Below are 115,343 nucleotides of genomic sequence, written 5' to 3'. Positions count from 1 at the left end.
CGACCGACGCGTTCGCCTGGTAGCCGCGCTGGGCCATGATCATCTGGGACATCTGCCCGGCCATGTCGACCTCGGGGTACTTGACGTAGCCCTCGCCGTCGGCGAGCGGGTGGTCGGGCTCGTAGACCATCCGGCCCTCGGCGCTGCCGAGCTCGATGCCGGCGACCTGGACGCCCTGGCCGTTCTCGGGGTAGCCGACCGCGCTCGCCACGACGTAGCGGGCCTGGAAGGCCGCCTCGTCGGAGGGGCGGACGGTGTTGATGTTGGCGAGGTTGTCGCTCACCGCGTCGAGCCACTTGCGGTTGACGGTCATGCCTGTGCTGGCGATGCCGATCGCTCCGAAGGTTGTCATCAGCTGGTCCTCATGGCTGTTCGGAGGGACGAGAAGGTGCCGTCCACCGCTTGGGTGGCCAGCTGGTAGCGCAGGTTGGTGTCGACGTTGAGCAACGTCTCCGCGTCGAGGTTGACGTTGTTGCCGTCAAGACGCGTGGGCTCGAGGGAGCGGGCCTCGGTGGGCTTGGCCGCACCGGTGCCGCGGCGTACCGCGGAGGCGAGCTCGCTCTCGAAGGAGACACGGCCCGCGAGGTAGTTCGGGGTGTTGATGTTCGCGACGTTGTTCGCGATCACCCGCTGGCGCAGGGCAAGGCCGTCCAGAGCGCTGTTGAGCGCGACGAAGGTCACTGAATCGAACACGACTATCCCCACGTGATGGTGACTGATCGGCCGATCCATGGCCTCCTGCGCGAGCCTTCCTGGCTCGTAAAGCACTATCGTCAGGTCCTCGCAACCCATGAGGGTTTTCTCACCCCCGGGTGAGAGGACCTGTTCTTTCACCCGACGGCGTCGAGGTACACCGCCGTCGTCGTGTCGTTCGTGCGCATGGAGCTGACCGCGCGCAGGTGCGCCCGAGCGGTGCTGGCGGCCTCTTCGAGCCGCTGCGTGAGCTCCAGCTGACGGTCGAGGATCGTCACGGCGCGGTCCGCGAGACCGGCCGGGATCGGTCCGAGCCCGGCTGGCGGCGTCCAGGAGAGGTCGGGCAGCACGTCCGAGTCGTCGATCAAGAACCCCGGGGCGACAAGAGCCTCTGCCTGGTCCATCGACCTGTCGAGCTCGTCGAGCGCGGCCTCCCACGCGGACCGCACGGGGGCCGGAGCCTCCGGCGGCGTGGAGACAGTCTCTGGTGCGGACACCAGCACAGGCACGAGAGCCTGCTCGGTCCGGTCGGCCGTGAGAGCCTCAGCCGACACCGAGCACTCCCCCGGTCTGCTGCGGTGCACCGACCGTGGCCAGCTCGCCGGTCCGGCGCGTCGCGCCGCCGAGCTCGGCGGCGGCCTCGTGCCAGGCGGCCCGGAGCGGCTCGACGACGGCCCGGCACTGCTGCGTGCGGTCGGCGTCGTGGGTGATGTTGGCCTGCACGAGCTCACCCATGAGGTGGGTGTACAGGGACTGCAGCGCCGGGCCGCCGGACCACGCCTCGACGTCGAGGGTGACCATCAGCTCGGCCAGGATGTCCTGCGCGTGCAGGAGCTGGACGTTCGCCTCGGCGGCGTCGCCCGCTCGCTGCGCCTTCTCGGCCCTGTCGAGGTCGAGGACCATGCGGTCGTACAGCATGGTCAGGAGGCGAGCAGGGGTGGCGCTGAGGACGGCATCGCTGAGGAACCGTGCGCGCTGTGCTTCGGAGCTCATCATGTTGCTCATGTGGTCCTCATCGGCAGCAGACCGGGCGGTGTGAGGGAAGCGGGAGACCGAAGATCGACTCCTCGTCGGGAGACCAGCCCGGGGCCGGACCGACAGAGCCGGCTGGGGGGGTCAGTTCCAGGTGGGCAGCGACGAGACCTGGCCGGCGAGCCAGCTCGACTGCGACTGGAGACCGCTGAGCGTCACCTCGAGCGAGGCGTAGGTCCGCTCGAGCCCGGACCTGCGGGTGGCCAGACGACGGTCCCAGTCGCTCACCTGCTCGGTGAGGTTCTTGGTGAACGACTCCTGGCTCTTGATCTTCTGCGTGAGGCTGCCGTCGATAGGGCTCGAGATCTTGGTCGCCGTCTCGGCCACCCGCTCGGCGAGCCCGGAGACGACCTTCTGGACCTTGGCCGGGTCGCTGGCGAGCGCTGCCGCGAACTTCTCGGGCTCGAAGGTGAAGGCACCGTCCTTGCCGAGGACGATCCCGACCTCCGAGGGCGAGATGCCGTCCACGGGGTAGGCGAGGGCCGAGGTGAGGGACTGCTGGATCCCGCGGGTCGCGCTGTCGCCCGAGAGCACACCTCCGGCGATGACCGTCCGGCCGTCGGCCGAGGTCGTCGTCGTGGTCGCGGTCCGCGAGGTGATCTCGGAGAGCACGACGCCCATCGAGCCGACGAGGTCGGAGGCGAGCTTGGTGAGGGCCGCGTCGTTGCGCGTGGTGGTCACGGTGACGGGTGCGGTCTCGAGGGCAGAGACCGTGAAGCTCACGCCGGTCAGCACGTCGCTGAAGGTGTTGCTCGCCGAGGTGACGGTCTGCCCGTCCCAGAGGCTGATGGCCGCGTCGGCCGAGGCCACCAGGGCTGCCGACCTCGAGACGACGAGGTCCGAGGCACCGGCTGCGAGGTCGTCCTTGGTGACGGTCCCGCGGTGGATGTCGAAGGCTGCGTCGTCTCCGGTCGCCTTGCCGGTGATCTGCAGGCGCGACTCGGTCGGGGAGACCTTGACGACGCTCGCCGTGATGCCGGTCCCTGCGGTGTTGAGCTTGGTGGCCAGCCCGGCCAGGTCTGTCACGCCGGCGAGGTCGACGGTGACCAGGGTCGGCTTGTCGGCGGGACCGGAGACGATCGTCAGCGAGTCGGGGACGCCGCCGGGGAAGTAGGAGTCGAGGTCGGTGACGTTGCCGCTCACCGAGGTCTGGGCCTTGGCCAGGCGGTCGACCGTGAAGCTCAGTGTCGAGGGCTGCGAGCCGGCGCTCGTGGTGACCTTGACGCTCGGCGCTGTCGAGACGGCCGACGTGGCCTGCCAGGACGCGGGCTTCGCGGCGGTCTTGGCGACGTCGGTCAGCGACGCGACGCGGGTGTTGAGGCCCTGCAGCGCGGTGATGAAGGTCTGCGTGGTCGAGACCTTCTGCTTGAGCATCGTCTGAGGCATCGCCTCGACCTGCATCAGCTGGTTGATGAGGTCGCTCGTCTTGAGACCGCTGATCATTCCGTCGATACCCAGGCTGACCATTCGACGCTCCTCGTTCGGTGTGGCGGTGCGGTGCCCGCCAGGCGGCGCGCGGGTTCGTCGCAGACCGACGGCGGTGAGGGACGGTGTCCCTCACCGCCGTCGGATCTGCGGTACTGCGGTGGTGCTGTGCTGCTGTCGTGCGGTGGTGCTCGGTCAGTCAGACCGGATCAACGCAGGAGCGAGAGGACGCCCTGGGGGATCTGGTTGGCCTGCGCGAGCATCGACGTGCCAGCCTGCGAGAGGATCTGGGCACGGGTGAAGCTGACCATCTCGGACGCCATGTCGGTGTCGCGGATGCGGCTCTCCGAGGCGGAGAGGTTCTCGACGGAGACGTTGATGTTCTTGACCGTGTGCTCGAAGCGGTTCTGCAGTGCACCGAGGTTGGCGCGAGCCGTCGAGACGGACGAGATCTTCTCGTCGATCTTCGTGATGGACGCCTGAGCAGCGGCGGCGGACGAGAAGTCCAGACCCTGCTGCGTGTTGGCGACCTGGTTGCCAGCGGCGAGGCCAGCACCCGGGGCGGTCACGTTGACGTCGCCGCCGTTGAGCGCCTTGACCGAGATCCCGGTGGCTGCACCGTTGACGTCCTTGATGACGTCGACGCTGAAGTTCGCGTTGAAGTTCTTGTCAGCGGACAGAGCGTCGGCGAGACCCTGGACCGAGGTCGGAGCAGTCGCGAGGGTGACCGCGATGTCCGAGGTGACGCCCGAGCCGTTGTCCACCGAGAAGGTGTACGCGGAGGCGGTGAGCGCAGCGGTCGAGACCGTGAACTCGGTGCCGCCGACGGCGAGCGAACCGGTGCTGAGGTCCGAGGCGATCGCCTTGATGTTGGCGCCCGACAGGTCGACCGTGATCTGGCTGTTGGCGTCGCCGTCAGCACCGACCTGGAACTGGAGCTTGCCCGAGCCGCCACCGGCGGTGCCGTCGAGGAGGTTCGTGCCGTTGAAGTTGGTGGACTTCGAGATGCGGTCGAGCTCCGACACGAGCTGGGTGGCCTCGGTGTCGATGTTCTTGCGAGCCTCGGCGTTGTTGGAGTCGTTACCAGCCTGGACGGCGAGGTCACGGACACGCTGGAGGATGGCGTGCGTCTCGGTGAGTGCACCTTCAGCGGTCTGCACGACGGAGATGCCGTCCTGAGCGTTACGAGCAGCGACCTTGAGGCCACCGACCTGCGAGCGCAGGCCCTCGGAGATCGCCAGACCGGCAGCGTCGTCAGCAGCGCGGTTGATGCGGAAGCCGGAGGAGAGCTTCTCCAGCGACTTGCTCAGGTCGTTCTGCGTGTTCGAGAGGTTGCGGTAGGAGTTGACTGCCGCGATGTTCTGGTTGATCGAGAGACCCATGATGTTCTTCTTCCGTGAGTGGGGCCGAGATGCGGCGCCCATCCGTGGGCTGCCACCCGTCCTATCGGTACCCCCCTGGGGGGCATGAGGATTTTCTCGAGAAGTTTTTTCTCGGGTCTCTCAGGCGAGCGAGACGAGGCCCGGGGCGACGATCTCGAGGTGCGAGGCGAGCTCCGCCTCGTGCTCCGGGGAGACGTCGGCGAGGGCCGCCTCGAGACCGGGTACGGCGCGCTCGTCGGAGTACACGTCGACGGCGATCGCCGCGGCGACAGCCCGCTGGCGGGGGTCCTGCGCCTCGTCCCGGCTCAGGGCGACGAGCGGGCAGCGCTCGGCGAGCCCGTGCGTGCGCAGCCGGACCGACCAGGCGACGGCCTCTTCGATGCTCAGCGCCGGCGCGAGCGCCGCACCGCACAGCAGGACGGAGACGTCCCCGGGTCGCGCAGCGTCCATCGCCTCGAGGAAGAGGCGCGCCGGCCGGCTCCCGTCGGAGACTGCCTGGAGCGCGAGGTCACCCCAGAGCGGGCCGTCGACCACCGCGAGCAGGTCGGTGAGCGGACGGTCGGCATCCCGGAACACCCCGACCAGCCGGGCAGGTGCCACCGACGGGAGTCCAGCAGCCGCAGCCCGGACGGCGACCTCGGCCGCGTCGGCGGCGCGGCCGGCGGACAGCAGCGCCCACACCTCGACGGGGGCGAGCTCGGTCTTGCGGAACGGGACCTGCTGGTCGTCGACGGCGTGGGCGGGGATGAGGTCGAGCGTCTCGAGGGTGCGCGCGGCGTCCTGGCGGAGTGCCAGCACGTAGGCCTTGCGGGCGAGCGGACGGGCGGGGAGCGTGTCGAGGGCGAGCCACGCGTCGAGCAGCTCGTCGACCACCTCGTCCTGGCCGAGGGCGAGGGCCAGCTCGACGAGCGCGGGGACGAGGGCGACCGCGGCGTCACGGGCCAGCAGCCCGCCGCCGAGCACGCGGCGTCCGAGCTCGAGACCTTCGGCAGTGTCACCGTGCAGGCCGAGAGACCTGGACAGGTTGGCCTCGAGGACCGCGACCTGCGTGGCCGGGAGGCCGTCCCGGCGGGCCGCGGCGACGTCGAGCCGGGCGAGGTCGAGGTTCCGGCGGGCCTTGCTGCGGTCGGCCATCCGCTCGGTGAGGTAGCCGCTGTGCGCGAGCCGCGCCGTCGGGACGGGGGTCGCCGCGCGCAGGTCGGCACCGGGGCGCGCGGCGACCATCTGCTCGTGCAGCCTGCCCGACCACGTGAAGGCACCGCGGAGGTAGAGCCGCACCGACGCCATGCTCTTGGTGACTGTCGCCTCTCCGACGCCGCCGCCCGCGACGTTGTCGACGAGGACGAGGTGGCAGCCGACGGCGGGGTCGAGGGCCGCGCGCACTGTCGCGGGGTCGCCCGAGAACACCTCGTCGGCGTCGACGGTGAGGACCCAGTCGCCTGTGGCGTGCTCGACCGCCCTGTTCCGGGCCGCCCCGAAGTCGTCGTCCCAGTACCCCTCGACGACGGTGCTCGCCCATGCCGAGGCGATCTCACGCGTGCGGTCTGTCGAGCCCGTGTCGTAGACGACGATCTCGTCGACCCAGCCGAGGGCGGCGAGGGAGGCCTCGAGCACGTCTTCTTCGTCCTTGACGATGAAGACTGCGGAGATCCGGCTCCCCGGGTGGCCCGTCGTGCTGTCGTGGCGAGCGGGCGAGGGGGACGCCGGCGCGGCTGGGGTGCGCGCCGCCCCGGAGGTGGACCGGAGCGGCGGCTGCGCTGGAGCGGTCTGGGTGTCGTCGTGCGGCATGGGTGCTCCCGAGATGGTCGTGTGCCATCCCATCGGCACCGACCCCGCAGGCATGAGCACGACCCGGGGTCCTGTGCCTGCCGAGACTCTGTCCCTGACGGAGCCCTGCGCCTGCTGCTCGGGCGAGCCGGTCAGCCGACGGCGACGAGCGGGAGGTGCGGGGCCGGGAACCCGGCCGCTCCCTGGGGCACGCGGGGCGTCTCGCCCGTGGCGGTGCCGACAGCGCTGACGCCGGCCGCGACGGCGGTCGAGGCGTGCAGGCTGGCGCGCTCGGCGATCGCCGCGAAGTAGCTCTCGCGGCGACGCTGTGCGACACCGTCGGGGGCAGCGGCGGCGGGGACCTGCGCGGGGTCGAGGTGCGTGTTGAGCCCGTCGCGCAGCAGCACCATGGCCTCGGCGCGGAGCTGGCTGACACGGGACTGGGTGACGCCCATGTCCTTGGCGATGTCCGTGACCGTGCGGTCGTGGAAGAACACCTGCTCGACGACTGTGCGCAGACGCTCGGGGAGCGTGGCGACAGCGGCGTGGAGGTAGGTGAGGCGCTCGTCGAGGATGACCGACTCCTCGGGTCCGACCTCACGGGCGGGGAGGACCTCGGCGAGTGCGCCGTCGTAGCCCTCGAGGCTGAGGACGCGGGTGGCGGCCGCCTCGCGGGCGGTGTCCACCTCGGAGACGTCGACGCCGAGCGCGAGGGCGATCTCGTCGCGGGTCGGCGCGCGGCCGAGGTCTGCGGTGAGCTCGTCGGCGACGGTGGTGAGCTTGCGGGCGCGCTGGCGGGCGCCGCGGCTGACCCAGTCCATCGAGCGGAGCTCGTCGACCATCGCGCCCTTGATGCGGATCGCGGCGTACCTGTTGAAGGGCACCCCGGTCGTCGCGTCGTAGGCTCGGGCGGCCTGGACCAGAGCGAGCGCTCCGGCGGACGCCAGGTCGTCTCGCGACACATGGCTGGGGACACGCATGAGCATCTCGCTCACGTGGTACCCGACCAGCGGGAGATTCTCGGTGACCAGACGTGCCTGGTCGGCGTCCATGGGGTGCGGCATGGCACAACCATGCGGTGCGCACTCAGGTTTCTTCAAGGCTTTGACAAACGTTTTCACCCAGTAACAACCACGTGACCTCCACAACAGCAATGGGGAGAACTACCCATGGGGGTCCCCACCGCCCCGCCTTGCGGGCTCGGCCGGGTCGTGGATCGGCCTCTGACCTGCACAGACGCAGTCTCATCCTCGCCAGGAGCCCATGGGTACCCCTAGGCTGAGAGGATGCCGGAGGGTGAAATGACTCACCCTGCTGCTCACGACGAAAACCTCATGGTGCGGTGCGAGCGTCCGATGTGACCTCCAGAGCCGGACCACACCCACGGTCTCGGCCGCCGATCGGGCGCCCGCCACCGGCCGGAGACACCCACCGTTCATCGGATCGACGAAGGAGTACGAGCGCGATGAGTCTGCAAGCGCTGAGCAGCGTCCTGTGGCGCGAGCGCCAGCTCCTCGAGCTGCTCCTGTTCAAGCTCGAGGAAGAGCAGCTGCTGCTCACCAGCGGCAAGACCCGCTGGCTCGGCCACGCCACCCGCGAGGTCGAGAACGTCCTCGAGCAGATCCGCGAGGTCGAGCTCGGCCGGTCGGTCGAGTCCGACGCCGTCGCACGTCTGCACGGGCTCGAGCCCGGCCGCAGCCTGCACGAGCTGGCCGAGGCCGTCCCCCCGCCGTGGGACGACCTGCTGCGCACGCACCGTCAGGCCTTCCTCGACATCACGCACCAGATCGAGTCCCTCGCCGCCGGGAACCGAGAGCTGCTCTCGGCGTCCCACAGGGCGACGCAGGAGGCTCTCGCGAACCTCACGCAGGACTCGCACACCTACGACGCGACCGGATCGACCGCGCACGGTGAGTCCACAGCCCGCATGCTCGACCAGGAATTCTGAGGAACCATGAGCACCTTCTCCGGACTGTCCACAGCCCTGTCCTCGCTCATCGCGCAGCGTCAGGCCATCGAGGTCAGCGGCCAGAACCTCGCCAACATCAACACCCCCGGCTACACGCGCCAGCGGCTCGAGATGCAGTCGGTCAGCGCCGGCCAGGGCGCGACGATGTTCTCCCAGGGCAACGGGATCGGCAACGGCGTCCAGGGCGTCACCGTCGCCCGCCTCGGCGACATCTTCATGGACGCCCGCGTGCGCACCACGTCGTCGTCTGCCGAGTACCTCGCGGCCCGGACCGACGCCTACAAGCGGCTCGAGTCGACGATCGCCGAGCCTGGTGCCAACGGCATCTCGGCCGACCTCGACAAGCTGTGGGCCAGCTGGAGCGACGTCGTCAACTCCCCCACGAGCGACGCCGTCGGTGCTGTGCTCCTCGAGAACTCCTCGGCCGTCCAGCGGTCGATCGCGACGGGGTACTCAGCCGTCGTCACGCAGTGGGACCAGACCCGCACCAAGGCGCAGTCGCTCGTCTCCGACGTGAACTCCGCAGCCTCGTCGGTCGCTCTCCTCAACGACCAGATCCAGCAGATCACCGTCTCGGGCGGCAACGCCAACGAGCTGATCGACCAGCGCAACGTGCTCACCACGGCGCTCGCCTCGCTCGCCGGTGCGACGGTCCGCCTCCAGCCCAACGGCACCGCAGACGTCAACATCGGCGGGAACCCGCTCGTCACCGGCAGCACGGCCAACAAGATCAAGCTCGTGGGCAGCCAGGAGATGGTCGGCGCCGCCGGCAACCAGGTCCGCGTCGAGTGGGACCGCGTCCCGGCCGGCACCCCCGCCCCGCTCGAGGGCGGCGAGCTCGCCGGCGTGCTGAGCGTGCTCGCCCCGGCCGACGGCGGTTCCGGTGGCCTCCTCGCCGAGTCCGCCGAGTCGTACAACGCCCTCGCCACGAAGCTCGCGACCTCGGTCAACGCGCTCCACTCCGCGGGCGCCGACCGCGCCGGCACCACAGGCGTCGACTTCTACTCGCTGCCGACCGACGGCTCCCCCGCCGCCCTCGGCCTGCGCGTCGCGATCACGTCACCCGACAAGATCGCCGTGCGCAACCCCGCCAACGGCGCCAACGACACCTCCGTCGCCGATGCGATCGGCCAGCTCGGCGCCTCGAAGGACGGCCCGGACAGCGTCTGGTCGACCTTCGTCGTCTCGACAGGGGTCAAGGCCAAGTCCGCGCTGCAGAGCGCGACTGTCGCCGAGGCCGCCCGGGTCACCGCAGAAGGCCTCCAGCTCGCGCAGACGAGCGTGGACCAGGACGAGGAGAGCGTCAACATGCTGTCCTTCCAGCGCGCCTACCAGGGCGCAGCCCGTGTCATGACAGCTGTCGACGAGATGCTCGACCAGCTCATCAACCGGACAGGAGTCGTCGGACGATGATCACCCGAGTCACCCACCAGTCCACGCAGCGTGCTGCGCTCACCAACCTCCAGGCCACCCAGAGCCAGCTCGCCCAGCTCCAGCAGCGCGCCTCGAGCGGCAAGATGGTCACCAAGGCCTCCGACGACCCCGCCAAGGCTGCCGACGCGATGGCGCTCCGCAAGGAGCAGCAGGCGGCTGCGCAGTACTCGCGCAACGTCCAGGACGGCGTCAGCTGGCTGACGTCGATCGACACGGCGATCAACACCTCGCTCTCCTACCTCAACCGCGCCCGCGACCTCGTCGTCCGAGGCGCGAACTCGGGTGCGACCAACGCGGAGGCCCGCGAGGCGCTCGCTGTCGAGATCGAAGGGCTCCGCGGGTCTCTCGCCGCCCAGGCCAACACCACGTACCTCGGACGCTCGGTGTTCGCCGGGACCTCCGACGGACCGGCCTACACTCAGGACACAGTCACCGGCGACTACACCTACAACGGGTCCCCCGGGATCGTCGAGCGCCGGACCGGTGCTGGCACGACGGTCCGCGTGGACGCGGACGGAGCAGCAGTGTTCGGCACCAGCAACGACCCCGACGCCCCTGACGCGTCGGTGTACGCACTCCTCACCGACATCGCTGCCAAGCTGCGCGCCGGCGAGGACGTCCAGTCCGACATCACGAAGATCGACGCACGCAGGGACAAGATGCTCAGCGAGATCACCGGGGTGGGCGCCAGGACGAACCAGCTCGAGAGCGCCAAGGAGCTGCTGGGCCACAAGGCCATGTCGCTCAAGGGCGACCTCTCGGCCGTCGAGGACATCGACCTCCCCGCCACCCTCATCGAGCTGCAGATGCAGGAGGTCGCCTACCAGGCGGCCCTCGGCGCCACAGCCCGCGTGCTCCAGCCGAGCCTCCTGGACTACCTCAAGTGATCTCCAGCATCCACTTCCTCGAGTCCCTCCCGGGCCTGTCGCCGGCCACGGACTTCGACCTCACGTCCCTCGACGACGCCGGGCTGCTGTTCAGCCTGCGCGGCGCGCAGGACTCCACCCGGCTCTTCGCGATCCAGCCTGGCCCGTACTTCTCGGAGTACGAGCCGACCTTCGGCTCCGAGGTGCTGTCTGCGCTCTCCCTCGACGGCGCCGACGACGACCGCCGCGCCGTGCTCGTCATCGTCACCCCGAGCCAGCCGGACACCCCCGCGACGGCCAACCTGCTCGCCCCGCTCGTCGTCAACACCGAGACGGGCGACGCCCTGCAGGTGATCCTCGAGGGTGCGTCCTGGCCAGTCCGGGCTCCCCTCGTCGCTGCCTGACCGCGACACCCGTCTTTCCCCGAGCGTCCCCTCGCAGCACAGACAGAGGAGTCCGATGGACCACCCCAGCCCGTCACCGGCGGCTGAGGCCGCACCCGTGAAGTTCGCCGTCCCGGCGTTCCCCGGGGAAGGCCTCTCCGACGTGACGCCGACCTTCGGCCGTCTGGCGATCGTCGACCGCCAGCGCCAGGTCCTCGCCTACGCGCTCCCGGTGCTCAGCGCCCTCGACGGTGACGTCGCCGACGCTGCGGCCGCCCAGCAGCTGCATCACGTCTACAGGACGGTCGACCTCGAGAAGTACGTGGCCGACAGGCCCGCGTTCATCTGGTCGACCCCCGCGATGCTCGCCGGTCAGGAGTCCGTCCCGCCGAGCCACGGCGGGGTCGGGCTGCTCGTGCACCCCTCGGCGACCCGACGCGCTGACGGCGCGGAGCAGATCATCGCGCTCTCCGAGCGGGGCACCCCGACGATCCTCGTCAAGTTCGCGGACGAGCCGGGCCAGCGCGCCCTGCTGCCCTTCGTCACGCACGTGATGGTCGACGTCTCCGACACCACGCTCCCCCACGCCGAGCTCGTGACCGTCGCGCACAACGCCGGCGTCACGGTGATCGCCGAGAACGTCCAGGGCACCCTCGGCCCGGCGAAGGCCTGGGGCCTCGGCGTCGACTACCTCATGGGCTCGATCTACCACCACGAGAAGCCCGCCGTCGTGCGCAGCCTCGACCCCGGTGAGATCCAGTGCCTCGAGGTCGTCAGGCTGCTCTCGGCACCCGACGTCGACACCACGCGCATCGCCGAGGTCCTCTCGAGCGACCCCGAGATGACAGTCCGGGTGCTGCACCTGGTCAACTCCGTCGCGATGGGTCTGCCCCAGCGTGTGGACTCGCTGCACAGGGCGATCATCATGCTCGGCCCGTCGCGGCTGACGACGCTGGTCATGGCCTCGCTCATCAGCTCGCGGATCCAGCAGATGGACGCGCTCTGGTTCCTGCTCGCCCGCGCCGCTGCGTGCCGTGAGCTCTCGGGCGACGACACCGGCTACACCGTCGGTCTGCTGTCGGCCTTCGCCGAGGAGACCGGGATCCCGGTCTCGGTGCTCGTCGAGAAGTCGCTCGTCTCGAGCGAGGTCGCCCGCGCCCTCGACTCCTACGAGGGTCACCTCGGCTCGACGCTCGCCGCCGTCGTCGCCCACGAGCACGGCGACACCGCAGCCGTCGAGGCCACCGCCTGGCGGCCCGAGCAGGTCGCGCACGCGTACCTGGTCGCCCTCCCCTGGGCCCTCGAGACCGTCCGCCACCTCAACCTCACCTGAGGCCAGACGCACCACCCGCGATGCGCCCCTTCAGGCGCCGACGGACCAGCACGCCCGACGGCGGCCGACCCACGGGTCGGCCGCCGTCTCGCATACCGGGCCGTGCCCGGCCGGGCTCAGGGCTCCCAGGAGCGGGCGAGGTCGACGTCTCGAGCGCGCGACGGGTCGGCGAGCAGGATCTCGACAAGGTGCCGATCCGTCCAGCAGCCGGCCGACTGGGCCAGTCCCTGCGCGGTCGTGGCGAGCGTCGTCCCGGTGCGCACGTGCACGGTCCCGTCGGCGGCCACCCACCAGTCGACGTCCTGGCCGTCGACCACCAGGTCCGCGTGCTCGAGCCACGCACCCGGCAGACCAGGGAGCAGCGCGAGCAGCGGGGCGGGGACCACGTGCTCTGCAGGGTCGTCGGAGGCCTGGACCGACGCTGTCGTCGCGTCAGCCACGGGGACGTCCAGCAGGTCGGCGACGGCCTCGGCGGTCTCGACGTCCCGGGCCGGGATGACCCAGCGCGCCTGCGACCACATCGGTCCGACCGCGACGAGGACCTCCTGCGCGTCGACCGTGCGGCACACCTCGCCGCGCACGGCGACGACGACGTCCGGGAGGTCGTCGAGCTCGAGGCCAGCAGCCGCAGCAGCGCCGAGCCCCGCCCACACGGCACGCGCGACCGGCAGGGCGACCGAGACCCCGTCCGCGACCTCCGGCCGGTCGAGCGCGGCGAAGAGTCCGTCCCACGTCACCGGGTCAGGGTGCGAGAGCAGCTGCGCGAGGTCTCCGACGGACACGACCCCGCCGAGCGCCGCGAGCAGCGCGGCGTCGAGACCGTCGAGAGCATCCAGACCGCCGGGACCGCCAGGACCGCCGGGACCGTCGAGACCGCCGCGACCGTCCGCGCTGCGCTGGTCTCCGGGTCCCCTCAGGCCGTCCAGGTCGGCTGGCACGCCAGGGAGCAGCGCCAGGAGGTCGGGGTCGCTCGCACCGTCCTCGTCCGGCACGACGAAGGGTGCATCGAGCACGTCTCGCAGGCACCAGGCCGCGTAGGACAGCGCCGACGGCCCAGACCCGCCGGAGCCACCCACCCGGGTGACGACTGCGCGGCGCACCTCGGGGTCTTGCCGGGCGAGCATGAGGACCTCTCCCCACGCGTCGTCGTGGACCACGTCGAGGTCGAGGAGCACGGGGACCTCGTCGAGGTGCGTCCCTGCCCCGAGCACTGCGCAGAGGTACGCGTCGTAGTCGGCCCAGCCAGGCACGTCGGGGGCACCCGAGCCGCCGGGCTCGAGACCGTCGTCTGCGTCGCCGGTGTCGAGCTCAACAGTGCGGACCGTGAGCGTGGAGCGCACCCCGCACACGAGGGCTGCCTGTCGGTCGAGCGCCTGCGTGTCGACCACGTCGAGGTCCAGGTGCGACGCCGCCCACGAACCGGGCCAGGCCAGGTCGCGCGCCGCGCTCCACACACCGCCGGCCCCAGGCAGCGGCAGGTCGCCCCACCACGCGGCGACGTCGGCAGGCTCGACGCCGTGCACAGCCGTGACCCCGGCGAGCAGAGCGAGCAGGCCCGGGAGCGGACCGAGGTCGTCGCCCGAGAGGTCCGAGCGGCTGCGGTCTCGAGCATCGTCCGGCGCGTCGACGTCGAGGTCGAGCAGCAGCTCGGAGGCGTCGCGCACGGCTGCCTCGACCGCCGCGAGGCTCAGGACCGACGGGTCGTCCGCGTCGGCGGCGCCGAGCCTGCGCAGCAGGGGGTGGACCGCATCGGGGTGCACGAGCCTGAGACCTGGGAGGGTCAGCAGACCGTCGACCTCGTCCGCACCCGGCAGCACCAGCCCGCGAGGTCCGCGGGCCGTCGTGCCGTCGGCCAGCGGCACGAAGATCCCGTCGAGGGCCTCGCGCACGGCTCGGTCCGTGTCGGCCGACGACGCGAGCGCGTCGTAGAGCGTGCGCCACTGAGCGGGGGTGAGGCCTGAGGGCAGCGCGTCGACCACGTCGACCACCGAGAGGACCGGCATGTCGAGGGCGCGAGCCGCCGCGCGCCGCCCAGGTACCACGTCGACAGCCCCGAGGCCCGTCGGTGCCAAGGCCTCGAGCAGCGCAGTGCTCGCCCCGGGCCCGAGGGCGACGACGTCGCGTGCCCGGCGGCCCCCGAACAGCGGAGCCTCCCGCAGCGCGGCCGTCACCGACTCACGGACGAGGGCGTCCAGCCGACCTGCCGGCAGGCCCGTCGGCACGAGGGAGAGCGGGTCGTCGACCTGGCCGGCGAGGTCGGCCAGGACGGGCCCTGTCTGCTCGGCGACAAAAGTCGCGAGCGCCCCGTCGGCCACGTGCCGACGTGACGGGTCGAGCGGGAAGGTCGCGACGAGCACCGCGGGGACCGTGAGCGGCTCCTCGGTAGGCGTCGGGGCCCTCACCACGCCAACGGCGCGAGGCCCGCCGAGGCCTGGTCGACCAGCGAGAGGCTCGGACGCACTGTCCTCGGCAGACGCAGTCCCGCCAGTCTCGCGCGGGAGGGCCCAGACGATGGTCCACGTGGAACGGTCACGCTCTTCGACAGGACGGTCGGCGACGAGGTGCGTGGGGACCGCCCCAGACTCCTCGGCCACCCACCACCGCGCCCTGACGTTCGTGAGCACCCTGTCGGCTACGCGCTCGTCCGTGGCAGCCCCGGCACGGCGCACGTGCTGGATCTCGACGGTCGCCAGCCCGGGCAGCGCGAGCAGCAGGGTGTCGTCGACCTGGGCCAGCTGGCGGCGCACCTCGTCGACGGCCGTCTCGTCGCGCAAGGTCAGCTCGACGACCGTCGCGTAGGCGTCCCGCGCGTCACCAGCACCAGCACCAGCACCAGCACCAGCACCAGCACCAGCGGACGGTAGCTGCCCGAGGGGGTCCTCGCCCTCCGCGAGGACAGGCGATCTCGCTCCGGCGGCGAAGGGCAGCCGCAGCGCCGGCAGTGACCCGCCGCGTGCAGCGACGGTCTCCGCGAGGTCGCCCGCGCCGTCTGGCCCCGTGGCCACGGCCGCGAGCGCGTCACGCGTCTGCGCGACGGAGAAGCGCACGCCTCCGGATGCCGCCCGCACGACGATGTCGTCGGCGACCGCGCGCACAGCGGCGAAGCCGACACCGAAGCGCCCGACTGTCGTCGACCCGCTGCCCGACTTGGACGAGGCCCGCATCGAGGCGAGGGAGACGACACCGGGCCCGTCGAGCGCCTCGCCGGTGTTGGCGGCCACGAGCGTCGCACCGCCCGCGTGCTCGACGAGACGCAGCAGGAGCGTCCCGGGAGCACCGGCCCGGACCGCTGCGTCGGCAGCGTTCTGCGCGAGCTCGACGACCACCCGGTCTCGGTAGTAGCCCGTCGCGTGGTCTTCTTCGGTGTTCGCGTCTTCCCTCAGCCGCGTGGGGTTGCGGGCCCACGCGTCGAGGACCGCCGACCGCAGAGCAGCCGTCCCGAAGGGATCGCTGCTCACGGCGTGGTCCTCACGCGGGTTCACGCGTCGGCGACCGACCCCTGGCTCGTGCTGTCCTGGCCCTCGTCGGTGCCGGTCGGACCGGTCACCGTCGAGTCGCCCTCGGACGTGTCGTCCTCTGACGTGCCACGGTCGGTCGACCCGGCCGCAGCCGTCTCGACCGGGGTTGTCTCGACCGGGGTCGTCTCCTGGACCGAGTCGTCGAGCGTCATCTCGGCCTGGCCCGTGCCGCCGTCGTGGCCGTCGGCTGGCTCAGCCTGAGACTCGGTCGTCACGACCGGCTCGGTCTGAGATGCGGCCTCCGCAGCCGGATCAGCCTGAGACTCGGTCTCCACAACCGGCTCAGTCTGAGACGCGGTCTCCGTGGCGCTCGCGTCGGCTGCAGCCGCAGGCTGCGCGCCGAGGTCGACGATCTCCACCGTCATCTCGTCGATCACGGGAGCGTCGTCCGGCCAGTCGGTCGGGTGCGGCTCGACGTCGGTCTCGGAGTGCGCACCGCAGCCGTGGTCGAGGGAGACCACGCGGCCGTCGTCCTCGGACCACTCGTTGGCGCAGACGCCGAACACCTGGCCGAGAGACCCCTGCAGCAGCACCAGAAAGCCGCAGGACCCGCAGTCCGACGCGGCCTGGACCGAGCCCGGCGTGGTCGGCCCGCGAGAACCTGCGTACCAGCGCTGCGCGGCCTCGTCGCGGCCCTCGGGCGAGAGCACCCGGGCGCGTGCGAGGGCGAGCTCTTCGATCGCGACGCGGTCTTCTTCCTCGTCGCCGGACGGCGTGTAGCCGGGCACCAGGCGCGGGTCGTCGGCGCGGAAGGGCAGCACGTCGCCCGGGCCGATGTCGCCCGGGCGCAGACGCTCGGACCACGGGAGCCACTCGGGGGCGAGGATCGCCTCGGCACCGGGCAGCAGCTCGACCTCGCAGACCGTGACGGTCTTCGAGCGGGGGGCACGGGCGACAGTGACGGTCCAGTGCCACCCGCGGTAGCCGCGCATCGTGCACGCGAAGGTGTGGGACGCCAGGCGGTCGGCGTCCATCGTGGCGGCGAGGTGCTCGCCGACGTCGCCGGGGTGCTCGGCGGCCTCGCGCGCGGCTGAGAGCGCGACGTCGACAGCGTCGACGAGCACCGCGTCGACCTTGGGGCGAGCGGCGCGGGGCCGCTTCGCCGGGGTGGGCAGTGTTGCAGCTGGCATGTGTTCCTAAGCCTCGATGTCGTCGGCGACGGCGCGCAGCACCGTGGCGACCTTCGTCGCCGTCGACTTCTCTGGGTATCGTCCGCGACGCAGGGAGCTGCCGACGGTGTCGAGCAGCGTGATGAGGTCTTCCACGATGACGGCCATGTCGTGGGCGGGCTTGCGCTGCGCCTTCGCGACAGAGGGGACAGGGTCGAGGAACTTCACCGAGAGCGCCTGCGGGCCCTTGCGGCCGTCGGCCACGCCGAACTCGACCTTGGCACCGGGCTTCGGGGCGGTGACTCCCTCGGGGAGTGCGGAGGCGTGCAGGAAGACCTGCTCGCCGTCGTCGCTGGCGATGAAGCCGAAACCGCGTTCGGTGTCGAAGAACTTGACCTTGCCGGTGGGCACGTGAAACCTCGAGGTGCTCGTCGGGACATGACCTCACAGGATACCGGGCAGGCGCCCGACGGTGAGTCCCGATCATTATCCGCGCACAACCCCTCTCCTGCCTAACCGCCACGAGATCCCCCTGGTCTTCACCCGGTCGCGAACGCGCATCCGGTCACGTTCCCCGTCCCGCCCCGGCCCTCACACCCCCAGCCGTGGCTGCGCCTTGCCTACACTGACGCGATGTACCTCCAGCACCTGTTCGGCCTCGACGGACGCACGGCCCTCGTCACGGGCGGCAGCTCCGGGATCGGCCGGGCGATCACGCTCGCGCTGGCCGGCGCCGGCGCACACGTGCTGGTCGCCGCGCGCACAGCGTCCGCGATCGACGAGACCGTCGCGGCCGTGCGGGCCGCGGGCGGCTCGGCAGACGGCATCGTCGCCGACCTCTCGACCCGCGCCGGGGCGCACGCCCTCGCCGACGCGGCCACAGACGCCGCGCGGACGGTCGACGTGCTCGTCAGCTCCGCCGGCATCAACCTGCGTCCGCCGATGGCCGAGCTCGACGAGTCGGTCTGGGACGCGACGATGGCCGTCAACCTCGAGGCCCCGTTCCTCCTCGGTCAGCGCCTCGCCCCGGCGATGGCCGAGCGTGGTTACGGGCGGCTGATCCACATCAGCTCGCAGCAGGCGCACCGTGCCTTCGCGACGAGCGGCGCGTACGGGGTGTCCAAGGCGGCGGTCGAGGCCCTGGCCCGGTCGCAGGCCGAGGCCTGGTCACCCCACGGCGTCACCGCGAACGTCCTGGTCCCCGGATTTGTCCCGACCCCGCTCAACCGCCGGCTGAGCTCCGACCCGGCGACCGTCGCAGCGCTCGCCGCGCGGACCCTCGTGGGCCGCAACGGCCACCCGGACGACTTCGCCGGGGCGGCCGTCTTCCTCGCCAGCCCGGCGTCGGCCTACGTGACCGGCCAGTCGATCGCCGTGGACGGCGGCTTCTCCGTCCACTGAGGTCCCACCCCTCACCGTACTGCTCCCTCTCTCCCCGCTCCACTCCTGCTCCTCCCCAGCCAGCCCTCGCCCCGCGGGAATCGGTCGAGATCGTGACTTCGGAGCGAGATCGACCTGTCGAGGGCACGATCTCACTCCAGAGTCACGATCTCGCCAGGCCTCCGTCGGAGGTGCGGCCGCCTGCGGGGCACAGTCTCCAGCATCTACGCGCTGCAGGGGCTGCGGACAGATCACGGGCGGCGGACGGTCCGTCCGCGTCGGGCGGAGGGGCGGCGTCCACAGGGCGCTGTGCCCGGTCCGTCGGCGTCGGGCGGAGGGGCGGCGTCCACAGGACGCTGTGCTCGCTCCGTCGGCGTCGGGCGGAGGGGCGGCGTCCACAGGACGCTGTGCCCGGTCCGTCGGCGGGCGGCGGGCGGCGGGCGGCGGGCGGCGGGCGGCGGGCGGCGGGCGGCGGGCGGCGTCCACAGGATGCCGTGCCGACGGCGGGTGCACAGGCGCTCTGTCAACGGGTGCGATCGGTGGTCAGAAGCCGTGGGATCTGTGCATGAGACTCGACCTGCTCCCCGCACGACAGCGCCCCGACCAGGGCCAGCACGACCGCCCCACGCCGCTCGTCGTCCCGCGAGTGGTGATCCCGGACGTCGTCCTGGCTCGCGACCTGCCGCGCGGGACTCTCGATGCCGAGGTGAGAGACGGGCGCCTCGTCAGGGTCGGGCGCGGCGCCTACGTGTCTTGCGACGGGACGTCTCCGACAGAGACCGCCGATGGTCGTCGGCGCCTAGAGCTCGCCCGGATCGCCGCGGTCGTCGCCCAGACCAGAGCCGCTGGCGTCGTCAGCCACCAGTCAGCGGCGCTCGTCTGGGGACTCCCGACCTGGCACCTGCCGACGACAGTCCATCTCTTCCACCCGGTCCGGAGGTCGAGCCGGAGCGCGGGGGACATCACCTGGCACGAGGCCGGGTCAGGTGGACGCCCGACGCTGCAGCTCTCCGGGCTCTGCATCACGAACCTCGAGCAGACTGTCGTCGACTGCCTCAGGACAGCACCCCCGCTCGACGCTCTGGTCATCACCGACGCTGCGCTGGCGCGAGGAGCAGACCGCGGGGAGATCGAACGCCTCCTGACCAGCGTCAGCGGTCGGCGTGGGGCCTCTCGTGGCCGCGAGCTCCTCGACCTGGCGGACGCCGGGGCGCAGTCACCCTGGGAGAGCGTCTGCCGTGTGGTCCTGCAGGCAGTCGGCCTCCCGGCACCGGAGACACAGGTGCAAGTCGACACGTACCTCGGTCGCTTCTACGCCGACCTCGGCTGGAGGCAGTGGCGGTTCCTCGTCGAGTTCGACGGAGCGACGAAGTACTCCGGGGACGACCGTGCGGCGACCTCCGCCCTGATGGCGGAGAAGCGCCGACAGCACGCCGTGGAGGACGAAGGTTGGCGGGTCCTGCGCGCCACCGCCGCAGACCTCGGACGGTCGTTGCTCCTGGTCCAGCGCCTCCGAAGACTCCTGCCCGAACCCGCCTTCCGCTCCAGCCGCCCCCGTCCCCACCTCCTGACAGACCTCCACCACGCCCCGTCCTGACTCACCTCTCCTCACCCCGTCTCGCACCGCCCTCCCCTCCCCGTCCTGTCCCTTCCCGACCCTCCCGCTTCCGCTTCCGCTTCCCGACCCTCCCGCTTCCGCTTCCGCTTCCCGACCCTCCCGCTTCCGCTTCCGCTTCCCGACCCTCCCGCACATTCCCCTTCCCGCCCCTCCCGCCCCTTCCCTCGCGAACAGGGGTCTCCAACCCCGCGGACGCCAGTCGAGATCGTGACTTCGGAGCGAGATCGATCCTTCTCCGTCACGATCTCGCTCCGAAGTCACGATCTCGCGGGAGGAGGACTGGGCTGGAGGAGGACAGGGGTGGGGAGGACAGGCGGAGGACAGGGCTGGTGAGAGGGGTGAGGGCGGGAGGAGGACCGGGAGGGGTGGGCTGTGCGGACAGCGTGCGGGACTGGCGCGTAAAGTCGTGCGGATGGTCACCTTCAGCGACTCGGTGCGGGCGAGAGACGACGCCCGGCTCGTCGCGCTGCTGTCTCGGCGGCCCGACCTCGCGTCCCCCTCCCCCTCGACGCTGCTCTCGCTCGCCGCCCGCGCGATGAGCCGCGCGAGCGTCCACCGCGCCGTGGTGAGCCTGGACGTCGCGCACCTGGAGGTCCTCGAGGCTGTCCACGTGCTCGAGACGATCGGCGACGAGGCGACCGACGAGCGCATCCTCTCGGCAGTCCTCGGCAGCTCGCCCGAGCCTGACGACGCGGCGCGCCTCGCGCAGATCCTCGCCGACCTCGACGAGTCGGCGCTGCTCTGGCGCCCGACCCCGACGACGTACCGCGTGGCTCCGGGCGTCGACGAGGTGCAGGACACCTTCCCCGCCGGGCTCGGACCGTCGGCATCCGGTGCCCTGACAGCCTCCGGCAGCAGCTCCACCTCAGGCAGCAGCTCAGGCACCAGCACCAGCTCCGGCCGCGGCACCACCGCAGCCGCCGGCGCGAGCGCCAGCACCACCTCGAGCACCAGCCCAGGCCCCGCAGCGCAGACCGACTGGTCCCTCGCCGTCACCCCGGAGATGCACGAGGCCCTCGCCTCGGCGCCCGCCGGTGCGCGCTCGATCCTCGCGGCCCTCACCTGGGGTCCGCCCGTGGGCCGGATGCCGAGCACAGCCGACGGCCCGACCGCCGCCCCGACCCGCTGGCTGCTCGAGCACGGCTTCGTCCGCAAGGCCGACGCGCACCACGTCCTGCTGCCGCGCGAGGTCGCCCTCGCCCTGCGGGAGGGGCGGACGCACCGCGGGCTGAGCACACCTCCCCAGCTCCCGCCGGCGACCCTCGACCCGGCGACCGTCGAGGCCGAGTCGGCCCGCGCGGCGCAGGAGATCACACGCCTCGTCGCCGACCTCGTGGCCCTCTGGCAGGAGACACCCGCGGCGATGCTGCGCTCGGGTGGTCTCGGCGTCCGCGACCTGCGCCGTCTCGGGCTGCGTCTCGAGGTCGACGAGCGCACGGCGGCCTTCGTGGTCGAGCTCGCCGCCATGGCCGGGCTCGTGGTCGACGACGGCGACGACCCCGCCTCCTACGCCCCGACCCTCGACGCCGACGACTGGCTCGCCGACGACCTCCCCCGCCGCTGGACCACCCTCGTGACAGCCTGGCACTCCTCGGCCCGCACCCCCTGGCTGGTCGGCAGCCGCGACGAGCGGGGCGCGCTGCGCAGCGCGCTCGAGCCCGAGCTCCACAGGGCCTGGGTCCCCAGGCTGCGCAGCGAGGTCCTCGGCGTGCTGCACGCCGCCCCGGGCGCGCCGGTGACCGCCGACCAGATCACCTCCGTCCTGCGGTGGCGCGCCCCACGCGCCGTGCCACCCCACGAGGCCGTCGACGCGCTCCTCGTCGAGTCTGCGCTGCTCGGCGTGACAGGTGCCGGGGCGCTCTCCGCAGCGGGTGCCGTCCTCGCCGGCGTCCCTGTCCTCACCGTCGCCGACGACGCGGCCCGCGCCGCGCTCGCCTCGGCGATGGGCGCGGCGCTGCCCGAGGCCGTCGACGACCTGCTGCTCCAGGGCGACCAGACGGGCATCGTCCCCGGTCGACCGTCACCCGCCCTCGAGGCGCTGCTCGCCGACTCTGCCGTGGTGGAGTCGCGCGGCTCGGCGATCACCGTGCGCTTCACCCCCGAGTCGGTCACCCGGGCCCTCGACGCGGGCCGCACGGGCGAAGAGCTGCTCGCCGAGCTCGCCGTGCACTCCCGCTCGGGCGTTCCCCAGCCCCTCGAGTACCTCGTGCGGGACGCCGCCCGGCGGCACGGCCAGCTGCGGCTCGGGGCCGCGTCGGCCTACGTCAGGGTCGAAGACCCGGTGCTCCTCGCCGGGCTGGTCGAAGACCCCCGCCTGCGCGGCCTCGGGCTGTTCCGCATCGCACCGACTGTCCTCGCCTCGTCGGCCGCGCCGTCCCAGCTGCTCGCGGCGCTCCGCGAGCGCGGTCTCGCCCCGGCGATGGAGGGCCCCGACGGCCAGGTGGTGCACGCCGACCGCCGCACCCCTCGTGTCCGTCTCGCCGGTCGGCGTGGTCGACGCCGCGCGCCCGGCGTCGACGGCTCGGCACGCGCCGTGGCACCGGACCGTCCGGACCGCCTGCAAGCTCTCGTCGCCGTGCTGCGCCGCGGCGAGGAGCAGGCCCGCGCGGCGCAGGCCGCAGGGACCGCAGGGACCGCCCAGCCGAACCCGACAGCACCAGGCGCGGCGTCGGGAGGACGCGCGGCGACCACCTCGGGTCCCGGCCGGACCGCGAGCCCCGGCCGCACTGCTGGCGGCGGCGTCTCCGCAGGTCGCGGCCGCAGCGCTGACGGCTCGGCAGCACCGTCCTCCGCGAGCGCGAGCACCGGCACGTCCTCGACCTCCGCGGGCCAGCCCGGTGAGGGAACAACGGAACCTGTCGTCGCGTTGGCACTGCTGCGTGAGGCGGCGGCCGATGGTCGTGAGGTGCTCGTCGACATCGTCGGCCCTTCAGGGGACCTGACCCGTCGTCGGCTCCGCCCGACGCGTCTGGACGCCGGTCGCCTGCGGGCTGTCGACGTCGCTCGCGAGTCCGAGCTCACCGTCGCCGTGCACCGCATCGCGAACGTCGAGCCCATCCCCGGCGCACCATGAGCCGTTCCTGACCCTCCGACTCTCCCGCACCTCGCCTCCGGGCGACCGGCGCGGGCACGCACCTCGCTCGACAGACCACCCACCCCAGGGAGAACGCTGCATGCCTGACGGCCCACTCATCGTCCAGAGCGACAAGTCCCTGCTGCTCGAGGTCGACCACCCGCAGTCCGACGCGGCGCGCCGCGCGATCGCGCCCTTCGCCGAGCTCGAGCGCGCCCCGGAGCACGTGCACACCTACCGCCTGACGCCGCTCGGGCTGTGGAACGCGCGCGCCGCGGGTCACGACGCCGAGCAGGTCGTCAACGTGCTGCTGGCCTTCAGCCGGTACGCGGTCCCGCACGCGCTGCTGGTCGACGTCGCGGAGACGATGTCGCGGTACGGGCGGCTCACGCTGTCCAAGCACCCGGTCCACGGCCTGGTGCTCGAGACCACGGACCGTGCCGTGCTCGCCGAGGTGATGAAGTCGAAGCGGACCGCCGGGCTGTTCGGCGACCGCATCGACGACGACACCGTGTCGGTCCACGCCTCGGAGCGCGGCCACCTCAAGCAGGTGCTGCTCAAGCTCGGCTGGCCCGCCGAGGACCTCGCGGGGTACGTCGACGGCGAGAAGCACCCGATCGACCTCAGCCCGACCGACCCCGGCCACGGCGACAAGCCCTGGGAGATGCGCCCCTACCAGCAGCAGGCCGTCGACGGGTTCTGGCACGGTGGCAGCGGTGTCGTGGTGCTGCCCTGCGGTGCGGGCAAGACGATCGTCGGCGCCGGAGCGATGGCCAGGTCCGGCACGACGACGCTCATCCTCGTGACCAACACCGTCTCGGCCCGGCAGTGGCGCGACGAGCTCGTGCGCCGCACGACGCTCACCGAGGACGAGATCGGCGAGTACTCCGGTGCCCGCAAGGAGATCCGCCCCGTCACCATCGCGACCTACCAGGTGCTGACGACCAAGCGGAAGGGCGTGTACACGCACCTCGAGCTGCTGGACGCCCGCGACTGGGGTCTCGTGGTCTACGACGAGGTGCACCTGCTCCCGGCGCCGATCTTCCGCATGACGGCCGACCTCCAGGCCCGCCGCCGGCTCGGTCTGACGGCGACGCTCGTCCGTGAGGACGGCCGTGAGGACGAGGTCTTCTCGCTCATCGGCCCCAAGCGCTACGACGCCCCGTGGAAGGACATCGAGGCGCAGGGCTACATCGCCCCGGCCGACTGCGTCGAGGTGCGTCTGACGCTCCCCGAGCGCGACAGGATGCTCTACGCGACGGCCGAGCCCGAGGACAAGTACAGGCTCGCGGCCTGTGCACCGGGCAAGAACGCGATCGTGGAGAGGCTGGTCAAGCTGCACGAGGGCGACCCGACGCTCGTCATCGGCCAGTACATCGACCAGCTCGAAGAGCTCGGCGAGCACCTCGACGCACCTGTCATCACGGGGGCGACGTCGGTCAAGGAGCGTCAGCGGCTCTTCGACGCCTTCAGGACAGGTGAGATCACCAAGCTCGTGGTGAGCAAGGTCGCGAACTTCTCGATCGACCTGCCCGAGGCCTCGGTCGCCATCCAGGTGTCGGGGTCCTTCGGCTCCCGCCAGGAGGAGGCCCAGCGCCTCGGCCGGGTCATGCGCCCGAAGGCCGACGGGCGCACAGCGCACTTCTACGCGGTGGTCGCCCGCGACACCGTCGACCAGGAGTTCGCGGCGCACCGGCAGCGGTTCCTGGCCGAGCAGGGCTACGCCTACAGGATCGTGGACGCCGACGACATCGAGCAGGTCACGGACGAGCGCGCCTGACCCAGCAGGCAGGCCTGCCGCCCGCTCGACCGGCCAGGCTCGCCGGGCGCGTGCACACCGCTCGCGCCGGTCCGGCTGCACGGTCGCCAGCATTGCCGGGGCCGTCGACGGGGTCGTCCCGTCGGCGGCCCCGTTGCGGTCTTCTCGCAGGTAGCGCAGGATCGCAGGGTGGACCCTGCGCGTGCGTACCCGACTGTCCGGCACCCTGCTGCGCCCATGACCCGCCTCGACAGACCGGCGCTCGAGATCCGTGCCGCCCTCGCAGCGCTGCTCGCGGTCCTGGCCCTCGTGCTCCTCGCGCCGTCTGCCCGCGCGGACGAGCCGCTGAACCTGCCGACCGACGTCACCGACACCGCTGGCGTCCTCGACGAGGGTGCGGTCCGCTCGGCCCTCGACGCGCTCCGCGACGACACGGACCAGCAGCTGTTCGTCGCCTACGTCCCCACCTTCGACGGTGCCGACGGCCCGGCGTGGGCCGAGGAGACCTTCGCGCTGTCGGGCATGGGGACGAACGACGTGCTCCTCGCCGTCGCCGTGGACGACCGCCGGTACGCGCTCTACGTCGGTCCGGGCAACCCGCTCACGGACGACCAGCTCGACGCCGTCGAGGTCGCCGTCGAAGACCGTCTCGCGCAGGACGACTGGACAGGCGGGGCCGTCGCCGCCGCCGACACCCTGCGCTCAGAGCTCACCGGAGGCTCGGGACCAGGCGCGTTCACGGTCCTGCTGGTCGGCGGTCTCGTGGTGATCGCCCTGATCGCCCTCGTGGCCTGGGCCGCCGCGCGACGTCGCCGCAGCGCGGGCAACCCCGCCGAGGGTGGCCTCTCGACCCTGCCGACCGACGAGCTCGAGCGGCGCGCGAGCACCGCCCTCGTCGCCGTCGACGACGACCTCAAGACCGCCGAGCAAGAGCTCGGATTCGCCCAGGCCCAGTTCGGCCCCGAGGCGACAGCCTCCTACGAGGCTGCGCTGGCCGCCGCCAAGGGCGCCGTCACCCGCGCCTTCACCCTGCGCCAGCAGCTCGACGACTCGACCCCCGAGACCGAGCCCCAGAAGCGGGTCATGCTCGCCGAGATCATCGGGCTGTGCGACCAGGTCACGGAGTCCCTCGACGCCGAGGGCGCCCAGCTGACCGAGCTCCGCAACCTGCAGGCCACGGTCCCCGAGGTGCTCGCCGAGACCCGTGAGCGGATCACGACGGCTCGCGCGCGGGTCGAGCCGGCCCGCGGGGCCCTCGCCTCCCTGGCCGTCACCTACCCGGCCTCGGCCCTCACCTCGGTGTCCGCCAACCCAGACCAGGCGGTCCGCCTCCTCGACGCCGCCGCCGACTCGGTGACCGCGGGCGAGGCGGCCGTGACGGGCGGCGACAGGGCGACGGCTGTCGGCCACTCCCGCGCCGCGTCGCAGGCCGTCGGTCAGGCCCTCGTGCTCCTCGACGCCGTGGACTCGGCCGGTGCGGACCTGGCCAGCGCCGGTCCGCGCCTCGACGCCGCCCTCACGTCGATCGCCTCCGACCTCGCCGACGCCGACAGGCTGGGTGCGGGTGACCCGGCCGTCTCGGCTGCGGCCGACCGCGCACGCAGCGTCGTCGCGCAGGCCCAGGCCGCGCGGTCCGGCGGCGACCCGCTCGCCGCGATCCGCGACGTCACCGAGGCCGAGGCCGCGCTCGACACGGCCCTCGCACCCCGACGCGAGGCCGACGAGCAGCGTGCCAGGGCTGCGGCTCTGCTCGCGGAGACCCTCGGCCGGGTCGGGTCGCAGATCACCGCGGTGTCCGACTTCATCACCACCCGCAAGGGGGCCGTCGGCCCGGAGGCCCGCACCCGGCTCTCGGAGGCCACCCGGCTCTTCGACGAGGCCCGGGCACTGGCGCCCTCCGACCCCGTGACGGCGCTCGACACCGTCCGTCGGTGCGAGCAGCTCGTGCAGTCGGCGCAGCAGCTGGCGCAGGCCGACGTGCAGTCCTGGGAGAACCGTCAGGGGCCGGGCAGCGGCGGGTCGAACGTCGGGGGCATGATCCTCGGCGGCATCCTCATCGACTCGATCTTGCGCGGCGGCTCCGGCAGCCGCGGAGGCTACGGCGGCGGAGGAGGTTTCGGCGGAGGCGGCTTCGGTGGTGGCTTCGGGGGCGGCGGACGCAGCCGTGGCGGTGGCTTCGGGGGCGGCGGCGGCCGGAGCGGAGGCAGCCGCGGAGGCGGCGGTCGCAGCAGGGGCGGTCGCTTCTAGCCGGCCGCCGCAACGCAGGTCCGCCGCAGACGGGAGCACGTCAGACCACGCCGGACCACGAGCAGAGCACGGCACGCGCCGTGCGCACCACACGTCCGGGCGGCGCAGCCCACCGCCGGGCACGCACCTCACAGAGCACGCACCTCACACAGCACGCACGAGAGAGAAGGCACGCACATGGCACAGAAGCAGAGCATCTTCGGACGGGTCGCGCAGCTGGCGAAGGCCAACATCAACGCCCTCCTCGACGGCGCGGAGGACCCCCAGAAGATGCTGGACCAGCTGGTCCGCGACTACACGAACAACATCGCGGAGGCCGAGCAGGCCGTCGCCCTGACCATCGGCAACCTGCGTCTCGCCGAGCAGGACTACAACGAGGACGTCGCTGCCGTCCAGGAGTGGGGCAGCAAGGCCGTCGCCGCGTCGCAGCGCGCCGACCAGTACCGCGCGGCGGGCAACACCGCCGACGCGGACAAGTTCGACAACCTCGCCAAGATCGCCCTGCAGAAGCAGATCTCGTCCGAGACCGAGGTTCGGCAGGCCGAGCCGTCGATCACCGCGCAGCGCGAGACCGTCGAGAAGCTCAAGACCGGCCTCACGCAGATGAAGTCCAAGCTGGCCGACCTCAAGTCCCGTCGGGACTCGCTCGTCGCGCGGCAGAAGACGGCCGAGGCCCAGCAGACCGTGCAGGGAGCGCTCAGCTCGATCAACGTGCTCGACCCCACGAGCGAGATCTCGCGCTTCGAGGAGAAGGTCCGCCGCGAGGAGGCCAAGGCCATCGGTCAGGCCGAGGTCGCGGCGTCCTCGCTCGACGCGCAGTTCGAAGAGCTCGAGGCCTCGGGCGCGCAGATCGAGATCGAGGCACGGCTCGCCGCCCTCAAGTCGGGCAGCACGGCCGGCGCCCCGCAGATCAGCAGCACGCCGGTCACCCCGTCGATCGAGGGCTGACACCGGTCGAGGGCTGACAGCCACGTCCGAGGGCCGGCGCGCACGGCCCGCTGCTCACCGCGCAGGAGCGCCGAGCAGCGGGCCGTCGCGCTGCCTCGCTGTCGGCTCAGACGAGCACGGACTCCGTGCTGGTCGTGAGGACCTGCTCGACGAAGGCCCGAGCGAGCTCCGCGCCGTTCGTCTCGGCCCGCTCGGCCGCCTGGGCGAGGCTCTCGAGGGCCTCGGCACGCTCGGCCGGCTCGGCGTCGGCGAGCCACTGCTCGAGCATCGCCGCGTCGGCCTCCGGGTGGAACTGGACCGCGAGGGCCGAACCGAGCCTGAAGGCCTGGAAGGGGTACATGTTCGACGAGGCGAGCCAGACGGCGTCGCGGGGCAGCTCGCTCACGGCGTCGGCGTGGTCGGTCGGGTAGACGCTCGCACGTCCACCCACCTCGGCCGCAGCGCGGGCCGTCGCGCCGACGACAGCATCGGTGCGCGCCTCGGGACGCCAGAAGATCCTGACCGCTCCGGACTCGCGCCCGGGAGGGGCTGCGACGGTCACCTGGCCGCCGCCGGCGACGGCGAGCAGCTGGGCACCCAGGCAGACGGCGAGCGTCGGGACGCCCGAGGTCGCGGCGTCGAGCAGGAGCGTGCGCAGACCCGGCAGCCACGGGGTCCGCTCGTCGTCGTAGGCAGTGCCGTCGCCGCCGAGCACCACGAGTCCGGCGCCGAGGTCGGCGAGGGCCGGGAGGGCCTCGCCCGCGTGCGGGCGGACAGTCCTCACGGTGAGTCCCGCCGCGGTCAGGTGCTGCTCGAAGGAGCCGAGCGGGGCGTCGGGGGCGTTCTCGATCACGGTCACGTGTGCTGCAGTCATCAGAATCATCCTCAGGGCTGGTGCACCACCGGGGCGGTGGCAGGAAGAGACGACGGTCAGCAGCGCTGGTGACCGCACTCGCTGGGGGCGAGCATCTGCCCACGGTACGGCTGCCCGCGGCGCCCTCCCAAACGCCGAGGTCAGATCGTTACCATCTCGCAGCCGATCGCGCACCCGGAAGGTCCGCGACGGGCCCTCCGACCGGGCCCGGACGGTGCTGACGCAGGGTCGGCGGGACGTGCGTGCGGGGGCTAGAAGACCTGCCCGACCCGCGTCCTGACGCCGTCCGCACCTGTGGACGATGCCGCTCGGAGCGGCCCTGCGACCTATAGTCGTCTCATGTCCGGCATCGAAACGCGCAGCGCGCGTCCCACGTACCTGCTCGTCGACGGCGAGAACATCGACGCCACCCTCGGCATGAACGTCCTGGGGCACCGCCCCGCCCCCGAGGAGCGCCCGCGCTGGGACCGCATCTCGGAGTTCGCGCTGTCCCTGTGGGGCCAGCCGGTCACCCCCCTGTTCTTCCTCAACGCCTCCTCCGGCCAGATGCCGATGCCCTTCGTGCAGGCGCTGCTCGCGATGGGCTACCGCCCGATCCCGCTGGCCGGCGCGAGCCACGAGAAGGTCGTGGACATGGGTATCCAGCGCACCCTCGAGGCCATCAAGGACGTCGACGGCGACGTCCTGCTCGCCAGCCACGACGGTGACTTCCTGCCGCAGGTCGAGGCCCTCCTCGACGGCGAGCGCCGTGTCGGGCTCATGTGCTTCCGCGAGTTCGTCAACGGCCGCCTCAACGAGCTGAGCGCCCGCGGGCTGCAGTTCTTCGACCTCGAAGAGACCGTCGGCGCCTTCACGACCCCGCTGCCGCGCGTGCGCATCATCCCGATCGAGGAGTTCGACCCGCTCCGCTACATCTGACCCAGGTGCCTCTCAGGCACCTCTCAGCGAACAGTCGCACACTGGTGGCATGACCGAACCCGAAGCACGTCTCGTCGTGGTCGACGACGAGCCGAACATCAGAGAGCTGCTCGCGACCTCGCTGCGCTTCGCAGGCTTCGAGGTCTTCGCGGCCGAGGACGGCATGAGCGCGCTCAAGCTCGTCCGCGACACCGAGCCCGACCTCGTCGTGCTCGACGTGATGCTGCCCGACATGGACGGCTTCACAGTCACCCGTCGCATGCGCGAGAAGGGCCAGCACATGCCCGTGCTGTTCCTCACCGCGCGCGACGACACCCAGGACAAGATCACCGGGCTGACGGTCGGCGGCGACGACTACGTCACCAAGCCCTTCAGCCTCGAAGAGGTCGTAGCGCGCATCCGTGCCGTGCTGCGACGCACCCACGCGACCCCTGTCGACGACGCCGTGCTGCGCTTCGCAGACCTCGAGCTCGACGACGACTCGCACGAGGTGCGCCGCGGCGGCCGCGTGATCGACCTCTCGCCGACAGAGTTCAAGCTGCTGCGCTACCTCATGCTCAACCCGGGCCGGGTGCTGTCCAAGGCGCAGATCTTGGACCACGTGTGGCAGTACGACTGGGGCGGCGACGCGAACATCGTCGAGTCGTACATCTCGTACCTGCGGCGCAAGATCGACAACGCCCCGCTGCCGGACGGCTCGATGCCGGAGCCGCTCATCGCGACCAAGCGCGGCGTCGGCTACCTGCTCCGCCAGCCACCCAAGAGGTAGCGCGTGGCGCAGCACCACGAGCCGCCGGTCCCGCCGCCCCCGCCTGCCGACCAGCAGGCGGGTGGCGGCGCTGCCGTCGACCCCGCGCGCGGCTCCGGTGCCCCGGCCGACGAGACCCCCGCAGCGCCTGCGGGCCTGCAGGGCGAGGGCGAGTACGTCGGACCTGTCACCGCCTTCTGGGCCCGCACCCCGCTGCGCGCCCGGCTGATCGCGATCGTCACCGCGATGCTGCTCGCCGGTCTCGGCATCTCCGTGGCCCTCACCTCGACAGTGCTGTCCCGCTACCTCACCGACCAGCTCGACACGCAGCTCAACGTGACCGCGAGCCAGGTCGTCCCCCAGGCGGTCTACGCCTACCGCGAGACCGGCCAGGCGTACCTGCCGAACGACTACTACATCCTCGCGTTCTTCCCCGAGGTCGGGAGCCGTCCGCTCGTCAGCGGGACCACGACGGAGAAGTACGGGATCCCGGCGATCACCGCGTACACCTTCACCCAGGACACCATCCCCTCAGGCGTCTTCACGGTCGACGGCGTCCAGGACGGCAACGGCGGGACGAGCGAGTGGCGCGCCCAGTACTTCGCGTTCGGGGACGGCAGCAAGATCACCGGCTATGTCGCCCTCCCCCTCGCCCCCGTCCAGCAGACCGTCGCGCAGATCCAGCGCATCCTCATCGTCACGACGCTCGCGCTCACGGTGCTCGGTGCCACCATCGGCTACGTCGCGATCCGCAGGTCCCTGCGCCCGCTGCACACCATCGAGCGCACAGCCGCGCGCATCGCCGACGGCGACCTCAGCCAACGCGTCCCGCAGGCCCCTGTCACGACGGAGGTCGGCAGCCTCGCGCGCTCGCTCAACACGATGCTCGCCCAGATCGAGCAGTCCTTCGACGCCCAGGAGGCCTCCGAGGCCCGCATGCGCCGCTTCGTCTCGGACGCGAGCCACGAGCTGCGCACCCCGCTCGCGACGGTCCGCGGCTACGGCGAGCTGTACAGGATGGGCGCGCTGACCACCCCTGACGCGATGGACGACACCATGCGGCGGATCGAGGACTCGGCCACCCGCATGGGCACGCTGGTCAACGACCTGCTCGCGCTCGCCCGCCTCGACGAGGGCCGACCGATCCGGTCGGACCCCGTGGACCTCGTGACGCTCGCCCGCGACTCCGTCGACGACCTGCACGCCCTCGACCCGAGCCGGACCGTGCGCCTCACAGCGCTCGACGGCGTCTCACCGCCAGCCCCGGTCACGGTGACCGGCGACGAAGACCGGCTGCGCCAGGTGCTCACCAACCTCATCGGCAACGTCGCCCAGCACACCCCGGCGGGCACAGCAGCCGAGATCGCCGTCGGCCCGGGCGAGGACCCGGAGCAGGTGGTCCTCGAGGTCCGCGACCACGGCCCCGGCATCCCGGCGGACCAGGCCGGCCGGGTCTTCGAGCGCTTCTACAGGGCCGACTCCTCGCGCAACCGCTCCTCGGGCGGCTCGGGGCTCGGCATGGCGATCGTCGCCGCGATCGTCGCCGCGCACCGCGGGACCGTCTCGGTCCACGAGACCGACGGCGGCGGGCTCACCGTCCGTGCCGTGCTGCCGGCCCAGAGCCGCGCCGACGACCTGCAAGAGCCTGGCGCGGCGACCGCCTGAGGGCAGGTGCCAGCCGGGCCGTCAGGCCAGCACCGGTCGGTCCCGGCGCGCCCCGCCGCACTCGTGACCTGCGCCGGTGCGCCGCCGCGCCAGAACAGGGCTAGCATTGCCGGTCGTCCCGACATCAACGTCTGGGACACCCGTGAAGACCGATACTCGTCGAAGGTTTGGTTCATGCTTCCTGGAAGCGTCGATGCACCGCAGTGGCTCATGTCGTCCTGGATCCGCAGCTGTCAGGCCGCAGGGGCGTCCGTCCCCGAGGCAGACCTCCGAGCGACAGGCCAGGCCCTGCTCGACCGCTGGAGCGAGCCGACGCGGTTCTACCACACGGTGAAGCACCTCGCCGACGTGCTCTCCCGCGTCGACGAGCTCGCCGAGGAGACCCACGAGCCCGACCTCGTCAGGCTCGCCGCCTGGTACCACGGCGCGATCTTCAACGCCGAGACCCGGGTCGCCTACGCCACGCAGGGCGGAGAGGACGAGGTCGCGAGCGCGGCCCTCGCCCGCACCGAGCTGGTCGGCATGGGCATCCGCGAGCAGTCGGCCGAGAGGGTGTCGCAGCTCGTCACGGCGCTCGCCCGCCACAAGCCGGCCCCCGGCGACTTCGACTGCGCGGTGCTCTGCGACGCCGACATGGCGATCCTCGCGGCCGAGCCGCAGCGCTACACCTGCTACGTCCGTGACATCCGCAAGGAGTACGAGCACATCCCGGTCCGCGACTACCTGGCCGCGCGGCACCGCATCCTCACCAAGCTCGTCAACCGCAAGTCGCTGTTCTCGAGCCCGGTGGCCGCCTCCTGGGAGGATGCCGCACGCCAGAACCTCGCGGGCGAGCTCGCCCGGGTCGAGAAGGAGATCTCGAAGCTCCCGGCCGAGCCCGTCCCGTCGGACGCCGAGGCCGTCTAGGCCTGTCGCGCCCGGAGCACCCTGACCTCCCACGGCGCGAGGACCTGCCCTGCGGCGGCAGCGCGCTCAGGGTAGTTGGCGACGACCACCTCGGCCTCCGCCCACCCGGCCAGCAGCGGCACCTCGAGATCGTCACCGGAGACGTTGCCCACGACGAGCAGCTGGTCGTCGTCTCCGTCGCGGGTGAAGGCGTAGAGCCGCTCGTGGTCGGGCTCGAGCATCGTGAAGCGCCCGAGCGCGACGGTGCTGTCGGTGTGCCGCAGCTCGATCAGCCGCTGGTAGAACGCGAAGACCGAGCGCCCCGACGCTCTGTCTGCCTCGACGTTGACCTCGACAGCGTGCGGGCTCACCGGGATCCACGGGGTCCCTGTCGTGAAGCCGGCCGTGGGGGTGGCGTCCCACTGCACGGGTGTCCGGGCGTTGTCCCGGCTCATCGCCCGCAGACCGGCGAGCACCTCGTCGGCCGGTCGTCCGCCCTCGACGACAGCCTCCCGGTAGTAGTTCACCGACTCGATGTCGCGGAAGTCCTCGGGCCCTGCGAAGGGCACGTTGGTCATGCCGATCTCTTCGCCCTGGTAGACGTACGGCGTGCCCCGGTGCAGGTGCAGGATCGCCGCCCAGAGCGTCGCGGACTCGTAGCGGTAGGTGCCGTCGTCGCCGAACCTCGAGACGTGCCGCGGCTGGTCGTGGTTGCCGAGGTACAGGCTGTTCCACCCGACGTCGGCGAGCCCCTCCTGCCACCGCCCCATCGAGCGCTTGAGCGCGACGAGGTCGAGCGGGCGCGGGTCGAACTTGTCGGTGCCCTGGTCGAGCGAGACGTGCTCGAACTGGAAGACCATGTCGAGCTCGCGGCGCGATGGGTCGGTGAACAGGCGTGCGTCGTCGACGGTCACCCCCGGCATCTCGCCGACGGTGATGAGGTCTGCCTCGCGCCCGGCGAAGACAGCCTCGTGCATCTCCTGCAGGAACTCGTGCAGTCGGGGCCCCATCTGGAAGCCGATCCCCGAGGCCTGCGCTCCCCCGTCCACCTGCTCGAGGTTCTTCGAGATGAGGTTGATGACGTCCATGCGGAAGCCGTCGACCCCACGGTCGAGCCAGCGGTTCATCATCGCGTAGACCGCCGCGCGGACCTCGGGGTTCTCCCAGTTGAGGTCAGGCTGCTGCGGGGCGAAGAGATGCAGGTAGAACTGCCCTGTCGTCTCGTCGAAGGTCCACGCGGGTCCGCTGAAGGCCGACCGCCAGTCGTTCGGCTCGACGGGTGCGACGGGTAGCTCCGCGGCTGTCGGGGCCTGCGGCGACGCTCCCTCCGCGGGCTCGACCGGCAGGTCCGACGCGGCGACGGCCCGCGGGTCGCGCCACCAGTACCAGTCCCGCTTGGCGTTGGTGAGCGACGAGCGGGACTCCTGGAACCAGGGGTGCTCGTCGCTCGTGTGGTTGACCACGAGATCCATGACGAGCTTCATCCCGCGTGCGTGGACGGCCTCGAGCAGCGCGTCGAAGTCGTCGAGCGTCCCGAAGATCGGGTCGATGCCCTCGTAGTCGGAGATGTCGTAGCCGTTGTCGTGCTGGGGCGAGGGGTAGACCGGCGAGAGCCAGAGGACGTCGACGCCGAGGTCGGCCAGGTGGTCGAGGCGCGAGAGGATCCCCCGGAGGTCGCCGATCCCGTCACCGTCGGAGTCCGCAAAGCTCCGCGGGTAGACCTGGTAGACGACCGCCCGGGTCCACCAGGCAGGCGTGCCCGGAGCACGCTCCTCGTCGTCTGGACCTGTCGTGCTCCGCGCTGTCGTGGACCGGACGGGTGCTGACTCGTGGACTGTCATTTGATCGACCCTCTCATCACGCCGGAGATCACCCATCGCTGGGCGAAGAGATAGACGAGCAGCAACGGTGCCATCGCCATGAGGTACGACGCGAACGCCGCTGTGTAGTTCGTGTTGAACTGCCCCTGGAACACGTAGTTGGCCAGCGGCAACGTCTGCGCCGCAGGGTCGGAGAGCACCACGAGCGGGAGCAGGAAGTCGTTCCAGGCCCACACGCAGGTGAGGATCCCGACAGTCGCGAGCATCGGGGAGAGCAGCGGGAAGACGATCTTGGTGAAGACCGTCCACGTCGACGCGCCGTCGAGCAGGGCCGCCTCTTCGAGCTCTACCGGGATCGACCGGATGAAGGCCGTGAAGAACAGGGTGTTCGTCGAGAGCCCGAAGACCGTGTAGAGCAGGATCAGCCCGCCCTGGTTGTCGAGCCCGAGCAACGACGTCTGCTTGACGACGGGCAGCATGATGATCGGGAACGGCACGAAGATCGCCGACACCAGGTAGAAGTAGATCCCCTTGAAGAGCCTGCGGTGCATGTTGCGTGCGATGGCGTAGGCGACCATCGCGTTGGTCGCGAGGGTGAGCAGCACCGCTCCGACGGTGATGAGCGCTGTGTTCATGAGCGCCCGAGGGAAGTTCGTGAGGTTCCACGCGTCCGCGAAGTTCTGCAGGTGGACCGAGGTGGGGAGCTCAAAACCGGAGCCACCGAGCTGGTCGGGGGTCTTGAGCGCTGTCACCACCGTGAAGTAGAGCGGGACGAGGACGGTGAGGGCGCACACCGCGAGCAGCGCGGTGAGCCACCAGTTGACCTGGCGCCCCTCCTCGTCGCGGCCACGGCGACGTCGCCGGACGGGGGTCGCCGGGACCGTGGCCGATCCAGGGGCAGTGGACGATGCTGGGGAAAGGGTTGGTGATGTCATCAGAACGACGCCTCCCGACGCTGGAGCACACGCAGCTGGAACACGGAGATGAGGACGATCACGACGAGGAAGATCACCGCGTTGGCGGTCTGGTAGGCGTACTCGCCGCCCTGGAACCCGCCTCTGTAGATGAGCAGGGACACCGACTGCGTCGACGTTCCCGGTCCGCCGGCCGTGAGGGCCATGATGTGGTCGAAGACCTGGAGGAAGTTCTTCAGCGAGAGCACCATGTTGATGGTGAAGAACGGCCCGATGAGCGGGAAGGTGATCGACGTGAACTTCCGCCACGTGCTCGCGCCGTCGAGGGACGCCGCCTCGTAGAGCTCGCCCGGGATCGTCTGGAGCCCGGCGAGGTAGATGATGATGTTGAAGGCCGCGGCCTGCCACACCGCGAGGATGACGATCCCCACCCACGCGAGGTCGGGGTTCGCCAGGATCGAGGTCGAGAGGGCGTCGATGCCCAGCCTCGAGGCGATCTCGGGGAGCGAGTTCGAGAACAGGTAGTTGAACACGTAGCCGATGACGAGGATCGACAAGATGTTCGGGATGAAGAAGATGCCGCGCAGGCCCGTCCGGAACTTGATGCGGGAGTTGAGGCCGATGGCGATCGCGAGGGCGATGACGTTGACGAGGACTGTCGAGACGAGCGCGAAGCCGAAGGTGAAGGCGTAGGCGTTGAGGACCTGGTCGTCCTTGAACAGGTTCACGTAGTTGGTGAACCAGGTGAAGTCCCACTCGCCGTAGCCGGCATAGTTCGTCATCGAGAAGAACACCCCGTTGAGCACGGGGATCGTGTGCAGCACGAAGAACAGCAGGACGGCCGGGAGCACCATCCAGTAGAAGGTCCGGGAGATCCGGCTCGTGCCGGGTCGGCGGCGTGCCGCGGCCCGGGAGGTCGTGGCACGCGGTGCACGCGCCGGGGCTGTCGAGGACATGGTCATGGTCGGTGCCTCATCGCTGGTTGGAGCGGGCTGCGACCTTGCGCCACTCGCTGTCGAGGTGGGTGAGGAAGGTGTCGACGTCTCCGTCGATGATCAGCTGCTGGAGCATCGGCTGGAGCGGGACGGCCGCCGGGATCTGGTGGTCGACGTAGCCGATGATCCGGCCCTGCTCGACGTAGTCGTCCAGCCCCGCGAGGTACGGGTTGGTCGACGGGGCTGCGTCGACGAGCGGGGAGAAGGTCGACTGTGCTGCGCCGTAGGCGTCGACGTTCTCGGGCCGCATCATGTACTCGACGAACTTCTCGACCTCCGCGCGGTGCGGGGTGTCCCGGCCGATCGCGAGGACCACGTCGACGCCCGTGACGAGCACGGTGTCCTCGGGGTCGTCGGTCACCGGGTACGGGAAGGTGCCGAGGTCGAGGTCAGGGTTGTTCTCGAGGATGGGCGCGATCGCGTACGTGCCCTGGAGGTACATCGCGGACTCGCCGTCGGCGAAGGCCTTGTTCCCGGCGTTGTAGTCGCGGCTGTCCCGGTTCGGCTGGTTGTAGGAGAAGAGCGTGACGAGCTTCTCCGTCGCCTCCCTGTAGTCCGTCGAGAATGACGGCTCCGAACCTGGTCCCGCGTCGGTGCCGAGCGCCCGCAGGTCGTCGAAGAACCCGTCGGGCTGGAGCGCCCCGGCGAGGTTGTTGAAGGACGGCAGCACAGTCCACTGGTCCTTGAGCGTGCCGTAGAAGGGTGTGACGCCCGCGGCCTGGAAGGTGTCCGCGGCGGCGAGGAGCTCGTCCCAGGTCTGCGGCACCTCGACGTCGTGCTCGGCGAAGATCGTCTTGTTGTAGATGATGCTCGAGGCCGCGAGCGCGAAGGGCACCCCGCTGATCTCGTCGTCGTGCTGGCCGAGGTCGGTGACGATCTTCACCGGGGCGTCGGCGACGGTGCTCATCACCGGCAGGTCCGTGACGTCCGCGAAGACCCCGGCGCGCGCGAGCTCACCGAAGGTCGCACCCGCGTTGAGGGTCATGACGTCGGGGATCTTGTCCTTGACCAGCAGGGTGCGCAGCGCCGTGTCCGCGTTCGGCACGTGGTTCTGCACCACCTCGATCCCCGGGTTCTCCGCCTCGAAGCCCTCGATGATCTCGTCGAACTGTGCGACGGCCTCGGGCTTGAACTGGAAGAAGTTGAGAGTCACGGTCCCGTCGTCGTCCGGGCCGCAGGCAGCGAGGGTCCCGACGGCGAGCGCCACGGCGACGAGGCTCGCGGCGGTCCGGGTCGCCCGTCCTGGCCTGGTGACGGGGAGCGGTCGCCCGGACCGGGCGGGCCGGGGCTGGTTCCCGGCGGTGCTCGGACCAGAGCGCCGCTCTGGTCCGGACCCGGGTCCGGGGTCGAGCGGGTCCTCGTGCCCGGCTCCGGGCGAGCGACCGCGCCGGGCCCTCGCCACCCTGTGGGACTCGTCCCGGGTGCTGTGCGGTGTCACGTCGTCGTGCGTCATGCTGCGCCTCCTTGCGCGTGCGGCTGATGTGGGGGGGCTGACCTCAGCCGATGAGGATCGCCTCGAGGAGCACGAGCTCCTCGGGGAAGAGCACCGGGGCCTGGATCCCTGTCGTGGCGAGCGCGCGACCTGTCGTCCGGGTCCCGTCGAGCGCCCAGAGCAGCGGTGACTGCCCTGCTCCGCCGAGCGAGGTGGTCGGGGCGGCGAGCCGCACCCTGTAGCTGGCGTCGGGGTCGAGGCCGGGCAGGTGGACCCGGCCCGCGGGGTAGGTCGAGCTCGTCGCGGTCTGGGTGTAGGCGTAGAGCGCCCGTGACCTGTCCTGGGCGACGACGCCTCGCAGGTCCGCGGTCTCGTCGGGCAGGTCGGCGTTGACGACCCGGCCGGAGTGCAGCAGCTGGCGTGCCTGCTTGTGGGCCTCGACCCAGCGGGCGAGGACCGCGAGCTGCTCGTCGTCGACAGTCGTGAGGTCCCACTCGATCCCGAGGTGGCCGAAGAACGCGACCCCGGCTCGCAGGTCGAGCTCGTGGCTGCGGTGGGTGGAGTGCGACCGCGGTCCGCCGACGTGCGCGCCCAGCAGCTCGGGCGGGACCAGCAGTCCCGTGTACCGCTGGTTGACCAGACGCTCGAGCGGGTCGATGCAGTCGCTCGTCCAGATCCTGTCGGTCCGCTCGAGGATGCCGAGGTCGACCCGTGCGCCGCCCGAGGCGCAGGACTCGATCTCCAGGCCCGGGTGCCGGCTCCGCAGCTCGTCGAGCAGCCTGTACAGGGCGAGGGTGTGCTCGTGGACCGCCGCGTGCCCGGTCCGCGCATCTCCCGCGCTCGACAGCTCACGGTTGTGGTCCCACTTGAGATAGCTGATCGGGTGCTCGACGAGCAGCGCGTCGAGGCTCGCGAGGACGTGGGCGTAGGCCCCGGGGTCCGCGAGGTTGAGCACGTGCTGCTGACGACCTTCGACGGGCAGACGTCCCCCGGGCTGGAGGACCCACTCCGGGTGGGCGCGCGCGAGGTCCGAGTCGGGGTTGACCATCTCCGGCTCGACCCACAGACCGAACTCCATGCCGAGACCACGGACGGCGTCCACGAGAGGCGCGAGACCCTGCGGCCAGACCACAGGGTCGACAGTCCAGTCGCCGAGCCCCGCGGTGTCGTCCCGGCGTCCGAGGAACCAGCCGTCGTCCAGCACGAAGCGCTCGACGCCGACAGCAGCAGCGCGCTCGGCCAACGCCAGGAGCGTCGGGAGGTCGTGGTCGAAGTAGACCGCCTCCCACGTGTTGAGCGTGACCGGGCGAGGTCGCGCAGGGTGCGTGGCCCGTGCCCGCAGCTCGGTGTGGAAGCGTGCGGCCAGGTCGTCGAGACCGTCCCCCCACGACCCGAGGACCCACGGCGTGCTGTAGGTCGCGCCCGGGGCGAGGTCGATCTCCCCGGCCGCGAGGAGCTCGCTCCCCTGGAGCGACGCCTCTGCGGTGATCGTCCGTTCGGCCGCCAGCCTGTGGTTGCCGCTCCACGCCACGTGCACGGCGTGCACCCGACCGCGCTCGAAGCCGAACCCGCTCGTCCCCGCGGCGAGCAGGAGCGAGGCGTCTGCACCCGGGCGTCCCTTACGGCTCTCCCGCAGGTGCGTGCCGACGGTGAAGGCTCGACGCTGCGGTGTGCGCTCGCGGAGGTGGCGTCCAGTGGTGTCCAGGATCTCGGTGGCCTGCGCAGGGACGGGGAAGGTCGCGGCGAGGGACAGCACCGAGTAGTCGTCGTCGCCGGTGTTGGTGAGCGAGAGGCGCTGCCGGACGAGGCCGGCCCGGGTGACCTCGAGCTCGACCACGAGCCGCAGCCCGCCGTAGCCGTCCTCGGCGGTGATGGTGGCGGTCGTCTGGTCGGCGTCGATCCCGAGGAGCTCGAAGGACGGAGAGAAGACCCTGCCGTCGCGGTGCCCCTCGAGACCGGGTGTGCCCAGCCAGCCGTCAGCGTCGAGCGGGAGGAGGGTCAGGCGCGCCGGGACGTCGAGGCCGCCCGACACGCGCTGCGGGACGGCGGCGAGGGCGAGCCCGTCGAGGTCGGCCTGGTCGAGGTCCCCGAGGTCGTCGCCCCAGTGGACGATCGTCGGGAGACCCGGGGTGGTCGGGTCGACGACGAGGCTGGTGCCGCCGTCGCGGAGCTGGAAGATGCGTCGCTGCATGGGTTATTTTCTAGACGAAAGCAATTGGCCTGTCAAGGGCTGGTTCGATCCGTCCAGATCCGCGGCACCTCCGACATACCTCTGAGATCCAGTCAACGGGCCTCGCCGGGTTGGTACGATGATGGAACTTATTCGTCGGCGGATCGCGATCCCCGCGACACGACAGGTAGGTTGACGGTCGGACCGGCGGAGCAGCACGTCTTCACGCAGGGCCCCGTCGGACCCTGCGCGGTCAGAGCCTCGGTCGGACGGCGCTCAGACTGACGGTGCCGATCAGGCCGAGGCAGCTCGGCCAGCGCGGGTCCACGGCTGCGCGCGCCGTCTCGCTCGACCCCGAAGACCGCCACGACGACGAGGAGGAGCACAGATGAGCGAGGCAGGACCGCCGCCCGCCCCCATCACCGACTCCGGGCGCGACCTCGCGCGCGAGGTGCTCGTCCACGGACCCATCAGCCGGACCGAGCTCTCCCGCAGGCTCGGCCTGTCCCCCGCGAGCCTGACCCGGCTCTCCAAGACCTTCCTCGACAGCGGGATCCTCGTCGAAGGCCCCGAGGTGTCCGACGGTGCTGTCGGCCGACCGGTCAAGCCGCTCGACGTCAAGGTCGACGCCCGCCGCTTCGTCGGGATCAAGCTGACAGGCGAGGACGCCCTCGGCGTGAGCACAGACCTTCGCGCGACCCAGACCGGGTCCGCCTCGTCGCGCCTCGCCTCGACCTCGCTCGACGACGTCCTCGACGCCGTCGATGCAGTCGTCCAGGCGCTCGGCGGACCGGCCGCCTTCGACGGCATCGGGATCAGCCTCGGCGGCAACGTCTCCGACGGCGTGGTCGACCGCGCGCCGTTCCTCGGGTGGCGCGGTGTCGACCTCCGCAGCGCTGTCTCCGAGCGCCTGGGGATCCCGTCGACCATCGAGAACGACGTCGTCGCCCTGACCGCCGCCGAGCACTGGTTCGGAGCCGGGCGAGGCTCGACAGACTTCGCGGTGCTCACCATCGGCGCCGGGGTCGGCTACGGGCTCGTCGTCAACGACCACGTGGTGCGCACAGCCGACGTGGGCTTCGGCCTGCTGGGGCACTTCCCCCTCGACCCGTCGGGACCGCTCTGCATGGACGGCCACCGCGGCTGCTCGACAGCCATGCTCACCACGGGGAGCATCTGCGCCCAGGTCTCGGTGGCCCTCGGACACGCCGTCACCTACGACGAGGTCCTCGAGATGGCCGCCGCGCACCACCCCGTGGCGCGGGCCGTGACCGAGTCCGCCGTGCGGTCGCTCGGCCGGCTGCTGGCCGCCATCACCAACATCGCGCTCGTGAGCACCGTCGTGCTGGCGGGCGAAGGAGTCGGCCTGGTCGAGAGCCTCGGCGCGGAGCTCGACGCCGCCATCGCTGCGGACCGCGACCCCGACGGCAGCCCCGTCAGCCTCGTCGTCGACGACAGCGGCTTCGTCCCCTGGGCCCGTGGCGCCGCAGCCGTCGCCATCCAGAGCAGCTTCGGCGTCCTCGGCACCTGACAGCCCCGTGCACGTCGTCGCACCTCGGTGCACGACGTCGCACCCCTGTCCCGAGGCCCTACCCCCGTGCGTGACGTCGCCCCCCTGCGCCGAGGTCGCACCTCGTGCGCCGAGGTCGTACGGACACGCCGGTCCGGCTCCCAGAAGCCCGAATCTGGCGTGTCCGTACGACTTCGCGGGCAACCGTACGACCTGACGGGCAACCGTACGACCTCGTGCGGAGCGGGGCGGGGTGGGGCGGTGCGCGGGGTCGGGCAGGGCGCGGGGCGGGCGGGGTGGTGCGGTCGTGCGGCGAGGGGCAGGGTGGTGCGAGTCGCGGGGTAGGTGACCACCAGCGGGTACGCCGACGGGCGGACCCCTCCGGACGTGTCCCGGTGGAGCCCGCCCGTCGGCGGTGCAGTGCTCGGGCTAGGCCCGGGCGGGCTGGATCAGAAGTCCATGCCGCCCATGCCGCCGTCGCCGCCCGGCATGGCCGGAGCCTTCTCGGGCTTGTCCGCGACGACTGCCTCGGTGGTGAGGAACAGCGCAGCGATCGAGGCGGCGTTCTGCAGAGCAGAGCGGGTCACCTTGACCGGGTCGTTCACACCAGCCGCGAGCAGGTCCTCGTACACGCCTGTCGCGGCGTTGAGGCCCTGGCCGGAGGGGAGGTTGCGGACCTTCTCGGCCACGACCCCACCCTCGAGGCCTGCGTTGATCGCGATCTGCTTGAGCGGAGCGTCGATCGAGGCGCGGACGATGTTCGCACCCGTCGCCTCGTCACCCTCGAGGTCGAGGAGACCGGCGGTCTCGAAGGCGACCTTGCCAGCCTGGATGAGAGCGACGCCACCACCGGCGACGATGCCCTCTTCGACGGCTGCCTTCGCGTTGCGGACAGCGTCCTCGATGCGGTGCTTGCGCTCCTTGAGCTCGACCTCCGTGGCGGCACCGGCCTTGATGACCGCGACACCTCCGGCGAGCTTCGCGAGGCGCTCCTGGAGCTTCTCGCGGTCGTAGTCGGAGTCCGACTTCTCGATCTCGGAACGGATCTGCTTGACGCGACCGGCGATCTGGTCGACGTCGCCGGAGCCCTCGACGATGGTCGTCTCGTCCTTCGTGACGACGACCTTGCGGGCCTGGCCGAGCAGGTCGAGCGTGGCGGTCTCGAGCTTGAGGCCGACAGTCTCGGAGATGACCTGACCACCGGTGAGGATCGCGATGTCCTGGAGGATGGCCTTGCGGCGGTCGCCGAAGCCCGGAGCCTTGACGGCGACGGACTTGAAGGTGCCACGGATCTTGTTGAGCACGAGGGTCGCAAGAGCCTCGCCCTCGACGTCCTCGGCGATGATGAGCAGCGAGCGACCGGCCTTCATGACCTGGTCGAGCAGCGGCAGGAGGTCCTTGACGTTCGAGATCTTCGACTCGACGATCAGGACGTACGGGTCTTCGAGGACAGCTTCCTGGCGCTCTGCGTCAGTCTCGAAGTAGCGGGCGAGGAAGCCCTTGTCGAAGCGCATGCCCTCGGTGAGCTCGAGCTCGAGGCCGAAGGTGTTCGACTCCTCGACGGTGATGACACCTTCCTTGCCGACCTTGTCGAGCGCCTCGGCGATGAGCTCGCCGATCGCGGGGTCGCCGGCCGAGATCGCAGCGGTGGCCGCGATCTCTTCCTTGGTCTCGATGTCCTTGGCGTCGACGAGCAGCTGCGCGATGACAGCCTCGACGGCCTTCTCGATGCCGCGCTTGAGAGCGATCGGGTTCGAGCCGGCAGCCACGTTGCGCAGGCCCTCGCGCACGAGCGCCTGGGCGAGCACGGTGGCGGTCGTGGTTCCGTCGCCGGCGACGTCGTCGGTCTTCTTGGCGACCTCCTTGACGAGCTCAGCACCGATGCGCTCGAACGGGTCCTCGAGGTCGATCTCCTTGGCGATGCTCACACCATCGTTCGTGATGGTGGGCGCGCCCCACTTCTTGTCGAGGACGACGTTGCGACCCTTGGGGCCGAGCGTGACCTTCACGGTGTCGGCGAGGACGTTGAGTCCACGCTCCATGCCGCGACGGGCCTCCTCGTTGAAGGCAATGATCTTTGCCATTGGGGTGTGATCCTCCGCTGGTGGCGTGTGGTGGTCGGACGATGCCCGCGACGGACGGCCTCGGACCGCGGCGTTCATGTCACGCCGTAGCCTCGGGGCCTCATCGAGCGACCGATGCTTCTGTCACTCTCCTAGCGAGAGTGCTAATGCAATTATTGGCACTCTCGACCCGAGAGTGCAAGGGCGGCGGCGCGCCGCGGCGCCCAGGTCGGTACGCCGACGGCGGAACCCGCAGCCGGCACCACCGCGTCGGCACCCGAGCACGCCCAGACGTCCTCGTAGAGTGGACCCGATGCCAGCGACCGACGACGACGCCTCCGCGAGCCCAGCGCACGTCCGTCGCCGGCCGCGCGCCGCGCTGCTCGCGCTCCTGCTCGTCGCAGCGGTCGTCGTCACCGGCACAGGACGGGCCCTCGAGGTCTGGCCCTTCTCCCCGCGGAACGCGACGGTCGCGCTCTCCTCAGCCGGCATCTCGGTGGCCCCCGACGGCACCCGCACCCCGATCCCGCCGGGCTCGGACGTGCAGTTCCTGCCCGGCAGCCGCGTCGCCGTGGCGAGCCCCGGAGCAGCCACGCAGCCCCAGCTGGACGCGGCTCAGGAGTCCCGCGACTGGCTCGCCGCCGGCACCGTCCCGGGCGCCGGGACGGACTTCGAGGACATGGCCGTCGACGCGCTCCTCGACGTCAGGGCGCTGACCCTCGACGACGGCGCCGTCGTGGCCGGGTGGTCGCCGAACTGGCGCTACGCCTGGCCCCGCGACAACGCCTTCGTGGCTGTCGCGCTCGCCCGCACGGGGCACGTCGAGGACGCACTCACTGTCGTCATGTTCCTCCAGCAGGTGCAAGAGGCCGACGGCTCCTTCGAGGCCCGCTACCTGCCCGACGGCTCCGGCCCACCCGACGACCGCGGCATCCAGACCGACGCGACAGGGTGGGCCCTGTGGGCCGCGGCGACGGTGATCGCGGAGATCGAGTCGCCCCAGGACCGCACCAGCGCGGCTCGCGACCTCGAGCCGTTGCTCGAGCGCAGCCTCGCGCACATCCGCGACCTGACCGACGACGGCACCACGCTCCCCCCGCCGTCCCCCGACTACTGGGAGGTCGAGACGTCCAAGCAGACCCTCGGGACCAGCGCGCCCCTGCTCATGGCCCTCGCTGCGTCGCCGCCGGCCCTCGACGCCCTCGGGGACGCCCGAGCGGCACGGGAGGTCGCGACTGTCGCCGAGACCTTCGACGAGGTCGTGCACGACGCGTTCGCGCCCGGCTACGGCCGCTACCTCGGAGGGTCGAGCGTCGACACGGCCGTCGCGTTCCTGCTGCCGCCGTTCTTGCCCGTGACGGCCGACGAGGTCCCCCGCGCTGTCCTGAGCGCCTGGGATGCCGCCCCCATCCGGATGGCCCGCCCCGGAGGCGGGCTCGCGCCCGGCACGAGCTGGAAGCGCGACGGGATCTCGTGGACACCCACGACGAGCGTCTTCGCCCTCGCCTCAGCAGGCTTGGGCGACCAGACCGGGGCCGTGCGCTGGCTGACGTGGCTCGACGACCACCGCACGACGCTCGGCTCGATCCCCGAGAAGGTGCTCTTCGACGGCTCCCCGGCCCAGCTCGCGCCGCTCGCGTGGAGCAGCGCGAACGTGCTGCTCACCCTCGTGCTGCTCGACGAGGCCGAGGCCGGTCGCGGCTGACACGACCAGCAGGGTCGTCGGACAGCCCGACGCAACGCTGCCGGTCGCGGCTGACACGACCAGCAGGGTCGTCGGACAGCCCGATGCAGCGCGGCGACGACGACCCCTCAGACCGCGGACCCGGAGACGGTCGGGACCCGCTCGAACAGGCCCGCGGGGCCCGCACACGCTCAGGCACCGGCCCGCACCACCGAGAGGTTCAGCCTCGCTCGGGCGCGAGGCTCGGCATGGTCCTGGTCCCGAACTCCCGGCGCAGCACCTGACGCGCGGCGAAGTACCCACCCAGCCCGTGCACCCCGGGCCCCGGCGGGGTCGAGGCGGAGCACAGATAGGCACCGGGCGCTCCAGTCGCCCACGGGTCGACGTGCGGGGTCGGCCGGGCGAACATCTGCCACATGGTCACAGACCCGGCCGCGATGTCCCCGCCGACGTAGTTCGCGTCATGCTCGGACATGCGCGACGCGGTGGTGGGGTGGGCAGAGACGACCACGTCACGGAACCCTGGCGCGAAGCGCTCGATCTGCGCGGTGACGGCCTCGGTCGGGTCGACGGTCGATCCTGCCGGCACGTGCGCATAGGTCCACAGGGGCCGCAGCCCGCCGACCTCCCGGCCGGGGTCGAGCACAGCAGGGTCGCTCACGAGCGTCACCGGGTGCTCAGCGTGCCGCCCCGCGGCGACAGCCCGCTCAGCCTCGACCAGCTGAGGTCGTGAACCCCCGAGGTGCACTGTCCCCGCCCGAGACACACCGTCGTTGGCCCACGGCACGGGACCGCTCAGCACGAAGTCGACCTTGGCGGCCGCGTTGCCGTACCTGAACCTGCGCAGCGCGCGCTCGGCCGTCCCCGGCAGCCGCGCGCCGAGGATGTCGGCGGCGGCCCGTGGGGTCGTGTCGAAGACGTAGGCCCGTGCGGACGGCAGGTCGGCCGTCGAGGCGACGCGGACGCCGGTCCGCAGCTCTCCGCCGTGGGCCAGGAGGTCTGCGACGAGCGCAGCGGTGATCGCGCCCGAACCGCCTCGAGGGAGCGGCCAGCCGTGCGAGTGCGCGAGGGTCGCGAGCATGAGCGCCGTCCCGGCAGCAGACAGGGTGGGCAGCGGCGCGATCGCGTGGGCAGCGACCCCCGTGAGCAGCGCCGGGGCGGCCTCACCCCGGAACCGACGGCCCCACAACGGTGTGCCCTGCTCGAGGACGCCGAGGCCGAAGCGCGCCGTCGCGACGAAGCCTGCGACGCTCGAGAGCATCTCGCCCGGGATGCTCCGGCGGTCACCGAGACCGGCAGAGACCACCGCGTCGGCGTGCTCGGAGAGCCGGCCGACAAGAACGAGCCACGCGTCGCTGTCGACCCCGAGGCCAGCGGCGGTCCGAGCGGCGTCACGGTAGGCCAGTCCGGCCTCGCCGCGGTCCAGCGGGTGCGCGAACTGCACCTCGGGCTCGACGAGCTCGACCCCGCGTGCAGCGAGGTCGAACTCGCGGAAGAACGGCGACGCGAGCGCCATCGGGTGCACGGCCGAGCAGGTGTCGTGCAGCAGCCCGGTGCCCGACCCGGGCAGCGCCTGCGTACGAGCGCCGCCCCCGGCCTCGGTCTCCGCCTCGAGGACGAGTACGCCTAGGCCGGCCCGGGCGAGCGTGACCGCGGCGGCGAGGCCGTTCGGCCCCGACCCCACCACGACGACGTCGTACGCGTCCACGGTGCTACCCGGCGAGGATCACGGACAGCGGTCCGCGCAGCTCGGGGACGAGGGTGACCTGGCTGGCCGGGATGCCCAGGAGGTCTGCGACAGCCTGCGCCTCGTCGGCGAGGTCTTCGCTCTGGTACCAGACGACCGAGGCGTTGAGCCTGTCGCCCGTGTAGTTGTCGGCCGAGACGTCGGACCAGCCGGCCCCGGACAGCGTGTCGGCTGCACCGGCGGCAGCGCCCGAGCGGCCCGTCGCGTTGAGCACCCGGACGGCGACGGACGTGTCGGCCACGGGCGCCTCGGGCTCGGCGGGGGTCTCCGGGGCCGCCGCGGGATCTTCAGCGGCCGGGTCTTCGGCAGCCGGATCTTCAGCAGCAGGGTCCTCGGCCGCGGGGTCCTCCGCAGCCGGGTCTTCAGCAGCCGGGTCTTCAGCAGCCGGCTCTTCGGCAGGCGCGCTCGCGCTCGGGCTCGCGCTGCTCTGGTCGAGCGGCGACCCGGGGGTGCGGGACAGCACGTAGACCGCCGCGACGGCGAGCGCCGCGCACAGCACGACGACGACGAGGAAGGGGGCGGTCTTGCTCCAGGCCGACCGCGGGGTCCTGTGGACGCCGGCGGGGAGGCCGAGCCCGTCGGTCCGGTCGAACTCGTCTTCGGGGTACTTGCTCACCGGGCAAGGCTAACGGGTCTGCGGCCCCGAGGCAGGCAGGCGGGTGTGCAGGTCCTGGTCAGACCTGGCTGCGACGCTGCGTGCGCTCGCGCTGACGGGTCGCGCGCATGCGGCGCAGACGCTTGACGAGCATGGGCTCTGCCTCGAGCGCGGCGGGCGAGTCGATGAGCGTGTTGAGCACCTGGTAGTACTGCGTCGCCGAGAGGTCGAACAGCTCTCGGACCGCCTGCTCCTTGGCCCCGGCGTACTTCCACCACTGCTTCTCGAAGTCGAGGACCGCCGCGTCCCGCTCAGAGAGGGCGGGCTCCGACGAGGCGTCGTCAGAGGACGTCGGGGTGTCTTCGTCGATGCTCGGGACTGCTTCGATCATCGTCTGCTCCTCGGTCTCGTCTCGGCCGTGCCTGCTGTCGCGCCTGGGTGCACGCCGTGGATCACCGACGCGGTGCGGGCCGTGGCTCGCAGCACGGCGTCCCCCACGCGACGAGGGCTTCACCGCGTCCGATCGTACGCGCGAATGACACCCGTGTCATTCGTCCTGCGCAGGGCTCCGGCCGCTCCGGCGTGCGCCGACCCGGGCTTGTCTGCGAGGCTCTCCAGATGGCAGACGCACTCTTCTCCCACCCCTCGGCCGACCGCCACCACCTGCTCGACGACGTCGCCCCGGACTGGGCCGAGGCGCTCGCACCCGTCGCCGAGACCATCGACCGTCTCGACGCCGAGCTCCTCGCCGACGCAGCGCCCGGCTCCGTGCTCCCGGCGCGCGACGACGTGCTGCGCGTCTTCCGAGACCCGCTCGCCGCGGTCAAGGTCCTGGTCGTCGGACAAGACCCGTACCCGACCCCCGGGCACCCGATGGGTCTGTCCTTCTCGGTCCAGCCCCACGTGCGCCCGCTCCCCAGGTCCCTCGCCAACATCGTCACCGAGCTCCGGGACGACGTGGGGGTCCCCGCCCCCGCGAACGGCGACCTCTCGGCGTGGTCGGCGCAGGGCGTCATGCTCTGCAACAGGGTGCTCACCGTCGCCGCAGGCGAGGCGGGGTCTCACCGCCGCGCCGGGTGGGAGCAGGTGACAGACCGCGCCATCGAGGCCCTCGTCGAGCGCGGCGGTCCGCTCGTCGCCGTCCTGTGGGGGCGGGACGCCGCGACGCTGCGACCGGCCCTGCGCGACGTCCCGGTGGTCGAGTCCGCCCACCCGAGCCCGTTGTCGGCCCGGCGCGGGTTCTTCGGGTCGAGACCCTTCTCCCGCGTCAACGAGCTGCTGGTGGCCCAGGGAGCCTCGCCTGTCGACTGGTCGCTGCCGTCGGCGGACGACGCACTCTTCTAGAGGCACGACCGGGACCTGGCGGATCCACCTGTCCGGGGCGAGGTACAGAATGGACAGGTGGACCATGACGACACCGCCCCAGCGACCGATGCACCGACCGACCCCTCCGAAGGGACCGTGCACCTGCCTGCGCCGGGTCCCTGGGCGCGCTATGTCGCCGTCGGGGACTCCTTCACCGAGGGCCTCTGGGACGCCGAGCCCGCCGACCCTGCGCAGTGCCGCGGCTGGGCCGACCTCCTGGCGAGGTCGCTCTCGCACAGGCGCATCGACTCTGGCCAGGACCCGTTGCTCTACGCGAACCTCGCGATCCGCGGCAAGCAGATCCGGTCGATCCTGGGCGACCAGCTGCCCGTCGCCCTCGAGATGAAGCCCGACCTGGTCAGCCTCATCGGGGGTGGCAACGACATCTTGCGGCCCTCGGTCGACGTCGACCAGGTCGCCCGCAGCATCGAGGAGGCCGTGGTCCGCATCCGCGAGACCGGGGCGGACGTGCTGCTCGGCACCGGCTTCGACGCCTCGGACAGCCCGCTCGTGGGCATGACCCGTGGCCGCACAGGCATCCTCAACGCGCACCTCTGGTCGATCGCCCAGCGCCACGGCGCGCACGTCCTCGACCTGTGGGGCATGCGGTCGCTCCACGACTGGCGCATGTGGGCCGACGACCGCATCCACCTCACGACCGACGGCCACCGCCGAGTCGCCGAGGCTGCCCTCGTCGGGCTCGGGCAGGCGCCCGACGACGCCGCGTGGGACGACCCGCTCACGCCGCTGCCGCCCGTCCCGCGCATCGAGTGGGTGCGGGAGAACGCGCACTGGCTCCGCGAGCACGTCGGCCCCTGGGCGTCGCGGCGCCTGCGCCGGCGCTCGTCAGGGGACAGCCGCACGGCGAAGTACCCCGAGCTCACGCCCTTCGCCTGAGCACACGGACGAGGACCCCGACCGTGACGGTCGGGGTCCTCGTGGCTCTGCTGCGTGCGAGGGGACGATCAGCCCTTGGCGGCCTGGATCTCGGTCGTGAGGTTGCCCGGGACCGTCCAGTTCGAGGTGACCTGCTCGCCGTTGATGAGGATGGTCGGTGTGCCGAAGCTGCCCTGGTCGTTCTTCAGCGCGGGGTCGCCGAGGGCGACCTGCGTCTTCGCGTCGACGAACTGCTTGAAGGTGAGGTCCGGGATCTTCGCCGCGATGTCGGCCGGGACACCCACGCTCTCCGCGATCGAGACGAGCTGCTCGTCCGAGAGACCCGCGGTGTTCTCGGCGGGCTGCTGGGCGAACAGCGCCTCGCTGAAGTCGAGGGCCTGCTCCGGCGCCTGGTCCGCGATGAAGGCGAAGGCCTGCGCGGAGCGGGTCGAGTACGCGGACCCCTGCGACACGCGGTCGAGGATCGAGATCGCGTGGACGGTCAGCGTGATGTCGCCGGCCTCACGGAGCTGGTCGAGGGCCTCGGAGTTGGTGTCCTCGAACTGACCGCAGATGGGGCACATGTAGTCGAGGTACACGTCCACGTTCACGGCGTCCGGGCCCGAGTCGGTCCCGGCGACGCCGTCGACGCCGAAGGTCACGCCGCCGTTCTCGGTCGCCGTCGCGGGACGCGCGACGTCGGCGGGGATCTCGCTCGCGCCCGTGAAGTCCGGGCCCGCGCTGCGCAGGATCAGCCAGACGATGAGCCCGACGACGACGAGCCCTGCCACGATCGACGACAAGATCGTGATGCGCGTGCGCTTCTCGCGGCGCAGCTGCTCCTGCTGGAGCTTGAGAGCCTGGGCGCGCGCAGCTTCACGGCGGTCTGCCTTGGGCGACTGCGGGGGCTTGGTGACCATGAGTTCGGAACCATTCGTCGGATGAGGGTCGGCGTGAGGAGAGTACGGCGCGATCCTGGACGGACGCTGGACGCGCAGCCTGCTCAGACAGACGCTACCGGACCGGCGCTGCCGTCAGGAGACGTCTGGAGGGGTGGGTCGGGTCGCGTCGTGCGAGGCGAGAGAAGCGTCGGGGTCGCAGCGAGCGACGGAGCCGCCTGTCGGGTTCGAACCGACGACCTTCCGCTTACAAGGCGGATGCTCTACCAGCTGAGCTAAGGCGGCATGCACGGGTGGGTCCGTGCGGTGCGCCACTCTACCTGCTCGGCCTGTGGAGGGAAACCGAGGTCGGTCTGTGCCGGTCAGGGCTGGTCAGGGCCGGTCAGGGCCGGTCAAGGCCCGTGTCAGTCCGCGGCCGCGGCCTCGACAGCAGCCCGCAGCTCACCCGGTCTGCTCCAGTCGCCCTCGAACACCGTGCCGTCGACGAGGATCGTCGGCGTCGTGAACCGGCCCTGGTCGTCGAGGAGGTCCGGGTCGCCGAAGGCCACCTGGGTGAGCGCACCGACGAAGTCCCTGTAGCGCTCCCCGTCGATGCCCTCGGCGACGTCTGCAGGCACGCCCACCCGGACCGCGATGCCCTCGATCTGCTCGTCGCTGAGCGCCGCAGACCCCTCGGTCGGCTGGCTGTCGAAGAGCGCCGCCTGGAAGTCGTAGGCCTGGGCGGGGGCCTCGTCGGCGACGTAGGCGAAGGCTGCCGCGGCGCGGGTCGAATAGCTGCCGCCGTCGGACTTGGCGTCGAGGAAGCTGATGGCGTGCAGCACCACCGTCGCCGACCCCTCGGACCGCAGGCTCTCGAGGTCGGTGCCGTTGACGTCCTCGAGCTGGGCGCACGCCGGGCAGAGGAAGTCGACGTAGACGTCGACGCGCACGGCGTCCTCGCCCGAGGTCGACCCGGCCTCGCCGCTCGCACCGAAGGAGATGCCACCGTGGGCGTCGGAGACCGAGGGCGCGTCGACGCCCTCAGGCAGCTCGCTGATCCCCTCGACCCGAGGGCCACCACGTCCGAGCACGAACCACACGACGAGCGCGACGGTGAGGACGGCGAGCGCTGCGGCTGCCCCGAGGACGACGCGGGTACGACGGTCTCGCCGCGCCTGGTCGCGCGCGGCCTGGTCGGCGTTCGCCTGCGCCTGGGCGCGGCGGTCCGCCGTGGACCTCTGGGGGTGGGTGCTGAGCATGAAGGACTCTCGGGGCGAAGCGTGGGTGATGGGGGTGCGCCGGGGTCTGCGTCAGCCCCCGACACTACCGATCGAACCTGGGCGGCTCCTGGAGGGGCGCCCACTCGACAGCCCTCCCGTCGAGGACAGCACCGAGGAACAACCAGCTCACGAGCGCCGCGAGGAGCACGATCACGAGGGTGCCGATCCACCCGGGCGCCACGGTGCGCAGGACCACCCTGGCCCCGTGCCGGGCGAGAGAGGTCACCGGACCGAACCACAGCAGGACAGCAGCGAGGAGCGCAGCGGCCCCGAGGAGCGTCGCGTACACCCAGGGTTCGTTGCCCCCGTCCGGGGCTGTGCCCCCGCCCGAGCCGTTCGACCCGATGACCAGCCTGTCCGTGGTGAGCAACCACCACACAGGTCCGCAGAGCACGACGACGGCGCTCGCCGCGACGAGCACGGACGGGATCGTCGCGAGGACTGCGCGCACCACGTGCCACGGGGCCCGCAGGACAGCCTGAGCGGTGTCAGAGGCCCGCACCCCACGCTGCTCGCGCCGCCCGTGCAGGCTCGAGTGGCTGATCCCCACGACGCGGCACACCAGGACGACGGCGAGGAGCGCGACGAGCGCCCGCCCGGGGAAGGTCGCGGCGGCGAGGACGAAGGGCACCGCGAGCGCGAACACGGCCAGCGGCCTGTGCGGCACGGGCGGCGGGACGTAGCCGCGCTCCGGTCCGCCCTGGTAGCCGGGGAGGACAGGGTCGAAGCCCTGCGGCGGCCCGGGCTGGCCCTGCGGCGGTCCGGCCTGGCCCTGATACCGGGACTGACCGTCACCGCCCGGGCCGTACGAGGGTGGCATCGGCTGGGACGGGTAGGGCTCCTTGTCGAAGGTGACGGGCATGATCGCTGTGCCCGTCCCCTCGCGCGCCGCCACCGACGCGACCTGGGTGCCGTCGTCGGGCCACGAGCCGTAGGCCTCGGTCCCGGAGGGCTGCGCGCCGGCCGGTCCACCGACCTGGCTGCCGAGCACCTCGGTCCCGTCGGGCTGCGGCCCCTGCACCTGGGTGGCACCGACGGCTGCTGCCGCACCCGGGGCGAGAGAGCCGTAGCCGCCGAGCCCAGACCACGTGGTCCCCGGGGTGTCGCCGCGGTCGGCGGCCACCCGGAGCGCCTCGACGACACGGTCGGCCGACCACCGGCGGGCCGGGTTCGCGTCGAGCGCACCGCGCAGCGCGGCTGTCGTGACGGGCCCGAGCCCTGCGGTGTCGGGGTCGCCCGAGTGGGCCCGGGCGATGACGGCGTCGAGGGGTCGCACACCGAAGGGCGCGCGTCCTGTCGCCGCGTAGACGAGCATCGCGGCCCAGCCCCACCAGTCGCTCGCGGGCGAGGGGTCGCCGCGGTCGATGAGCTCGGGCGCGAGGTAGCCGGGGGTGCCCATGACGAAGCCGACAGAGGTCATGCGGGCGTCCTCGAGCCCGTGGGCGATCCCGAAGTCGATGAGCACGGGCCCCTCCGGGCTGATGAGGACGTTGCTCGGCTTGAGGTCGCGGTGGATCACCCCGGCGGCGTGCACGGCGACGAGGGCGTCGGCGAGCTGGTCGGCCAGCTCGTAGAGGTCTGTCGGCCCGAGGGGGCCACCGTCGGCGATCTCCGCCTCGAGGGTCGGCCCGTCGACGAGCTCGGTCACGATGAACATGTCGGAGGCGTCAGGCTCGGCGTCGAGCAGGTGGGCCACGGCCGGGTGGTCCACGCGGCGCAGCGCCGCGATCTCACGACCGAGCCTGGCCCGCATGTCGGCGTCTGCTGCGACGTGCGCGTGGAGCACCTTGAAGGCCACGACGTTCCCGCCGCCGTCGACAGCGCGGTACACAGCCCCCATCGCGCCCGCCCCGAGGGGCGAGACGATCCTGTACCCGCCGACCTCGGTCCCGGGCTCTAGTCCGATCCGCTCCATCGGGCTACCGTACGCTGGAGAGCAGCCTCACACGGGCTCATTGAGCACCGTGCGCACAGTGTCTATACCCTTGGACCACATCCAAGGAGTTGATCACGCGTGGGTAAAGATGGCTTCAACCTTGTTGTGGTGGCGAACCGCCTCCCGGTCGACATGTCGGTCGACGACGACGGGACCGTCAGCTGGCAGAGATCTCCAGGAGGCCTGGTCACGGCGCTCGAGCCCGTGATGCAGAGCGCCGACGGCGCCTGGGTCGGCTGGGCCGGCTCCCCAGGCCTCGAGGCAGACCCCTTCGACGCCGACGACATGCGCCTGGTCCCGGTGACCCTGAGCGCTGGCGAGGTCGAGCGCTACTACGAGGGGTTCTCCAACGACACCCTCTGGCCGCTCTACCACGACGTGATCGCGCCCCCTGCCTTCCACAGGCAGTGGTGGGACACCTACCGCAAGGTGAACCAGCGCTTCGCCGATGCCGCAGCCGAGCAGGCTGCCGACGGTGCCATGGTGTGGGTGCAGGACTACCAGCTGCAGCTCGTCCCGGGGATGCTCCGCAAGATCCGCCCGGACCTGCGGATCGGGTTCTTCGACCACATCCCCTTCCCCCCGCTCGAGATCTTCCAGCAGCTCCCCTGGCGCCGCCAGGTCGTCGAGGGGCTGCTCGGCGCCGACCTCATCGGCTTCCAGCGCGCCGGTGACGCCGCGAACTTCTCCCGTGCCGTGCGCCGCCTGACCGACCTCACCACGCGCGGCCAGATGATCCACGTCCCCGCGACCGACGGGGCCCCGGCCCGGACGGTGCGCGCGGCGCCCTTCCCGATCTCGATCGACTCGCGCCGCTTCGACGAGCTCGCCCGCTCCCCCGAGGTGCAGGCCCGCGCCCGGGAGATCCGGCACGACCTGGGCGACCCGAAGATCGTCATGCTCGGTGTCGACCGTCTCGACTACACCAAGGGAATCCGCCACCGCATCAAGGCCTACGGCGAGCTCCTGCAGGACGGCAGCCTCGACCCGGCCGACTGCACCCTCGTGCAGGTCGCGAGCCCGAGCCGCGAGAACGTCGGCGCGTACCAGGAGCTCCGCGAGCACGTGGAGGTCCTCGTCGGGCGCATCAACGGCGAGTACGGCGAGATCGGCCACAGCGCGATCCACTACCTGCACCACTCCTACCCTCCCGAGGAGATGGCGGCCCTGTACCTCGCGGCCGACGTCATGCTCGTCACCTCCCTGCGCGACGGCATGAACCTCGTCGCCAAGGAGTACGTCGCCGCGCGCTCGGACGACGCGGGCGTGCTCGTGCTGTCCGAGTTCACCGGGGCTGCCGACGAGCTCGCCGGGTCCGTCCTGGTGAACCCGCACGACATCGACGGCATGAAGGACGCGATCCTGCGCGCCGCCACGATGGACCCCAAGGAGCAGCGCAAGCGCATGCGCCGGCTGCGCCGCAGGGTCCTCACCGACGACGTCGCGAAGTGGTCGAGCCGGTTCCTCGACACCCTCGCGATCCCGCAGGACGGCGACCAGACCCACTCTGACGACGCCCGAGGCGACGCGACCGCAGCGGCGCACCGACGGGACCTCGCGTCCCACGACCGAGGATGACGATGACGCTCGAGCAGGACCTCACCACAGCGCTCGCGACCTTCGTCGCGCGGCGTTCCGCCGGTCACCCCGTGCTGGTCGCGAGCGACTTCGACGGGGTGCTCGCGCCGCTGCTCGACGACCCGTCGGCGTCGGCGCCCACGGCTGCCGCTGCTGCGGCGCTCGAGAGGCTCGCCGCTCTCCCCCAGGCAGACGTCCGCCTCGCGCTCGTCTCGGGACGCGACCTCGCGACGCTGGCGCAGCTGTCGGGGGCCCCGGTGGGCACGTCGCTCGTCGGCAGCCACGGGGCCGAGCAGGGCCACGTGGTCGCCGCGTCAGCCGACGCCGAGACCTCCGGCGTAGAGGGCACGTCGTCGGTCGAGCGGCACCCCTTCGCCCTCACGCCCGACGAGCGCGCGACCCTCGACGGGGTGCGCGCCGGGCTCGAGGCCGTCGCCGCCGAGGCCGAGGGTGCCTGGGTCGAGGACAAGCCCTCGGCCGCCGTGCTGCACACCCGCCGGGCCGAGCCCGGCGCGGCCGAGCGCGCCGGGGACGCCGCCCGCGCCGTCGGCGCCCGCTACGGCGCTCACACGATGACCGGCAAGGACGTCGTCGAGATCGCCGTGCTCGACACCTCCAAGGGGCTCGCGCTCACCCGGCTGCGCGACGAGCTCGGCGCGGCAGCCGTCCTGTACATGGGGGACGACGTGACCGACGAACGGGCCTTCGAGGTGCTCGCACCGACCGACGTCACCGTCAAGGTCGGCGCGGGCGAGACCGCTGCGCGGTTCCGGGTGGCCTCGGTCGACGAAGCCGCGCAGGTCCTCGCGACGGTGGCGGACCTGCTCTCCTGACACCTCCGGACGGGTCCCGGCCCCAAGCGCACGAGCACCTCGTGAGACCGAGACCCGTCCGAGACACCACCCCCCAGATTCTGTGGCAGGATGAGTCCTGGCTCACACCGTCGCAGGTGTGGGTGTGTCAGCGAAGACGCTTCTGACACCTTTCACAACGGATCGTCCGGCACGTACCTGCCGGTGAAGGGATGTATCGCCATGGCTACGGTCACGTACGACCACGCAAGCCGCATCTACCCCGGGACCGAGCGTCCTGCGGTGGACCAGCTCAACCTCCACGTCGAAGACGGCGAGTTCCTCGTCCTCGTCGGCCCCTCGGGTTGTGGAAAGTCCACCTCGCTGCGCATGCTCGCAGGCCTCGAGGACGTCAACGCGGGCCGCATCCTCATCGGTGACCGTGACGTCACCGACGTGCAGCCCAAGGACCGCGACATCGCGATGGTGTTCCAGAACTACGCGCTGTACCCCCACATGTCTGTCGCCGACAACATGGGCTTCGCGCTCAAGATCGCCGGCAAGCCGAAGGCCGAGATCCGCAGCCGTGTCGAAGAGGCCGCGAAGATCCTCGACCTCACCGAGTACCTGGACCGCAAGCCGAAGGCCCTCTCGGGTGGTCAGCGTCAGCGTGTCGCCATGGGCCGTGCCATCGTGCGTCAGCCGCAGGTGTTCCTCATGGACGAGCCGCTGTCGAACCTCGACGCCAAGCTCCGTGTCCAGACCCGTACGCAGATCGCGTCGCTCCAGCGCCGCCTCGGCGTCACGACCGTCTACGTCACGCACGACCAGACCGAGGCGCTCACCATGGGCGACCGCATCGCGGTCCTCAAGGACGGTCTCCTCCAGCAGGTCGGCACGCCGCGCGAGATGTACGACTCCCCCAAGAACGTGTTCGTCGCAGGCTTCATCGGCTCCCCGGCCATGAACCTCGGCACCTTCACGGTCACGAACGGCGTCGCGGAGATCGGCAAGGCTCGCATCCCGCTGTCCCGCGAGGCTGCTGCTGGTCTCACGGCCGAGGACAAGGGCAAGGTCACCCTCGGCTTCCGTCCCGAGGCCCTCGACATCGTCAGCGAGACCGACCCGGCTGCCCTCGAGGTCCAGGTCAACATCGTCGAGGAGCTCGGCTCCGACGCGTTCGTCTACGGCACCCTCAAGGGTGACCTCGGCGGCGCCGACCTCTCGTCGGCCGGTGCCGGCGACCACGAGGTCATCGTCCGCATCAACCCGCGGACCGCACCCGCCAAGGGCGAGCGCATCTACGTCTCGATCCGCCAGGGCCAGGAGCACGTCTTCTCGCCCAGCACGGGTCTGCGTCTCTCCAGCCAGTGACGTGACAGCGAGGGCGGGTACGGACCAGCTGGTCGGTACCCGCCCTTTGCTGTGCTCCTCGTCTCGTCCCGTCACTTTCCGTGCCGGGCCACGCATGTGGTCCACTGACTGCTGACACTCTTGCGCGCCGGTCGACGGCGCACCGCGACCCCACGGTCGGAGCGCCCGCGTGCGGCTCCCACCACGGAAAGGACCGCACCCGTGGCGCACAACCTCCAGATCACCGCTGCCTCGCCCGACCCGGCGCTCCTCGACCTCCCGTGGGACGTGCCGCTCGAGCAGTGGCCCTCGTCGGTCCTCGCGGCGCTCCCCCGCGGTATCTCGCGGCACATCGTGCGTTTCGTCAAGATGTCCGGCGGCGTGATCGCCGTCAAGGAGATCGGCGAGTCCGTCGCCTACCGCGAGTACGAGCTGCTGCGGCAGCTGAGCCGCATCAGCGTGCCCAGCGTCGAGCCCGTCGGGGTCATCACCGGTCGCCAGGACGCGAACGGTGAACGGCTCGAGGCCGTGCTCATCACCAAGCACCTGCAGTTCTCGCTGCCCTACCGCTCGCTCTTCAGCCAGACCTTGCGCCCCGACACCGCGACGCGTCTCATCGACGCCCTCGCCGTGCTCCTCGTGCGTCTGCACCTCATCGGCTTCTACTGGGGTGACGTGTCGCTGTCCAACACGCTGTTCCGCCGCGACGCCGAGACCTTCGCCGCGTACCTCGTCGACGCCGAGACCGGCGACCTGCACCCCCAGCTGACCGACGGCCAGCGCAACTACGACGTCGACCTCGCCCGGACGAACATCATCGGCGAGCTCATGGACCTCGCGGCCGGCGACTTCCTCGACGAGGACGTCGACACCATCGCGATCGGCGACGCCCTGGTCGACCGCTACAACGAGCTGTGGAGCGCGCTCACCGACGAGGAGTCCTTCGACTCCGAGGACCGCTGGCGCGTGGCTGCCCGCATCGAACGCCTCAACCACCTGGGCTTCGACGTCGGCGAGCTCGAGATCACGACAGACATCGACGGCACGAGCGTGCAGATCCAGCCGAAGGTGGTCGACGCCGGGCACCACTCGCGCCGTCTGCTGCGCCTCACGGGCCTCGACGTCCAGGAGAACCAGGCCCGGCGCCTCCTCAACGACCTCGACTCCTACAGGGCCGCGACCGACCGCCAGAACGACGAAGAAGAGTTCGTCGCGCACGACTGGCTGTCCGGGGTCTTCGAGCCGACGGTCCGCGCCGTCCCGCGCGACCAGCGCCGCAAGCTCGAGCCCGCCCAGCTGTTCCACGAGGTCCTCGACCACCGCTGGTTCATCTCCGAGAAGCAGGGCCGGGACGTCCCGCTCTCCGAGGCCGTCGCCAGCTACGTGGACAACGTCCTGCGCGACCGCCCCGACGAGATGGCGATCCTCGGCCTCCCCCCAGAGTCCGCAGACCAGCAGGAGTAGCAGGGCCCCTCAGCGAGCCCAGCACGAGAGAGGCCGACCCCGGGACCGCGCGGTCCTGGGGTCGGCCTCTCTCGTGCTGTCTGTGGTCGTCAGGCCTCGGCGCGGACCTTCGCGACCTCGTAGAGGGCGATGCCCGCCGCGACACCGGCGTTGAGGGACTCGACAGCCGAGGCGATCGGGATCGACGCGATCGCGTCGCAGGTCTCGCGGACCAGGCGTGAGAGACCCTTGCCCTCGGAGCCGACGACCAGGACGATCGGGTCGACCGAGAAGGCGAGGTCTCCGACCGACACCTCGCCGCCCCCGTCGAGACCGACGATGAAGCAGCCCGCCGACTTGTACTCGAGCAGCGTGCGCGTGAGGTTCGTGGCACGAGCCACGGGGACGCGGGCCGCGGCACCGGCCGAGACCTTCCACGCCGAGGCCGTGACACCGGCGGAGCGACGCTCAGGCACCAGCACGCCGTGGGCGCCGAAGGCACCCGCCGAGCGCAGCACGGCGCCGAGGTTGCGGGGGTCCGTGACACCGTCGAGGGCGACGATCAGCGCAGGCTGGTCGGCCTCTGCCGCGGCGTCGAGGAGGTCCTCGGGGTCGCGGTACTCGTAGGGCGGGACCTGGATGGCGACACCCTGGTGCACGGAGTCGTCGGTCAGCCTGTCGAGCTCGGGCTTGGTCACCTCGAGGAGGTTGTAGCCGCGGCCCGAGGCGATCTGCAGGATCTCGCGGGTGCGGTCGTCAGCCTCGAGGCGCGTGCCGATGTAGACCGTCGTGACGGGGATGCGCGCGCGGAGCGCCTCGAGGACGGCGTTGCGCCCCGAGACCATCTCGTGGGTGGCCGAACCCGACTTCTTCGGGCCCTTGCCACGTCCTGTCGGACGGCTGCCGCCGCTCGGACGGCCGTTGGAGCGCGGAGCCGTGCCCGTCGCCCCGGCGCGCTCGGCACCAGCCTTGCGCTTCGCCGCCACGTGGTAGGGACGCTCTTCGGCCTTGGGGGTCGGGCCGCGGCCCTCGAGGGCCTGCCGTCCCCATCCGCCCGAACCTGTCTTCGCGCCCTTCTTCGAACCGGGCTTGCGCACCGCTCCGCGGCGCTGTGAGTTGCCTGCCATCAGTCCTGGTCCTCCGTAGTCGTGGCCGCGAGTGTCCATCGCGCGCCGAGAGTCGAGTCCTCGACGACGATCCCGGCCCGCGCGAGGCGGTCCCGGATGGCGTCCGAGGTGGCGAAGTCTTTGGCCGCGCGCGCCTGCGCACGTGCCTCGAGCTCGCAGGTGACGAGCGCGTCGAGCGCCGTCGCTGAGCTGTTCGTGGTCGACGAGGTCGCCCACGCGGCCGGGTCGAGACCGAGCACGTCGAGCATCGAGCGCACGAGCACCAGCTCGGTACGGGCTGCGGTGTCGTCGCCCCCGGCCAGCGCTGTGTTACCGGCCTTGAGGTGCTCGTGCACGACCGCGAGGGCAGCCGAGACGTTGAGGTCGTCGTCCATCGCCGTGACGAAGGCCGACGGCAGCTCTGCTGCCACGACCTCGTCGACGGTCACCGTACCGACCCGCTCGGTCGCCCTGTCGACAAATCCCACGAAGCGGTCCCACGTGGTGTCGGCGTCGGCGACGGTCTCCGCCGTCCACTCGAGCATCGACCTGTAGTGCACGCCCGCGAGCGCGAAGCGCAGCACGGCCGCACGGGTCCGGCCGAGCACCTCGGTGACGAGCAGCCCGTTGCCGAGCGACTTGCTCATCTTCGCCCCGCCCTGGGTGACCCAGGCCGAGTGCATCCACAGCCGTGCGAAGTCGTACCCGGCCGCGCGCGACTGGGCCTGCTCGTTCTCGTGGTGCGGGAAGCGCAGGTCGAGACCGCCCCCGTGGATGTCGAAGGTGTCGCCGAGGTAGCGCTGCGCCATGGCCGAGCACTCGAGGTGCCAGCCGGGGCGCCCGCGACCGAAGGGCGTGGGCCACGAGGCCGTCGTGGGCTCACCGGGCTTCGCGGCCTTCCACAGCGCGAAGTCGCGCGGGTCCTTCTTGACCCCCGCGTCGACCTCTTCGGTCGCCGGGGTGAGGTCTTCGAGGCGCTGGTTGGTCAGGGAGCCGTAGGGCTCCCAGGAGCGGACGTCGAAGTACACGTCGCCCTCGCCCGCCTGGTAGGCGTGCCCGGCGGCGACGAGTCGCTCCATGAGCGCGACCATGTCGGTCACGTGGCCGGTGGCCCGCGGCTCGTAGGTCGGCGGGAGGTTGCCGAGCGCGTCGTAGGCGTGCGTGAAGGCGCGCTCGTGCGTCGCGGCCCACGCCCACCAGGGCTCGCCGGCTGCGGCGGACTTGGCGAGGATCTTGTCGTCGATGTCGGTGACGTTGCGGACCATGGTCACCCGGTGGCCCGTGCGTCCGAGCCAGCGGGCGAGCACGTCGAAGGCGACGGCCGAGCGCATGTGCCCGATGTGCGGCATCCCCTGGACCGTCGCCCCGCAGACGTAGACGCCGACCTCACCCTCGACGAGGGGGACGAAGTCGCGCACGTCACGCGTAGCGGTGTCATACAGGCGGAGGCTCACAGGCCCCAGGCTACCGGGGCGGGAACGCTAGCGTGGCATCGCCGCACCTGGACGGCGGTGTCCACCCTCCAAGACGCCGGCTCGGGGCGGTCGTCGGCGGGCTCAGCCGTGGTTCCGGCCCTCGCCACGGTACGTCGGCACGGTCTCGACGACGGAGTCGCCGCGGACGAGGTGCACGTGGTCGAAGCGTTCGAGAGCCTCCCCGGCCTTGGCGTGCCGCAACCACACGCGGTCGCCGATCGCGGGGACCCGGGCACCGCGGCCGACCTCGAGAGGTGTCTGCACCTCGCCCGCCCCCTCTCGCGCCGTGAGCCTGAGCCCGCGACCGACCGGTCGCGGCTGGCGGACGGCCGACGGCGGCCCGGAGGCGACGTACCCGCCGCCGAAGGCCGTCACGACACGCGGCGAGGGGTGTCGCACGACGTCGAGACCGAAGAAGGCGGAGGGCTCGACGCCGAGCGCCCTGTACCCGTCGAACAGACCTGGTGCGTAGAGCCCCGAGCCTGCAGCCACCTCGGTGACGACAGGGGCCGCCGCGGAGGTCTCGATCGACCCCGTACCCCCGGAGTTCACCAGCCCGAGCGTCCCGACGTGCCGCTCGACCGCCGCGAGGACGGCGGGCCGGCGCCTGTCGAGGTCCCGCACCGAGAGCCGCTTCACCAGCCGGACGGCTGGGCTGGTGTCCGGCAGACCGGCGACCTGCGCCTCGTAGAACATCAGCCCGACCAGCCGGACGCCTGAGGTCGCCGCGACCCGCGCGGCGAAGGCCGCAGCCTCCTCGGGGGTGTGCACGGGCGAGCGCCGGACCCCGAGGTGCACCTGCGCCCAGCGCCTGGGTCCGACCCTCAACGAGGCGTCGACGTCGAGGCACAGCCGGACCGGTGCGTCCGGGCCCCCTGCGGCGCGCCAGGCCGCGGCGACACGGTCGAGGTGTGCCGGGTCGTCGACCACGAGCGTGATGCGCGCGAGCGCCTCGGGTGACCTGCAGAGCTCGGTGAGGGCGACCGGGTCGACGCAGGGGTAGGCGACGAGCACGTCGGTCGCCGCGCCGGGCATGGTCTCGACGAGCCACAGCGCCTCGCGGAGCGAGTAGGCCATGAGCCCTGCGAAGCCCGGGACCGCGAGCGCGCGCTCGACCAGGGCACGCACACGGACGGACTTGGTGGCCAGGCGCACCGGGGTCCCGGCCGCCCTGGCGACCAGCGCGGCGGCGTTGCGGTCGAAGGTGTCGAGGTCGACGACGGCGAGGGGGGCGGGCAGACCGGCGGTCGCGGCGTCGAGCCGCGCGACGAGCTGCCCGCCGGTCAGGACGGGTCCTCGACGAAGAGTGCCAGGGACCGCACGAGCAGCTCGAGCTGGGCTGCGGCCGCGTCGTCGTCGCCGTCGATCATCCACGAGGTCGTGAGGCCGTCGAGGAAGGTCGCCACGAAGCGCGCGACCTCGGCGACCGGACGGTCCCACGTGACGCCGTTCCTCTCGGCGAACTCGGTGAGGACCTGCGCGGCGAGGTCCCGCTGGTCCTCCTGCTGGCCGGCGGCGAGCGGACGCAGCGCCGTGCGCCGCAGCGCGAGGACCAAGATCTCGAAGCTCACCAGCTGGAGCTCGCGGTCGGAGGTCAGCTGGTCCCAGAACCCGTGGGCGACCGCGAGGGCCCGGTCCTCGAAGCTCTTGCCCGCGGGGACTGCCGTGAGGTCGACGTCCTCGACGGGCACGTTGAGCCGGGTCACCGCTGTGCTCACGGCACGCAGCAGGTCGGCGTGGTCGTCGAAGCTCTCGCGGGCGGTGTCCCACGACATCCCGGCGACGTCGGCCGCGGCGCGCAGGGTGAGGTGCTCGATCCCACGGTCGGTGGCGAGCTGGACGGCGGCGTCGACGATGCGCCCGCGTCGTTCCTCGAGTGACCAACCCATCGCGCCGCGCTCCTCTTCTGCTGGTCCGTCGTGCGTCGTCCTCGGCGCTCTCGCCGTGAGACGTCAGACCATCATGGTGCACCATCTGGATGCTTGACCATGGTCTGCACGGGCTCCATAGTGCTCAGCATGAGGATCCCGCCTGGCAGGCGTCCCGCTCTCTGGACGACGTGGGGCGGCACTGCGCAGTGCCGGCCGCGGGCCGTCGTCGAGCCACGCTCGACCGACGAGCTCCGCGAGGCGCTCGCCGGCGCCGCCGAGCGCGGCGAGGGGCTGCGGGTCGTGGGCAGCGGCCACTCCTTCACGGGTGCCGCGACCACGTCGGGGACGATGGTCGACCTCGCGCGGCTCGACCGACGGTCGGTCCGGGCGGCCGACGGGCACGACCACGAGCAGGTCGAGCGGGTGCTCCCGCTCGGGGACGGTCGAGCGCTCGTCACCGTGCGCGCCGGCATGCGGCTCGGCGCGCTCAACCTGGCTCTCGCCCGGCGGGGCCTGGCCCTCGAGAACCTCGGGGACATCGACCGGCAGACCGTCGCGGGCGCCCTCGGGACCGGGACGCACGGGACGGGCGTCAGGTTCACCGGGCTGGCGGCACGGGTCCGGGGCGTGCGCGTCATGACGGCGGCAGGTGAGGTCCTCGAGACGAGCCCTGAATCCTCCCCAGACCTCTTCGAGGCCGCGCGCCTCGGCCTCGGCGCGGTCGGGGTGGTGCTGGCCGTGACGATCCTGGCCGTCCCGGCCTTCTGGCTGGTCGCCCGCGAAGAACCCTGCCCCCTCGACGAGGTGCTCGAGCGCCTCGACGGGCCAGGCAACCTCGTCGACGCGCACGACCACATGGAGATGTACTGGTTCCCGCACACCCGCAGGGCCCTGACCAAGCGCAACGACAGGCTGGGCGGGCCTGCAGGGGCGGGCACCGATCTCCCGTGGGAGGGCGTCCCGGGCGTCAGTCCGCCGTCGTCAGCAGCTCACGGCGTGACCGGGCAGATCGCGCGGTGGACCCTGGACGCGTGGGCCTCGGGGCGGCGGTGGGTCGACGACGAGCTGCTCTCCAACGGGGTGTTCTGGCTGACGAACGAGATCGCCACAGCGGTGCCCCGGCTCACGCCGCAGATCAACGCGGTCGCCTCACGGGCGCTCGCTCCCCGCACCTACGCGGCGGCCTCGCACGAGGTCTTCGTGTCACGGCGTCGGGTGCGCTTCGCGGAGATGGAGTACGCCCTCCCGAGGGCCGACGTGGCCGAGGTGCTCCGGGAGGTCGACAGGTGGATCACGGTCTCGGGCTTGCACGTGCCGTTCCCCGTCGAGGTGAGGTTCACCGCGGCCGACGACGTCTGGCTGTCGACGGCGCATGGTCGCGAGTCGGCCTACGTCGCTGTGCACCAGTACGCCCGGATGCCGCGAGACAGGTACTTCGAGGGCGTCGAGCAGATCTTCCGGGCAGCAGGAGGACGCCCGCACTGGGGCAAGCTGCACTCCCTGCGCAGGGACGACCTCGTCGGGCTCTACCCGCGCCTCGAGGACTTCTGCGCTGTGCGCGACACCTACGACCCCGGTCGGCTCTTCGCCAACGCCTACACGACACGTCTCTTCGGCTGAGCTCGCAGCGGTGCGTGGTGGGGTGCGTGGCGGCGGACGGCGGTTCGTGACGGCGGAGATGGGCTCGCGGCGGTATCGATCGTCCGGCTGGCCTCAGCCGCTCGTGCGGCCGACCTCAGCCGCGCGCGGCAGCCTCGAGGTCTGGCAGCGAGATCTTGTCCATCGCCATGAGCGCCTCCATGACCCTCATCGCCGCGGCGGGGTCGGGCTGCTGCATGACCTCGCCGAGCCGCTCGGGCACGATCTGCCACGAGAAGCCGAACTTGTCCTTGAGCCAGCCGCAGCGGCCTGGGGCGCCGCCGTCTGCGGTGAGCGCCTCCCAGAGCCTGTCGACCTCGTCCTGGGTCTCGGCCTGCACCACCAGGGACGTGGCGTCGGAGAAGGGGATGTCCTGACCGCCGTTGAGGGCGCGGACCACGGAGCCGTCGATCTCGACGGTGACGACGAGCGCTGTGCCCTCGGGCAGGGGCGCTCCGGGTCCGTAGCGCGACACCTCGAGGATGCTGGAGCGCTCGAACACGGAGACGTAGAACTCGGCGGCCTGCTCTGCCTGGTCGCCGAACCACAGGCACGGGAAGATCTTCTGCACGGCTGGCTCCTGGTGCGCGTCGTCGGGCGGGTGCCACTCAGCGTAGACCTGGCACTGCGCGCAGGACAGACCCTGGGGCGGTCAGCCCTCGTGGACGACGAGGGCTGTCGCGAGCGCCGCGACGCCCTCTCCGCGGCCGGTGAGCCCGAGGCCGTCGGTCGTCGTGGCGGTGACCGTCACGGGCGCTCCGGCGGCCTCGCTGAGCACCCGCTCGGCCTCCGCACGGCGGGCACCGAGGCGGGGCCGGTTCCCGACGAGCTGGACCGCGACGTTCCCGATCCGGAACCCCGCGGCACGAGCACGCCCTGCGGCCTCGGCGAGGAGGGCTGCGCCGCTCGCCCCGGCCCACTCGGGGGCGCTCGTGCCGAAGTTGGACCCGAGGTCGCCGAGGCCTGTCGCGGAGAAGATCGCGTCGGCCGCCGCGTGGGCGACCACGTCCGCGTCGGAGTGCCCGGCGAGCCCGTTCTCCCCAGGCCAGTGCAGACCGGCGACCCACAGCTCGCGCCCGTCGGCGGGGTCGGCGAAGGCGTGCACGTCGGTGCCCGTGCCGATGCGCGGGAGGGGGAAGGGCTGGTCGCTGGTCATCGGTCTGCTGCTCCGGTCGTCGGACGGGATGGTCACGCGCCGGTCGTCGGCACGGCGGTCTTGGGCACGCCGGTCGTCGGCACGGCGGTCGTGGGCTGGCTCGTGACCGGACTGCCGGTGTCAGCCGCGTCCGTGCCGGCCACAGCCTCCGCGAGCAGCAGCCCGGCGACGGCGAGGTCGTAGGTGGTCGTGATCTTCAGCGCAGCGGCCTCGCCCGGCACCACGTGGACGGCCTCGCCGAGAGCCTCGACGAGCGAGGAGTCGTCGGTCGCGGCCGTCGACTCGTCCTGCGCGCGGTCAGCGCCTGCCTCGTGGGCCCGCAGCAGCAAGTCCCACGCGAAGCCCTGGGGGGTCTGGACGGCGCGCAGCACCGACCTGTCCACGGTCCCGGTGACGCGTTCAGGACCGTCGGCCGACACTGCGACCGACTTGATCGTGTCGGTCACGGGCAGTCCAGGCACCACAGCACCGGCACCTTCGCGGACGGCTGCGACGACCCGCGAGACGAGAGCGGCTGAGGCGAGCGGGCGCGCTGCGTCGTGCACGAGCACCACGTCGTAGGGGGCGACCGCGTCCATGGTGCGGGCGAGCTCGGCGAGGCCGGCGGCGACCGAGGCCTGCCTGCTCGGTCCGCCCTCGACCACCCGCCACGGGACGGTGACGCCCGGGGTCGCGGAGAGCGCGTCGCTCACAGCGCCGTGGTGCTCAGCAGGCGCTGTCACGACGATCTGGGTGATCTCGCCGGAAGCAGACAGACGACTGGCGGCGTGCCCCACGAGGGTGCACGCCGCCAGCTCTGCCAGCGCCTTGGGGTACCCGAGACCGAGACGGGCGCCGGAGCCGGCCGCGGTGAGGACCGCGACGGCCGACGGAGTCATGGGACGGGTTCCAGGGTGGTCGACGCGGTCCGTCAGGACGCGAGGACCTCGTCGAGGATGGCCTCGGCCTTCTCCTCTTCGGTGTGCTCGGCGAGAGCGAGCTCCGACACGAGGATCTGGCGGGCGCGGGCCAGCATGCGCTTCTCGCCTGCGGAGAGGCCGCGGTCGGCGTCGCGACGGGAGAGGTCGCGGACGACCTCGGCCACCTTGATGACGTCGCCCGAGGCGATCTTCTCGACGTTGGCCTTGTACCGGCGAGACCAGTTCGTGGGCTCTTCGGTGTACGGGGCACGGAGGACCTCGAACACGCGGTCGAGACCTTCCTGGCCCACCACGTCACGGACGCCGACGAGGTCGACGTTCTCAGCGGGGACCTCGATGGTCAGGTCCCCCTGCGCTACCTTGAGCTTCAGGTAGAGCTTGTCCTCGCCGCGGATGGTGCGAGTCTTGATCTCTTCAATCAGAGCGGCACCGTGGTGCGGGTAGACAACGGTCTCCCCAACTGTGAACGTCATCTGTGGCAGTCCCCTTTCGCGGATATCCATCTTACCACGGCAGAACGTTGAAATTCCGCGCCCGTCGCGACGTCCCCTGAACGCGGAGCCGGTCCTCGACCGGGGCAGCGGTCCGCACGAGCACCCCACGCAGCCCGGTCGTCGCGTGGTCGCCGCGTGGTCACCGCGCGGTCGCCGCACGCCACCGGCTGCGCGCCAGGAGGCACCGGTCAGCCCGCGAGACGACGTCGCAGCGCGAGACGTCAGATCTGTGGCACGGACCATAGGCCCTTGACTTCCTGGGGATCGGCAGACGAACTAGGCTTGCGGCAGACTGCCGGCGTGCTCGCGCGCCAGGCGCGCTGTCCGCACACCGACACAGGAGTACGAGTGATCCGTCAGACCAAGAAGTCCCGCGCAGCACTGGCCGCCGGCGTCGTCGGCCTCGGGCTCGTGCTGTCCGCGTGCTCCCCCGTGACCACGGACAAGCCGTACGCCGCCTCGGACGGCGTCCGGGCCGTCGCCGGGACCATGACTGTCGAGAACCTCATGCTCGTCACCGAGGGTGAGGGCGAGCCAGGCCGGCTGCTGGGCGGCGCCACGAACTCGAGCGCCGAGCCGGGCGAGCTGCTCCTCGCGACCGCCGACGGTACGGCGTCCCTCGGCGTGCCGATCGACGGCCGCGACACCGTGAACTTCTTCGCCGACGGCACCGCGACCTTCTTCGAGGCCGTCCCCGTCGCCCCGGGCTCGAACCTGCCCATGACCATCACCGACCCGAGCGGTGTCATGACCTCGGTCGCCGTCCCCGTCCTCGACGGCACGCTGCCGGAGTACCGCGACGTGATCTCCTCGATCCCCTCGCCCCAGATGCCCTGAGGTCTCCCGACCACCAGCAGAAGACAGCAGCGCGACGGCTCAGAGGAGCGGCTCGCAGCACGCWGCCCGCCCTGCACGAGGCACGGACCACGTCGTGGTCCCGTGCGGCTCACGCGGGACGCGAGCCTGGCCCCGCCACCCTGCGCTCTCCCCCCGAAGAGCGCCTGGCAGCGGGACCAGGAGCGACGATCACCCGAAGCGGCCCGAGATGTAGTCCTCGGTGGCCTGCTGCGACGGCGACGAGAACATCGTCGAGGTGTCGTCCATCTCGATGAGCTTGCCGGGCTTGCCCGTGCCGGCGATGTTGAAGAACGCCGTCCGGTCGCTCACGCGCGCAGCCTGCTGCATGTTGTGGGTGACCACGACGATCGTGTAGTCGTCCTTGAGCTCAGCCATGAGGTCTTCGATGGCGAGCGTCGAGATCGGGTCGAGGGCCGAGCAGGGCTCGTCCATGAGCAGGACGTCAGGCTTTACCGCGATCGCCCGGGCGATGCAGAGACGCTGCTGCTGACCACCGGAGAGCGACGAGCCCGGGCGGGCGAGACGGTCCTTGACCTCTTTCCAGAGGTTCGCCTTGCTCAACGACTGCTCGACGAGGTCCTCGGCGTCGGACTTCGAGATCCGCTTGTTGTTGAGCTTGACGCCGGCCAGCACGTTCTCGGCGATCGACATCGTCGGGAAGGGGTTCGGGCGCTGGAAGACCATGCCCACCTGGCGCCGGACCTCGACGGGGTCGACGTCGGCGGCGTAGAGGTTCTGCCCGTCCATAACGGCCTTGCCCTTGACGCGCGCCCCCGGGATCACCTCGTGCATGCGGTTGAGCGTCCGCAGGAAGGTCGACTTGCCACAGCCTGAGGGGCCGATGAGCGCCGTGACCGACCTGGCCTCGATCGTCATCGACACGTCCTCGACCGCGAGGAAGTCCCCGTAGTAGACGTTGAGGTCGTTGACCTCGATGCGCTTGGACATGTGGTGCCTTTCTGTGCGGACTCGGTGAGAGGGCAGTCTCAGCGAGAAGCCTTCGGGGAGAAGAAGCGGCTGATCAGGCGTGCGAGCACGTTGAGCAGCATGACGATGAGGATCAGGGTGAGCGCTGCGGCCCAGGCGCGGTCGACCCCGACGCCGCCCTGCGAGTACTGGTTGTACGCGAAGACGGGGAGCGTGGTCATGCGACCGTCGAACAGGTCCCAGTTCACCTGGGTGATGATGCCGACAGTGAGCAGCAGGGGCGCCGTCTCACCGATGACGCGTGCCACAGCCAGCATGACACCCGTGACGATCCCGGCGATAGCCGTGCGGAGCACGACCTTGACGATGGTCAGCCACTTGGGCACACCGAGGGCGTAGGACGCCTCGCGCAGCTCGTTCGGGACCAGGCGCAGCATCTCCTCGACCGAGCGGATCACCACGGGGGTCATGAGCAGCGAGAGCGCCGCAGCACCCATGATCCCGGCGCGGTAGGCCGGGCCGAAGACCTGCGTGAACAGCGCGAAGGCGAAGAGGCCCGCGACGATCGACGGGATGCCCGTCATGACGTCGACGAGGAAGGTGATGCCCTTGGCGAGCGGCCCGCGTCCGTACTCGACGAGGTAGACCGCCGTGAGGATGCCGACCGGGACGGAGATCACCGCGGCCGCCGTCGTGATGAGCACGGTGCCCACGATCGCGTGGTAGACACCGCCCTCGGTCATGTCTCCGAAGACGCCGAGCATGTTCGTGTTGAGGAAGGTGAAGGAGAAGAGCGTCGAGCCCTTCTGCAGCACGGTCCACAGCAGCGACACCAGCGGGATGAGCGCGATGCCGAAGGCGAAGGTCACCAGGGTGGTCGCGACACGGTCGGCAGCCCAGCGCGGGCCCTCGACGATGCGGGAGACGACGCTGATCGACACCGCGTAGAGCACCGCGGCGAGGGCGACGACCGAGGCGACGGTCGGGGTCCCCAGGACGAGCACCACGAGGAAGGACACGACGACCGAGCCGCCGGCGACGGCCCACGGGACCCAGGACGCGAGGCGGGAGCGTCGACGTCCGGCGTCGAGGGCTCCGGGCCGCGGGCCCTCGGGCAGCGGGGCGGGGGTCGAGATCAGGGGGGCGGTGGTCATCAGTTGGCTCCTGAGAACTCGCTGCGGCGAGAGATGATCCAGCGGGCGAGCATGTTGACCGCGAGGGTGATGACGAACAGCGCCAGACCCGTCGCGATGAGTGCGTTGACCGACAGGCCCGAGGCCTCCGGGAACTTCGAGGCGATGTTCGCGGCGATCGACTGGTGCTGACCCGGCTTGAGCAGGTGGAAGGAGTACAGGAAACCGGGCGACAGGATCATCAGCACAGCCATCGTCTCGCCGAGCGCGCGGCCCAGACCGAGCATCGAGGCGCTGATGAGCCCGGAGCGGCCGAAGGGCAGGACGGCCATGCGGACCATCTCCCAGCGGGTGGCGCCGAGGGCCAGGGCGGCCTCCTCGTGCAGGCGGGGCGTCTGGAGGAAGACCTCGCGGGCGACCGCGGTGATGATCGGCAAGATCATGACCGCCAGGACCACCGACGCCGTGAGGATGTTCTTGGCGGGCGGCTGGTAGCCGGCGAAGAGCGGGATGAAGCCGAGGAAGTCCGTCATCCAGCGGAACACCGGGTCCAGCACGGGCGCGAGCCACAGCGCACCCCACAGGCCGTAGACGACCGAGGGGATCGCGGCGAGCAGGTCGATCACGTAGCCGAGCCCCTGCGCCAGGCGGCGAGGGGCGTAGTGCGAGATGAACAGCGCGATGCCGAGGGCGAGCGGGACGGCGATACCGAGGGCGAGCACCGAGGCCAGGAGCGTGCCGAAGATCAGCGGCCCCGTGTACCCGAGGATCGAGTCGGAGTTGAACCACGAGATCTTCTGGAGCTCTTCGGGCGAGGCGGTGAGGGCCGGCCAGGCGCGGATCACCAGGAACGCGGCGACGGCCGCGAGGGTCACCAAGATGGTGACGCCTGCCGCTGTCGACAGGAACTGGAACAGCCGACCTGCGAACCCACCCTTGTTCTGCTTCACGGCGGGCTCTTCCTCAGGGGACTTCTTGGTCGGTGCGGGGCTCAGAACGGCCACGGGATCTCCGTCAGCTGGTGGGGCCGTGGGCCCCGGTGGTCGGTGCAGGGTGTCGCTGGTTCGTGCCGGCCCCGTCTGGGGCCCTGTGCGCTCAGACCTCCTGAGCGCACCGTGGCCGCGTCCGGTTCGCACCGGACGCGGCCTGTGGGTCAGCGCTGGTCAGCCGGCGACGGTGATCGCGTCGACTGCTGCCAGGACCTCTTCGCGGAGGGTGTCCGAGATCGGGGCCGAGCCCGCGACGCTCGGGTCAGCGGCGACGGCCTGACCCTCTTCGCTCGCGATGTAGTTGAAGAAGGCACGCACGTTCGCGGCGTCCGACTCGTTGTCGTACTGCGAGCAGGCGACCGAGTACGAGATGAGGACGAGCGGGTAGGCGCCGGCCTCGGTGGTGGTGCGGTCGAGCTCGACGACCAGACGGTTGTCGGTCGCGTCCTCGGCACGCGGCGAGGCGTCGACGACCTTGGCCGCAGCCTCGGGCGAGAACGGCACGTACTCTTCGCCGACCTTGAGGGCGACGGTCCCGAGGTCTCCGGCCTGCGAGGCGTCGGCGTAGCCGATCGCGCCCTCGGCACCGGTGACGGTGTCGATGAGGCCCGAGGTCTTGGAGCCGGACTGCGTGCCCGAGATGGGCCAGTCGCCGCTCGGCTCGTAGGTCCAAGCACCCTCGGACGCCGCCGAGAGGTACTCGGTGAAGTTCTCGGTGGTGCCCGACTCGTCGTTGCGGTTGACCGGGATGATCGGCGTGGCCGGGAGCTCGACGCCCTCGTTCTCCGCGGCGATCGCGGGGTCGTCCCACGAGGTGATGGTGCCGTTGAAGATGTTCGCGATGGTCTTGGCGGACATCTGGATGTTGTCGGTGTCGACGCCCGGGAGGTTGTAGACGACCGCGATGGGGCTGATGTACAGCGGGAGCTCGATGGCCTCGCCGCCGAAGCAGCGCTCCTGCGCGGAGGTGACCTCTTCGGGCTTGAGAGCGGCGTCCGAGCCGGCGAAGAGCACGCCGCCGGAGAGGAACTGCTCGCGGCCACCGCCCGAGCCGACGGCGTCGTAGCTGACTGCCACGTCCGGGGCGGTCTGCGTGAAGGTGGCCATCCAGCCACCCATGGCCTTCTCCTGCGAGCTCGCGCCTGCTCCGGCGAGGTTGCCGGAGAGGTCCGTCGCGGCGTCGGAGGAGGCACCGTCACCGGCGGAGCCGGTCGCGGCGGGCGTCGTGGCGTCGGCGCCGCAGGCGGCGAGGGTCGCGGCGAGCGCCCCGGCCAGCACGACGGCGGCGAGGTTGCGGTTGTTCACACGCTTCACTGTCTTACCCATCCTCAAAGTCTGTGGTCTGCAGTCTGTTCTGCTGACGAGACAGACGCTAAGGACCGAGGATGACGCGAGGAGGGTGCCCGGGTGAACGGGAGGTGAACAGTGCGACCACACTCGCCCCGTCTGCGACGCGTCGCGAGGGTCAGTCGTCGACGAGCTTGTAACCCAGGCCGCGGACGGTCTGGAGGAGCTCGGGCGAGGCCGGGTCGACCTCGATCTTCGCGCGCAGACGCTTGACGTGCACGTCGAGGGTCTTGGTGTCCCCCACGTAGTCCGAGCCCCACACCCTGTCGATGAGCTGACCCCGGGTGAGCACCCGCCCTGCGTTGCGCAGCAAGAACTCGAGGAGGTCGAACTCCTTGAGCGGGAGGGAGACGAGCTCACCGCGCACGGTGACGACGTGGCGGTCGACGTCCATCTGGACCGGGCCAGCACCGAAGAGCTCCGGAGAGTCCTCGTCCTCGACGGTCGAGGCAGGCTGCCTACGGCGCAGGACCGCGCGCACCCGGGCGAGGAGCTCCCGGAAGGAGTACGGCTTGGTCACGTAGTCGTCGGCCCCGAGCTCGAGCCCCACGACCTTGTCGATCTCGCCGTCCTTGGCGGTGAGCATGATCACCGGGACGTCACCGCGCTGACGCAGCTCGCGGCAGACCTCGGTGCCCGAGAGCCCGGGCAGCATGAGGTCGAGCAGCACGAGGTCCGCGCCGCCGTCGTCGTAGGCGGCGAGGGCCGCTGTGCCGTCGGCGACCGCGACGACGTCGTAGCCCTCGCGGGTCAGCTGGTACGTGAGCGGCTCGCGGTAGGACTCTTCGTCCTCGACCACCAGGATGCGGGTCACGCATCCACCTCCTTGTCCGGGGTGCCGGCGTCGCCGGCCGTCGACGTCTCGGCAGTCGCCGGGACGTGTGCCGCGGGGATCCGCAGCGTGAAGGTCGAGCCCCGGCCCGGTTCGGACCAGATGCTCACGTCTCCGCCGTGGTCGGCGGCGACGTGCTTGACGATGCTCAGGCCGAGGCCTGTGCCGCCGGTGTCGCGGGAGCGTGCGGGGTCGACCCTGTAGAAGCGCTCGAAGACCCGGCTCTGCTCAGCCTCGGAGATGCCGATCCCCTGGTCGACGACGGCGATCTCGACGAGACCGTCGTGGGACGAGACACCGATGCCGACGCGCGTCCCCGCGTCCGAGTAGGCCACGGCGTTGTCGAGGAGGTTGCGGACCGCGGTGACGAGCAGCGCGTGGTCGCCGTAGACGGTCAGGCCGGTGTCCTCGCCGACGGTGAGGGTGACCTCCTTGGCCTGCGCGACGACCCGGGACCTGTCGGCCGACTCGCGGACGACGTCGTCGACGCAGATCACCCCGACCTCCTGGAGCGCACCGGCGACCTGCAGCCTGGACAGCTCGATGATCTCGTGGACGAGCGCGCCGAGGCGCATCGACTCCTTCTGCATGCGCCCTGCGAAGTGGCGGACGGCGTCGGGGTCGTCTGCGGCGTCCTGCATGGTCTCGGCGAGGAGCGCGATCGCGCCGACAGGGGTCTTGAGCTCGTGCGAGACGTTGACCGTGAAGTCCCGGCGGATCGCCTCGATCCGGCGCGCCTCGGTGCGGTCCTCCGCGAGGACGACGACGTGGTTGCTGTCGAGGTTGGCCACACGGACCTGGAGCATGACGCGTCCTCGGCCGATCGGGCCGCGCGGCAGCTCGAGCTCGTCGTCGGCGATCACCCCGTCCCGACGGACCGAGGCGATCATGTCGCGGATCGCGGCGTGCACGATCGCGTCGTCCCGGACGACCCCGAGCGCGTAGGCCGGGGCGCTCGCCCGGACGACCCTGTCGTCGGGGCCGAGCACGATCGCGGCAGAGCGCAGCACGGCGAGCACCCGGACCACCCCGGCGTCCAGCTCACCTGGCTCCTGCTCCGGCACTGTGCGCTGCTGGTGCTCGCTGAAGCGGAACGCGAGCGCAGCGATCAGCCCGGTCAGCAGACCGAGCAGCCCTACGACGACGACCTCGTACCCATCCACGTGCTCAGGGTACGGTCAGGTCGCGGGGTTCTCGGTGCGCCGCGTCGGCACGGAGGGCTAGATCCTGCGGTTCGCGAGCCGGCGCGTCACGCAGTGTTCATCTTGCGGCTCCGACGCGTTCACCCGTCGGACCCCGCGGCCACACCTGGGCTTGGGACCGTGGTCCATCACACCACGAGAGGGACGACATGCGTGAGATCTTCGAAGCCGAGCTCCAGCAGATCGGTGACGACCTGGCCGACATGAGCCGGCTGGTCGAGTCAGCGATCAGCAGGGCTGGGGTCGCGCTCCTCACGGCTGACCTGCAGCTGGCGCAGTCGGTCATCGCCGACGACCGCCGGATCGACCAGCTCGAGCGAGACCTGGACGAGCGCTGCGTGCTGCTCCTCGCCCAGCAGCAGCCCGTCGCGACCGACCTGCGGGTCGTCGTGTCCGCGCTGCGCATGAGCGCGTCGCTCGAGAGGATGGGCGACCTCGCACGGCACATCGCCCAGGTGGCCCGCGGACGCTTCCCGCAGCACGCGATGTCGCCGCTGGTCGAGGGCACCTTCGCAGCGATGCAGGACGCCGCGACCCGCGTCGCCCGCCGCACCACGACGCTGCTCACCACGCGCGACCTCGAGGTCGCGAGCAACATCCAGCGTGACGACGACCTGCTCGACCAGCTGCACCAGGACACGTTCCAGTCGCTGTTCTCGGACTCGTGGGACGGCACCACGCAGGAGACCGTCGACGTCACGCTCGTCGGCCGCTACTACGAGCGCTTCGGCGACCACGGTGTGTCGGTCGCGCGCCGCGTGGTGTACCTCGTCACCGGTGACTTCGCCGAGGAGCGCGGACGCCCGGCCACGGCGTCCTGACCCGCGCGCTCGGGTCGAGCTGCGCTGATCCGGCTGCGCTCACCGAGGTGAGCTGACCGAGCTGCGCTGATCGAGCTGCACTGATCGAGCTGTGCTGATCGACCGGCGCGCTGACGGACACGCTCAGGCGCGGTCGTCGACGCAGACAGGTGTGGGCGCCTTCCCCGCGGGGAAGGCGCCCACACCTGTCTGTGCGTCCGGGGCCGGTCCGTGGACCGGCCCCGGAGGGCGTGCTCGAGGGTCAGCGACCCTGGCCTGCTGGAGGGTCAGCGGCCCTTGCGTGCTGGGGGGTCAGCGACCCTGGTTGGCGACCGCGGCGACAGCAGCGGCTGCGGCGTCGGGGTCGAGGTACGTGCCGCCCTTGACGGTCGGCACGAAGTTCTCGTCGAGCTCGTAGACGAGCGGGATGCCCGTCGGGATGTTGAGGCCGGCGATGTCCTCGTCCGAGATGCCGTCGAGGTGCTTGACGATCGCGCGGAGCGAGTTGCCGTGCGCGGCGACCAGGACGGTCTTGCCGGCGCGGAGGTCGCTCACGACCTCGCCGTCCCAGTACGGGAGGGCGCGCTCGAGGACGTCCTTGAGGCACTCGGTCGCGACGACGGGGGCGTCGGCGTAGCGGGGGTCGGTGTCCTGCGAGAACTCGGAGCCGAGCTCGATCGCGGGCGGCGGGACGTCGAAGGAACGGCGCCACAGCATGAACTGCTCTTCGCCGAACTCGGCGAGCGTCTGCTTCTTGTCCTTGCCCTGGAGCGCACCGTAGTGGCGCTCGTTGAGGCGCCAGCTGCGCTTGACCGGGATCCAGTGGCGGTCGGCCGCGTCGAGCGCGAGGTTCGCGGTCGTGATCGCGCGGCGCAGCAGGGAGGTGTGCACGACGTCGGGGAGGATCCCGGCGTCGGTGAGCATCTTGCCGCCGCGCTTGGCCTCGGCGACGCCCTTCTCGGACAGGTTCACGTCCACCCAGCCGGTGAACAGGTTCTTCGCGTTCCACTCGCTCTCGCCGTGGCGGAGCAGCACAAGGGTGTATGTCATGAGTCCATCCTGCCGCATCTCGGCGACAGGTGCTCGGGCCCTTCGGCCCGTGGACGTCAGGCCCTGCGCGACTGCTCGTACACCTTGATGGTCTGCTCGGCGGTCGTCTCCCAGCTGAAGCCTGCGGCCACCTCGACCGCTCCGCGCGAGAGCGCGGCGAGCCGCTCCGGGTCCCGCAGGAGGTCGCGCAGGACCGCTGCCCACAGGTGCGGGTCGTGGTCGGGCACGAGCACACCGGACCGGCCGTCCTGGACAGCAGTCCGCAGCCCGCCCACGTCTGCGGCGACGACAGGGGTCCCGCAGGCCTGGGCCTCCACGGCGACCAGCCCGAAGGACTCGCTGCGCGAGGGCACGGCGACGAGGTCGGCGCACCGGAACCAGCGGGCCAGCTCGGACCTGGAGACAGCAGGGTGGAACAGGACGTCGTCGGTCACACCCACCTGGTGGGCGAGCGCCTCGAGCTCGCGCAGCGCCGTCGGCCGGCCGCTCGCTCCCCCGAGGACGACGAGCAGAGGCAGGTCTTCGCCGTGGTCGGCCATGACACCGAGGGCCCGGACGAGGACGTCGGGCGCCTTGAGCAGCTGGACCCGACCTGCGAAGACGACGACCTTGCGGTCGAGAGGGAGGCCGAGCGCGGCGCGCTCGGCGGCGGGTGAGGGCCGCGCCCCGTCGCTCCCCGCAGGGGCGTGCGGGCTGAAGGTCTCGAGGTCGACCCCCGGGCTGACCACGTGCACCCGGGTCGGGTCGGCCGCGTAGTGCGAGACGAGGTCTTCGGCCTCTGCCGCCGTGTTGGCCACGAGGGCGTCGGCGACCTCGACGACCTGCTCCTCGCCGATCACGCGCCCCGAGGGCTCGGGCTGGTCGCCCGGGGCGAGGGCCCCGTTCTTCACGAGGGCCATCGTGTGCATCGAGTGCACGAGAGGGACGTTCCAGCGGTCGGCCGCGAGCATCCCTGCCTGGCCGGACAACCAGTAGTGCGAGTGGACGACGTCGTACCAGCCCTCGGTGCGCGCCGCCTCGGTCCGCAGGACACCCGCGGAGAAGTAGCAGAGCTGCCCGGGGAGGTCGTTCTTGTCGAGACCTTCGAAGGGCCCGGCCGTGATGTGCCTGACGAGGATCCCCTCGCCCACCTCGACGACGGCAGGCTGCGCAGACGACGTGCGCCGCGTGAAGATCTCGACCTCGGCGCCGCTCGCGGCGAGCGCACGGGACAGCTCGGTGACGTAGACGTTCATGCCACCGGCGTCGCCCGTGCCAGGCTGCTCGAGCGGGGAGGTGTGCACAGAGAGCATCGCCACCCGGAGGGTGTCGCCGCTCATGTGCACCTGCGTTCTGCCATCCCACCAGTCTGCCATCGCGCGGGCCGCTCCGCCGCGCCGCTCGCGCGAGCGCGCGAGGCCTAAGGTCCCACCTGATCTGACACCCTGTCCGGGACGATGGAGGCATGGAGAACCAGGCACAGACCTACCCCGCTGCTGACGCCTCTGTGGCCCCTGACACCTCGGGCACCCTGGACCCGTTGGCCGCCTTGCGCCTCATGCTCGACGAGACCCCGGCAGACGCCGTCCCCGTGGTCCCGCTCGACGCGGAGGCCTGCGACGCGATCACCGACGACACCCTCGTGTGCTCGTGCAACAACGTCAGCGCTGGCGAGATCCGTGGTGTCGTCTGCGGCGGTGCCTGCTCCAGCCTCGACGACGTCCAGGTCCTCACCCGTGCCGGCGGAGGCTGCGGCTCGTGCCTCCCCACGGTGGCCGGCCTCGTCGAGGTCGCCCTCACCCGCCGCGGCGGCTGCTGACGCTCCGCGGCGGCTGCTGAGTCCTTCTCTGCGGATCTCTGCCTGCGCGAGCGACGGCGCACGCAGCTCTGCGCATCGGCGCGAGCACCGGCTGTCACGACCTCGGGTGCAGGCGCGGCTGTCGGTGCCGGGACCGGCGCCGACCAGAAGACCAGGTGTCACGCAGCTCAGCGAGCGCGTGGCACCTGGTCTTCTGCTGCTCTAGCCGGGCCTCACGCCGTCGAGCAGCGCGTGCACCTGCTCCGGGGTCTGGGCCAGGCGCAGCTGTTCTACCTGCTCGGGGTCCACGAAGATCTTGGCCAGCCTCGACAGCACCCTGAGGTGGTCGTCCCCCGTCCCGGCGACAGCGACGACGAACTCAGCATGTCGCTCGCCGTCCCACGTCACGGTGGCCGGGTACCTCACGTAGGAGATCGCCGTGCGGAGCACGAGCCTCTTCGCCTCGTCCGTCCCGTGCGGGATCGCGAGGCCGTTGCCCATGTAGGTCGAGACAGAGCGCTCCCGGTCGTGCATCGCGAGCACGTAGGCGTCTGGCACAGCACCTTCGGCGACCAGCAGCTGCCCTGCTTCCTCGATCGCCGCGTCTCGGGTGGTCGCCCGGCCCTCCAGGACGATCGAGTCGAGAGCGAGCACGGCCGGGGCGGAGACCCTGGAGGTGTCGTCGGCCTGTCGAGACCCGTCACGTCCGGCGCTCGGACCGGCCTCGTCGGTGGTCCCTGTCGACGGCGCCGGGGAGCCTGCACCGGCCGCCCCCTGCCGGAGCATCTCGACGACGTCGTCGTACCGCGGGCTCGCCATGAAGCTGTCGACGGACACGTGGATCGCGCTCGGGGTTCGCTGCATCGCGCGCTCGGTGAGGTCCTGGTGCGTGACGACCAGGTCGACGGTGTCGGTGAGGCTGGAGATCGCCTTGTTGACGACCGTGACGGAGTCGAAGCCCGCCTCCCGGACCTTCTTGCGCAGCACCGAGGCGCCCATCGCCGAAGACCCCATCCCGGCGTCGCAGGCGAAGACGATGCTCCGGATCTCACCGGTGCCTGTCGGGGCAGCCGCACTGCGTCCGAGCACAGCAGAGGCGACTGACGAGCGGCCCTTCCTCGACTCCATGTCTGCGGTGGCGGCAGCGAGGTCGTCAGAACCTGACCTGTCGAGCTTGAGCAGCACCGCCGCCACGGCGAAGGTCACACCCGTCGCGGCGACCACGGACGCGATGACCCCGACCAGGCTGCCCACGGGTGACTGGATGAGCACCGCGATGATCGAGCCTGGGGCAGCCGGGGCGCGCAAGCCTGAGCCGAAGACCAGGTTGGTGGCGACGCCTGCCATGCCGCCGGCGACGACAGCCAGGATGAGCCTCGGCTTCATGAGGACGTACGGGAAGTAGATCTCATGGATCCCCCCGACGAAGGAGATGATCGCGGCGCCGGGCGCGGAGGCGCGCGCGACACCTGAGCCGAAGACCGCGAAGGCGAGGAGCAGCCCCAGCCCCGGTCCCGGGTTCGCCTCGATGAGGAACAGGATCGACTCACCGTCGCGGGTCGCCTCAGCCGTGCCGAGCGGGGTGAAGACCCCGTGGTTGATCGCATTGTTGAGGAACAGCACCTTGGCCGGCTCGACGAAGACCGAGGTGAGCGGCAGGAGGCTGTTCTCGACCAGGAAGTCGACGACCTTCTCGGCAGCCGTGGAGAAGGCCTCGACGAACGGTCCTGCGACCACGTAGCCGACGATGGCGAGCACCATGCCCCAGATGCCTGCGGCGAAGTTGTTGACGAGCATCTCGAAACCGGGCCGGATCTTGTCCTGCCAGAGCAGGTCGAGGCGCTTCATCGTCCAGCCGCCGAGCGGCCCCATGACCATCGCACCGAGGAACATCGGTACGTCGGCGCCGGTGACCGCACCGATCGTCGCGATGGCTCCGACGACGCCGCCGCGGACCGTGTCGTCGTAGACCATCCGGCCACCCGCGTAGCCGATGAGGATCGGCAGCAGATAGCTGATCATCGGTCCGACGATCCCTGTGCCCTCCGCCCCTGCTCCCCACCCGCCGATGTGCTCGACGAGGCCGTAGCCGCCGTCGTAGCCGAGGGCGTCACCGACGAGCGTCACCCACCCTGTCTCGATGAAGAGGGCGGTGATGAGTCCCCAGGCGATGAAGGCACCGATGTTGGGCAGCACCATCGTCGAGAGCGCGGTCCCGAGCTTCTGCACGGTGACCCTCACTCCTCCCCTGGCCGGGCGCAGGTCGAGGTCTTCGGGCATATCTCCTCCTTGAGACGGGTGGCCGCCGCACGTCGCTGCCTGGGCAGCGACAACGGTCGAGCACGACTCCCCACAGTAAAGCCGACAAACGGTACCGATGCCAACTACCTCGGAGGTCGTACATGTCCGATCTTGTGGTTATGATGCAGAAGTCGACCTTCGGAGGTCGGCACCCACCCGCCACGAGGAGGACCGATGAAGGCTCTACGTTTCTATGCGCCCGAAGATGTACGCCTGGAGGAGCGGCCCGAGCCTGAGTGCGGACCGGACGAGGTCAAGATCCGGGTCCGCAGCTGCTCGACCTGCGGCACGGACGTCAAGATCTTCCACAACGGCCACCAGAACCTCACCCCTCCACGCACGATCGGCCACGAGATCGCCGGCGAGGTCGTCGAGGTGGGTTCAGCGGTCGAGGCGACCTTCGACCAGCACTGGGAGATCGGTGACCGCGTCCAGGTCATCGCCGCCGTGCCGTGCGGGGACTGCTACGAGTGCCGCAAGGGATGGATGGCGGTCTGCGAGAACCAGACCTCGATGGGCTACCAGTACGAGGGCGGGTTCGCCGAGTACATGGTCGTCCCCCGTCAGGTCCTCAAGGTCGACGGCCTCAACCGCGTGCCCGACGGCGTCACCCTCGACGAGGCCTCGGCTGCGGAGCCGCTCGCCTGCGCGATCAACGCCCAGGAGCAGCTCGGCATCGAGAAGGGTGACGTCGTGGTCGTCTTCGGTGCCGGCCCGATCGGGTGCATGCACATCCGCGTGGCGCGCGGCGTCCACGGCTGCGGACCCGTGTACCTCGTCGACGTCAACGCCGACAGGCTCGCGATGTCTGCGGCCGTCGCACGGCCGGACGAGGTCATCGACGGGTCAGAGGTCGACGTCGTCGCACGAGTCATGGAGCTGACCGGCGGCCGTGGAGCCGATGTCGTCATCACCGCGACGGCCGCGAAGGTCGCCCAGGAGCAGGCCATCGCGATGGCCGCGCGCAACGGTCGCATCTCGTTCTTCGGAGGACTCCCGAAGACCGACCCTGTGATCGGCTGCGACTCGAACGTCGTCCACTACCGCCAGCTGCACATCCACGGGGCGAACGGTTCTGCGCCCGAGCACAACAAGCGGGCGCTCGAGTACATCTCGACAGGGCAGGTACCTGTCGCCGACCTCATCACCCACCGCATCCCCCTCGAGGACGCACTCAGCGCCCTCGACCTGGTGCGCAGCGGCACGGCAATCAAGGTGACAGTCAACCCCTGAGCCCGGTCGACGGCATCGCCCGCCAGGCAGACGAGAAGACTCACCGAGGAGGACCTGTGTACGCAGAAGAACGCCAGCAGGCTATCGCCGATCTCGTGAGGTCGTCTGGACGGGCATCCGTCGCCGAGCTGGCCCTCGAGTTCGCCGTCACGACAGAGACGGTCCGGCGCGACCTCAGCGCTCTTGCTGCGGCACGGGTCGTACGTCGTGTCCACGGAGGTGCGGTCCTCACGCCCGTCCCGACGGTCGTGGAGAGCGGGCTGGACGAGCGAGACCTGACACGTGCGGGCGAGAAGGAACGCATCGCCCGGGCGGCGACGCACCTGCTCCCGGACTCCGGCGGGAGCGTCGTCCTCGATGCGGGCAGCACCACCAGCAGGCTCGCGGCCCTCCTGACCCGCGACGCGCGACTCACCGTGTTCACCCACGGGGTACCCGTCGCGTCGCGGGTCGCGGTCCTGCCGCACGTGCAGCTCCACCTCCTGCCCGGGAGGGTGCGGACCCCTACCCAGGCTGCTGTCGGCGCCGAGACCGTGCGATCGATCGGACGGCTCAGGGTCGACGTCGCGTTCCTCGGCGCGAACGGCATCAGCGTCGACCACGGCTTCTCGACCCCTGACGCCGACGAGGCAGCGGTCAAGGCCGCTCTGGTCCGCGCCGCGAGGCACGTGGTGGTGCTCGCCGACTCGACCAAGCTCGGCCGGGACGCGACGGTCAGCTTCGCCGACCTGGCCCAGGTCGACACCCTCGTCACCGACGCAGACGCGACGGACAGCCTCGTCGGCGCCCTGCGCGCGCACGGCGTCGCGGTCATCCTCACCTGAGCAGCGTGAGCGAGCACGCGGGGGGACGATGCGAGGCGCGGCACGCGGGGGTCGGGGCCGGTAGGACACCAGGCCAGTGGCGTGCGGGACGGGTCCAGCCACCCGCACGCGTGAGGCCGACAGACGAGCAGACGCCCGTCAGACCGTCAGACCGTCAGACCGTCAGACCGTCAGACCGTCAGACCGCCATGATGCAGGCCGGTGCTGGCAGCGGCACAGACGACACGAGGTCGGCGATCCCCGTCTCCCGGTCGACCCTGAGCGCTGTCACGTCACCCGAGGTCTGCCCGGCGACCACGACGAGGTCGCAGACAGGGCCACCGTCCGGCTCCTCACCTTCGACCCGGGCGGCGGACGAGGTGAGGACGGCGTGGTGACGAGGCCAGACCACACCGGAGGGCGAGTCCGCCAGGTGACGCACGACAGGGCCCTCGCCGTCGCCGGTCTCGACCGCGAAGGCTGCCAGGACGTCAGGACCGCGGACCGCCACGTAGAGCCGGGTACCGTCCTGCGAGAGAGCGATGTGCGAGGGGAAGCTGCCCTTCTCGGTCGCGGGGGTCGAGCAGGCGGGGAGGCTGGCGACCAGGACGCCGCTCCCGTCTGATGCCGTGCGCACCACGTGCACCTGGGAGTCCAGCTCACCGACGACGAAGGCCGTGCCGTCGGCCCCCAGCGCGACGTGACGGGGGCCGGTGCCGGGCGGGAAGGTCACGGCCACCCCGTCGGCGACCAGGACCCCCGGTGTCGACGTCCTGCGGTAGCGGCGGATCTCGTCGGTCCCGAGGTCGCTCACCCACACGAACCGCTCCGACACCTCGAGGACGAAGTGCGCGTGGGGTGACCTCTGCCGGTCACGGACCGGCCCGGAACCCGTGTGCGCGAAGGTCGCCACAGATCCACCGAGGCGCCCGTCGGCGGAGGTGGGCAGGACCGCGAGGCTCCCCGTGCTGTAGTTCGCGACGAGGACGTCACCTCGACCGACGACAAGATGACAGGGGTCTTCTCCGCCCGTCGAGGCGTCGGAGGTGGCGACCAGCGCGTCTCCCTCGACGGCGAAGGTCCGCACACGCCCCTGAGAGGTCTCGGACACCGCGACGACGACGTCACGGTCCGGGCTCAGGGCGAGGAACGACGGTGACACGGCCTCGACCAGCTGCCGTGCTCCGGAGAGCTCCCCGGAACCGAGATCGAGGTCGAGCGACCAGATCCCTTCACCCGACCCTGGCTCTCCCGAGGCTGGATATGTTCCGACGAGAAGTCGCTGCTGGGGTGCGGAGTCCGTGGTCACGCCCTCAGCCTAGCGATGCCGCACCGCTCCCGGAGACGCCAGAAGGGCGGTGGACCCTGAGGTCCACCGCCCTTCTGGCCGGCGCTGCGAGATCGTTCCTCGCACCGCCGAGCGACGCTGGCCGACCGCGCCGTGAGGCGTCAGCGGCATACGCCGAAGAACGTCAGTGAGCTGCTTCGTAGGCAGCCTTGATCTCGGCCGAGATACGGCCTCGCTCGTTCACGGTGTGCCCGTTGGCACGAGCCCACTCGCGGATGTCGTTCGCGGACGTGCCACCCGAGGAAGAACGGGTAGAACGCTTTGCCGGACGAGCAGCGGAACGCCCGACCTTGCGTGCGTGACCGACCCAGCTCGCCAGCGAGTCACGGAATGCCGACGCGTTGTCGGTCGAGAGGTCGATCTCGTAGGAGACGCCGTCGAGGGAGAACGTCACCGTCTCGTCGGCTGTTCCGCCGTCGAGGTCGTCGACCAGAATTACCTGGACCTTCTGTGCCATCTGAGATACCTCACGCTTCTGTTTCACTGCAGGGGACTTCATGCTCGCATCATTTCTGATTGCACGTCAACTGGAGAACAGATATCCGGAGGATTTACGGGGTGACGCCAGGCTCTTTGGACGCCGTGACAGCGGCCTCGCGCGCATCTTCTTCGGCGTCGAGCCGTGCGAGATTCGCCCGCTCGTTCCTGTCGGCGCGAATGATGAATCGCATCGCGAAGTAGAACAGGACGCCCACCCCGATCGAGGGGACGAGGGCGGCGACAGAAGTCCAGAAGGTGCTCACAGGACCAGCCTACGACGGTGCTGCACGGTTCGGGTCACCCTCGTCAGCGCTGCGGCTTGACCAGCGGGAACAGGATCGTCTCGCGGATCCCGAGCCCCGTGAGCGCCATGAGCAGACGGTCGACGCCCATCCCCATGCCACCGCTCGGGGGCATCGCGTACTCCATCGCGGTGAGGAAGTCCTCGTCGAGGACCATGGCCTCGTCGTCACCGGCAGCCGCCAGGAGAGCCTGAGCCTCGAACCGCTCGCGCTGGATCACCGGGTCGACAAGCTCGGAATAGGCCGTCGCGAGCTCGAAGCCGCGGACGTAGAGGTCCCACTTCTCGACCTGGCCGGGGACCGTCCTGTGGTCGCGGGTGAGGGGCGAGGTCTCGACAGGGAAGTCACGGACGAAGGTCGGTGCGTAGAGAGAATCACCCACGTGGTGCTCCCAGAGCTCTTCGACGAGCTTTCCGTGGCTCACACGCTTGGGGTCGAGCGAGATCTCGGCTGCGTCAGCAAGTGCGGTCAGCCTCTCGACGGAGGTCTCCGGGGTGATCTCCTCACCGACAGCCTCGGACAGAGAGCCGTACATCGTGAGCTCGGTCCAGTCGCCGCCGAGCTCGTACTCTTCACCCGAGGCGAGCGTCACGAGAGTGGTCCCGAACATGTCGAGAGCTGCCTTCTGCACGAGATTCTTGGTGAGCACGGCCATCGTGTTGTAGTCGCCATAAGCCTCGTACGCCTCGAGCATCGCGAACTCAGGTGAGTGGGTCGAGTCGGCACCCTCGTTGCGGAAGTTCCGGTTGATCTCGAAGACGCGCTCGATACCGCCCACGACGGCCCGCTTGAGGAACAGCTCGGGGGCGATCCGCAAGAACAGGTCGATGTCGAAGGCATTCATGTGGGTCGTGAACGGGCGCGCCGCAGCGCCGCCGTGGATCGTCTGGAGCATCGGGGTCTCGATCTCCATGAATCCGCGCTCGTGGAAGTTCTCGCGCAGCGAGCGGACCACTCCGGAGCGCAGGCGGGCTGCGTCACGGGCAGCCGGGCGCGCGATGAGGTCGACGTAGCGCTGGCGGACGCGGGCCTCCTCGGAGAGGTCCTTGTGCAGGACCGGGAGCGGGCGGAGCGCCTTGGCGGCGATCTGCCACGAGTCGGCGAAGATGCTCAGCTCACCGCGGCGCGAGCTGCCGACCCGGCCGTGCGCGAACAGGTGGTCGCCGAGGTCGACGTCAGACTTGAAGGCGGCGAGGGACTCTTCGCCGACGGCTGCCAGGCTCAGCATGATCTGGAGACGGTTGCCCTCGCCGTCCTGCAGCGAGACGAAGCAGAGCTTGCCGGAGTTGCGCAGGAACACGACACGACCGGCGACACCCACGACGTCGTCGGTCTCCTCCCCGGTCTCCAGGTGCGCGTACGCAGCGCGGACCTGAGCGATCGTGTGGGTGCGGGGCACCTCGACGGGGTAGGCCTCGACGCCCCGCTCGAGCAGCCTGTCGCGCTTCTCGCGACGCACCCGCAGCTGCTCGGGGAGGTCAGACTCCCCGGTCGTCACGGTCGGGTCTGCGGGCGCGGGAGTCTGCTCAGAAGTCACCCCGCCATCCTAGTGGAGCCGCGCGACCCGCAGACCGCCGCGGAGGGCTCCAGGGGCGGGCACGGTCGAGACCCTGGTCACCCGGCGGTTCTCGACGGGATGGTCAGCGTGCGACGAGGTCGAGCGCGAGGTCGAGGATGGGCGCCGAGTGCGTGAGCCCGCCGACGGACATGTAGTCGACACCCGTGCGAGCGACCTCGGCCGCACGGTCGAGCGTCAGGTTGCCTGTCGCCTCGAGCTCGATCCGGCCTGTCGTCGCCTCGCCCGCCCGGACCGCTGCGACAGTCGCCGCGAGGACGTCGGTGGGCATGTTGTCGAGCAGCAAGAAGGTCGCCCCCGCGGCGACAGCCTCGAGGGCCTGGTCGAGGGTGTCCGCCTCGACCTGGACGAGGACGTCGGGGAAGGCCTCGCGGACCGCCGCGACCGCCGCGGTCACCGAGCCTGCGGCGACGACGTGGTTGTCCTTGACCATCGCGACGTCGTACAGCCCCATGCGCTTGTTGGTCCCGCCACCGGCCCGGACCGCGTACTTCTCGAGCGCGCGCAGGCCCGGGGTCGTCTTGCGGGTGTCGAGGACCGTCGCACCGGTCCCGTCGAGCCTGTCGGCCCACGCCCGGGTCGCGGTCGCGACACCCGAGGCGCGACTCGCGAGGTTGAGCAGCGACCGCTCGGCCATCAGCAGGACCTGGACCGGACCTGTCAGCACAGCGAGCCTGCGCCCTGCCTCGACCCGCGTCCCGTCCTGGACGTCGAGCTCGACGGTGACCTGCCCGAGGCCGAAGCGTGCCGAGACCTGGGCGACGACCTCGTGCACGACGACGAGCCCGGCGACCACACCGGCCTGGCGGGCGACGAGGTGGGCGACAGCACCCGAGGACACCGCGATGGTCGCCTGGCTCGTCACGTCGCGGCCGGGGTCTCCCCCGAGGTCTTCGCTGAGGGTCCGTCGGACGACGTCGACGACCCACGCGTGGTCGAGGCCGGGGACCACCGCAGGTTGCACAGCAGCTGCGGAGGTGGGCACGGCGGCGCTCTCGGCGCCGACGGTGGGCTGGTTCTCGGGGGCTGCTGAAGTCACGCGCCCACGGTAGCCGACGCTGGTCAGCGCACCGGCGTCAGTCGACGAGCAGCGTCCCGTCCTCGGCGAGCGAGGCGACGACGCGGCGCTCCCAGGCCGCGTCGCGCTCGGGGAAGTCGGAGCGGAAGTGACCGCCGCGGCTCTCCTCGCGGCGTGCTGCCGTCGCGGTGAGGACCGTCGACACCTGGTGCACGTTGCTCGTCTCCCACTCGGCGGTCTGCGGCTGCGCGCTGAGGTCCCCGGCCACAGCCTCGGGAAGGTTCGCGTCGGTGCGGACCGAGGCCAGCTTCTCGGCGGCCACGGCGAGGCTCTCCGCCGAGCGGATCACGCCGCTGCCCGTCGAGGTGACCCGCTGGATCCGTGTCCGGCTCGCGGCCATGACGAGGCCCGTGGGCCCTGGGCGCGGGACCGGATCGAGCAGCGGCAGCTCGCCGGCTGCCATCCTGCTCGCGATGTCCTCGGCGGCGCGGTGCGCGAAGACCAGGCCCTCGAGCAGCGAGTTGGACGCGAGCCTGTTGGCGCCGTGCACGCCAGTGCAGGCGACCTCGCCGACGGCGTACAGGCCACGCACCGCCGAGCGACCGTCGAGGTTCGTGACCACACCCCCCGAGTGGTAGTGCTGGGCGGGCGCGACGGGGACGGGCTCTTCGGTGATGTCGAAGCCCTGCTCGAGCAGACGCTCGGTGATCGTCGGGAACCGGCGCCGCAAGAAGTCCGCACCGAGGTGGCGGGCGTCGAGCAGCACGTGGTCGGAGCCTGTCGCCGCCATCTGCCGGACGATGGCGTGGGCGACGACGTCGCGCGGCGCGAGCTCGGCCATGGGGTGGACCGCGGGCATGAACCTGTGACCGAAGACGTCGACCAGGTACGCCCCCTCGCCGCGCACGGCCTCGGACACGAGCGTCAGCTGCCCCTTGGCGCCCGAGCCCAGCCAGAGCACCGTCGGGTGGAACTGCACGAACTCCATGTCGCCCAGCGTCGCGCCGGCGCGCAGGGCGGCTGCGGTGCCGTCGCCCGTGGCCTGCGGCGGGTTCGTCGAGGCCATGAAGGACTGCCCGATCCCCCCTGTCGCGAGCACGACGGCACGGCTGCGGACGGCGCCGACGCCGTCTCGGCTGCCCGCACCCTTGACGTGCAGGGTGACGCCGCAGACGGAGCGCCGCAGCCCGTCGGGGCTCGTCGGGGTGAGGGGACCTGCGCTCGTCAGGAGGTCGATGACGAGGGCGTGCTCGATCACCTCGATGCCCGGGTCGTTGCGCACGGCCTCGAGCTGGGCCACGAGAGCGCGGGAGATCTCCGCACCCGTCGCGTCTCCGCCCGCGTGCGCGATGCGGTCGGCGTGGTGGCCGCCCTCGCGGGTCAAGGACATCTCGCCGCCACCGTCGGTGTCGAAGAGCGCGCCGAGCGCCACGAGCTCGCGCACGCGCGCCGGACCCTCGGTGACGAGGACCTCGACGGCTGCGGGGTCGCAGACGCCCGCGCCGGCCACCAGGGTGTCCTCGAGGTGTGCCGCCGGCGAGTCTCCCGGTGCGAGGGCCGCAGCGATGCCGCCCTGGGCCCAGACCGTCGAGCCCGACGACAGCGCGTCCTTGGTGACGAGCAGGACGCGCGGGACGCGGGTCCGCAGCTCGAGCGCTGCTGTCAGACCAGCGATGCCCGAGCCGACCACGACGACGTCCGCCTCGGTGGTCCACCCGGGGTCGGGGGCGGCGAGCGTCGTGAGGAGGGTGGTCACCCCTGCGCGCCGTGCGGCTGCTGGAACGGCGCGATCGCGAGCCCGCTCGGCTCGAGGTCGAAGCCTGCCGGGACCAGACCGGGCTCGTCGGAGACCTCGACGATCCGGTTGTCCTCGTCGACGAACACGACGTGCGGGAGGTAGTGCCGGGCCTCGGCGTCGGCGAGCATGCCGTACGCGATGATGATCACGGTGTCGCCGGGGTGCACGTGGTGGGCTGCGGCGCCGTTGATGCAGACCTGGCCGGAGCCCGGCTCGCCGGGGATGACGTAGGTGGTCAGGCGTGAGCCATTGGTGACGTCAACGACGTCGACCTGCTGGCCCGGGTAGAGGTCGGCCGCCTCGAGCAGGAGGTTGTCGATCGTGATCGAGCCGACGTAGTGCAGGTCGGCCTGGGTCACCGTCGCGCGGTGGATCTTGCCGATCATCATCGGACGCTGCAGAGACGTCACGGGGTTCCTCCGGTGGTGCGGTGCTGGGTGGTGGTGCTGGCTGTGGTGGCGGGGCCGTCGGCGCCGGATCGGCCGGTGCCGGTTCGGCCGGTGCCGGCGCTGTCGGAGACCGCGCCGTCGAGCTCGACCGCCATGGTGTCGATGAGCCTCGTGGTGCCCACGCGAGCCGCGACGAGCAGCAGGGCGGGACCTGTGTGGTCCGGGGGCACGTCGTCCACGGTAGCGGGGTCGACGAGCACCAGGTAGTCGACGTCAACGCCCTCGGCAGCCCCGAGCATTCCCCGGGCCGTCTCGAGGACCTCGTCGGCCTGGGCGCCACGGAGCGCGGCGTCGCGGCCTGCGGCGAGCGACGAGGACAGCGCGAGCGCGCGGGACCGCTCCTCGGCCGAGAGGTAGGCGTTGCGCGAGGACAGCGCGAGGCCGTCGTCGTCGCGGACGATCGGCACACCGTGGATCGTCACAGGCACGTCGAGGTCGTGCACGAGCCTGCGGACGGCGAGCAGCTGCTGCGCGTCCTTCTCGCCGAAGACCGCGACATCGGGCGCGGTGAGGTGCAGCAGCTTGAGGACGACTGTCAGCACCCCGTCGAAGTGGCCGGGCCGGGATGCACCCTCGAGGACGGTGCCGATGCGGCCGGCGGTGACGCTGACGATCGGGCGTCCGTCGGGGTACATCTCGTCGAGGGTCGGTGCGAAGACGACGTCGACGCCGACCGAGGCGAGCAGCGCGACGTCTGCGTCGAGGGTCCGGGGATAGCTGTCGAGGTCCTCCCCCGGGCCGAACTGCAGAGGGTTGACGAAGATCGTCACGACCACCTCGTCGGCGAGGCGACGGGCCTCACGGACGAGCTCGAGGTGGCCCGCGTGCAGAGCACCCATCGTCATGACGACGGCGCGGCGGCGCAGCGGGGCGTCGGACGGACGGGCGAGCACCTGCGCGAGGTCCGCGCGGGTGGTGGTCACGACTGGCCTGGGGTGGCCGCTGAGCATCAGTTCTCCTTCTGGGGGGCGTTCAGGACGTCGAGCAGGGACTGCGCCTGCCCGTCCTTGATCCGGCCTGCGGCGAGCGCACGCACGGTGGCTGCCCTGCTGAGGGCGCGATAGCTGTCGACGGTGTCGGTCGCGTCGCGGTGCGCGGCCAGGGACGCGAGCTCGGTGAGGTGCGTCTCGACGGTGCCCGCGTCGCCGCGCACGACGGGTCCGGTGAGGGTCTGCACGGGGTCTCCCACGCCGTCCGCCGCACGCAGCGCGCCGTCGAGCGCGGCGTGCAGCAGCGGCGCGAGCGCGCGGCCCGGGTCGTCGATCCCGGCGACCTGGAGCGCCTGCGCCGCCTGCGCGACGAGCACCACGAGGTGGTTCGCGCCGTGTGCGAGGGCTGCGTGGTAGAGCCCACGGTCTTCTTCGGCGATGACCACAGGCTCACCGCCGATCTCCACGACGAGCGCGAGGCCGATCGGCTGGACGGGCCCCGGCGCCGTCACCGCGAAGGTCGTCCCCTCGAGCCTGCCGAGGTCGAGGGACGTCCCCGTGAAGGTCATCGCGGGGTGGATCGCCACGGGGATCGCGCCCTGGGCCCGGGCCGGCGCGAGCACGTCGGTGCCGTAGCGGCCTGAGGTGTGCACGACGATCTGGCCGGGCTGCCAGACCCCGAGGTCGGCCAGACCCGACACGAGCGGCCCGAGGGCGTCGTCCGGGACCGTGAGCAGCACGAGCTCGGAGCGTTCGACGACGTCACGGACGTCGAGGACCGGGACACCGGGCAGCATGGCCCCGGCTCGCTCGCGGGAGGCCTCGGAGATCGCCGACACACCGACGACGGCGTGGCCGACCGAGCGCAGCGCGTTGCCCAGCACGGCTCCCACCCGGCCTGCGCCGACGATCCCGACACCGAGCCGTCCGGGGCGCCGGGACCCTGTCGTCTCGCTCATCCGGCGGCCTGCATCCATCGCTCCGGTCCGGCCGACGTGCGGGCGGCACGGGCCCGCGACGCCTGGTCGGCGAGCAGGCGCGAGGCCTCGTCGTCGCCGAGGTGGACCACACGCGGACCGATGGGTCCGGGGGTCGAGTGCAGCACGAAGCTGGTCAGGCCGAGGCGACGCTGCAGCGGACCCTGGTCGAGGCCGAGGGACTGCGTGCGCTCGTGCGGGACGACCTCCGCCGTGCGGACGAGACGACCGCGTCGGATCAGGAGCGCGCGACCTGTCACCGCGTAGCCGTTGCGACGCCACGCGAGGGGGTCGAGCCAGCGCGCCCGTCGTGGGCTCGTGACGAAGCCGAGATCGTCCCCGGACCCGCTCAGCAGCGCGTCGAGGACGGCCGTCGGGTCGTCCGCGCCGAGGTCGGGGAGAACCAGCCACAGGGCACGCAGCGCGTCGTCGCGGCTGCCGACGGGCAGGAGGACGGCACCGGCCTGCTCTCCGTCGGTCGACTCCGCGTAGCCGGCCACGTTGACCTCGACACGCCACCAGCCGGCCGCGCGCCACAGCAGCCCCTGCTGGATGCGGATCGCCTGGACCCGCCCCGGAGGGATGGTCTGCGACCTCGTCTCGAGCAGCCCGTGCCGGAGCCGGATCCCGTCGGGCGAGATCGCCCCGGTGAACCCGAAGCCGCCGGAGAATCGCGAGAACACGTAGGCCCCGAGCCCGAAGACGATCGGCAGGACCGTGAACAGCGGGGCCACCTGACGGATGACGATCGCTGTCGTCACGGCGGCCACGACCCCCACGAGCAGGACGATCGTCGCGGCGTTGAGCAGCACGGACCCGACGAGCCGGCCCACGGGGACCTCGAGCACGGCGTTCTCCGGAGCCTCCTCGACGGGGTCTGTGCCGTCGGCGGTCTCGACCCCGGCCGCACGGGCGAGCAGCAGGTTGCGGAGCTGGTTCGCGTCGGCGTCCCGCAAGAACCCGAGACGAGCGCCCGAGTCGCCGCCCCCGGCCACGCTCAGCTTGAGCTCGGCCAGGCCGAAGAAGCGTGCAAGCAGAGGCTTGACGATGTCGACGGCCTGGAGCCTGTCGAGGCGGACCTTGCGCTGCTGCCTGAAGAGGATGCCGGAGTGCACGTAGACGGCGTCGCGGTCGTAGGCGTAGCGCGTCATGCGCCAGGACAACCAGGCCCAGACCCCGCCGACGAGCCCCACACCGAGGATCCCGAGCACGACGAAGCCCCAGTGGTCCGTCGCCAGGCTCATGTCACCCTCGGGCATGCTCTCGATCGACTGCCGCCCGACCATGAACAAGATGACCGCGAGCACGGCCCAGCCGCGCACGAGCGGGGTGACAGGGTGCAGGCGCCGCCACTCGAGCTCGGCCGGCGGGACGGCGTCAGCGCCGGTCTCGACCGCGGGCTCGGTCTCTGGTGTGTCCGGGCGGTCGTCGGCGCTCGGTCCGACGCTGGTCACAGTCCCGCCAGCCGGGCCTCGCCGCGCGACGCCAGGCGGTCACGCAGGCGGGCGGCGTCGGCAGGCTGGAGGCCGTCGATCGTCGCGTCGGTGCCCGGGGACGCTGTGTGCAGCTGGACGGAGGAGATGTCGAGGCGACGGGCGAGCGGACCGGCTGTCACGTCGACGAACTGCATGCGCCCGTACGGGACCACGACGAGGCTGCGGAACATCACGCCCTTGCGGATGAGCAGGTCGTCGTCGCGCTCGGCGTAGCCGATCGCACGGACCTGGCGCGAGACGACGGCGGCCGACCATGCGACGACCACGGCGAGGACCGCGGCCGAGGCCCACAACCACGGGCCCGCCTGGGGCAGCAGGACAGCGAGCACCACGAGGGCGACCAGCGGCAGGCCGAGGAAGATCCCGAGCAGCACGAAGCGCGCCGTCGCGAGCCTGCTCGACACGCGCTGCCACTCGATGCCGTCGGGGTCGAAGGGCGAGACGCCCCGAGGTCCTGTCTGGTCAGTCATGGGCACCATCTTCTCGCATCTGCGTCGGCTCGCCGTCTCCCGGGGGCGGGAGCTCGCAGAACCGTTCGGCGACGAGCCCCGCGACGGCCAGGACGACGGCCGCGACCGCGGCTGCGCCAGCGCTCCAGGCTCGACCCTGCTGAGCCTCGACCTGCAGGTGCGGGAGGGTCAGCAGGGCTTGGCCTGCGTACCAGCCGGCCAGCAGCGCGCCGGTCAGCGACGACGCCTTGGCGAGCGCGGCGGTCCGCGCTGCCCGGATCGGGTCGAGCGAGGGACGTCGCCCGCGCAGGAACGAGCGGACCGCGCTCGCCGCCCACAGCACGAGCGCGGCCACCACCACGAGGACGGGGGCCACCACCCAGAGCACAGGGGCCAGATGGGTGCCGCGTGAGTCGAGGAGGCTGAGCACGCCCCAGGTCACAGCACCCGTGGCCGCGGCGACCAGGGCGAGAGTCGACGACCGGGTGCGCCCCATCAGACCGGGCGGTCCGGCGAGGCCGGGCTGTCGTCGTCCTGCAGCTCGGGGTGCTCGATCACGGGCGGCCCCCCGGGCCAGCCGAAGCCCTCGTCAGAAGTTCCGGCGAGACCATCCGTGGCGTGCTCGTGGTCGGCGCTGGCGGGATCGGGCTCGACGGCACCGGCGGTTGCTGCGGCCTCGGGCTGGTACCCCGTCTGACCGGCGTCCTCGCCGTCGGGCACCTGGTCGACCGCCTGGTCGGTCTCGGGCTGAGGGACCGAGACGACCTGCACGGCGGTCAGCGCCGGGGCGACCGTCGCGGGACGCCGCACCTGGGCTGCCGTGGGGACCTCGGCGTCGTGCAACCAGTCGAGGGCCAGCCAGCGGATCCCTTCGCGGTCGTGGGCCGTGGCGGCGAGGGCAGCGACAGGTCCGCCACCCAGGCCGGGCAGGTGCGCATCGGGCGACAGGTGCGCCCAGGGCGCCAGCACGAAGGCGCGCTCGTTGGCGCGAGGGTGCGGGAGCTCGAGGTCCGGGGCAGACCCGATGACGTCGCCGTACACGACGATGTCGATGTCGAGGGTGCGCGGGCCCCAACGGACGTCACGGACCCGCCCGTTACCGGCCTCGACCGACTGGCAGCCGAGCAGCAGCTCGCGCGGCGAGAGGGTGGTGCGGACGATCACGACGGTGTTGAGGAAGTCGGGCTGCTCGGGTCCACCGACGGCTGCGGTGCGGGCGAGCGGCCCGACCTCGACCACGTCGACCCCGGTGAGGGTCCCGAGCTCGGCGACGGCGCGACGCAGGGTGCCCTGGGCGTCGCCCAGGTTGGCGCCGAGCGCGAGCACGGCGTCGACAGGCTCGTCCGGCCGGGCGTCCATGCGGTCGAGCTGGAGCGGCATCTGGTGCGCGTCCTCGGGCTCGGACAGGTCGCCGAAGGGACCGGCGACAGTCTGGGTCCCGAGGCCGAGGCTCGGGACACCTGCCGGTGCGGAGGTGGCAGCACCGGTCTCGTCCGTCGGCAGGCCCTCGCCCGGGGTCGCCGTGACGACGGGGACCGGCGCCGTCGGGGTCGTCAGCTGGTCTACTGCCGACTCGTGGTCGACGGCGGGAGCCTCGGGCACAGACCCGCTGCCGGTGTGCTCGGGCTCGGACGCCTCAGCCGCGGGAGAGTCGTCAGCAGCGAGGTGACCGTCCTCGCCGTCGACGCTGTCGTCGTCTCCGGCGTCCTCGGTGTGGTCGAGGTGCTCGGTGTGCTCGGTCTGCTCGGTCTGCTCGTCGATGCTCGTCCGGTCCGAGCCGAGATCCTCGGACCAGGCCTCACCGGAGCCGGTCAGGGCCTCGTCGGTGTCGGCAGGGATCCCGTGAGTGTCGAGCGCACCGGTCTGCGCCTCGTCGGTTCTGTGCTCAGGTGTCCACCCGGGCACAGTCTGCTGCTCAGCCTCGGTCGGAACGACCGCGGTCGGCGGGGTGAACGGGGCCAGTGGCGCCAGGGCAAACTCCGGCACGTAGGGTGCGTCGTCCTCCGAGGCAGGAGACGTGACCTGCTCGGCGTGCTCGTCGTCAGGGGCGTAGACGTCACCGTCACCGTCCTGCTCGACGACCGGCGCGCTCACGAGCTTGTCGCGGACCGGGGCCATGACCTGGGTCTCGTCGAGGCGTGCACTGTCTCCGGCCTCGGAGGGCGGGGTATCAGCATCCTCAGGCGCAGAGCCGACGGCCGTCTCCTCAGCCGCCGCACCCGAGTGCGGCGAGCCGTCGAGACCAGCGATGTGGTGAGCAGCGTCGTCGTGCTCAGCCTCGTCGTGCGCTGGCTGCTCGTGCGCAGTCTCGTCGTGCGCTGGCTGCTCGTGCGCAGTCTCGTCGTGCGCTGGCTGCTCGTGCGCTACCTGCTCGTACGCAGCCTCGTGGTGAACAGGCTCGCCGTGGGCGGTCTCGGCTTCTGTATCGTCCTCGTCCGCGGAGACGAGACCCGCAGCGTCGGTCGGAGCGCCGTGCTCGTGGTCAGTCTCGTCGGCTGCGTCGTCGCGGGCGCCGTCCTCGTCGCCCGGTGACGTCGGCACCACCTGGGTCGGCTCCACAGCCGAGCTCTCGTCGCGGCGCGACGCGACTGCGGCTGCATCTGCATCTGCATCTGCATCTGCATCCGGAGCCTGCTCCGAGGCTGCGACCTCCGACGGCGCTGTGGCAGCAGTCGGGTTGAGCAGCTCTTCGAAGCTCAGCGGGGCGCGCTCACGGCTCGCGTTGAGCACCGCGGCGCTCGCCGCGGCGAAGAAGGCGGCACTCGGCTGACGCCCGCCAGGACGCTCGGTCGCTGTGGGCTCCTCACCCGTCGTGCCGACGGTTCGCCCGTCCACGGCGGGTGCATCACCGGCGGCTCGAGCGCTCTCGTCGGTCTCCAGGCCCTCGTGTGCTGGAGGGACCTCGGCCTCGTCCGGTGCAGCGGCCGACGAGGTGACGTCGACCGTCTCGTCCACGGCATCCTGTGCCGGCTCGGCGTCCTGGCCCGTCGACGTCCCGCGGACGTCGTCCTCAGGGTCGACGGCGGGGCTGACGCTCGGCTCAGACCTGTCGTGCACCTCGGTGCGCGGACGCAGACCGAAGACCTCAGGCCTGCGGACCTCCTCCGAGAGGCGTGCCTGCTCGGCGAGGGCTGCCTCGTCGAGGGGCGGGACGGCGGCGACCTCCGGCAGACCAGACGGTGCACCAGCACTCGCGGTGCCTGCAGGCGACGCAGGCGCAGAGTCCTCAGACGTCTCGTCACCCTCGTGGACCAGGTCGGACTCGAGGTGAAGCTCGGACTCGCCGTAGCTCGCGGGGTCGGCCTCGCGGGCGGCGACCGGAGCCGTGAGGACCCCGAGGGGCAGGTCGAGCGTCGGGTTGGCCGACGGCTGCGGCGCCTCGGCCTCGGGTGCGTGGTCGACCTCGTCGACCCGGAGCGCGACGGGCTCGAAGGCCTCGGGGAGATCGGCCGGGGCAGGGACGACGGCCGGCAGCGCCGTGAGCGCGACGGCAGGCTCCTCGACCCCGGCGGGGAGCCCCGGGACGGGCTGCGGCGCATCGCCCTCGACCGGCAGGGCCACGGGCTCAGCGGCGCGGTCTACCAGCGGGATCTCGTCGAGTGCAGGGGCGACCGGCGACGCGACCACGGGCACGTTGAGCCTGTCGCGGTTGATCGTCACGGTCACGTCGGAGAACGGCACGGGGATCGGGGCCTGCGGCTTGTGCACGGTGACGTCGACCGAGGCCACGAGCGGGCGGTCGAGGATCGCTGCGGCGATCTGCTCCGCGACGGTCTCGATGAGGTCGACCGGGGCACCGGAGAGGATGTCGACGACGTCCTGGGCGACGAGCGCGTAGTTCACGGTCTCGTCGAGGTCGTCGTCCCGCGCAGCCGCACGGGTGTCGAGGTAGAGGGTCACGTCGGCGCTGAAGTCCTGGCCCGCCTCGCGCTCGCTCTCGAGCACGCCGTGGAAGCCTCGTGCCGCGATCCCGAGGATCTGGATCTGGTCGAGCGGGAAGCCGCTCGCGTCCAGGACCGATCGTTGCACCAAGGTGCTCATGCGCTCTCCCCGTCCTTCGTCGTCCGTCGTGGTGCTGTCGTGTGGTCGTGCGGCGCCGCGGCGCCCGGAGCCTGGTCTACGGCGCCGCGCTCGTCGTCGAGCACGGTCCCGCCTCCAGGAAGATCTGGCCCGGGTGTCCCCGAGCGGTCCAGTGATCGTCCGGCACCGACCCATGCCTGGGCAACCCGGACGGCGTCTGCTGTGCTCTTCACCTCGTGGACGCGCACGCACCAGGCGCCCGCTGCGGCCGCGAGGGCGCTCACGGCGGCTGTCGCGTGGTCACGCTCGAGCGGAGCGACAGGCTCCCCGTCCGCGCCTGCGAGCAGGTGCCCGAGGAACCTCTTGCGCGAGGCTCCGACGAGCACTGGGAGACCGAGCGACGCGAGCTCGTCGAGCCCGGCGAGCAGCGGCCAGTTGGCCGACCCGGCCTTGGAGAAGCCGAGCCCGGGGTCGACGACGAGCTGCTCGCGGCGCACGCCTGCGGCGACGAGGGCGTCGACCCGCTCGGCGAGCTCGCGGCGGACGTCGAGGACCACGTCGTCGTAGTGCTCGAGGCTGTCCATGACGTCGGCGTGCCCACGCCAGTGCATGACGACGTAGACGACCCCGGTCCGTGCGACGACCTCAGCCATGGCGGGGTCGGCGAGGCCACCCGAGACGTCGTTGACGACGAGCGCACCCGCGGCGACGGCCTGCTCGGCGACGACGGCCCGGGTCGTGTCGACCGAGATGACGGCACCCTCGGCGGCGAGCGCGTGCACCACGGGCAGCACCCGCGCGAGCTCGTCCTCGACGCTCACCCGCGCCGACCCCGGACGCGTCGACTCACCGCCGACGTCGAGGACGTCGGCGCCCTCGGCCAGCAGCTCGCGTCCGTGACGGATCGCTGCCCCGGGCTCGAACCACTCGCCGCCGTCGGAGAACGAGTCAGGGGTCACGTTCACGACACCCATGACGAGGGTCCGGTCACGCCCTCGCAGGGACGCGGGCAGCGGCTCCGGACCCGGTAGGGCCGTGGAGCCGGCGTTCGTCGGCAGAGGCATGGCCTGGGCCGTCAGCGCCCGACGATGAGGCTCATGGCCTCAGCCCGGGTGGCGGCCTCGCGCATCTGGCCACGGACCGCAGAGGTGACGGTCCGCGAGCCAGGCTTGCGCACGCCGCGCATCGACATGCACAGGTGCTCGCACTCGATCACGACGATCACGCCGCGCGGCGCCAGGTGCTCGACGAGCGCGTCGGCGACCTGCGCGGTCAGACGTTCCTGGACCTGCGGGCGCTTGGCGAAGACGTCGACCAGGCGGGCCAGCTTGCTCAGCCCGGTGACCCGACCGTCGACCCCGGGGATGTAGCCGACGTGGGCGACCCCGTGGAAGGGCACCAGGTGGTGCTCGCAGGTGGAGTACACCTCGATGTCGCGCACGAGGATCATCTCTTCGTGGCCGATGTCGAAGACCGCGTTGAGCACGTCGGCCGGGTCCTGCCGGAGCCCTGCGAAGGTCTCGGCGTAGGCCCGGGCGACCCGGGCCGGGGTGTCCAGCAGGCCTTCACGGTCCGGGTCTTCACCGACGGCGATCAGCAGCTCGCGGACCGCCGCGGCGGCGCGCGGGAGGTCGACCTGCCCGTGCTCGGCGTGCACGCCGCTCTCGTCCGTCACGTCGCTCATGCGCCCGTCTCGTCGCTCGCGCCGGGCTTGGCGAGGTCGACAGGTCCGACGGTCCCGCCCGGCGGGACCTCGCCCACGGCCTCGGCCGGGTGCTCGTCGCGGGCTGCGGCGGCCTCGTCCTCGGGGATCACCGGGGCGTCACCCTGGAGGGCCTTCTCGGCCTCGGTGAGGACGGGCCCGCGGTCGGAGACGGCGCGCTGCTCGCTCGAGAGCCACACCTCGCGCGGCTCGCGCTTGACGACGGGCTCGAAGATGGCGGCGAGCTCGGCCTGGTTGAGCGTCTCCTTCTCGAGGAGCTCGAGGACCAGGTGGTCGAGCACGTCGCGGTACTCCACGAGGACGGACCACGCCTCGTCGTGCGCAGCCTCGACCAGGCGACGCACCTCGTGGTCGACGGTCCCGGCGACAGCCTCGGAGTAGTCGCGCTGGTGCCCCATGTCGCGGCCCATGAACGGCTCGCCGGCGCTCTGCCCGAGCTTGATCGCACCGAGGCGCTCGCTCATGCCGAACTCGGTGACCATCTTGCGGGCCGTGGCGCTCGCCTTCTCGATGTCGTTCGACGCCCCCGTGGTCGGGTCGTGGAAGACGAGCTCTTCGGCGACGCGGCCACCCATCGCGTAGGCGAGCTGGTCGAGCAGCTCGTTGCGGGTGGTCGAGTACTTGTCCTCCGACGGCATGACCATCGTGTAGCCGAGGGCGCGGCCGCGCGGCAGGATCGTCACCTTGGTGACGGGGTCCGTGTAGCGCATCGCAGCGGCGACCAGGGCGTGACCACCCTCGTGGTACGCCGTGATCTTCTGCTCCTTGATGTTCATGATGCGGGTGCGCTTCTGCGGTCCCGCGATCACGCGGTCGATCGCCTCGTCGAGGGCGCGGTCGTCGATCAGCTGGGCTCCGCTGCGTGCTGTGAGCAGCGCGGCCTCGTTGAGGACGTTCGCGAGGTCGGCGCCCGAGAACCCGGGGGTCCGACGGGCGACGGCGCGCAGGTCGACGCCCTCGACGATCGGCTTGCCCTTGGCGTGCACGGCGAGGATGTCGGCGCGGCCCTGGAGGTCGGGGGCCTCGACGGCGATCTGCCTGTCGAAACGACCCGGCCGCAGCAGGGCGGGGTCGAGGATGTCCGGGCGGTTGGTCGCGGCGATGAGGATGACGTTCGCCTTGACGTCGAAGCCGTCCATCTCGACGAGGAGCTGGTTGAGCGTCTGCTCGCGCTCGTCGTGGCCGCCGCCCATGCCGGCACCACGGTGCCGGCCGACGGCGTCGATCTCGTCGACGAAGATGATCGCCGGGGCGCTCTCCTTGGCCTGCGCGAACAGGTCGCGGACACGGGAGGCACCGACACCGACGAACATCTCGACGAAGTCCGATCCGGAGATCGAGTAGAACGGGACGCCGGCCTCGCCGGCGACGGCGCGGGCCAGCAGGGTCTTACCGGTCCCGGGAGGGCCGTAGAGCAGCACGCCCTTGGGGATCTTGGCACCGACGGCCTGGAACTTGGCGGGCTCGGAGAGGAACTCCTGGATCTCGCGGAGCTCTTCGACGGCCTCGTCAGCACCGGCCACGTCGGCGAAGGTCACCTGCGGGGTGTCCTTGGTCGCGAGCTTGGCCTTCGACTTGCCGAAGCCCATGACGCGCGAGCCGCCACCCTGCATGCGCGAGAGGATGAAGTAGAAGATCACGCCGATGATGAGGAACGGGATGATGATCGAGAGCATCGACGAGAGGAAGCCGGCTCGGGCCACCTCGGAGTTGTAGCCCTTCTCGGGGTCGGCCTTGACGACAGCGTCGACGACCTGCTCGCCCTGGGGCTCGACGTAGTAGAACTCGACGCTCTTGCCCTTGTCGTCGCCGTCGACCGTGAAGGGCTCGGTCAGCGTCAGCCTGACGCGCTGGTCTCCGTCGACGACGAGGGCCTGCTCGACAGTGTCCCCCGCGAGGAGCGTGAGCCCGTCCGAGGTGTCGATCTTGGAGACCTTCTCACCGAACAGCGTGCTGAGGGCGAAGCCGACGATCACCAGACCGAGGACGATCCACAGGAACGGTCCGCTCACAATGCGTTTCATGTTCATCGACGACGGGGCACGCCCCGCATCCTTCCGCTCGCACACTGGTACGTCGTCGAAAATACACGGCGACCCTGAAGATTGACCCCTCCGACCGGGCCTGTTCGCCCAGGGCAGGACGATCGGGGCCGACCGGAGGGGTCAGGGGTGGTGCCTGCGCTGCTCGGCAGCGCTCGGCTCAGCTCTCGTAGACGTGCGGCGCGAGCGTGCCCACGAAGGGCAGCGTGCGGTACTTCTCGGCGTAGTCGAGGCCGTAGCCGACGACGAACTCGTTGGGGATGTCGAAGCCCACGTAGCGGACGTCGACCTCGACCTTGGCGGCGTCGGGCTTGCGCAGCATCGCGGCGACCTCGACCGACGCAGGCCCCCGGCTGCGCAGGTTGGAGATCAGCCAGGACAGCGTCAGGCCGGAGTCGATGATGTCTTCGACGATGAGGACGTGGCGGCCGGAGAGGTCGGCGTCGAGGTCCTTGAGGATGCGCACGACACCCGAGGACTTGGTGCCGGAGCCGTAGGACGACACGGCCATCCAGTCCATCTCGACACCCTGGTGCTCGATGCGGCGCGAGAGGTCGGCCATCACCATGACGGCGCCCTTGAGGACCCCGACGAGCAGGAGGTCCTTGCCTGCGTAGTCGGCGTCGATGCGCAGCGCGAGCTCGTCGAGCTTCGCAGCGATCTCCTCCTCGCTCAGCAGGATGTGATGGATGTCGCCAGCCTGGGCAGATCCCACGGGGAGGGCTCCTTGAGTCAGTGGTGGGGGGGTTCGAGGACAAGCCTGCCACACACCCTGGTGGCCGTGACGCCCCCCGGCAGGTGGAGAGGGCCCTGTCCGCGCCAGCGCGTCAGGAGCCCGTCGAGGCTCAGCACGTGCTCCCGACCGAGGGCTCCCGCCGGGCACCCTGCGGCGAGCGCCGCCAGGCGCAGCGCCCGGGTCCGCAGCGCCGGGAGCGCGGCCTCGAGGACCGCGACGTCGAGGAGCACGCGGCCCGGACCGTCCTCGTCGACGAGCGCCGCGGACAGCAGCTCTCGGGCCAGGGCCGACAGCGCGGCGTCGTCGTCGTGCAGCTGGTCGGCCGTGCGGACGAGGGCGTCCACGACGCCAGGTCCGAGCACGTCGTCGAGCAGCGGCAGGACCGCGGCCCGCACCCTCGACCGCAGCGGGGCGTCAGGACCGTCCCCGGCGTTGGTCGGGTCGGTCCACCAGTCGACCTCGGCTGCGCTGCAGACTTCTTCGGTCTCGGAGCGCCGCAGGGCGAGCAGCGGTCTGCGCAGGCGCCCGACCTCGGCGCGCATGCCCGAGAGCGACCGCGCCCCGGACCCGCGGGCCAGCCCGAGCAGCACAGACTCCGCCTGGTCGTCCGCGGTGTGGCCGAGCAGGACGGCGACGGCTCCCCTCTGGTCGGCAGCCTCCCCCAGCGCCGCGTAGCGGGCGTCGCGGGCCGCACCCTCAGGGCCGCCGGACCCCGGGCCCCGGGCCACCTGGACGGTGCGTACCTCGACGGGGTCGAGCCCGAGCGCGCGGCAGCGGGCGGCGGCGTCCGCTGCCACCTGGTCGCTGCCGTCCTGGAGCCGGTGGTCGACGACGACGGCCCCGGCGCGCAGACCGAGCCGCGGCGCGACGAAGGCTGTCGTGGCGGCCAGCGCGAGCGAGTCGGCGCCGCCCGAGCACGCGACCAGCACCAGGGCACCCGGGTGCTCGGCGGCCAGCGGCGCGAGAGCTGCACGCACGTGCAGCCGCGCGAGGGCGACGGCCCGTGGCGGTCCGCTCACCCGAGGGCGCCTAGCTCAGCCGTGCACACGACGGACCCACGCGACGGGGTCGGCGATCTCGCGCGGGGAGGGCAGGGCGTCGGGTCCGCTCCAGACGGCGTTGACACCGTCGGTCCCCACGACGCGCGTGACGCCCCGGACGAAGGCCGCACCGTCGCGGTACTGCGCCATCTTCGCGTCCATGCCGAGGAGCCTGCGCAGGACCCTGTCCGGTGTGCTCGTGCCGCCGGCCGAGCGGCGGGCGCTGAACTTCCGGCGGATGCTGCGGACCGTGGGCACGACCGAGCTGCCGACGGCGTCCATGGCCACGTCGGCGTGCCCCTCGAGCAGAGCCATGACGGCACCGACCTCGTCGAGGGCCTGGCGCTGCGTGGGGGTCAGCACGCCGTCGACGAGAGACAGCGTCTGCCCGTCGGGCCCCGTCGTGCCCCGCACGGCCGAGACGACCGCGCGTGCCGCGCCGAGGAGTCGGGCGGGTGCCTGCCGGAGGTCGCTCGTGCTGGTGCTGAGGTCCGCGAGGAGCGTCTGCGTCTTCGCGCGGAGGTGGTCGGCGATCCACGGCGCGGCCGCGGTCTGGAGGGCGTGCGTCTGCTCGTGCAGGCACACCCAGAGCCTGAAGTCCTCGGGGCGCACGCGCAGGTCCCGCTCGGTCTGGAGCACGTTCGGTGCGACCAGCAGCAGGTTGCCGTCGGCAGGACCGAAGGGGTCGAACTGGCCCAGGATCTTGGTCGAGAGCAGCGCGAGGGTCGCGCCCACCTCGGCGCTCGCGACGAGCTCGGCGGCGAGCGGGACGGACCGGGTCGGCAGGCGCAGCGCCCCGGCGGTCATCGACTGCATCGAGCGGGCGCTCGCCCTGGCCCATCCCGGCCTGTCGAGGACGAGGACCCCGGAGAGCCCCGTCGCGGAGAGGTCACGACCGTCGGCCGCGGTCATCCGGGTGATCTCCAGGACGGGGTCGACGGCCCGGGCCGCGGCCCCGCGCAGCGACGCGACGAGGGCCTCGAGCTCGTCCCGGCTCGCGACAGGTCCGGGGCTCGCGAGCCTGCCGGCGATCTGGGCGGCGTCCTCCCAGTCGACGAGCTCGCGGGCCTGCCTCCCAGGCTGCTGGTCCTGCTGGCTCATCGGCAGCCGCAGTCCGTCAGCGCAGCCACGAAGCCGTCGATCGCGGCCCGGGCGTCCCACTGGCCGGGTCCGGGGGCCTGGTCGGCCATGACGACGAACAACAGCTCGCGACCGTCGTCCGTGAGCAGGTTCCCGGCGAGGGAGGTGACCCCGGGGAGGCTGCCGGTCTTGGCCCGCACGAGCCCTGCGGCGTCGGTCGAGACGAAGCGGTCGCTCAGCGTCCCGTCGAGCGCGGCGACGGGCATGCCCGTCATGACGGTCCGCAGCTCGGGGTGCGACGGGCTCGACATCACGGCGAGGAGCTCTGCCAGCGTCGTCGCCGAGGCCCTGGACCCGTCACCGAGCCCGCTCGCGTCGGCGAGCGTGAGGCCCTCGGTGTCGACCCCCAGCCTGTCGAGCTGCTGGGCGACGGCCTGGGTCGCGCCCCCGAAGGACGCCGGGAGACCGGCCTCGATCGCGACGAGCCGACCGACCACCTCGGTGATGGTGTTGTCCGAGGTGTGCAAGAAGTACTCGACCACCTGGCCGAGGGGTGCGGAGTCGACCGATCCGAGGACGGTGTCGCCAGCCCCCGACGTCCCACGGGTCGGCTCGCCCTCGACCGTGACGCCGTGCTGGCCGAGGGCCGCGGCGAAGGTGCGTGCGGCGGCCATGGCCGGGTCGTCGGTCCGCGGCGCGTACTCCCCCGCGCTGAGCCGCCCGGTGTCCACGGCGACGGCGGCGACCGGGGCCGCGAAGCCCAGGCCCGGGATGTCGTCGGCCCAGGGGCCCGTCGCCGAGCCCGTGAAGAGCGAGTCGTCGAGCGTGAGCTGGACCGTCGTGCCCCCGGTGAGCCTGAGGGTCTCGGCGACCTGCGCCGCGAGGTCGTCGAGCCCGGCACGCCCGTTGACGGCTGCGGGGTCGCCCGCACCGGCAGCGAGCATCATGTCGCCGCCGCCGACCAGCGTGAGCCGCCCTGACGCAGCCTGCGTCACCGTGGTGGTCAGGACGGAGTCGGGGTCGAGGGTGCTCAGCGCCGCGGCGGCCGTGAAGAGCTTCTGGATCGACGCCGGGACCCGTGGCGTGCCCGGGGTCGAGGAGGCTAGGACCTCGCCGGTCAGCGCGTCCGAGACGACGACCCCGACAGAGGGACCGAGGCGAGGGTCTGCCACGACGGCGTCGACGGCTGCCTGGAGCTCCGCGGCCCCGGGCGTCGGCGCGGCAGGGTCGAGGGTGCTGACCACGCTCGTGGGCGCAGCACCGAGGGTGGCTCCCGGGGCTGTCGGGAACGGGGCCGGCGGGGCGGGCTCTGGGCCGATCGTGAGGATGCCGGGGACGAAGTCGTGGATGTCGGCCCAGGCATACCCACCCGTGACGACGAGGGCTGCCGCGACAGTCCCCGTGACTACTCGGGCCATCAGCGCCATGCTCGTCGTGTCCTCTGGTCGGTCTCGCGGCTGCCGGCGTCCCGCACTCGCTCGCGTGGGCGCCGTGGCGTGCTCTCGCGCACACCGTGCGGTCAGACTAGGTCACTCAGGGCACCTCGGGCGATCTCCCACCCCGATCCGACAGGTTGTCGTCTACCCTGGCGAGTGGACACACCGACCGTCGGCCTGTCGACAGGCCGCATCACGACCGCACTCCCCGGCGCACCGCCTGCCACGGGAACGGTGCTACTGGAGGAAAGAACAGTGGAGTTCGACGTCACGATCGAGATCCCCAAGGGTCAGCGCAACAAGTACGAGGTCGACCACAAGACCGGTCGCATCCGTCTGGACCGCATGCTCTTCACCTCTACGCGGTACCCGGACGACTACGGGTTCATCGAGGGCACGCTCGGCGAGGACGGCGACCCGCTCGACGCGCTCGTCCTGCTCGAGGAGCCGACCTTCCCCGGCTGCCTGATCCGCTGCCGCGCGCTCGGCATGTTCCGCATGCGCGACGAGGCCGGCGGCGACGACAAGGTCCTCTGCGTGCCGACCGGCGACCAGCGTGCCGCGTGGCGCCAGGACATCGACGACGTCTCGGACTTCCACCGTCTCGAGGTCCAGCACTTCTTCGAGGTCTACAAGGACCTCGAGCCGGGCAAGTCCGTCGAGGGCGCCCACTGGACCGGCAAGGCCGAGGCCGAGGCAGAGATCGAGCGCTCCTTCCAGCGGGCCAAGGACGCGGGCTACTACAACCACTGAGGCCGCCGCGGGCCGGTGACCCCGGCTCGCGCAGCACCAGAGCACAGCAGGTACGACACGCAGCAGGTACGACGAAGGGCGGCTCCCGCGGGAGCCGCCCTTCGTCGTACCTGCTGTGCTGGGCAGATGCCCGCAGATGCCTGCAGAGGCCCGGATCGGTCAGGGGCGACCGGCGACGGGGACGAGGGTCTTGTTCCAGCGCATGTGCGTCACGCGCGAGGGCACGCCGGGCTCGGCGGCCTCGACGATCTGCCCGTTGCCGGCGTACATGGCCACGTGGAAGATCGTCGACGGGTCGTTCGGGTTCGAGGCCCAGAAGACCAGGTCGCCCGGACGCATGGCGTCGAGGCTCACCTTGGCCGACTGCGTGTACTGGTCGCGCGAGGTCCGGCGGATCGAGAGACCGGCGTTGCCCCAGGCCTTCGAGGTGAGGCCCGAGCAGTCGTAGGCGCTCGGTCCGTTGGCACCCCAGACGTAGGGCAGACCGGTCTGGGTCTTCGCCCAGTCGACGGCCGCCTGGCCCTGCGCGGCGCTGCCGCGCCAGCTGCCACCTGTCGACGGCGGCGGCGTGACGGGGGGCTTGACCACGGGCGGGGTCACGACAGGAGGCGTCACGACGGGCGGGGTGACCACGGGCGGGGTCACGACGGGGGGCGTCGTGGGAGCCGGGTTCGTCGGCGTCGTGGGCGCAGGCGTCGTCGGTGCCGGGGTGGTCGGTGCCGGGGTCGTGGGGGCCGGCGTGGTCGGGGCCGGGGTGGTCCCCGGCCGGTCGGTCGCCGGCGTGCTCGGCTGTGCGGGGACAGGCGAGGCGGCCGGGACGACCTCGCGCTCGACGCGGGCCCGGGCTGCCTCTTCGGCTGCGGCGGCACGCTGGGCGGCGAGACCGTCCTGGCGCTGCTGCTCGACCTCCACGCTCGTGCTGCGGGCCGCGGCGAGAGCGTTGACGAGGGTCGTGCGCTGCGCGGCCGCGTCGCTCACCGCGGTGTCGGCCTCGGCCTGCTTCTGCTGGGCGGAGGCGAGCGCGGTGTCAGCCTCGTCCTTCTTCGTCTGCTGGTCGGCGACAGCCTGGTCCGCGATCCCCTTGAGGGTCTCGGCGACGACGGTGTCGGCCTGGAACTGCTGGACGGCCTTGTCGGCCTTGGAGCCGACGAGGTCGACGGCGTTGGCCTCGCTCACGGCGTCCTGGACGCCGTCGACAGTGAGGAGCATGCCCACCTGGTCGAGCCCACCACCGTTGCGGGAGCTCTCGCGGGCGATCCCCACGAGGAGCTTGCGCGACTCTTCGGCCCGCGCAGCAGCGGCCTCGCTCTTGGTCGTCGCCTCGCTCGCGACGAGGACCGCGGCGTCGTAGTCGACGACGGCCTGCGTGTAGGCCGACCCGGCGAGCGCGGCGTCTTCGAGCGCGGTCTGCTGGGTCTGCTCGAGCTGGGCGATCTGGACGTCCATCGCGGCGACGTCTGTCGCGGCCTGCGCGACCTGCCCACGAGCCCGGTCGACCTCGTCCTGCGAGGGGACGGGGTCGTCGGCGAGCGCAGGGGTGCTGGCTCCGAGACCGATGACGAAGCTCAGGGCAAGAGCTCCGACGAGGGGACCGCGACGTGCTGCTGCCCGCCTGTCGCGCAGGGGTGACGCCATCTCGGGTGGTCCTCTCGCATGAATCTCGTGACGGTCCTCGTGAGCGTACCCACGGATGCCCCGTCTGTGAACATCTGTCACACCGTTCACGCAAGTATCACCCGCACCACACGTCACACGAGCCCCACCCGCGGCGTGAGACGCGGTGTCCACACAGTGAGACAGCAGGCCCTCGCGGCTTCCCCTGGGCCGCTGCGGCGCCCTACGCTCCCAGCATGACGATGCGAATGTGTTGCTGACCGAGCACCCCTGAGCTCACCGAGCCCGCGGACCCGCGCCCTACCCGGCGTCAACCCCGAGGCTCACTGCTCGACAGCGCGTCGTCGAACCAGCCTGGCCCCTGCGGGACGGACCGCAGGCCGTCCGGCCGCTCCCGGCCCCGTCTGCCCCTCCTGCTCTCGCAGGGACGCGACAGGCCGCCGCGGCCGGTCGCACAGGTGCGGCACGCGCTCCCCGCACCCGACCTTCCCAGGAGCCCTCATGACCTCGCCCAGCTGGTCCTTCGAGACCCGTCAGATCCACGCCGGCCAGACCCCCGACCCGACGACCGGGGCGCGCGCGCTGCCGATCTTCCAGACCACCTCCTTCGTGTTCCCCGATGCTGGCGTCGCCGCTGACCGCTTCGCCCTCAAGGACCTCGGCCCGATCTACACGCGCATCGGCAACCCCACGCAGGAGGCCGTCGAGAACCGCATCGCCGACCTCGAGGGCGGTGTCGGTGCGCTGCTGCTCTCCTCCGGGCAGGCTGCGACCACCTTCGCGATCCTCAACGTCGCCGAGGCCGGTGACCACGTGGTGGCGAGCCCCTCGCTCTACGGCGGCACGTACAACCTGCTCCAGAACACGCTGTCGAAGCTCGGCATCACCACGACCTTTGTCACCGACCCGCACGACCCGCAGGCCTGGCGCGACGCCGTCCGCCCGAGCACCAAGGCGTTCTTCGGCGAGACCATCCCGAACCCGCAGGCCGACATCCTCGACATCGAGGCCGTCGCCGCCGTCGCGCACGAGGTCGGCGTCCCGCTCATCGTCGACAACACCGTGGCGACCCCCTACCTGCTGCGCCCGATCGAGTTCGGCGCGGACATCGTCGTGCACTCGGCCACCAAGTACCTCGGCGGGCACGGCTCGGCCATCGGCGGCGTGATCGTCGACTCCGGCAACTTCGACTTCTCGAAGGACCCCGAGCGCTTCCCCGGCTTCAACACCCCGGACCCCAGCTACGACGGGCTCGTCTACGCCCGCGACCTCGGCGTCGACGGGATCCTCGGCGCGAACCTCGCCTACGTCCTCAAGGCGCGCGTGCAGCTGCTCCGCGACCTCGGCTCGGCCATCTCGCCCTTCAACGCCTTCCTCATCGCGCAGGGCATCGAGACGCTGTCGCTGCGCGTCGAGCGGCACGTCTCGAACGCGGCGACAGTCGCGGCCTGGCTCGAGGCCCGCGACGACGTGGCCCGCGTCCACTACGCCGGCCTCGAGTCGAGCCCGTGGCACGCCAACGCCCTCAAGTACACGCCGCGCGGTGCTGGCGCGATCGTCGCCTTCGAGATCGAGGGCGGCTCCCCCGCCGGGCAGGCCTTCGTGTCGGCGCTCGAGCTGCACTCGAACGTCGCGAACATCGGCGACGTCCGTTCCCTCGTCATCCACCCGGCGTCCACGACCCACAGCCAGCTGTCGCCCGAGGAGCAGGCGGCCTCCGGCGTCACGCCGGGTCTCGTCAGGCTGAGCGTGGGCATCGAGCACGTCGACGACATCCTCGCCGACCTCGAGGGTGGCTTCATCGCCGCCAAGGGTGCCGTCGAGGGTGCCGCCGGAGCACCCGCCGCGCAGGACGCGTGAGCCGACAGTGAGCGAGGTCCCGGCGTCCCGCCCAGGCCGCGACGACCCGTCACGGGCCGCCGTGGACACCCGGGTGCCGGGCGCCGGGACCTCCGTACAGTGGACGACGATGACCGACGAGCAGCAGCGTCCGGGCGACCGGACCGACGACGTCGACCGGGGCGCTCCCCAGCCGCAGGGCTGGAGCCGCTCCGGGGGGCCCTCGCGCGCGCAGTCGCGACGCCTAGACCCGACCACCTTCCCGGCGAGCGGCGCCTGGCGACCCGGCGACCCCGTCGGCGACAGGCAGCACGTCGAGATCGGCACCCTCGAGCTCGAGGGTGGCGGGCAGCTCCCCGGCGTCCAGGTCGCCTACGAGTCGTGGGGCACGCTCAACGACCGCCGGGACAACGCCGTGCTCGTGCTGCACGCCCTCACCGGCGACAGCCACGTCACCGGCGAGGCGGGCCCGGGCCACCCGACCGCCGGCTGGTGGTCCGAGATGGTGGGGCCGGGCGCACCCATCGACACCGACAGGTACTACGTGGTGGCCCCGAACGTGGTCGGCGGCTGCCAGGGGTCGACGGGGCCGTCGAGCCTCGCGCCCGACGGCGCGCCGTGGGGCTCTGCCTTCCCGATCATCACCGTGCGCGACCAGGTCGCCGCCGAGATCGAGCTCTCCAGGTCGCTGGGCATCACCTCGTGGGCCCTCGTGGTCGGCGCCTCGATGGGAGGGCTGCGGGCTCTCGAGTGGACGCTGCTCGGCCCCGAGGCCGGCATCGAGGTCGAGTCCGCCGCGATCATCGCCTCGGCTGCGCAGACCCCCGGGGACCAGATCGCCTGGGCGCACCCGCAGCTCACCGCCATCCACGCCGACCCGAGGTTCCGCGGCGGCGACTACTACGACGCGGCCGACGGCGACGGTCCGCACGTCGGCCTCGGCATCGCCCGGTCGATCGCCCACACCACCTACCGCAGCGCCCTCGAGTTCGACGAGCGCTTCGGGCGGATCCCGCAGGGCGGCGACGACCCCATGCACGGCGGACGGTTCGCCGTGCAGTCCTACCTGGACCACCACGCGTCCAAGCTCGCCCGCCGCTTCGACGCCAACAGCTACGTGGTGCTCACCGAGTCGATGCTGACCCACGACCTCGGCCGGGACCGGGGCGGTGTGACGACGGCGCTCCAGTCCATCCGCTCACGGGTGCTGGTGGTCGGCGTGGACACCGACAGGCTGTTCCTCCCGGCCGAGTCGGAGCGGATCGCGCGGGAGGTCCCGCGCGCCGAGCCCGTGCGGCTGCTGCGCTCGGCCTACGGGCACGACGGGTTCCTCATCGAGTTCGACCAGCTCGGGCCGATCGTCGGCGAGTTCCTCGCCGGGGTGCACAAGCGCCGCTGAGCGTCGCGGCACGGACGGTCCTGTCCGAGCACGGCTAGGCCCGGTGCGACCGGAGGGTCTTCTCGACGAGGAGCACCACGACCCCCACGACCACGAGCGCCCCGGAGACGACGAGCCCCGTCCGCAGGGCGTGCTGGGCGGACTCGGTGAACACGTCGGTGATCGACCCCACGAGAGCCGGCGAGACAGACGGGCTGGTGACCGCGAGGGTCGCCCGCTCGGAGAGCAGCCCGAGGGCTGCCATGAGCAGCCCCGTGCCCACGGCAGACAGGACGCCGACCCAGAGGAGCACGAGGCCGCGGGAGTACGCGAGGGCGAGAGCCAGCACGAGGACCGCGAGCGCGACCCACGGCGCCCAGGTCGCGACGAGCGTGAGGGCCTCGTAGCCGGTCCGGGCGTCGTCGAGGGCGCTGCTCTGGAACAACGGGACGCTCGTGTCGAAGGTCGGGATCGCGTCGGCGCTGACGAGCCCGGACTCGACGATCCGTGCGGTGACGGCGTCGGCCACGGCTCCGAGCTCGAGGACCACCTGACCAGAGTCGTCGAGGGTGACGCGGGAGGTCTCACCCTGGAGCAGGGCGAGGACCGTGCTGTGAGCCGTGCGGTTCGCCTGTGACCAGACCGAGGCGAAGGTATCGCTGGCCACGGCCTGCTGCACGGCTCCCTCGACGATGCCGCGCACCCCGGTGTCGACCGTCGCGACCCCTGTCGCGGGCACCTGCCCGACCACCTGGGTGGTCAGCTGGTCGGCGAGGGCTGCCTGGACCGCAGGGTCGGCGACGACCTCGTCGGCGACGGCGACGTACCCGTCGGTGTCCGCCACGGTGTCGTCCGCCCACCGTGCTGCGAGCGTGAGCGGCAGGAGGACGGAGACGACGAGGACGAGCACCCCTGCGGCGCCAGAACGGGCGGGGTTGCGTCTGCTGCGGGTCATGAGGCACAGCGTACGGGGAACCTGCTTGCAGCCGGGGCGGGAGGCTGCGGGGCGCTCACTCTCCGCCCCGGAGCGTCACACGTCCTCCCCGCGTCGCCGGCGCGAGGCTCCGAGCAGCAGCAGGCCGAGGAGCACCGCAGCCGCCGCCACGAGCGCACCTGCGGGATCGGCACCTGTCCTGGACAGCAGCCCGTGCTGGGGGGTGGAAGGCGTCGGTGCCGCTGGCGCTGAGGGACCAGAGCTCCCCGGTGCCACGCTCGGGGTGGTCGGCAGGGCCGGGGTAGTTGGGGTGGTCGGCGGGGTCGGCAGGGTCGGGTCGACGGGTGCCGCGACCACCTCGAAGTCGGCTGCCACGCTGCCGCTGCGCTCCCCCGTGAGGGTCACGGTGTGCGCACCGAGCTCGATGTCGGCCGGGAGCACGAAGGAGAAGGTCACCGTGCCGTCAGCGTCGGCGACCTGGGTCCCGAGGTCGACGGGCGTCGACTCGAGGAGACCAGCCACGGTCTCTCCGGGCAGGAACCCGCGACCGTACGCGACCTGCTCAGCACCGCTGAGGAGGCTCTCGGCCTCGAGGGTGAGGGACGCGCCGCCGACCCTGACGAAGGAGGCCTCGGAGGTGTTGCCCGCCTCGTCGGTCGCTGTCGCCGAGAGGAGCGTCCCTGCGGGGACCTGCTCCTCGGGGTCGCAGACGAAGCGACCGTCGGGTCCGGCTGTCGCGGTGCAGAGCACTGTGCCACCGGAGTCGCTGACGGTCACCGTGGTCCCGGGCTCGGAGAGCCCGGTGACGAGGTCGCCCGTGGTGGGATCGAGATCCGGGGCGGGCGGCGCGGTCCCGTCCACGACGACGCTCACGGGTGTGGAGCCGACGCTCGTCCTCCCGGACCCGTCCACCTGGGTGGCGACGAAGGTCGTCGTGCCCTCGGGCAGCGGCTGGGCTGGGCTGCAGGCCCACGTCCCCGAGGTCGTCACGACGACTGTGCAGATCTCGCCCCCGCCGACGACAGAGACCGTGAGCGTCGCCCCGGACGCCCCAGACCCTGAGATCTGGACCGTCGGGCTGACCCGGCTGCCGTCGGTCGGCGCGAGGATCGCCGGCGCCTCGGCGGCTGTCGTGTCGACGACCTGGACGGTGCTCGTCGCGTCCGCGGTGGTCCCGCCGACCGTGAAGGTGACGGTCGCCGTCCCCGGCGCGAGCGAGGTGAGGGTCGCCGTGTACGTGCCGTCCCCCTGGTCGACCGTCGGCGAGACCTCGCCCAGGTCCGTGGAGAGGACGACAGCGGCTCCGCCCTGGGTGAGCGGGTTCCCTACGGAGTCCAGCAGCCGGACCGTGAGCGTCGACGCGTCGACGCCTCCGGACTCGATGGTCGTGGGTGCGACGGTGAGGGTCGACGTCGTCGGTGAGGGCGGACCGGCGACGAGCTCGACCGTCGCCGTCCCGGTCCCCGGGACGCCGTCGACGGCGAAGGAGACCGTGGCCGTCCCGGCCGTCGTGGCCGTCGTGAGCGTCGCTGTGGACGAGCCGTCGCCGTTGTCGGTGACGCCCGAAAGCGTGCCGAGGTCCGTGGAGAAGGTCACGGCGCCGCCCCCTGTCGTCAGCGGGTTGCCCTGTGCGTCGCGCAGCCGGACCGTCACGGCCGAGGTGCTCGTCCCGTCGGCCACGAGGACCGTCGGGGAGGCCGAGACCGTCGACGTCGCGGGGTCGGCTCCCCCGGGGACGAGGGACACGACAGTCGTCGCCGAGGCCTGGGTCCCGCCGATCGAGAAGCCGAGGGTCGCGTCCCCGGTGCTGGTGCCTGTGAGGCGGGCCGTGTAGGTGCCGTCTCCGAGGTCGGTCGTGGCCGTCACGTCACCCAGCGAGGTGGTGACGACCACCGTGCCGCCCGACGAGACGAGGGGGTTGCCGAAGCCGTCGAAGAGGCGGACGGTGACGGTCGCCCCGTCGACACCGTCGGCGACGATCGAGCTCGGGGCGGCCAAGATCTGAGAGGTCGACGGCGAGGCCTCTCCCTCCACGAAGCTCACCACGAGGGTGCGCGTGCCCGGTGTGCCGTCGAGCGTGTAGGACACCGTCGCCTGACCAGCGACGAGCGGTGCCGTGAGCACAGCCGAGTAGCTGCCGTCACCGTTGTCTGACGTCGCCGAGAGGGTCCCGGCGTCTGTCGCGATCACCACGGCGCCGCCCGAGGTGGTCAGGGTGTTCCCTGCGAGGTCGCGCAGCTGCACGGTGATGACGGACTCGACGTCGTCTCCCACGACGAGGGTGGACTCCGAGGCCGAGATCGTCGAGGTGGTCGGGTTACCAGCACCGACGACCAGGTCGACAGTCGCCGTCTCGTCGGCGGCGACACCCCCGACCGTGAAGCTCAGGACAGCCGTGCCGGGTGTGGTGGCCGCTGTGTAGGTCGCCGAGTAGGTGCCGCCTCCGTTGTCTGTGGCAGCAGTCACCGAGCCAGCGGTCGTGGAGACCACGACGGTCCCGCCGGAGGACGTCAGCGGGTTGCCATTGGCGTCGCTGAGCCGGACCGTGACGTCCGAGGTCGACGTGCCGTCGGCGAGCA

At 71.6% G+C, this 115,343-nt stretch carries 96 protein-coding genes and 1 tRNA gene (2 of these 97 cut by a window edge); 32 read left to right on the top strand and 65 right to left on the bottom strand.

The window, feature by feature from the left end:
* The 8 genes from flgC to ASG53_RS02890 all read right to left on the bottom strand — a co-directional run.
* Positions 1-352: the 5' portion of a flagellar basal body rod protein FlgC gene (gene flgC / locus ASG53_RS02925; protein WP_056128256.1), read on the bottom strand. It extends 53 nt beyond the left edge of the window; only the first 352 of its 405 coding nucleotides appear in the window; it begins with the start codon at positions 350-352; its stop codon lies beyond the left edge, outside the window.
* Positions 352-693 (bottom strand): flagellar basal body rod protein FlgB, encoded by a 342-nt coding sequence (gene flgB / locus ASG53_RS02920; RefSeq protein ID WP_056128252.1) that lies wholly within the window; start codon positions 691-693, stop codon positions 352-354. Before flgB ends, flgC begins: the two co-directional genes overlap by 1 nt.
* A 137-nt stretch (positions 694-830) precedes the next feature.
* Positions 831-1,247 carry a hypothetical protein gene (locus ASG53_RS02915; RefSeq protein WP_056128249.1) on the bottom strand — a complete coding sequence of 139 codons (417 nt, stop codon included), beginning with the start codon at positions 1,245-1,247 and terminating at the stop codon, positions 831-833.
* The gene (fliS, locus tag ASG53_RS02910; RefSeq protein ID WP_056128247.1) at positions 1,237-1,698 is read right to left on the bottom strand and encodes a flagellar export chaperone FliS; all 462 of its coding nucleotides are present in this window, start codon (positions 1,696-1,698) and stop codon (positions 1,237-1,239) included. The genes ASG53_RS02915 and fliS overlap by 11 nt, the downstream gene beginning before the upstream one ends.
* 111 nt (positions 1,699-1,809) lie before the next feature.
* Positions 1,810-3,192 carry a flagellar filament capping protein FliD gene (gene fliD / locus ASG53_RS02905; RefSeq protein ID WP_056128242.1) on the bottom strand — a complete coding sequence of 461 codons (1,383 nt, stop codon included), beginning with the start codon at positions 3,190-3,192 and terminating at the stop codon, positions 1,810-1,812.
* Between the two features lie 167 nt (positions 3,193-3,359).
* The gene (locus tag ASG53_RS02900; protein ID WP_056128240.1) at positions 3,360-4,532 is read right to left on the bottom strand and encodes a flagellin N-terminal helical domain-containing protein; all 1,173 of its coding nucleotides are present in this window, start codon (positions 4,530-4,532) and stop codon (positions 3,360-3,362) included.
* Positions 4,533-4,652: 120 nt separating this feature from the next.
* Positions 4,653-6,320: a glycosyltransferase family 2 protein gene (locus tag ASG53_RS02895; protein ID WP_162246126.1), complete on the bottom strand. Its 1,668-nt coding sequence runs from the start codon at positions 6,318-6,320 to the stop codon at positions 4,653-4,655.
* 131 nt (positions 6,321-6,451) lie between these two features.
* The gene (locus ASG53_RS02890) at positions 6,452-7,363 is read right to left on the bottom strand and encodes a sigma-70 family RNA polymerase sigma factor (protein ID WP_228087612.1); all 912 of its coding nucleotides are present in this window, start codon (positions 7,361-7,363) and stop codon (positions 6,452-6,454) included.
* Between the two features lie 401 nt (positions 7,364-7,764).
* Here ASG53_RS02890 and flgN point away from each other — a divergent pair, with 401 nt between their 5' ends.
* Genes flgN through ASG53_RS02865 form a run of 5 tightly spaced genes read left to right on the top strand, consistent with a single transcriptional unit; the run spans position 7,765 to position 12,284 of the window.
* The gene (gene flgN, locus ASG53_RS02885) at positions 7,765-8,247 is read left to right on the top strand and encodes a flagellar export chaperone FlgN (RefSeq protein WP_056128232.1); all 483 of its coding nucleotides are present in this window, start codon (positions 7,765-7,767) and stop codon (positions 8,245-8,247) included.
* Between the two features lie 6 nt (positions 8,248-8,253).
* Positions 8,254-9,681, top strand: coding sequence for a flagellar hook-associated protein FlgK (gene flgK / locus ASG53_RS02880; RefSeq protein WP_056128229.1), 1,428 nt, complete (start codon positions 8,254-8,256; stop codon positions 9,679-9,681).
* On the top strand, positions 9,678-10,589 hold the full coding sequence (gene flgL / locus ASG53_RS02875; RefSeq protein ID WP_056128226.1) for a flagellar hook-associated protein FlgL: 912 nt from the start codon (positions 9,678-9,680) through the stop codon (positions 10,587-10,589). Before flgK ends, flgL begins: the two co-directional genes overlap by 4 nt.
* Positions 10,586-10,972, top strand: coding sequence for a flagellar assembly protein FliW (locus ASG53_RS02870; RefSeq protein ID WP_056128225.1), 387 nt, complete (start codon positions 10,586-10,588; stop codon positions 10,970-10,972). Before flgL ends, ASG53_RS02870 begins: the two co-directional genes overlap by 4 nt.
* Positions 10,973-11,027: 55 nt before the next feature.
* Positions 11,028-12,284, top strand: coding sequence for an EAL and HDOD domain-containing protein (locus ASG53_RS02865; protein ID WP_056128221.1), 1,257 nt, complete (start codon positions 11,028-11,030; stop codon positions 12,282-12,284).
* Positions 12,285-12,400: 116 nt separating this feature from the next.
* Here the strand turns inward: ASG53_RS02865 and ASG53_RS02860 are convergent, their stop codons facing one another.
* The 3 genes from ASG53_RS02860 to ASG53_RS02850 are packed head-to-tail and all read right to left on the bottom strand — an operon-like array spanning position 12,401 to position 17,322.
* Complete coding sequence (locus ASG53_RS02860; protein ID WP_156382643.1) at positions 12,401-15,742, bottom strand: sacsin N-terminal ATP-binding-like domain-containing protein; 3,342 nt, start codon at positions 15,740-15,742, stop codon at positions 12,401-12,403.
* 20 nt (positions 15,743-15,762) lie between these two features.
* Complete coding sequence (locus ASG53_RS02855) at positions 15,763-16,932, bottom strand: DUF3027 domain-containing protein (protein WP_327286232.1); 1,170 nt, start codon at positions 16,930-16,932, stop codon at positions 15,763-15,765.
* 6 nt (positions 16,933-16,938) lie between these two features.
* On the bottom strand, positions 16,939-17,322 hold the full coding sequence (locus tag ASG53_RS02850; protein WP_056128215.1) for a cold-shock protein: 384 nt from the start codon (positions 17,320-17,322) through the stop codon (positions 16,939-16,941).
* Between the two features lie 222 nt (positions 17,323-17,544).
* Here ASG53_RS02850 and ASG53_RS02845 point away from each other — a divergent pair, with 222 nt between their 5' ends.
* The 6 genes from ASG53_RS02845 (at position 17,545) to ASG53_RS02820 (ending at position 27,936) form a co-directional block, all read left to right on the top strand.
* A complete protein-coding gene (locus ASG53_RS02845; RefSeq protein WP_056128211.1) occupies positions 17,545-18,312 on the top strand; it encodes an SDR family NAD(P)-dependent oxidoreductase in 768 nt (255 codons plus the stop codon).
* Between the two features lie 544 nt (positions 18,313-18,856).
* Positions 18,857-19,888, top strand: coding sequence for a hypothetical protein (locus ASG53_RS02840; RefSeq protein WP_056128208.1), 1,032 nt, complete (start codon positions 18,857-18,859; stop codon positions 19,886-19,888).
* A 433-nt stretch (positions 19,889-20,321) separates the two neighbouring features.
* On the top strand, positions 20,322-22,982 hold the full coding sequence (locus ASG53_RS02835; protein WP_056128205.1) for a helicase-associated domain-containing protein: 2,661 nt from the start codon (positions 20,322-20,324) through the stop codon (positions 22,980-22,982).
* A 100-nt stretch (positions 22,983-23,082) separates the two neighbouring features.
* Positions 23,083-24,762, top strand: a complete 1,680-nt coding sequence (locus ASG53_RS02830; protein ID WP_056128201.1) for a DNA repair helicase XPB — start codon at positions 23,083-23,085, stop codon at positions 24,760-24,762.
* A 168-nt stretch (positions 24,763-24,930) separates the two neighbouring features.
* Complete coding sequence (locus ASG53_RS02825; RefSeq protein WP_156382642.1) at positions 24,931-26,988, top strand: TPM domain-containing protein; 2,058 nt, start codon at positions 24,931-24,933, stop codon at positions 26,986-26,988.
* 177 nt (positions 26,989-27,165) lie between these two features.
* Complete coding sequence (locus ASG53_RS02820; protein ID WP_056128196.1) at positions 27,166-27,936, top strand: PspA/IM30 family protein; 771 nt, start codon at positions 27,166-27,168, stop codon at positions 27,934-27,936.
* 106 nt (positions 27,937-28,042) lie between these two features.
* Here ASG53_RS02820 and ASG53_RS02815 read toward each other — a convergent pair whose 3' ends face one another.
* Positions 28,043-28,789, bottom strand: a complete 747-nt coding sequence (locus tag ASG53_RS02815) for a type 1 glutamine amidotransferase (RefSeq protein WP_056128192.1) — start codon at positions 28,787-28,789, stop codon at positions 28,043-28,045.
* 339 nt (positions 28,790-29,128) lie between these two features.
* Here ASG53_RS02815 and ASG53_RS02810 point away from each other — a divergent pair, with 339 nt between their 5' ends.
* The 4 genes from ASG53_RS02810 to ASG53_RS02795 all read left to right on the top strand — a co-directional run bounded on the left by ASG53_RS02810 (position 29,129) and on the right by ASG53_RS02795 (position 33,026).
* Positions 29,129-29,707 (top strand): NYN domain-containing protein, encoded by a 579-nt coding sequence (locus tag ASG53_RS02810; RefSeq protein ID WP_056128190.1) that lies wholly within the window; start codon positions 29,129-29,131, stop codon positions 29,705-29,707.
* A 49-nt stretch (positions 29,708-29,756) separates the two neighbouring features.
* Entirely contained in the window at positions 29,757-30,476 is a 720-nt protein-coding gene (locus ASG53_RS02805; protein WP_056128188.1) for a response regulator transcription factor, read from the top strand.
* 3 nt (positions 30,477-30,479) lie between these two features.
* Positions 30,480-32,120: a sensor histidine kinase gene (locus ASG53_RS02800; RefSeq protein WP_082543736.1), complete on the top strand. Its 1,641-nt coding sequence runs from the start codon at positions 30,480-30,482 to the stop codon at positions 32,118-32,120.
* A gap of 174 nt (positions 32,121-32,294) precedes the next feature.
* The gene (locus ASG53_RS02795; protein WP_056128186.1) at positions 32,295-33,026 is read left to right on the top strand and encodes an HD domain-containing protein; all 732 of its coding nucleotides are present in this window, start codon (positions 32,295-32,297) and stop codon (positions 33,024-33,026) included.
* Here ASG53_RS02795 and ASG53_RS02790 read toward each other — a convergent pair.
* From ASG53_RS02790 to ASG53_RS02770, 5 genes are read right to left on the bottom strand one after another with little or no spacing between them, the layout of a single operon-like run.
* Positions 33,023-34,846: an alpha-glucosidase gene (locus ASG53_RS02790; RefSeq protein ID WP_056128182.1), complete on the bottom strand. Its 1,824-nt coding sequence runs from the start codon at positions 34,844-34,846 to the stop codon at positions 33,023-33,025. The two genes, ASG53_RS02795 and ASG53_RS02790, sit on opposite strands and share 4 nt — an antisense overlap.
* Positions 34,843-35,760, bottom strand: coding sequence for a carbohydrate ABC transporter permease (locus tag ASG53_RS02785; RefSeq protein ID WP_056128179.1), 918 nt, complete (start codon positions 35,758-35,760; stop codon positions 34,843-34,845). The genes ASG53_RS02790 and ASG53_RS02785 overlap by 4 nt, the downstream gene beginning before the upstream one ends.
* Positions 35,760-36,701 (bottom strand): carbohydrate ABC transporter permease, encoded by a 942-nt coding sequence (locus ASG53_RS02780; RefSeq protein ID WP_056128175.1) that lies wholly within the window; start codon positions 36,699-36,701, stop codon positions 35,760-35,762. The genes ASG53_RS02785 and ASG53_RS02780 overlap by 1 nt, the downstream gene beginning before the upstream one ends.
* A 10-nt stretch (positions 36,702-36,711) precedes the next feature.
* Entirely contained in the window at positions 36,712-38,187 is a 1,476-nt protein-coding gene (locus tag ASG53_RS02775; protein ID WP_235533810.1) for an ABC transporter substrate-binding protein, read from the bottom strand.
* A 43-nt stretch (positions 38,188-38,230) separates the two neighbouring features.
* Positions 38,231-40,357 (bottom strand): alpha-galactosidase, encoded by a 2,127-nt coding sequence (locus tag ASG53_RS02770; RefSeq protein WP_056128172.1) that lies wholly within the window; start codon positions 40,355-40,357, stop codon positions 38,231-38,233.
* 367 nt (positions 40,358-40,724) lie between these two features.
* On the opposite strand from ASG53_RS02770, the gene ASG53_RS02760 reads away from it, so the two are divergent.
* A complete protein-coding gene (locus ASG53_RS02760; protein WP_056128167.1) occupies positions 40,725-41,867 on the top strand; it encodes an ROK family transcriptional regulator in 1,143 nt (380 codons plus the stop codon).
* Between the two features lie 428 nt (positions 41,868-42,295).
* Here the strand turns inward: ASG53_RS02760 and groL are convergent, their stop codons facing one another.
* Positions 42,296-43,930 carry a chaperonin GroEL gene (gene groL / locus ASG53_RS02755; RefSeq protein WP_056128164.1) on the bottom strand — a complete coding sequence of 545 codons (1,635 nt, stop codon included), beginning with the start codon at positions 43,928-43,930 and terminating at the stop codon, positions 42,296-42,298.
* 292 nt (positions 43,931-44,222) lie between these two features.
* On the opposite strand from groL, the gene ASG53_RS02750 reads away from it, so the two are divergent.
* The gene (locus tag ASG53_RS02750; RefSeq protein WP_156382640.1) at positions 44,223-45,614 is read left to right on the top strand and encodes a glycoside hydrolase family 15; all 1,392 of its coding nucleotides are present in this window, start codon (positions 44,223-44,225) and stop codon (positions 45,612-45,614) included.
* Between the two features lie 199 nt (positions 45,615-45,813).
* On the opposite strand, the gene ASG53_RS02745 is transcribed toward ASG53_RS02750, so the two are convergent.
* From ASG53_RS02745 to ASG53_RS02735, 3 genes are read right to left on the bottom strand one after another with little or no spacing between them, the layout of a single operon-like run.
* Positions 45,814-47,301: a phytoene desaturase family protein gene (locus ASG53_RS02745; RefSeq protein WP_056128159.1), complete on the bottom strand. Its 1,488-nt coding sequence runs from the start codon at positions 47,299-47,301 to the stop codon at positions 45,814-45,816.
* A 4-nt stretch (positions 47,302-47,305) separates the two neighbouring features.
* Complete coding sequence (locus ASG53_RS02740) at positions 47,306-47,956, bottom strand: LytR C-terminal domain-containing protein (RefSeq protein ID WP_056128156.1); 651 nt, start codon at positions 47,954-47,956, stop codon at positions 47,306-47,308.
* Positions 47,957-48,014: 58 nt separating this feature from the next.
* Entirely contained in the window at positions 48,015-48,326 is a 312-nt protein-coding gene (locus ASG53_RS02735; protein WP_056128152.1) for a DUF3263 domain-containing protein, read from the bottom strand.
* Positions 48,327-48,553: 227 nt separating this feature from the next.
* On the opposite strand from ASG53_RS02735, the gene ASG53_RS02730 reads away from it, so the two are divergent.
* Together ASG53_RS02730 and ASG53_RS02725 are read left to right on the top strand one after the other, a co-directional pair.
* The gene (locus ASG53_RS02730) at positions 48,554-49,279 is read left to right on the top strand and encodes a uracil-DNA glycosylase (RefSeq protein WP_056128148.1); all 726 of its coding nucleotides are present in this window, start codon (positions 48,554-48,556) and stop codon (positions 49,277-49,279) included.
* 57 nt (positions 49,280-49,336) lie between these two features.
* The gene (locus tag ASG53_RS02725; protein ID WP_082543734.1) at positions 49,337-50,197 is read left to right on the top strand and encodes an SGNH/GDSL hydrolase family protein; all 861 of its coding nucleotides are present in this window, start codon (positions 49,337-49,339) and stop codon (positions 50,195-50,197) included.
* Between the two features lie 68 nt (positions 50,198-50,265).
* On the opposite strand, the gene ASG53_RS02720 is transcribed toward ASG53_RS02725, so the two are convergent.
* The 4 genes from ASG53_RS02720 to ASG53_RS20060 all read right to left on the bottom strand — a co-directional run bounded on the left by ASG53_RS02720 (position 50,266) and on the right by ASG53_RS20060 (position 54,249).
* Positions 50,266-51,096 carry a DsbA family protein gene (locus ASG53_RS02720; protein WP_056128145.1) on the bottom strand — a complete coding sequence of 277 codons (831 nt, stop codon included), beginning with the start codon at positions 51,094-51,096 and terminating at the stop codon, positions 50,266-50,268.
* A 191-nt stretch (positions 51,097-51,287) separates the two neighbouring features.
* A tRNA-Thr gene (locus ASG53_RS02715) sits at positions 51,288-51,360 on the bottom strand.
* A gap of 119 nt (positions 51,361-51,479) precedes the next feature.
* Positions 51,480-52,313: a DsbA family protein gene (locus ASG53_RS02710; protein ID WP_056128144.1), complete on the bottom strand. Its 834-nt coding sequence runs from the start codon at positions 52,311-52,313 to the stop codon at positions 51,480-51,482.
* Between the two features lie 64 nt (positions 52,314-52,377).
* The gene (locus ASG53_RS20060; RefSeq protein WP_056128140.1) at positions 52,378-54,249 is read right to left on the bottom strand and encodes a serine/threonine-protein kinase; all 1,872 of its coding nucleotides are present in this window, start codon (positions 54,247-54,249) and stop codon (positions 52,378-52,380) included.
* Between the two features lie 153 nt (positions 54,250-54,402).
* On the opposite strand from ASG53_RS20060, the gene ASG53_RS02700 reads away from it, so the two are divergent.
* The 4 genes from ASG53_RS02700 to ASG53_RS02685 all read left to right on the top strand — a co-directional run bounded on the left by ASG53_RS02700 (position 54,403) and on the right by ASG53_RS02685 (position 59,456).
* Positions 54,403-55,848: an alpha,alpha-trehalose-phosphate synthase (UDP-forming) gene (locus ASG53_RS02700; RefSeq protein WP_235533857.1), complete on the top strand. Its 1,446-nt coding sequence runs from the start codon at positions 54,403-54,405 to the stop codon at positions 55,846-55,848.
* A 2-nt stretch (positions 55,849-55,850) separates the two neighbouring features.
* Positions 55,851-56,681 (top strand): trehalose-phosphatase, encoded by an 831-nt coding sequence (gene otsB / locus ASG53_RS02695; RefSeq protein ID WP_056130543.1) that lies wholly within the window; start codon positions 55,851-55,853, stop codon positions 56,679-56,681.
* Between the two features lie 201 nt (positions 56,682-56,882).
* On the top strand, positions 56,883-58,013 hold the full coding sequence (locus ASG53_RS02690) for an ABC transporter ATP-binding protein (protein ID WP_056128126.1): 1,131 nt from the start codon (positions 56,883-56,885) through the stop codon (positions 58,011-58,013).
* Between the two features lie 201 nt (positions 58,014-58,214).
* Positions 58,215-59,456 (top strand): DUF4032 domain-containing protein, encoded by a 1,242-nt coding sequence (locus ASG53_RS02685; protein ID WP_056128123.1) that lies wholly within the window; start codon positions 58,215-58,217, stop codon positions 59,454-59,456.
* A gap of 89 nt (positions 59,457-59,545) precedes the next feature.
* Here ASG53_RS02685 and rlmB read toward each other — a convergent pair whose 3' ends face one another.
* From rlmB to ASG53_RS02665, 4 genes are all read right to left on the bottom strand, one after another.
* A complete protein-coding gene (rlmB, locus tag ASG53_RS02680) occupies positions 59,546-60,562 on the bottom strand; it encodes a 23S rRNA (guanosine(2251)-2'-O)-methyltransferase RlmB (RefSeq protein WP_056128118.1) in 1,017 nt (338 codons plus the stop codon).
* Complete coding sequence (gene cysS / locus ASG53_RS02675; RefSeq protein WP_056128116.1) at positions 60,562-61,995, bottom strand: cysteine--tRNA ligase; 1,434 nt, start codon at positions 61,993-61,995, stop codon at positions 60,562-60,564. Before cysS ends, rlmB begins: the two co-directional genes overlap by 1 nt.
* Positions 61,996-62,097: 102 nt before the next feature.
* Positions 62,098-63,303 carry an alanine racemase gene (locus tag ASG53_RS02670; RefSeq protein WP_056130540.1) on the bottom strand — a complete coding sequence of 402 codons (1,206 nt, stop codon included), beginning with the start codon at positions 63,301-63,303 and terminating at the stop codon, positions 62,098-62,100.
* Positions 63,300-63,905, bottom strand: coding sequence for a TetR/AcrR family transcriptional regulator (locus ASG53_RS02665; RefSeq protein WP_056128112.1), 606 nt, complete (start codon positions 63,903-63,905; stop codon positions 63,300-63,302). Before ASG53_RS02665 ends, ASG53_RS02670 begins: the two co-directional genes overlap by 4 nt.
* 129 nt (positions 63,906-64,034) lie before the next feature.
* Between ASG53_RS02665 and ASG53_RS02660 the strand changes: the two genes are divergently transcribed.
* Positions 64,035-65,507: a D-arabinono-1,4-lactone oxidase gene (locus tag ASG53_RS02660; protein WP_056130539.1), complete on the top strand. Its 1,473-nt coding sequence runs from the start codon at positions 64,035-64,037 to the stop codon at positions 65,505-65,507.
* Between the two features lie 115 nt (positions 65,508-65,622).
* Here ASG53_RS02660 and ASG53_RS02655 read toward each other — a convergent pair whose 3' ends face one another.
* The 4 genes from ASG53_RS02655 to ASG53_RS02640 form a co-directional block, all read right to left on the bottom strand.
* Positions 65,623-66,096: a VOC family protein gene (locus ASG53_RS02655; RefSeq protein ID WP_056128109.1), complete on the bottom strand. Its 474-nt coding sequence runs from the start codon at positions 66,094-66,096 to the stop codon at positions 65,623-65,625.
* A gap of 81 nt (positions 66,097-66,177) precedes the next feature.
* Positions 66,178-66,681, bottom strand: a complete 504-nt coding sequence (gene ispF / locus ASG53_RS02650) for a 2-C-methyl-D-erythritol 2,4-cyclodiphosphate synthase (protein ID WP_056130536.1) — start codon at positions 66,679-66,681, stop codon at positions 66,178-66,180.
* A gap of 32 nt (positions 66,682-66,713) precedes the next feature.
* The gene (gene ispD / locus ASG53_RS02645) at positions 66,714-67,559 is read right to left on the bottom strand and encodes a 2-C-methyl-D-erythritol 4-phosphate cytidylyltransferase (RefSeq protein WP_082543732.1); all 846 of its coding nucleotides are present in this window, start codon (positions 67,557-67,559) and stop codon (positions 66,714-66,716) included.
* Positions 67,560-67,591: 32 nt separating this feature from the next.
* Positions 67,592-68,074: a CarD family transcriptional regulator gene (locus ASG53_RS02640; RefSeq protein WP_012868146.1), complete on the bottom strand. Its 483-nt coding sequence runs from the start codon at positions 68,072-68,074 to the stop codon at positions 67,592-67,594.
* A gap of 369 nt (positions 68,075-68,443) precedes the next feature.
* On the opposite strand from ASG53_RS02640, the gene ASG53_RS02635 reads away from it, so the two are divergent.
* Positions 68,444-68,932, top strand: coding sequence for a hypothetical protein (locus ASG53_RS02635; RefSeq protein WP_056128105.1), 489 nt, complete (start codon positions 68,444-68,446; stop codon positions 68,930-68,932).
* Positions 68,933-69,121: 189 nt separating this feature from the next.
* On the opposite strand, the gene pstB is transcribed toward ASG53_RS02635, so the two are convergent.
* The 6 genes from pstB to ASG53_RS02605 form a co-directional block, all read right to left on the bottom strand.
* Positions 69,122-69,901, bottom strand: coding sequence for a phosphate ABC transporter ATP-binding protein PstB (pstB, locus tag ASG53_RS02630; protein WP_056128102.1), 780 nt, complete (start codon positions 69,899-69,901; stop codon positions 69,122-69,124).
* Positions 69,902-69,939: 38 nt separating this feature from the next.
* The gene (gene pstA, locus ASG53_RS02625; protein WP_056128099.1) at positions 69,940-71,034 is read right to left on the bottom strand and encodes a phosphate ABC transporter permease PstA; all 1,095 of its coding nucleotides are present in this window, start codon (positions 71,032-71,034) and stop codon (positions 69,940-69,942) included.
* Complete coding sequence (pstC, locus tag ASG53_RS02620) at positions 71,034-72,017, bottom strand: phosphate ABC transporter permease subunit PstC (protein ID WP_056128096.1); 984 nt, start codon at positions 72,015-72,017, stop codon at positions 71,034-71,036. The genes pstA and pstC overlap by 1 nt, the downstream gene beginning before the upstream one ends.
* 159 nt (positions 72,018-72,176) lie before the next feature.
* Positions 72,177-73,328 carry a phosphate ABC transporter substrate-binding protein PstS gene (locus ASG53_RS02615; protein ID WP_056128094.1) on the bottom strand — a complete coding sequence of 384 codons (1,152 nt, stop codon included), beginning with the start codon at positions 73,326-73,328 and terminating at the stop codon, positions 72,177-72,179.
* A gap of 139 nt (positions 73,329-73,467) precedes the next feature.
* Entirely contained in the window at positions 73,468-74,163 is a 696-nt protein-coding gene (locus ASG53_RS02610; RefSeq protein ID WP_056128092.1) for a response regulator transcription factor, read from the bottom strand.
* Entirely contained in the window at positions 74,160-75,344 is a 1,185-nt protein-coding gene (locus tag ASG53_RS02605; protein WP_056128090.1) for a sensor histidine kinase, read from the bottom strand. The genes ASG53_RS02610 and ASG53_RS02605 overlap by 4 nt, the downstream gene beginning before the upstream one ends.
* Positions 75,345-75,532: 188 nt before the next feature.
* On the opposite strand from ASG53_RS02605, the gene phoU reads away from it, so the two are divergent.
* Positions 75,533-76,204 carry a phosphate signaling complex protein PhoU gene (gene phoU, locus ASG53_RS02600; protein ID WP_056128088.1) on the top strand — a complete coding sequence of 224 codons (672 nt, stop codon included), beginning with the start codon at positions 75,533-75,535 and terminating at the stop codon, positions 76,202-76,204.
* A gap of 291 nt (positions 76,205-76,495) precedes the next feature.
* Here the strand turns inward: phoU and ASG53_RS02595 are convergent, their stop codons facing one another.
* Together ASG53_RS02595 and mshA are read right to left on the bottom strand one after the other, a co-directional pair.
* Positions 76,496-77,233, bottom strand: coding sequence for a phosphoglyceromutase (locus tag ASG53_RS02595; protein WP_056128076.1), 738 nt, complete (start codon positions 77,231-77,233; stop codon positions 76,496-76,498).
* A gap of 56 nt (positions 77,234-77,289) precedes the next feature.
* Positions 77,290-78,552: a D-inositol-3-phosphate glycosyltransferase gene (gene mshA, locus ASG53_RS02590; protein ID WP_056128073.1), complete on the bottom strand. Its 1,263-nt coding sequence runs from the start codon at positions 78,550-78,552 to the stop codon at positions 77,290-77,292.
* Positions 78,553-78,677: 125 nt separating this feature from the next.
* On the opposite strand from mshA, the gene ASG53_RS02585 reads away from it, so the two are divergent.
* Entirely contained in the window at positions 78,678-79,031 is a 354-nt protein-coding gene (locus tag ASG53_RS02585) for a (2Fe-2S)-binding protein (protein WP_056128070.1), read from the top strand.
* A gap of 201 nt (positions 79,032-79,232) precedes the next feature.
* On the opposite strand, the gene ASG53_RS02580 is transcribed toward ASG53_RS02585, so the two are convergent.
* Positions 79,233-81,290, bottom strand: coding sequence for a PTS mannitol transporter subunit IICBA (locus tag ASG53_RS02580; protein WP_056128067.1), 2,058 nt, complete (start codon positions 81,288-81,290; stop codon positions 79,233-79,235).
* Positions 81,291-81,485: 195 nt separating this feature from the next.
* On the opposite strand from ASG53_RS02580, the gene ASG53_RS02575 reads away from it, so the two are divergent.
* Positions 81,486-82,544, top strand: a complete 1,059-nt coding sequence (locus tag ASG53_RS02575; protein WP_056128063.1) for a zinc-dependent dehydrogenase — start codon at positions 81,486-81,488, stop codon at positions 82,542-82,544.
* 56 nt (positions 82,545-82,600) lie between these two features.
* Positions 82,601-83,368: a DeoR/GlpR family DNA-binding transcription regulator gene (locus ASG53_RS02570; protein ID WP_056128060.1), complete on the top strand. Its 768-nt coding sequence runs from the start codon at positions 82,601-82,603 to the stop codon at positions 83,366-83,368.
* A gap of 178 nt (positions 83,369-83,546) precedes the next feature.
* On the opposite strand, the gene ASG53_RS02565 is transcribed toward ASG53_RS02570, so the two are convergent.
* The 20 genes from ASG53_RS02565 to dacB all read right to left on the bottom strand — a co-directional run bounded on the left by ASG53_RS02565 (position 83,547) and on the right by dacB (position 106,228).
* Positions 83,547-84,656, bottom strand: coding sequence for a lactonase family protein (locus ASG53_RS02565; RefSeq protein ID WP_082543731.1), 1,110 nt, complete (start codon positions 84,654-84,656; stop codon positions 83,547-83,549).
* Positions 84,657-84,819: 163 nt separating this feature from the next.
* Positions 84,820-85,152, bottom strand: a complete 333-nt coding sequence (locus ASG53_RS02560) for a histone-like nucleoid-structuring protein Lsr2 (RefSeq protein WP_056128054.1) — start codon at positions 85,150-85,152, stop codon at positions 84,820-84,822.
* Positions 85,153-85,246: 94 nt separating this feature from the next.
* On the bottom strand, positions 85,247-85,438 hold the full coding sequence (locus tag ASG53_RS02555) for a hypothetical protein (protein WP_056128052.1): 192 nt from the start codon (positions 85,436-85,438) through the stop codon (positions 85,247-85,249).
* A 43-nt stretch (positions 85,439-85,481) separates the two neighbouring features.
* Complete coding sequence (gene lysS / locus ASG53_RS02550) at positions 85,482-87,014, bottom strand: lysine--tRNA ligase (protein WP_082543730.1); 1,533 nt, start codon at positions 87,012-87,014, stop codon at positions 85,482-85,484.
* Between the two features lie 103 nt (positions 87,015-87,117).
* Positions 87,118-88,017: a carboxylating nicotinate-nucleotide diphosphorylase gene (gene nadC / locus ASG53_RS02545; RefSeq protein ID WP_442983370.1), complete on the bottom strand. Its 900-nt coding sequence runs from the start codon at positions 88,015-88,017 to the stop codon at positions 87,118-87,120.
* Between the two features lie 112 nt (positions 88,018-88,129).
* Positions 88,130-89,827 carry an L-aspartate oxidase gene (locus ASG53_RS02540; protein WP_056128046.1) on the bottom strand — a complete coding sequence of 566 codons (1,698 nt, stop codon included), beginning with the start codon at positions 89,825-89,827 and terminating at the stop codon, positions 88,130-88,132.
* Positions 89,824-90,279 (bottom strand): aspartate 1-decarboxylase, encoded by a 456-nt coding sequence (panD, locus tag ASG53_RS02535; RefSeq protein WP_056128043.1) that lies wholly within the window; start codon positions 90,277-90,279, stop codon positions 89,824-89,826. Before panD ends, ASG53_RS02540 begins: the two co-directional genes overlap by 4 nt.
* Entirely contained in the window at positions 90,276-91,268 is a 993-nt protein-coding gene (panC, locus tag ASG53_RS02530) for a pantoate--beta-alanine ligase (protein ID WP_056128040.1), read from the bottom strand. The genes panD and panC overlap by 4 nt, the downstream gene beginning before the upstream one ends.
* Positions 91,268-92,206, bottom strand: a complete 939-nt coding sequence (locus tag ASG53_RS02525) for a Rossmann-like and DUF2520 domain-containing protein (RefSeq protein WP_056128038.1) — start codon at positions 92,204-92,206, stop codon at positions 91,268-91,270. The genes panC and ASG53_RS02525 overlap by 1 nt, the downstream gene beginning before the upstream one ends.
* Positions 92,203-93,678, bottom strand: coding sequence for a PH domain-containing protein (locus ASG53_RS02520; protein ID WP_056128035.1), 1,476 nt, complete (start codon positions 93,676-93,678; stop codon positions 92,203-92,205). Before ASG53_RS02520 ends, ASG53_RS02525 begins: the two co-directional genes overlap by 4 nt.
* Positions 93,675-94,199, bottom strand: a complete 525-nt coding sequence (locus ASG53_RS02515; protein WP_082543729.1) for a PH domain-containing protein — start codon at positions 94,197-94,199, stop codon at positions 93,675-93,677. The genes ASG53_RS02520 and ASG53_RS02515 overlap by 4 nt, the downstream gene beginning before the upstream one ends.
* Positions 94,183-94,665, bottom strand: coding sequence for a DUF3180 domain-containing protein (locus ASG53_RS02510; RefSeq protein ID WP_056128029.1), 483 nt, complete (start codon positions 94,663-94,665; stop codon positions 94,183-94,185). Before ASG53_RS02510 ends, ASG53_RS02515 begins: the two co-directional genes overlap by 17 nt.
* Positions 94,665-98,210 (bottom strand): 2-amino-4-hydroxy-6-hydroxymethyldihydropteridine diphosphokinase, encoded by a 3,546-nt coding sequence (gene folK / locus ASG53_RS20245; protein ID WP_056128025.1) that lies wholly within the window; start codon positions 98,208-98,210, stop codon positions 94,665-94,667. The genes ASG53_RS02510 and folK overlap by 1 nt, the downstream gene beginning before the upstream one ends.
* The gene (gene folP, locus ASG53_RS02500) at positions 98,207-99,253 is read right to left on the bottom strand and encodes a dihydropteroate synthase (protein WP_056128022.1); all 1,047 of its coding nucleotides are present in this window, start codon (positions 99,251-99,253) and stop codon (positions 98,207-98,209) included. The genes folK and folP overlap by 4 nt, the downstream gene beginning before the upstream one ends.
* A gap of 11 nt (positions 99,254-99,264) precedes the next feature.
* Positions 99,265-99,873: a GTP cyclohydrolase I FolE gene (gene folE, locus ASG53_RS02495; protein WP_056128019.1), complete on the bottom strand. Its 609-nt coding sequence runs from the start codon at positions 99,871-99,873 to the stop codon at positions 99,265-99,267.
* Positions 99,870-101,942, bottom strand: a complete 2,073-nt coding sequence (gene ftsH / locus ASG53_RS02490; protein ID WP_056128016.1) for an ATP-dependent zinc metalloprotease FtsH — start codon at positions 101,940-101,942, stop codon at positions 99,870-99,872. Before ftsH ends, folE begins: the two co-directional genes overlap by 4 nt.
* 172 nt (positions 101,943-102,114) lie before the next feature.
* Positions 102,115-102,669 (bottom strand): hypoxanthine phosphoribosyltransferase, encoded by a 555-nt coding sequence (gene hpt, locus ASG53_RS02485; RefSeq protein WP_012868174.1) that lies wholly within the window; start codon positions 102,667-102,669, stop codon positions 102,115-102,117.
* 17 nt (positions 102,670-102,686) lie between these two features.
* Positions 102,687-103,709 (bottom strand): tRNA lysidine(34) synthetase TilS, encoded by a 1,023-nt coding sequence (tilS, locus tag ASG53_RS02480; RefSeq protein WP_056128012.1) that lies wholly within the window; start codon positions 103,707-103,709, stop codon positions 102,687-102,689.
* Positions 103,710-103,724: 15 nt separating this feature from the next.
* Positions 103,725-104,831 carry a zinc-dependent metalloprotease gene (locus ASG53_RS02475; protein ID WP_056128010.1) on the bottom strand — a complete coding sequence of 369 codons (1,107 nt, stop codon included), beginning with the start codon at positions 104,829-104,831 and terminating at the stop codon, positions 103,725-103,727.
* A complete protein-coding gene (dacB, locus tag ASG53_RS02470) occupies positions 104,828-106,228 on the bottom strand; it encodes a D-alanyl-D-alanine carboxypeptidase/D-alanyl-D-alanine endopeptidase (protein ID WP_235533809.1) in 1,401 nt (466 codons plus the stop codon). Before dacB ends, ASG53_RS02475 begins: the two co-directional genes overlap by 4 nt.
* Before the next feature lie 273 nt (positions 106,229-106,501).
* Between dacB and ASG53_RS02465 the strand changes: the two genes are divergently transcribed.
* Complete coding sequence (locus ASG53_RS02465; protein WP_056128005.1) at positions 106,502-106,999, top strand: inorganic diphosphatase; 498 nt, start codon at positions 106,502-106,504, stop codon at positions 106,997-106,999.
* A 159-nt stretch (positions 107,000-107,158) separates the two neighbouring features.
* Here the strand turns inward: ASG53_RS02465 and ASG53_RS02460 are convergent, their stop codons facing one another.
* Entirely contained in the window at positions 107,159-108,634 is a 1,476-nt protein-coding gene (locus ASG53_RS02460) for a C40 family peptidase (RefSeq protein WP_056128002.1), read from the bottom strand.
* Between the two features lie 480 nt (positions 108,635-109,114).
* Here ASG53_RS02460 and ASG53_RS02455 point away from each other — a divergent pair, with 480 nt between their 5' ends.
* On the top strand, positions 109,115-110,473 hold the full coding sequence (locus ASG53_RS02455) for a bifunctional o-acetylhomoserine/o-acetylserine sulfhydrylase (protein WP_056127999.1): 1,359 nt from the start codon (positions 109,115-109,117) through the stop codon (positions 110,471-110,473).
* 109 nt (positions 110,474-110,582) lie between these two features.
* Positions 110,583-111,851 carry a homoserine O-acetyltransferase MetX gene (metX, locus tag ASG53_RS02450; RefSeq protein WP_200945445.1) on the top strand — a complete coding sequence of 423 codons (1,269 nt, stop codon included), beginning with the start codon at positions 110,583-110,585 and terminating at the stop codon, positions 111,849-111,851.
* A 34-nt stretch (positions 111,852-111,885) separates the two neighbouring features.
* On the opposite strand, the gene ASG53_RS02445 is transcribed toward metX, so the two are convergent.
* Positions 111,886-112,785, bottom strand: coding sequence for a hypothetical protein (locus ASG53_RS02445; protein ID WP_156382639.1), 900 nt, complete (start codon positions 112,783-112,785; stop codon positions 111,886-111,888).
* 75 nt (positions 112,786-112,860) lie between these two features.
* Positions 112,861-115,343, bottom strand: the end of a protein-coding gene (locus ASG53_RS19735; protein ID WP_056127994.1) for an invasin domain 3-containing protein. Its footprint extends 8,323 nt past the window's final position; only the last 2,483 of its 10,806 coding nucleotides appear in the window; the start codon falls outside the window, past its right edge; the stop codon is at positions 112,861-112,863.

Source organism: Sanguibacter sp. Leaf3 (genome assembly GCF_001425965.1).
GTDB lineage: Bacteria > Actinomycetota > Actinomycetes > Actinomycetales > Cellulomonadaceae > Sanguibacter > Sanguibacter inulinus.
Note: the sequence above shows the minus strand (reverse complement) of the source record. Positions and strands in the feature narration are given on the sequence as shown.

Coding starts and splice junctions, on each gene's coding strand:
- fliS (WP_056128247.1), bottom strand. CDS start 1,698: ATGAGCAACATGATGAGCTCCGAAGCACAGCGCGCACGGTTCCTCAGC.
- fliD (WP_056128242.1), bottom strand. CDS start 3,192: ATGGTCAGCCTGGGTATCGACGGAATGATCAGCGGTCTCAAGACGAGC.
- ASG53_RS02900 (WP_056128240.1), bottom strand. CDS start 4,532: ATGGGTCTCTCGATCAACCAGAACATCGCGGCAGTCAACTCCTACCGC.
- ASG53_RS02895 (WP_162246126.1), bottom strand. CDS start 6,320: ATGCCGCACGACGACACCCAGACCGCTCCAGCGCAGCCGCCGCTCCGG.
- ASG53_RS02890 (WP_228087612.1), bottom strand. CDS start 7,363: ATGCCGCACCCCATGGACGCCGACCAGGCACGTCTGGTCACCGAGAAT.
- flgN (WP_056128232.1), top strand. CDS start 7,765: ATGAGTCTGCAAGCGCTGAGCAGCGTCCTGTGGCGCGAGCGCCAGCTC.
- flgK (WP_056128229.1), top strand. CDS start 8,254: ATGAGCACCTTCTCCGGACTGTCCACAGCCCTGTCCTCGCTCATCGCG.
- flgL (WP_056128226.1), top strand. CDS start 9,678: ATGATCACCCGAGTCACCCACCAGTCCACGCAGCGTGCTGCGCTCACC.
- ASG53_RS02865 (WP_056128221.1), top strand. CDS start 11,028: ATGGACCACCCCAGCCCGTCACCGGCGGCTGAGGCCGCACCCGTGAAG.
- ASG53_RS02855 (WP_327286232.1), bottom strand. CDS start 16,932: ATGCCAGCTGCAACACTGCCCACCCCGGCGAAGCGGCCCCGCGCCGCT.
- ASG53_RS02845 (WP_056128211.1), top strand. CDS start 17,545: ATGTACCTCCAGCACCTGTTCGGCCTCGACGGACGCACGGCCCTCGTC.
- ASG53_RS02840 (WP_056128208.1), top strand. CDS start 18,857: ATGAGACTCGACCTGCTCCCCGCACGACAGCGCCCCGACCAGGGCCAG.
- ASG53_RS02835 (WP_056128205.1), top strand. CDS start 20,322: ATGGTCACCTTCAGCGACTCGGTGCGGGCGAGAGACGACGCCCGGCTC.
- ASG53_RS02830 (WP_056128201.1), top strand. CDS start 23,083: ATGCCTGACGGCCCACTCATCGTCCAGAGCGACAAGTCCCTGCTGCTC.
- ASG53_RS02820 (WP_056128196.1), top strand. CDS start 27,166: ATGGCACAGAAGCAGAGCATCTTCGGACGGGTCGCGCAGCTGGCGAAG.
- ASG53_RS02815 (WP_056128192.1), bottom strand. CDS start 28,789: ATGACTGCAGCACACGTGACCGTGATCGAGAACGCCCCCGACGCCCCG.
- ASG53_RS02810 (WP_056128190.1), top strand. CDS start 29,129: ATGTCCGGCATCGAAACGCGCAGCGCGCGTCCCACGTACCTGCTCGTC.
- ASG53_RS02805 (WP_056128188.1), top strand. CDS start 29,757: ATGACCGAACCCGAAGCACGTCTCGTCGTGGTCGACGACGAGCCGAAC.
- ASG53_RS02795 (WP_056128186.1), top strand. CDS start 32,295: ATGCTTCCTGGAAGCGTCGATGCACCGCAGTGGCTCATGTCGTCCTGG.
- ASG53_RS02790 (WP_056128182.1), bottom strand. CDS start 34,846: ATGACAGTCCACGAGTCAGCACCCGTCCGGTCCACGACAGCGCGGAGC.
- ASG53_RS02785 (WP_056128179.1), bottom strand. CDS start 35,760: ATGACATCACCAACCCTTTCCCCAGCATCGTCCACTGCCCCTGGATCG.
- ASG53_RS02780 (WP_056128175.1), bottom strand. CDS start 36,701: ATGACCATGTCCTCGACAGCCCCGGCGCGTGCACCGCGTGCCACGACC.
- ASG53_RS02775 (WP_235533810.1), bottom strand. CDS start 38,187: ATGACGCACGACGACGTGACACCGCACAGCACCCGGGACGAGTCCCAC.
- ASG53_RS02770 (WP_056128172.1), bottom strand. CDS start 40,357: ATGCAGCGACGCATCTTCCAGCTCCGCGACGGCGGCACCAGCCTCGTC.
- ASG53_RS02760 (WP_056128167.1), top strand. CDS start 40,725: ATGAGCGAGGCAGGACCGCCGCCCGCCCCCATCACCGACTCCGGGCGC.
- groL (WP_056128164.1), bottom strand. CDS start 43,930: ATGGCAAAGATCATTGCCTTCAACGAGGAGGCCCGTCGCGGCATGGAG.
- ASG53_RS02750 (WP_156382640.1), top strand. CDS start 44,223: ATGCCAGCGACCGACGACGACGCCTCCGCGAGCCCAGCGCACGTCCGT.
- ASG53_RS02735 (WP_056128152.1), bottom strand. CDS start 48,326: ATGATCGAAGCAGTCCCGAGCATCGACGAAGACACCCCGACGTCCTCT.
- ASG53_RS02730 (WP_056128148.1), top strand. CDS start 48,554: ATGGCAGACGCACTCTTCTCCCACCCCTCGGCCGACCGCCACCACCTG.
- ASG53_RS02720 (WP_056128145.1), bottom strand. CDS start 51,096: ATGGTCACCAAGCCCCCGCAGTCGCCCAAGGCAGACCGCCGTGAAGCT.
- ASG53_RS02710 (WP_056128144.1), bottom strand. CDS start 52,313: ATGCTCAGCACCCACCCCCAGAGGTCCACGGCGGACCGCCGCGCCCAG.
- ASG53_RS20060 (WP_056128140.1), bottom strand. CDS start 54,249: ATGGAGCGGATCGGACTAGAGCCCGGGACCGAGGTCGGCGGGTACAGG.
- ASG53_RS02700 (WP_235533857.1), top strand. CDS start 54,403: ATGTCGGTCGACGACGACGGGACCGTCAGCTGGCAGAGATCTCCAGGA.
- otsB (WP_056130543.1), top strand. CDS start 55,851: ATGACGCTCGAGCAGGACCTCACCACAGCGCTCGCGACCTTCGTCGCG.
- ASG53_RS02690 (WP_056128126.1), top strand. CDS start 56,883: ATGGCTACGGTCACGTACGACCACGCAAGCCGCATCTACCCCGGGACC.
- rlmB (WP_056128118.1), bottom strand. CDS start 60,562: ATGGCAGGCAACTCACAGCGCCGCGGAGCGGTGCGCAAGCCCGGTTCG.
- ASG53_RS02665 (WP_056128112.1), bottom strand. CDS start 63,905: ATGGGTTGGTCACTCGAGGAACGACGCGGGCGCATCGTCGACGCCGCC.
- ASG53_RS02660 (WP_056130539.1), top strand. CDS start 64,035: ATGAGGATCCCGCCTGGCAGGCGTCCCGCTCTCTGGACGACGTGGGGC.
- ispF (WP_056130536.1), bottom strand. CDS start 66,681: ATGACCAGCGACCAGCCCTTCCCCCTCCCGCGCATCGGCACGGGCACC.
- ispD (WP_082543732.1), bottom strand. CDS start 67,559: ATGACTCCGTCGGCCGTCGCGGTCCTCACCGCGGCCGGCTCCGGCGCC.
- ASG53_RS02640 (WP_012868146.1), bottom strand. CDS start 68,074: ATGACGTTCACAGTTGGGGAGACCGTTGTCTACCCGCACCACGGTGCC.
- pstB (WP_056128102.1), bottom strand. CDS start 69,901: ATGTCCAAGCGCATCGAGGTCAACGACCTCAACGTCTACTACGGGGAC.
- pstA (WP_056128099.1), bottom strand. CDS start 71,034: ATGACCACCGCCCCCCTGATCTCGACCCCCGCCCCGCTGCCCGAGGGC.
- ASG53_RS02615 (WP_056128094.1), bottom strand. CDS start 73,328: ATGGGTAAGACAGTGAAGCGTGTGAACAACCGCAACCTCGCCGCCGTC.
- phoU (WP_056128088.1), top strand. CDS start 75,533: ATGCGTGAGATCTTCGAAGCCGAGCTCCAGCAGATCGGTGACGACCTG.
- ASG53_RS02595 (WP_056128076.1), bottom strand. CDS start 77,233: ATGACATACACCCTTGTGCTGCTCCGCCACGGCGAGAGCGAGTGGAAC.
- mshA (WP_056128073.1), bottom strand. CDS start 78,552: ATGAGCGGCGACACCCTCCGGGTGGCGATGCTCTCTGTGCACACCTCC.
- ASG53_RS02585 (WP_056128070.1), top strand. CDS start 78,678: ATGGAGAACCAGGCACAGACCTACCCCGCTGCTGACGCCTCTGTGGCC.
- ASG53_RS02580 (WP_056128067.1), bottom strand. CDS start 81,290: ATGCCCGAAGACCTCGACCTGCGCCCGGCCAGGGGAGGAGTGAGGGTC.
- ASG53_RS02575 (WP_056128063.1), top strand. CDS start 81,486: ATGAAGGCTCTACGTTTCTATGCGCCCGAAGATGTACGCCTGGAGGAG.
- ASG53_RS02560 (WP_056128054.1), bottom strand. CDS start 85,152: ATGGCACAGAAGGTCCAGGTAATTCTGGTCGACGACCTCGACGGCGGA.
- panC (WP_056128040.1), bottom strand. CDS start 91,268: ATGCTCAGCGGCCACCCCAGGCCAGTCGTGACCACCACCCGCGCGGAC.
- ASG53_RS02525 (WP_056128038.1), bottom strand. CDS start 92,206: ATGAGCGAGACGACAGGGTCCCGGCGCCCCGGACGGCTCGGTGTCGGG.
- ASG53_RS02515 (WP_082543729.1), bottom strand. CDS start 94,199: ATGGTGCCCATGACTGACCAGACAGGACCTCGGGGCGTCTCGCCCTTC.
- ASG53_RS02510 (WP_056128029.1), bottom strand. CDS start 94,665: ATGGGGCGCACCCGGTCGTCGACTCTCGCCCTGGTCGCCGCGGCCACG.
- folK (WP_056128025.1), bottom strand. CDS start 98,210: ATGAGCACCTTGGTGCAACGATCGGTCCTGGACGCGAGCGGCTTCCCG.
- folP (WP_056128022.1), bottom strand. CDS start 99,253: ATGCCTCTGCCGACGAACGCCGGCTCCACGGCCCTACCGGGTCCGGAG.
- folE (WP_056128019.1), bottom strand. CDS start 99,873: ATGAGCGACGTGACGGACGAGAGCGGCGTGCACGCCGAGCACGGGCAG.
- ftsH (WP_056128016.1), bottom strand. CDS start 101,942: ATGAACATGAAACGCATTGTGAGCGGACCGTTCCTGTGGATCGTCCTC.
- ASG53_RS02475 (WP_056128010.1), bottom strand. CDS start 104,831: ATGAGCCAGCAGGACCAGCAGCCTGGGAGGCAGGCCCGCGAGCTCGTC.
- dacB (WP_235533809.1), bottom strand. CDS start 106,228: ATGGCCCGAGTAGTCACGGGGACTGTCGCGGCAGCCCTCGTCGTCACG.
- ASG53_RS02460 (WP_056128002.1), bottom strand. CDS start 108,634: ATGGCGTCACCCCTGCGCGACAGGCGGGCAGCAGCACGTCGCGGTCCC.
- ASG53_RS02455 (WP_056127999.1), top strand. CDS start 109,115: ATGACCTCGCCCAGCTGGTCCTTCGAGACCCGTCAGATCCACGCCGGC.
- metX (WP_200945445.1), top strand. CDS start 110,583: ATGACCGACGAGCAGCAGCGTCCGGGCGACCGGACCGACGACGTCGAC.
- ASG53_RS02445 (WP_156382639.1), bottom strand. CDS start 112,785: ATGACCCGCAGCAGACGCAACCCCGCCCGTTCTGGCGCCGCAGGGGTG.